Origin of the sequence: Streptomyces kanamyceticus, from assembly GCF_008704495.1 — a bacterium.
In the GTDB taxonomy this organism is placed as follows: Bacteria; Actinomycetota; Actinomycetes; order Streptomycetales; family Streptomycetaceae; genus Streptomyces; species Streptomyces kanamyceticus.
In genome coordinates this window covers 8275105-8390447 of record NZ_CP023699.1, presented here as the reverse complement: position 1 = coordinate 8390447, position 115343 = coordinate 8275105, and the positions used below count along the sequence as shown (strand labels likewise).

Sequence of the window (115343 nt, the reverse complement as noted above, 5' to 3'; positions counted from 1 at the left end):
CTCCCGGCGATCGGGGTCGACGAGGGGCTCGCGCTGTTCGACGCCGCGCTCGCGACCGGCCGCCCGCTGGCCGTGACCGCGCGGGTCGACAAGGCGGCCCTGCGTGTGCGTGCCGCGGCGGATGACCTGCCCGTGATCTTCCGGTCGCTCGTGCGGACCCGGGTGCGGCGCGTCGCGCGGCGGGCCACACACATCGCCGGCGCGCAGACCTGGGCGGAGCGGATCGCCGAGCTTCCCGAGTCCCGTCGGCGCGAGGCCGTGGAGAAGACCGTACGCATGACCGTCGCCGCCGTGCTCGGGCACGCGGACGGGACGAAGGTACCGGTCGACCGTTCCTTCAAGGACCAGGGATTCAGCTCGCTCAACGGCGTCGAGCTGCGCAACCAGTTGTCGAAGTCGACCGAGCTGCGGCTGCCGACGACGCTCGTCTTCGACCACCCGAGCCCGGACGCCGTCATCTCCTTCCTCCTCGACAAGGCGTCTCCGCGTCGGGAGGCCGCGCCCGTGGTTCCGGCCACGGCCTTCGCCGCGGCCCGGGCCGGGGATGCCGAGCTCGACGACCCGATCGCCATCGTGGGCATGAGCTGCAACCTGCCGGGCGGCGTCACATCGCCGGAGGATCTGTGGCGACTGGTGTCGGACGGTACGGACGCGATCACCGAGTTCCCGGTGAACCGCGGTTGGGACCTCGACAACCTCTACGACCCGAACCCGGACACGCCCGGCCGCTCGTACACGCGCAAGGGCGGATTCCTGCACGAGGCCGACGAGTTCGACGCGGCCTTCTTCGGGATCAGCCCCCGCGAGGCGATGGCGATCGAGCCGCAGCAACGCGTGCTTCTGGAGACCGCGTGGGCGGCGCTGGAGCGGGCCCGGATCAGGCCGGAGTCTCTGAAGGGCACGGACACCGGCGTGTTCATCGGCGCGATCGCCCAGGAGTACGGGCCCAGCGCCGTCAACACCCCGCTGGAGGCCGAGGGTTACCGCATCACGGGCACGACGATGAGTGTGGCCTCCGGCCGCCTCGCGTACACCTTCGGTCTCGAAGGCCCCGCGGTGACGATCGACACGGCGTGCTCGTCGTCGCTGGTGGCCCTGCACCTGGCCACGCAGTCGCTGCGCAACGGCGAGTGCTCCCTCGCACTCACGGGCGGCGCCACCATCATGGCGAGCCCCGGACACTTCATCGACTTCAGCAGGCAGCGGGGGCTGGCTTTCGACGGCCGGGTGAAGGCCTTCGCGGACGGCGCCGACGGCACCGTCTGGGGTGAGGGCGTCGGCGTCCTCGTCCTGGAACGGCTCTCCGACGCACGCCGCAACGGACATCCCGTCCTGGCCGTCGTACGCGGCACCGCCGTCAACCAGGACGGCGCGAGCAACGGCCTGACCGCCCCCAACGGCCCCTCCCAGGAGCGCATGATCCGGCAGGCACTCACCAGCGCCCGGCTCGCGCCCGCCGACATCGACGCGGTCGACGCGCACGGCACCGGCACCAAGCTGGGTGACCCGATCGAGGCGCAGGCGCTCCTCGCCACGTACGGGCAGGAGCGCGATCCGGAACGGCCTTTGTGGCTCGGTTCGTTGAAGTCCAACATCGGCCACACCCAGGCCGCCGCCGGAGTCGCGAGCGTCATCAAGATGGTGCAGGCCATGCGGCACGGCGTGCTGCCCAGGACGCTGCACGTCGACGAGCCGACCCCGCACGTCGACTGGGAGTCCGGCGCGGTCTCCCTCCTGACCGAGGCCACCCCGTGGCCCGAGCTCGACCGGCCACGCCGCGCCGGTGTCTCCTCCTTCGGCATCAGCGGCACCAACGCGCACGCCATCCTCGAACAAGCCCCGGAATCAAGTGAGTTGGCGAACACCGAGGTAGCCGACCAGGAGGGTGAAGGTCAGAGTCCAGGTGCGGGTGTTCCTGTGGTGTGGCCGGTGTCGGCGAAGTCGCCCCGGGCACTGCGGGAGCGGGCTGTTCAGTTGGCGGTGTTCGTGCGTGAGTCGGCCGGGGAGGTGGACCTGCCGGATGTGGCGCGGGCGCTGGCCACCTCGCGTACCCACTTCGAGGAGCGGGCCGCGCTGACCGCCACCACCCGCCAGGACCTGCTGGCCGGGCTGGACGCCCTGGCCACCGGCGCCGAACACCCCACCCTGGCCACCGGCAGCGTCCTGCCCGGCAAGACCGTGTTCGTCTTCCCCGGCCAGGGCTCCCAATGGGCCGGCATGGGCCGCGACCTCTACACCACCTCCCCCGTCTTCGCCGCCCAGCTGGACGCCTGCGCCACCGCCCTGGCCCCGCACACCGACTTCGACCTCATCGACGTCATCCACCAGCACGACGGCGCCCCCGGCCTGGACCGCGTCGACGTCATCCAGCCCGCCCTGTGGGCCATGATGATCAGCCTGGCCCGGCTCTGGCAGCACCACGGCATCCACCCCGACGCCGTCATCGGCCACTCCCAGGGCGAGATCGCCGCCGCCCACATCGCCGGCGCCCTCACCCTGGAGGACTCCGCCGCCATCGTCGCCCTGCGCGCCCGCACCCTGCGCCGCCTGGCCGGCACCGGCACCATGGCCTCCCTGCCCCTGGACGCCGACCAGGCCCGCGACCTCATCACCACACACCACCTCGACGACGTCCACATCGCCGCCCACAACAGCCCCACCACCACCGTCATCGCCGGCAACCACCACCAGATCCACACCCTGGTCACCGCCTGCCGCGCCCAGGACATCCGCGCCCGCGCCATCGACGTCGACTACGCCTCACACACCCACCACGTCGAAACCCTGCGCGAAGAACTCACCCAACGCCTCGCCCACATCACCCCCCAACCCGCCGACCCCACCATCGCCTTCTACTCCACCCTCCACGCCACCCACATCACCGACACCACCACCCTCACCACCGACTACTGGATCAACAACCTCCGCCACCCCGTCCTCTTCCAACAAACCACCGAAACCCTCCACAACGACGGACACACCCACTACATCGAAACCAGCCCCCACCCCGTCCTGACCATCGGACTCCACAACACCCTCGAACCCCACAACACCCCCTACACCGTCACCCCCACCCTCCGCCGCGACACCACAGACACCCACACCTTCACACAAGCCCTCGCCACCACCCACACCCACGGCCTCACCCCACACTGGGACACCCCACAAACCCACATCGACCTCCCCACCTACCCCTTCCAACACGAGCGTTACTGGCTCAACCCGGGTGTCACCGGTGGTGTGTCGGACGTGAGCAGCCTCGGCCAGTCCCCCTCCGGACATCCCCTGCTGGGCGCGGCGGTCTCGCTCGCCGAGGAGGCATCGACGCTCTTCACCGGACGCCTCTCCCTCGCCGATCAGCCGTGGCTGGCCGACCACGGCGTCACCGGTACGGTGCTGCTCCCGGGTACCGCCTTCGTCGAACTCGCCCTGCACGCAGGCCATCACCTCGGCTGCGAGCGCCTCGACGACCTCACCATCGAGAACCCCCTGACGCTCGGCGGCGACGAGGCGGTCCGCCTGCAGCTGACCGTCGGCGAACCCGACGAGGCCGGACAGCGCCCGTTGAAGGTGTACTCGCAGACACAGGCGGACGACGACGCGGAACCCGGCCCCTGGACGAGGCACGCCACCGGCGTGCTCACCCGAGCCGTGGCCGTGCCTCCCGAGCGGCAGTCCGTCTGGCCGCCCGCAGACGCCGAGCAGCTGGAGGTCGCGGACTTCTACGACCGGCTGATCGCCCTCGGCTATGAGTACGGGCCGCTGTTCCAGGGCCTGGAGGCCGCCTGGCGCGTCGGCGACGACATCTGCGCGGAGGTCGCCCTGCCCCAGGACACCGACGTCACCGGATACGGCATCCACCCCGCACTCCTCGACGCCGCCCTGCACACCCTGCAGATCCTCGAAGGCGGCACGGAAGTACGGCTTCCGTTCACCTGGAGCGGCATCCAGCTGTACGCGGAGGGGACCACGTCCCTTCGGGTGCGGGTGACTCCGAAGGGCGAGCACGCCGTGCGCGCGGTCTTCACCGACGCCGACGGCATGCCGGTCGCCGAGATCGAGGAGCTGACGCTACGTCCCGTGTCCCGCGAGCAGTTGACGCAGCTCCGGTCGCACCGCCGCAAGGATCTGTTCACCGTCGAGTGGGTTCCGCTGCCGGAACCCACGGTGGTGGGGACCGATCCCGTATGGGCCTTCATCAGTCCCACCCCGCAGCCGGCCGGCACGCTCCCGGCGGACATCCCCGTACACGCGGACCTGGATGCCCTCCGTGCCGCCCTCGCCGACGGCGCCCCCGCACCCGACCACGTCGCCCTGATCCTGCCCACCACCGATGACGGTGACGACGACTCCCCCATCCCCGCCACCCACACCCTGACCACCCACACCCTCACCTTCCTCCAACACTGGCTCACCAACGAAGAATTCACCCACACCCACCTCACCCTCATCACCCGCGACGCCACCACCACCCACACACCCCCAACCTCCCCCACGCCACCATCTGGGGCCTCACCCGCACCGCACAAACCGAACACCCCGACCGCATCACCCTCCTCGACCTCAACCCCACCACCCCTCTCACCACCACCCTCCTCAACACCACCCACCACACCCACCAACCCCAACTCGCCCACCACAACAACACCCTCCACACCCCCCAACTCACCCCCACCACCTCTCCCGCCACCCAACCCGCCACCTCTCCCACCCCCTTCGACCCCAACACCACCATCCTCATCACCGGCGGCACCGGCACCCTCGGCCGCATCATCGCCCGCCACCTCATCACCCACCACGGCGTACGCCACCTCCTCCTCACCAGCCGCCACGGTCAAGCAGCCCCCGGCGCAGCGGAACTGACCGCCGAACTCACCCACGCCGGAGCGGACGTACACATCGCCGCCTGCGACACCACCAACCGCACCGACCTCAACAACCTCCTCAACACCATCCCCACCAACCACCCCCTCACCGCAGTCATCCACACCGCCGGCACACTCCACGACAACCTCCTCCACAACCTCACCCCCACCCAACTCACCGACACCCTCAACCCCAAGACCCAAGCCGCCTGGAACCTCCACGAACTCACCCGCCACCTCCCCCTCACCCACTTCATCCTCTACTCCTCCGCAGCAGGCCTCACCGGCAACGCCGGACAAGCCAACTACGCCGCCGCCAACACCTTCCTCGACGCACTCGCCCACCACCGCCACACCCACAACCAACCCGCCACCAGCCTCGCCTGGGGACTCTGGAACACCACCAGCACCATGACCGAGGGCATGAACGCGACCGACACCCGCGTCCTCGCCAGCAACGGGCTGCTCCCGATGAGCAGTGAACAGGGCCTCGCCCTCTTCGATGCCGCGCTCGGCCTACAGGTGCCGCTGGCGGTTCCGACGCCGATCGGGCTCGACGCGCTGCGGACCCGCCTGGCGAACGGTGACCCGATGTCGCCCCTCCTCAAGGCGCTCGTGACGGTGCGCGCGCGACGGCGCGTGTCCGCTGCCACCGGTGACGGCACGTCCGGCGGCGCGCCGGTCACGGGGCAGGCCGACGACGGGTCCGTACTCGTCAAGGAGCTCACCGCGGCCGACGAGGAGCAGCGCCTGCCGATGGTGCTCGATGTCGTGCGCAAGTACGCCGCCGCGATCCTCGGGCTCGCCGACGGGGGCGCGGTCCCCGCCAACCGCGGCCTGCTGGATCTCGGGTTCGACTCACTGACCGCGGTCGAGCTGCGCAACCGGCTCGGACGCGCCGCTGGGCTCCGGCTGCCCACGACGCTGGTCTTCGACCACCCGACGGCGCAGGGTGTCGCCTCGTACATCCTCAGCCGGCTCGATCTGGGCGGGGGGCCGCAGGGCGACGCCATGGGCTCGGTGTTCGCCGACGTCGACCGGCTGACAGCGACCCTGGCCGCCGCGCCGCCCGACGTACGCACGCGAGGTGAGCTCGCGGCCCGGCTGCAGTCGGTCCTGCTGATGCTGGGCGAGAGCGATGTGACGGAGCAGATCAAGGAGGCCACGGACGACGAGATGTTCGCCTTCATCGACAACGAGCTGGGCAGCTAGCGCGTACGGATCCAGGCGGCAGACAGCGGAGAGGGCCCCCGGGCAGTTCGCCCGGGGGCCCTCTCCGCTGTCTCGGGGTCCTACGCCGTCGTCGTGACCGCCGCGATGTGGCCGTCGGGACGGATCAGGACGGTCTGCGCGTCGTCCCAGCCCTCGCGCGGCTCGTCGGGCCAGCCGTGGACGACCTTCACCTCGCCGGATACGGCGGGCAGTTGGCCGGTGTCCGCCGTTGCACCGGTCCTGCTGAGCAGGATGTGTGCCGCGTCCTGGAAGTGGTCGTAGAGGTGGCCGGTGCCGTCGCCGAGCCGCAGGCTCAGGTTGGGCAGGCGCGCGCCCACCAGCGGGTGGGCGTCCTCGTCGGCCGGCGGGTAGGCGTAGTCGAGTGCCGTGATCTGGCCGGCCAGGTAGCTGTTGACATCCGGGATCTCCAGGAGGCGCGAGACGAGGTCGCGCAGGTGCTGACCGCCGGGGGTGAAGTCGAAGACCATCGTGGTCTGCGCCATCGTGTTGGCGATGACGGCCTTCCCGATGGGGTGGCGTTCGTGGTGGTAGGTGTCCAGGAGTTCCTCGTCGGCGTCGCCGCGGGCGACGGCGGCGAGCTTCCAGCCCAGGTTGGTCGCGTCCTGCAGGCCGGTGTTGAGGCCCTGCCCGCCGAACGGCGAGTGGACGTGGGCCGCGTCCCCGGCGAGCAGGACGCGCCCGGCGCGGTACTGGGCGGCGACACGCGCGGGGTTGCCGACGCGGGAGAGCCAGGTCGGCGAGTGGGCTCCGCAGTCGCTGCCGGTGAGGCGGACCAGGAGTTCGCGGAGTTCCTCGAACGACACGGGCTCTTCCTTGACGACCTGGGCGGACTGCCGGTCGCAGAGCATGATGCGGTGCCGTCCGGTGTCGGGCACGGTGCCGCCCATGAACCATCCCAGGCGGCTCCCGTCGGGCGCGGGGAAGTGCTTGATGCCCAATTGACCGAGCCACTCGGGGGGTTCGGCGAGCGTGACGTCGGCGAGGATGTACGTGGCGGTGGCGCTGCTGCCGGGGAAGTCGATCCCGGCGAGCTTGCGGACCGCGCTGTGCGCTCCGTCGCAACCGACGACGTAGCGGGCCGTCACGACGTCGCCGCTCTCCAGTTTCACGTCGACGGAGTCGGGCGATGTGGTGTCGAGTCCGACGGCGGCGTCGCCGCGGTCGACGAGGACGCCCAGTTCGGCGAGCGAGGCCTCGATGATCTCCTCGACGACGTTCTGCCGCACGGACAGCCCGTAGGGGTGGCTGGTGTCGAGTCCCGCCAGGGTCAGCCAGGGCAGCAGCCCGGCCACGTTGGCGACGGGCAGCTTGCGGGAGCGCTCGCTGACCACGGAGCTCAACAGGCCCCGCATGTCGAGTATTTCGAGGCTGCGCGGCTGCAGGCCGAAGGCTCTGATGTACGGGCTTCGTTCGGTGTCGCGCTCCAGGACCCGCACGCGTACGCCACCCAGCGTCAGTTCCCGCGCCAGCCAGAGGCCGACCGGCCCGGCCCCGACGACGGCGACGTCCACGATGTCTTGCTCAGTAGGCACTAGGACTCCCAAGTTCGGTGCTGCGTGGCGCCAGATTAGGGAGGGTCTCTAAAGCCGCTGTGGTTCTCCGGCGGGGCTGAGCAGCCGCACGCCGCAGACCGCCATCGAGCCCCCGGCCAGCGCGCACAGCAGGCCGGCGGGCCCGCCGCCGATGCCCTCTCCCAGCATCGAGATGCCGATGAGGGAGGACACCACGGGGTTGGCGAGGGTGATGACCACGAGGGGCACTCCGAGCCCGCTCCGGTAGGCGATCTGGGACAGCCACAGGCCGAGCAGGGCTACGGGTGGGATGAGGACGGCGGCCAGGACGCTGCCGCCTCCGCCGAGCAGCGTGTCGACGGCGTCGCGGACTCCGTGCTCGGTGACCGCGACGGAGGCGCTCTGGGTGAGCGCGGAGCCGAGGGCGAAGGCGATCCCGGCGGCGATGGCGTACCGCAGGCCGCAGGCGCGGGACGGGGTGCGGGCCACGGTCAGGGCGAGGATCACGGCGCCGCAGACGGTGGCCAGCAGGCAGGTCTCCTGGGCGTCCAGCGTGCGTGGCCTGGCCGGTGCGCCCGGCGTGGTGACGAGCAGCAGGCACATCAGCCCGATCAGGGTGAGCAGGACGCCTCGCCACTCCTTGGCGTCCGCGCGCCGGCCGGCGAAGGTGGCACCCACGGGAACGCCGAGGGCGACGGTGAGGGCACCGAGCGGCTGGACGACGGTGAGGGGGCCGTATCGCAGGGCGGCGACGTGGACGAGAGCGCCCAGGCCGTTCAAGGCGAGTGCGGCCCAGCCGGTGAGTCCCGTGAAGAGCCCGGCCGCTCCGCGGTGGGCGACACGTTCCTGAAGGACGGCGCCGAGGGCATAGCAGGCCGCCGAGACGACCGACAGTACGACAGCGGGTGTGGTTTCCATGGCGGCTCGCCCCCTCCCCGGTGGCCGAGGGGGCCCGGACTGCCCGCGCCCCCAGCGACGTTGGTGCCCGGCGGCCGGCCGGGGGATGTACCGGCCGTCGGGCACCGTTCCGCATCACCCCGTCCCCACGGGTCGATGCGGTTTTGCCCCGCCCCTCCGCAGGGGCGGGAGTTGCGGGTCAGACGTGCACAGCCGTCTCGCCCGTGGCGCTGGAGCCCCGCTTGGTGAGCAGGGCGAGGAGGGCACCGACTCCCGCGATCACCGCGGAGATGGTGAACGCCAGGCCCATGCCGCTGATGAAGCAGTCGTGGGCGATGCCGGTGACCGTGTCGACGAGGCCCTTGGGCGCGTCCTTGGGGGCGGGCGAGAGACCGACGGAGACGGCGTCCTTCATCGCCTCCTCCTGCTGTCCGTCGACCGGCGGAAGGTTGGCCTCCCGCCACTTGTCGGGCAGGGTGTCGCCGACCTTGGAGGCCATGACGGCGCCGAGGACGGCGGTGCCGAGGCTGCCGCCGACCTGCATGGCCGCCTGCTGGAGGCCACCGGCGATACCGGCGTGCTCCTCGGGGGCGTTGCTCACGATGACGTCGGTGGAGGCGACGATCACGGGGGCGAGGCCGAGGCCGAGGAGGACGAACCAGAGGGACATCGCCATCGTGCCCGCGTCGGCGTCGAGCGAGGCGAGGCCGAGGATCGCGACGCCGGAGAGCAGCATGCCGCCGGCGAGCGGGATCTTGGGGCCGTACTTCGCCATGAGCGCGCCGCCGATGGGCGAGCCGATGATCATCATCGCGGTGACCGGCAGCAGGTGGACACCGCTGTCCACCGGGCTCATGCCATGGACGTTCTGCAGGTAGAAGGTGATGAAGAACAGGCCGCCCATGAAGGCGAAGGCCATGAGTACGGTGACGACGGTGGCCGCCGACAGCGAGACCGAGCGGAACAGGCTGAGCGGGATGAGCGGGCTGCTGACCCTGGCCTCCCACAGCGCGAAGCCGATACCCAGGACGACCGCGGCAGCCAGCAGACCGACCGTCTTGCCGCCGGTCCAGCCCCACGCGTCGGCCTTGATGAGGCTGAAGATGAGGCAGAACATCGAGACGGAGAGCAGGACCACGCCGACGAAGTCGAACCGGCCGTGGTCGACGGCCGCCTGCGGCTTGGGTTTGCGCAGGATCAGCACGCCGAGGACGAAGGCGAGAACGCCGACGGGAACGTTCAGGTAGAACACTGACTCCCAGTTGACGTGCTCCACGAGGACGCCGCCGACGATCGGGCCTGCCGCGATCGAAGCGCCGATGACGGCGCCCCAGATCCCGATGGCCATGTTCAGTTTCTTCGCCGGGAACGACGCGCGCAGCATTCCGAGGGCGGCCGGCTGGAGCAGTGAGCCGAACACACCCTGAAGGACGCGGAAGGCGATCACCAGTCCGGGGCTGCCGGAGAGGGCGATGGCCGCCGACGTCACGGCGAAGCCGGTGACCCCGACGAGGAAGGTCTTGCGGTGGCCGAAGCGGTCGCCGAGCTTACCCGCAGTGATCAGGGAGACGCCGAGTGCCAGGAGATAGCCGTTGGTGATCCATTGGATCTGCTCAAGGGAGGCGTTCAGGTCGGCCTGGATGGCCGGGTTGGCGACGGCGACGATCGTGCCGTCGAGGGTCACCATCATGGCGCCGATGCCAACGGTGAACAGGGTCAGCCAGGGGTGGCCCCGCAGGCCCTTTCTCGGCTCGGGAGGAGCCGCCTCCGCTATGCCCCTTAAGGAATCTGTTTGCGCCATGACGGCTCCCGTCAAATCGTGAAGGTGGCTGTGAACAGGGGGGGTTGAGAACTCGCGAGGAAGTTATGTCACTGGCTGCCAATTGTCAATAGGTGTCACATGTCGGTTCCTGCCAGGGGAATCTGCCGTTAAGGTGACGTCACACTTCCTGGCGCACAGCGCGGGATACCACCACATACACCCCGGCCGGAGCAGCTCCGGCCGGCTCGGCGTGAAGGGATTGTCAGCAGGTGAAGTTGGAACCCGATGACGGCGCACCCGGCTTGCGCGCACGCAAGAAGCAGCTCACCCGGGACGCGTTGATCCAGTCCGCGATAGAACTGTTCGACACGCAGGGTTACGAAAAGACGACCGTCGACGAGATCGTCTCGACAGTGAACGTCTCCGCCCGCACGTTCTTCCGCTACTTCGCCGGCAAGGAGGACGTCGCCCTCGCGCTGGTCACCGAGATCGACGAACGGGTCCTCGTGGCGCTCTCCGAACGCCCCGCGCAGGAGCCACCCCTCGAGGCGCTGCGGGGTGCCGTGCGGGAGACCTGGACGCAGGTGCGGGAGCAGACCGAACGAGTCAGCGGGGTCAACACGCTCGCCCGCATCCTGCACCTCGTCGAGACGGCCCCGGGCCTGTCGGCCGCTCACACGAGGCGCGCGATGGTCTTCGAGGAGCGGCTCGCCCGCGAGATCGCGCGCCGCGAGGCCGTCGAGTTCCCCACCGACCCACGCCCCAAGCTGGTGGTCGCCGTCTTCAGCTCGGTAACGCGGGTTGCCAGCCAATGCTGGGGACTTGAGGAGGAAGCCGACCTCGACACGATCGCGCGCACGATCGAGGAGCACTTCGACCTGCTGTTGCCGACGCTCCAGGGCCCCTGGCCGGGCTGACCGGTCCCGGGCGCGGCAGCCTGCGGCTTCCTGCTGAACCACGCGAGCCCTCATCCGTCAGGGGAGGGGCACCGGGTGGCGCCCGGGCAGCAGAATGCCAAGGCGTTCTTAAGCCATCCTGACGGATTCGGGCCACAGGGGCCTATGAGTCGTTTTCAGCCTCTAGAGACACTCATGCGCCGGAAGGCCCGACCACGGGTGACAGGATGGCCATGGCCGCGCTCGGCTACGGGGGAATGAGAGCGGGCCCGCCCGAACCCCCATCACACGAGGAATGCCGTGCTCAACAACCGGTCCACGTGGGTACATCGCCACGCCCTCATGCCGCTCAGGACCTTTCAGCTGGCCTACTTCCCACCCGCGGATCAGCCGATGTCGGACTGCGAGCAGGGGATCCTGGAACTCGCGCCCTCCACGGAGGTGCTGTTCGTGCGGTACCCGCGGCATCTCGAAGCGACCGCGGAACACGACTCCGAACAGCTGGCCGCGGTGGCCGACAGCATCTGCGACGATCTGGCCACCCACATCGAAGGACCAACCGTGCTCTTCGGTCAGGGCTTCGGCGCCTGGATGGCCTACGAGGTGGCGCACCGCCTCGAAATGACCCCCCTGCCCGCGGAACGGGCGATGGCGGAGGTCGCCGCCCTCGTCGTCTCCTCGCAGCCCGCACCATCATGCCGAACCGGCGGTCCTGGCCCCGTACTCGCCTGCCCCATCGGGGTGTTCCTCGGCGACACCGATCCGCGCACCACGTACGACGAGGCGGCGGCCTGGGCGCGGCACGGCGCCAACCGCTTCGACCTGCACCTGTTGCACGGCGGCCGCGGCTACTTCCAGGAGCGCCCCAAAGAGATCATCAACGCCCTGTCCGACTACATGCTGACGCTGTCGTTCCACTGACCCGGCGTCCCTGAACCGGCGCGCGCCGCCGCGACTTTTGGCCTGGATTTAGAGCGCGTTGGGACCGTGTCCCGCATGAATCCCATGGCGCAGACCTCTCCCGGCCTGGAAGCGTGGATCCGCCGTTTCCACGACGCGACCGACGACGGCGTACGCCTGGTATGGCTCCCGCACGCGGGAGGCAGCGCGAGCTTCTTCCATCCGTTCTCGGCCTCCCTCGCACCACACGTCAGCACCTTCGCCGTGCAGTACCCGGGCCGCCAGGACCGTAGGCGGGAGCCTTGTCTGGAGAGTGTCCCCGAACTCGCCGACGCCCTCTTCGACGTACTCAAGGAGTGGCGGGACCGCCCACTGGCGCTCTTCGGGCACAGCATGGGCGCGACGCTCGCCTTCGAGGTCGCGGTACGCATGGAGGAACGGCTCGGTACGCCCGCGACAGCGCTCTTCGTGTCGGGGCGGCGGGCACCGTCGCACTTCCGTACCGAGCTCGTCCACACACAGGGCGACGACGCTCTGGTCGCCGAACTCGCCGCGCAGGGCGGCACCGACATGAAGCTGCTTCGGGACCCGGAGATCCTCGACATGGTGCTGCCCATGGTGCGCAGCGACTACAAGGCCATCGAGACGTACCGCGGCGGTCCGGACGCCGTGGTCTCGTGCCCGGTCACGGTGCTCACCGGTGCCGGCGACAGCAAGGTGACCGCGGAGGAAGCCGCGGCCTGGCGACGGCACAGCCGCGGCGGCTTCACGCTCCGGACGTTTCCCGGCGGCCACTTCTACCTCAACGACCACCGGGAGACGATCGCCAGGATTGTCCGGACGACCCTGGCGGGCCTCAGCCGCTGAACGACTCCAGGCCCTCCTTCATGTCCGCCAGGATGTCCGCGGCCTCGGCGCCGTCGATGACCCGGTGGTCGAAGGCCAGGTTGAGGCGCATCACCGGGGCGATCTCCACCTTGCCGTGGCGGGCGACAGGTCGATCCGTCACCCGCCCCACGCCCAAGGTGACGGTGGTGCCACCCACGGAGTGGAAGCCGTCGACGGGCCGGTGCCCGAGCGATGTCACCGCGTAGGTGCCCATGAGGTACGGCCGCTGATGCAGCGGCCGCACGGCACGCCGGAACAGCGCGCGTCCCACCGGAACCGGAAGCTGCTGGAGCTTGCGCACCCCGGCGAACTCCGGCATCGTCTCCGGATCGCCGTCCCGGAAGTGCTCCAACTGCTTCTGGATGTCCAGGAGTTCCTTGGACTCCAGGCCGGGCAGCACGGTGGAGAGCACGATCCGCTGCCCGCCCATCGCCTTGTCCAGTGTCACCTTCGCGTTGGCCGAGCCGAAGCGCGCGACCCTCGGCCGCAGCCGCCCCCGGATTCCGGCGTTCGCCTCGGGGTGGGCCGCCATGGTCCGCGCGGAGGCGTGCAGGACATAGGTGAGCAGGGAGTACTTCTGCCCGGACTCCAGCGCGGCAGCGCGGTGTTGCACGACCCTCGCCATGTCCACCTCGGTGTCGAGGAAGACCGGCGAGAAGGAGCGGATCTCACGCAGGAAATGAAGGGTGTGCCGTCGCTGGAGGGCGACGGGCACGCCGGTCGCGCTCTTGCCTCCGGGCGTCTTCGTCTCTGTGCGCGCTGTCATGGCCTCAGGCCTCTCTTCCAGTACGGCGACTACAACGACAGCTACCCCCGCTGCCAGGGCGGCTGCCCAGGCGGCGGGGGTAGCTGCGGCACGGCCCGAAGAATCGGGGGAACGTCCGGTCCTTGCCGCCCGATCACCATCGCGCACCGCACTTAGGCACCTCTAAAAGTCGGCCGGTGGCGGGTGGCGCACGAGTGCCCGCCAGAGCGCTCGGCCCGGCGGAGGCCGAAGAAGCACACTTCAATTGGTCCATACCTATTGACGCTCTGGTCTAGTCCTCTTAACGTCTGCGTCACTCCCAGGAGAGGCCCGCCCGGTGTGCGCACACCAGGGGCCGCCACCCTTGTTCGCCCCGCCGCGCCCCCGCGCGGCACCGAGCCTCCCCAGGAGGAACCGACGTGCCCCTCGTACGATCCCGGACCACGCTCCTCGCCACCGGCGCCGCCGTCGCCGGACTGCTCCTGAGCGGCTTCACCGCGAGTACGTCCCACGCCGCCGACAACGAGTCCTGCAGACCCGACGGCCTGTACAAGACGCCAGGCGTCGACGTTCCCTACTGTTCCGTCTACGACAGCGCGGGCCGCGAGAAGATGGGCGCCGACCACCAGCGGCGCGTCATCGGCTACTTCACGGGATGGCGCACCGGCAAGAACGGCGAGCCCGCCTATCTGGCCTCCGACATCCCGTGGGACAAGGTCACCCACCTCAACTACGCCTTCGCGCACGTCGACAAGGACAACAAGCTGTCCGTCGGCTCCGACGGCGAGAAGAACCCCGCCACCGGCATGACGTGGCCGGGCGTCGCGGGCGCGGAGATGGACCCCTCGTACTCCTACAAGGGCCACTTCAACCTCCTGAACAAGTTCAAGAAGCAGCACCCGGACGTCAAGACCCTGGTCTCGGTGGGCGGTTGGGCCGAGACCGGCGGCTACTTCGGCGACGACGGCAAGCGCGTGGACTCCGGCGGCTTCTACTCGATGGCCACCAACGCGGACGGCTCGGTGAACCAGGCGGGCATCGACACGTTCGCCGACTCCACCGTCGCGTTCATCAAGAAGTACGGCTTCAACGGCGTCGACATCGACTACGAGTACCCGACGACGATGAAGGACTCGGGCAACCCGCTCGACTGGCAGCTCTCCAACGGCCGCCGCGCGGGCCTGGTCAAGGGCTACGCCGCGCTGATGAAGTCCCTGCGCGAGAAGCTCGACCGCGCGGGCGCGGCCGACGGCAAGCACTACATGCTGACCGTCGCGGCCCCCTCCTCCGGCTATCTGCTGCGCGGCATGGAGACCTTCCAGGTCCAGAAGTACCTGGACTACGTCAACATCATGTCGTACGACCTGCACGGCGCCTGGAACGAGTACGTGGGCCCCAACGCCTCGCTCTACGACGACGGCAAGGACGCCGAGCTCGCGGCGGCGGGCGTGTACGGCAGCCAGCAGTACGGCGGGATCGGCTACCTCAACACCGACTGGGCCTACCACTACTTCCGCGGCTCGATGCCCGCGGGACGCATCAACATCGGACTGCCGTACTACACCCGGGGCTTCAAGAACGTGCAGGGCGGTACGGACGGGCTCTGGGGCAAGGCGGCCACCACGAACTGTCCGGCCGGGGCCGGGCTCACCAAGTGCGGTGACGGCGCCGTCGGCATCGACAACTTGTGGCACGACAAGGACGCCAACGGCAAGGAATCACCGGCAGGGTCGAACCCGATGTGGCACGCCAAGAACCTGGAGAAGGGCGTCGTCGGCGACTACGTCACCAAGTACGGCTTCCCCGCCGACACCAAGCTGACCGGCACCTACGCCCGCAAGTACGACTCCACCCTGGTCGCGCCCTGGCTCTGGAACGCCGACAAGAAGGTCTTCCTGTCCACTGAGGACGAGCAGTCCGTGAAGGCCAAGGCCGACTACGTGGTCGACAAGGGCATCGGCGGCACGATGGTGTGGGAGCTCGCGGGCGACTACAAGTTCAACTCCGCCAAGGGTCAGTACGAGATCGGTGACACGCTCACGACCGCGATGTACGACAAGTTCAAGGCGGCCGCTCCGTACGGCGCGAAGGTCGCGGGCCAGGACCTGCCCGCCAAGGCCGTCGACATCGGCGTCCAGTTCGGCGACTTCAAGCTCGGCGACTCCAACTACCCGATCACGCCCAAGCTGAAGATCACCAACAACACCAAGGCGACGCTGCCCGGCGGCACGGAGTTCCAGTTCGACTACGCGACCTCCGCCCCCGGCAACGCCTCCGACCAGTCGGGCTTCGGCACGAAGGTGATCAGCAGCGGCCACACCGGCAGCAACGCCGGTGGCCTCAAGGGCGACTTCCACCGCGTCTCGCTGAAGCTCCCCGCCTGGCAGACGCTGGCCCCCGGCGCCTCCGTCGACCTGTCGTTCAACTACTACCTGCCGGTGTCGACCCCGTCGAACTGGACGGTGAACATCGGCGGCACGACGTACGCGCTCGCCGGTGACCTGGCACGCGGCACCACGGTCGTCGAGCCGGGCACGGGTCCTGGCCCCACGGACCCGCCGGGACCGACCGACCCGCCCGGCACGTGCACGCCCGCCGCCTGGAGCGCGACGTCCGAGTACGGCACGGGAACGGTCGTCTCGCACGCGGGACACACCTGGAAGGCCAAGTGGTGGACGAAGGGCGACAAGCCCGGCACCACCGGAGAATGGGGAGTCTGGCAGGACCTGGGCACCTGCTGACGCCTGCCCCACCACACCGCCCGGCGGCGGGTTGACGCGCCCTTGCCCCGCCGCCGGGCCCCACCAGGGGCGCGGGGAACCGCGCGACCAGCCACAACGCACCCGCAGGCAACAGCATGTTCCTGACGGCGCAGCCAAACGGGCCCCGGAAGGGGCGCGGGGAACTGCGCGATCAGCCACACCGCACCCGCAGGCAACAGCGGTCAGCGACCCCGCCCCCCGAAAAGCTCATCCTGCGCCGCATCCAGCGCAGCGAACAACGCCCCCCGCAGCACCGCGGATCCCCCCAACGCACTGGCGCGAACCTCCGTACGCAAGGGAGACATCGCCCCGACGCGAGCCGTGACCCGATCAGCCAGCGCGGCGCCCCCCGCGCGACCCGTCTCGCCGCCGAGGACGACACAGCCGGGATCGAGAAGCGCGGCCATCGCGGCGACGCCGATAGCGATCCGGTCGGCGGCGGCGTCCAGGAAGGCGCCCTCGTCGGCCTCCACCGCGTACCGCACCACGTCGGCCGCGGTCATGTCCGGCTTCAGGAGCCCGTGCTCCGCGCCGAGTTCGCGGAGCGCGTCGGCGCAGGCCAGCGAGTGGAAGCCGCCCTCGCAGCCGGTGGCGGACGGCAGGTGTCCCGTGCCGGGCACGGGCAGGAAGCCGATCTCGCCCGCGCCGCCCGACGCACCCCTGCGCACCACCCCGTCGAGTACGACGGCGGCGCCGACGCCGTCGCCGAGCCAGAGCAGCACGAAGGTGTCCCTGTCGCGCGCGGCGCCGTCGCGCTGTTCGGCGCGGGCCGCGAGGTTGCTCTCGTTCTCCACCAGGACGTGCGCGCCGAACCGCTCCTGGAGGGCACCGGCGAGGCGCCGGTGCCAGGCGGGCAGCGAGGTCGTGTCGTGCAGTTCGCCGGTGGCGGGGTCGATGAGCCCCGGCGCGCCGATGCCGAGGGTGTGCAGGCGCTCGACGCCGCCCTCCTTCGCGGTGCGTTCGACGAGGGCGAGAGCGCCCTCGACGGCGGCGTCGGTGTCGCCGCCGATGGCCGCGGAGGCCTCGGCGAGCACCGCGCCGAGCAGATCGGTGACGACGACGGAGACGCTCTCGGTGCGCACGTCGAGCGCCGCGAGGTGGGCCCGGTCCGCGACGATCCCGTAGAGCCGGGCGTTCGGGCCGCGCCGGCTGGCACCCGCCTCCCCGACGACGGCGATGAGCCCGCAGCCCTGGAGCCGCTCGACGAGATCGGCGACGGAGGGCCGCGAGAGGCCGGTGAGCTGCTTCAACTGGGTGGCGGTCAGCGGCCCCTCGCTCTGCAGGAGACCCAGCGCGAGCCGGTCGTTGATGGCCCGAGCGGTACTCGGCGATGCGGGCGAGACGGGCATGTCCGGATCCTCCCACAGAATCTCTTCTATTTATCAGGCAGGGTTCCTGATAGTTTACGTCGCCGTACCGCGGCAGCACTCGGGAGGGGCGGAATGACATGAGTGAAGTGGTCTACGACAAGCACCGGTTGAAACGGGCGCGGATCGCCGTGGCGACGGTGTTCTGTGTGCACGGCGCGGTCGCGGGATCCTTCGCGACCCGGGTGCCCTGGATCCAGGATCACGCCGACGTCAGCGCGGGCATGCTCGGCCTCGCCCTCGCCTTCCCGGCGATCGGCGCCTCCGTCGCGATGCCGTTCGCGAGCCGCATCAGCCACCGGTTCGGCGCCCGCACCGCGCTGCGCGGACTGCTCGCGATGTGGACGCTCGCCCTGATCCTGCCCTCGCTCGCGCCGAACCTGCCGACGCTCTGTCTGGCGCTCTTCGTGTACGGCGCGACATCGGGCATGTCGGACGTGACGATGAACGCGATCGGCGTCGAGACCGAGACCCGCATGGGGAAGTCGATCATGTCGGGCCTGCACGGCATGTGGAGCGTCGGCGCCCTGATCGGCTCCGCGGCCGGTACGGTCGCCGCCCACCTGGGCTCGGACGCCCGCCTGCACCACGCACTCGCCGCCGCGGCGCTCACCGCGCTCGGCCTCACCGTCTGCCAGGGCGTCCTCGACCTCCAGGCGGAGCCCGAGGAGGAGGCGCCGCCGCGGTTCTCGCTGCCGCCCAAGTCGGCGCTGCTGATCGGCGCGGTCGGCTTCTGCGCGGTCTTCGCCGAGGGCGCGAGCCTGGACTGGTCGGCCGTCTACCTGCGGGACGTCCTGGACACCTCTGCCGGTGTCGCCGCCGCGTCCACCACCGGCTTCACCCTCACCATGGCGATCGCGCGGCTCGTGGGCGACGCGGTGGTGAACCGGTTCGGCGCGGTGCGCACGGTGCGGGCCGGCGGCGTCCTCGCGGCGGTCGGCGGTCTCCTCGTGGTCCTCGCCTCGCATCCGGCGATGGCCATGGGCGGCTTCGCGCTGATGGGCCTCGGCATCGCGGTCGTGGTGCCGCTCGCCTTCGCCGCGGCCGGGCACAGCGGCCCCAACCCCAGCCAGGCCATCGCGGGCGTCGCCACCATCACGTACACCTCCAGTCTGATCGCCCCTTCGGCGATCGGCGCCCTGGCGCAGGCCACCAGCCTCGTGACCTCCTTCGGCCTGGTGACCCTGCTCGCCTGCGGCCTCACGGTCTTCGCGGGCGTCCTGCGCACGGGCGGCCGCAAGGCGGCGCAGTCCGCGCCCGCGGACGCGGCGGCGCACGGACCGAGGTCCTGACCCGGCGGGGCGTCCGTCCCGACTTGCGGACGGACGCCCCGCACCGGAGAGAAGCCGTACTTACGTCGCATTAACATGGCGTCGATCATTTCCGGCCATCAGGACCGGGCCCGGTTCGGCGCACAGAAAGCGACTTACTCACCATGGATCTCGGCGTGCGCTGGAAACTGCACGGCGACGGGCGCACCCCCGCGCCCGGAGCCGTCGTCCGTCCCGACGAGCGGCTCTCCTGGCCGCGCACCTTCGGGCTCGGCGCCCAGCACGTGGTCGCCATGTTCGGCGCGTCCTTCGTGGCGCCCGTCCTGATGGGTCTGGACCCGAACCTCGCGATCATGATGTCCGGTGTCGCCACCGCCATCTTCCTGCTCGCCACCCGCGGCCGGGTGCCCAGCTACCTGGGCTGCTCGCTCTCCTTCGTGGGCGTCGCCGCGGTCATCCGCGCGCAGGGCGGCTCCAGCGCGACGGTGACCGGCGCGGTGCTCGTGGTCGGCGCCGCGCTGTTCCTGGTAGGTCTCGCGGTACAGAAGTTCGGGGCGCGGATCATCCACGCCGCGATGCCGCCGATCGTCACCGGCGCGGTCGTCATGCTGATCGGCTTCAACCTCGCGCCGGTCACCGCGTCGACGTACTGGCCGCAGGACCAGTGGACGGCGCTCCTGGTCATGCTGTTCACCGGTTTGGCCGTGGTGTGCCTGCGCGGCTTCTGGTCGCGCATCGCGATCTTCCTCGGGCTGATCTTCGGTTACGCCATCTCCTGGGTCTTCGACCAAGTCTTCGGCAAGATCCACTCGGCGGACGCGTCGGGCAAGGTCGTCGACCACTGGCGCCTGGACCTCTCCGCCGTCGGCAACGCCGACTGGATCGGCCTGCCGTCCTTCCACGGCCCGAGCTTCGAGTGGTCGGCGATCCTCGTCGCGCTGCCCGTCGTCATCGCGCTGATCGCGGAGAACGCGGGCCACGTGAAGGCCGTCGGAGAGATGACCGGCGACAACCTCGACGACAAGCTCGGCACCGCGATCTCCGCCGACGGCGCCGCCTCCGTCCTCTCCACCGCGGTCGGCGGCCCGCCCAACACCACGTACTCCGAGAACATCGGCGTGATGGCGGCGACCCGCGTCTACTCGACGGCCGCGTACTGGGCGGCGGCCTGCTTCGCGCTGCTCTTCGGCCTCTGCCCCAAGTTCGGCGCGGTCGTGGCCGCGATCCCCGGCGGCGTACTCGGCGGCATCACCGTCATCCTCTACGGCATGATCGGCCTGCTCGGCGCCCAGATCTGGATCAACGCCAAGGTGGATCTGCGCAACCCGCTGAACCTGGTCCCCGCGGCCGCGGGCATCATCATCGGCGTCGGCGGGGTCTCGCTGAAGTTCACCGACACCTTCCAGCTGAGCGGCATCGCGCTCGGCACGATCGTCGTCATCACCGGCTACCACGTCCTGCGGGCGTTCGCTCCGCCGCACCTCAAGTCCCAGGAGCCCCTGCTGGATTCGGGCACCTCGACGTACGACGCAGAGGGCGCGGCCGAGGACGCGGCGGGCAAGGAGCGTCAGGGCGAGCGAGAGCGTTAATCGGTTGGACGTGGTGCGCATCCGCTGATTAAGGTGCGCACCATGTCAAGCCCCGAGTCCGACAGACTCCCGCCACCGGTCGTCCGGTGGCTTCCCGTGCTCTCGCGCTGACGCTCTCCGCTGCCTTCCCGCAGCCGCTCCCAGCCGTCCGCGACCCCTCGCACCGCCACCGCCGGACCACCGCTCCCGTGTCCTGATCTTCTTGATCCACACCGTGGTTGCGGAGTTTCGCTGTGCCCTTTGCCCTCTACCTCCTCGGACTTGCCGTGTTCGCGCAAGGCACCTCCGAATTCATGCTGTCCGGACTCGTGTCGGACATCGCGCGGGACCTGGACGTGTCCATCCCGGTGGCCGGTCATCTGACCTCGGCGTTCGCCGTGGGAATGGTCGTCGGCGCGCCGCTGATGGCCGTCCTGAGCCGCCGCTTCTCGCGCAGGAGCGCGCTCCTGTGCTTTCTGCTCACCTTCCTCGCCGTGCACATCGTCGGGGCGCTCACCACGAGCTTCGCGGTGCTGCTCGTGACCCGCGTCGTCGGCGCCCTCGCCAACGCCGGTTTCCTCGCGGTCGCTTTGGTGACCGCCACGGCCATGGTCGAACCCGATGCCAAGGGCCGTGCCACGTCGGCGCTGCTCGGCGGCGTGACGATCGCCTGTGTCGCGGGCGTGCCCGCGGGCGCCCTGCTCGGCGAAGTGTGGGGCTGGCGCTCGGCGTTCTGGGCGGTGGCCCTGATCTCGGTGCCCGCCGTGTTCGCCATCGCGCGGGCCGTGCCCGCGGGCGGCGCCGACGTCACGGGGCCGAGCGTCCTCGGCGAGCTGCGCGTGCTGCGCGGTCCACGGCTCCTGGTGACCCTGCTGCTCGGCGCGCTGGTGAACGGCGCGACGTTCTGCGCCTTCACCTACCTGGCGCCGCTGGTCACCGACGTCACCGGGCTCGGCTCCGGCGGGGTGCCCGTGATCCTCGCGCTCTTCGGCATCGGGTCGTTCGTCGGCGTCGCCGTCGGCGGCCGCATCGCCGACGTACGGCCCGTGCCGCTCCTGGTGTTCGGCTCGCTCGCGCTCCTCGCCGGATGGGCCCTGTTCGCACTGACCGCGGCGCACCCGGTGGCGACCGTCGCCCTCGTCCTCATCCAGGGGGCGCTGTCGTTCGGCGTCGGGTCCACGTTGATCTCCCAGGTGCTCTACGCCGCGTCCGGCGCGCCCAACCTGGCGGGCGGCTTCGCGACGGCCGCGTTCAACGTGGGCGCGGCGGTCGGCCCCCTGTGCGGCGGGCTCGCGATCTCCGCGGGGTTCGGCTACCGCGCGCCGCTCTGGGTCAGCGCGGTGCTCGTGGCACTGGCTTTGGCCGTCGGCGGGGTCGGGCTGCGCCGGGCTTCACGGGTCGCGCTCGGCGCCCCGTAAGGGGCGCGGGGAACTGCGCGCTCAGCCGAGGAAGAGCCGCGGACGCGTCTGGGCAAGACCCGGCAGGCGCGTGCGCGGCTTTCCTGTGGTTGCTCGCGCAGTTCCCCGCGCCCCTTACGGGGCCCGTTCCCTCGTTTCGGGGAAGCCATCGGTGCGCTGACGCCCGGGCAAGCCCGGGACTGGGACGCTGCCCCCATGGCGCAGTTGGAGCGGTTCGCAGAGTTCACGGCCCCGGCGCACGGAGTGGACGGCGTGGTGGCGCGGATGCGCGCGCTCGGCGCCGACTGGCCGCCCCGCGACGGGGTCGCCGTCTTCAACCGCGTCTATCTCTCGGTCACCGAAGAGGTCGGCAGCCGCATCGACGGCGGTGCGTTCCCCGACCCCGCGGCCGCGACCGCCCTGGACGTCCGGTTCGCCGAGCGCTATCTGCGCGCCGTCCACGCGGCGGCGACCGGGCACCGCCCGCCCGCCTGCTGGCGCCCGCTGTTCCAGTACCGCCGCCATCCCGGCGTACGCCCCCTCCAGTTCGCGCTCGCTGGCATCAACGCACACATCGGGCACGACCTCGCACTGGCCGTCGTGGACACCTGCCGCGCGCTCCGCTGCGAACCGGCCGATCTGGAGGACGAGTTCGACCGCGTCGGCGACGTCCTCGTCACACTGGAGGAGCGCATCCGCGAGGAGCTGATGCCGGGCCCCGACCTCCTCCAGGTCGCCGATCCGCTGACGCACCTGGCCAGTTCCTGGAGCCTCGAACGGGCCAGGGACGGCGCGTGGGGCTCGGCGCGGACGCTGTGGGCGCTGCGTGATCTGCCGGGCGTCGCCGAGGAGTTCCGCGAGCGCCTCGACGGCGCGGTGGGCCTGGTGAGCCGCATCCTGCTGACGCCGCTGCCGGACTGACGCGGCACCGTCAGGACCGAACCCCCAACACCCGCGGGCCGTTTCGGCCATGCGCGCGGCCTGCCGCCTGGAACTCTCCCGCGTTCATTGTACGTTGAACTGATCGATCCCGACGCGAAGGAGCACCGGCATGGCGACCCGACTCGGACTGAGTCTCCCGCAGGGCAGTCAGTACGCCATCGGACGCGACGTCCCGGAGGTCGCCCGCGCCGCCGAGGACATCGGGTACGAGAGCCTGTGGGTGTTCGAGCGCATCCTCTACCCCGAGCCCGCCACCCAGGGGCTCTACGGGATCCCGGGCCTCGCCTGGCCCGACTCCTACCGCTCGGTCGCCGACCCGCTGGTCACCCTCACGCTCGCCGCGTCGGCCACCGACCGGGCCCGCCTCGGCACCAGCGTGCTCATCGCCCCGCTGCACGTCCCCTTCCAACTCGCTCGCACGCTGGCCTCGTTGGACGCGGCGAGCGGTGGCCGGGTCGTCGCGGGCTTCGGCACGGGCTGGTCCCTGGACGAGTACGCGGCCGCGTCGGTGGCCCCGTTCAAGCGCCGGGGCAAGGTCCTGGACGAGCTGATCGACGTCTGCCACGCGGTATGGGGCCAGGACCCGGTGTCGTACGAAGGGGAGCTGACCACGATCGCACCGTCCGTGGTGGGCCCCAAGCCCGCGCGGCCGATCCCGATCCTGCTGCCCGCCAACAGCCCGCGCGCGCTGCGCAGACTGGTGGACCGCGCCGACGGCTGGATGCCGGTGGCCACGGGCGCCGCGGCGCTGACCGAGCAGTGGGCCAAGGTGCGCGAGGCCGCGGCCGAGCAGGGCCGAGAGCGCCCGGTGCAGAGCGTGCTGCGGGCCAACGCGCGCTACACACCCGCCGCGTACGACGGCACGGACCGAGCCCCGTTCCACGGCAACGTCGCCCAGATCGCCGAGGACCTGGCGGCACACGCGGAGGTGGGCGTCGACGAGATCATCGTAGAAATCGCCGGATCGACCCGTGACGCCCAGGAACTGAAGGACGTCGCGGGCCAGGTGTACGAGGCGGCACGCGCGGCCGGGGTCTGAGGGGCAGCCCCGAAGGGGCGCCCCTTCAGGGGCGCGGGGAACTGCGCGACCAGCCACGAAGCGCCCGCAGACTCCCACGCGCCCCCGGAGCCACGGCGCGACCGACTCAGTCCTCCGGCAGCTCGACGGGCGCGATCTCGTCGTACAGATCCCCGGGGCCGGGATTGGTCGCATCCGTGGCCCCGCCAAAGTGGTGCATCACGCCCCACACCGCGTTCAGAGCGGTCTGCACCGCCCCCTCGGCCCACCCGGCCGTCCAGGAGATGTCGTCCCCGGCAAGGAAGATGCCCCGCTTGTCCGCGGGCAGGTGCTCCTGCATGAAGTGGGTGAACAGCCGCCGCTGGTAGCGGTAGTGGCCCGGCAGGTTCGCCTTGAAGGCGCCCATGAAGTACGGCTCGTTCTCCCACGAGACCGTCACCGGGTTGCCGATGATGTGCTTGCGGATGTCGACCTTGGGATAGATCTCGCCGAGCGACTTGAGCATGACCTCCATGCGCTCGTTCGCCGAGAGCGGCAGCCACTTCAGGCTGTCGTCGCACCAGGTGTAGGAGAGGCAGATGACGGCGGGCTTGTCGGGACCTTCGTCCAGCAGATAAGTCCCGCGCGTCATGCGGTCGGTGAGCGTCATCGACATGACGTCACGCCCCGTCTCCTCGTCCTTGTCCAGCCAGAACGGCCGGTCCACCGGCACGAAGAGCTTCGAGCTCTCCATGTAGTGGGTCCGCTCCATCGCCGTCCAGTGGTCGATGGGGAAGAGCGAGTCATCGCAGTCGATCTTGGAGAGCAGCAGCCAGGACTGCGCGGTGAAGATCGCCGCCTGGTAGGTGCGGATGTCACCGGAGGCGTCCGTGACCGTGACGCGGTTGCCCGCGGTGCGGGTCAGACGCGTGACGGCGGGCTTGGGCGCGCCCTCGTCGTGCAGCGACTTCAAGGACGTACCGGGGCCCCAGTGCACGAGCTTCCGCGGTTCGCGCTCCCAGAGGCGCAGCGGCAGCTGCTGGCTGCCGCCGACGATGCCGCGGTGGTGGTCGTCGGCCTCGGTGTAGACGACGCGCAGGATCTCCAGGATGGAGTTGGGGAAGTCCGTGTCCCAGCCGCCGGTGCCGAAGCCGACCTGGCCGAAGATCTCGCGGTGCCGGAAGGACTTGAACGCCTCGGACTCGCAGAGGAAGCCGTAGAAGGTCTGGTTGTCGAGCTTCTCGACGAGCTTCGACCAGATCTCACGGATCTTCGGCACGTCGCGCTCGCGCAGGGCGCGGTTCATGTCGGAGAAGTCCGCGCCCTCCTCCAGACAGGCGTTCCAGGCGTTCATCACGTCGCGGTAGACCTGCGGCAGGTCGTCGACGGTGGTGGCGTAGTGCGACTCGCCCTTGAGGTCCACGACCGTCGAAGGGGTCGACTCGGCGAGCGGGTTGGGGAACGCCTTGGTCTCCAGGCCCACCAGGTCGATGTAGTGCTGGAGCGCCGTGGAGGACGGCGGGAAGCGCATGGCGCCCATCTCGGCGGTGAGCTCGTCCGTGCCGGTGCCCTCGAAGCCGACCGTACGCAGTCGGCCGCCGATCTGGTCCGCCTCGTAGACGACGGGCTTGAGGCCCATCTTCATCAGCTCGTACGCCGCGATGATGCCGGAGAGGCCGCCGCCGATGACCGCGACCTCGGTGCCGTGCTCACCGGCGGGTATCTGGCCCAGGCCCGCGGGGTGCGCGAGGAAGTCGTCGTACGCGTAGGGGAAGTCCGGGCCGAACATGGTGATCGGGGGCTGCGCGTCGGTGTGCTGGACGGCGGTGGGCACCGTGGACGTCATGAGGTACGGACTCCTTGCGGGAACTGAAGAACAGAGCTGGGGGGCGGGCTCAGACGAGGGACGCGTACAGGCCGGGGCGGCGGTCGCGCAGATAGGGGTTGTTCTCGCGGGACGCGCTCAGGAACTCCGGGTCGACGTCGCCGATGACGAGCTCGTCGCCGCGGCCCGCGCGGGCCCGCGCGATTCCGTCGGGCCCGGCGAGCGTGGAGAGCCCGACGAACTCGAACTCCCCTTCAAGGCCGACCCTGTTGACGTACGCGACGTACATCTGGTTCTCGAAGGCGCGCACCGGCACGACGGATTCGGCGACGAACTGGAAGGGGTGCATCTGCGCCGTGGGGACGACGAGGAGGTCGGTGCCCGCGAGCGCGTGCGCGCGGACGTTCTCCGGGAACTCCACGTCGTAGCAGATCATCAGGCCGACGCGGACGCCACCCAACTCGGCCTGCACGACCGGCTGTTCACCGGGGGTGAAGGAGTCGCGCTCGAAGCAGCCGAAGAGGTGGGTCTTGCGGTAGTTCGCGAGGCTCGCGCCGTCCGGGCCGATCAGCTGGGCCGAGTTGAAGACGGCCGCACCGGCGCGCTCCGGGTAGCCGTAGACGACGCCGATCCCGTGCCGTACGGCGATCTCGCCGATCGCGACCGCGGCCGCCCCGTCGGCGGGCTCGGCGAGCCGGGCCACGTCGTCGCCGATCGCGTACCCGGTGAGGAACAGCTCGGGCGCCACGAGCAGCCCGGCGCCCGCCGCGGCGGCACGGCCCGCGGCGTCGTCGAGCGCCTTGAGGTTCTCGGCGACGGAGCCGAGCTGCCCGGAACTCTGGAGCAGGGCGGTGCGCAGCGCAGGCATGGCGGATCCTCGGGGCGTGCGAAGGGGCAGGTGGGGTCCGTACGACGGTACGGTCGGCGGCCCGGCCCGGACAAGGCGCGAGCGTTGCGGGCAGCCGCTTGATCCGTTGCGCGTGACGGGCCCGATGCGGCGATTCGTTGCGCGGCGCGTGGGCCCCCTGGTGTGCGGTGCCGTGCGCCCTGGGTATCGGGGGTGTCCACCCTGAGGCGCAGGGCGGGCGGGGCGGCCCCCGTCTCACGGCGGAAGCACGATGCCGCCCGTGGCCCGACGTGCCGTACCCCCCTTCCGCGAGAGCGTGATCTCACCCGGAAAGGCCGGGCGAACGCTTCGCAGACGGAGGGCCTCCGATGACCCGCACGACGATCACCCGCAACCACACCCGCGCCCTGGCCGTGGGCGCCGCACTCCTGCTCACCGCCGGTGCGGCGGGAGCGGCGGTGGCGTCCGGCGACGACGCGGCGCATCCTCTCCGGGGCGCGGCGGCGTCCGCTGCCGCCGCCGCGACGGGCGCCGCGACCGGCGAGCACGCGAAGCCCCGTGAGGCCGCCGCCCTCACTGGCTCGGCGAAGATGTACCGCAAGACCACCGAGGACGTGACGTTCACGTTCAACGCCCACCTCGCGGCTGAGAACAACAACGACCCGTCCAAGGCGACCGGCACCTTCCACTTCGTCCACCTGGACAAGCCGGGCGGCAAGGGCGGCTGGGCCAAGGGCCGTATCGACTGCCTGATGACGGGCGGCAAGGTGGCCACGGCGACCGGCGTCATCGACGAGACCAACCTGCCCGGGATCAAGGACAAGCGGGTCGGCTTCACCGTCGACGACAAGGGCAAGGGAAGGCAGGACCGGGTCGGCTACAGCTGGGCGGCGTACGGCGGCACGCAGGGGCAGCCCGACACCCTCGCGAAGTGCGCGAGCTCGGCGCCGTACGAGAAGGTCAGGAAGGGCACCGGCGACTTCGACGTCCTGCCGTGGAAGTTCGACTACCCGACCGGCCACTGATGACCGGGAGTCGCCCGGACGGGGGTCGGGCGACTCCTCCCCGGGGGAGGTGCGGGACCCGGCGCCTCCGCCGCTCGGCGGAGGCGGTCACCCCCTCGCGTGCGATGCGCGGGGCGTCGGCGCACGGAAACGTGGCGGGCACCCGGAGAAAGCCGGGCGAAGCCGCCGCAGACGGAGGACCTCCCGTGAGCCCCAAGCACCACCGAACCACCACCCGCGTCGCCGTCCTGGGAGCGGTGGCCCTGCTCCTGCTCACCGGCGGGGCGGCGGCATCGACCGCGACCGCCGTGGACTCGCCCCGGCCCGCCCGCGAGGTGGCGCTGACCGGCACCGCGATGATCGACCGGCCGAAGGGCGACGAGATCACGTTCACCTTCGACGCCCATCTGCCCGCGGCGGACAGGACCGACCCGGGCAAGGCCCGCGGCACCATCCGCTTCAGCCACTACATCGAGGAGGCCCACTGGGGCGGCGCGGGCGAGGCGAAGGTGGACTGCCTGATGACCGGCGGGCGGGTCGCCACGGTCTCCGCCGTGGTCACCAAGGCGGACGGTGACCTCAAGGACACGGTCGGCAAGCGCGTCGGCCTGACGGTCGACGACCGGGGCCGCCAGGACGGCTTCGGCTACAGCTGGTCGATGGTGGGCCTGCCGAGCTCACTGCCGGACGACATGCCCAAGTGCGTGAGCGGCGCCCCGTTCGAGAAGACGAGGCCGGGCAGCGGCACGTTCCACGTGTCGGCGATGGACCAGCGCCCGTGGAAGTAGCGCCCCGTCAGGGGCGCGGGGAACTGCGCGCCAAGCCCCCACGAACCCGCAGCGAGAAACCTACGCGGGGGACCCCGAAGAAAACCTCCGCATAAGAGGCGACAGCACCAGCACGGACTTCGTCCGCTCCACGAACGGCTCCCCCGCGATCCGCTCAAGCACCCGCTCGAAATGCCGCATGTCCGCGGCGAAGACCTGGACGATCGCGTCCGCGTCCCCGGTGACGGTGGACGCGGACGCGATCTCCGGATACCGCTCGAGACCCCGCTTGATCGATTCGGGCGAGGTGTTCCTGCGACAGTAGATCTCGATGAACCCCTCGGTCTCCCAGCCGAGAGCCGCGGGGTCCACCCGCACCGTGAATCCCGTGATCGCCCCGGTGGCCCGCAGCCGGTCCACGCGCCGCTTGACCGCGGGCGCGGAGAGTCCGACCAGCTGGCCGATGTCGGCGTAGGAACGGCGGGCGTCCTCGGCGAGGGCGTGCACGATGCGTTCGTCGAGATCGTTCAGTCGCACGGGGGGTGGATCACTTCTCTGCTGTGGCCAATCGGGAGCGGCGCATGCCGTACAGGAAGTAGAACACGAGGCCGACGGCCATCCAGACACCGAACACGACCCAGGTCACGGAGTCGAGGCTGAACATGTTGTACGCGCAGAATCCGAAGCCGAGGACCGGGAAGAGCCAGCCGAGCGGCACGCGGAAGGTGCGCGGCATGTCCGGGCGGGTCCTGCGCAGCACGACCACCGCGATGTTGACCAGGCCGAAGGCGAAGAGCGTGCCGATGCTGGTGGCGTCGACGAGCTTGCCGAGCGGGATGACCGAGGCGAGCGCGCCGCAGAACAGCGACACGATGACCGTGTTGACCCGCGGCGTGCCGGTCTTCTTGCTGACCCGGCCGAACGCCTTGGGGACCAGGCCGTCGCGGGACATGGCGAACAGGACGCGGGTCTGGCCGTAGAGCACGGTCAGGACGACGGACGCGATGGAGATGACGGCGCCGGCGGCGAGGATCGTGCCCCACATGCTCTGCCCGGTGACGTCGTTCATGATCGCGGCGAGCGTGGCCTCGGAGCCCTCGAAGTCCTTCCAGTTCCAGGCGCCGACGGCGACGGCGGCGACCAGGACGTAGAGGGCGGTGACGATGACGAGCGAGAGCATGATCGCGCGGGGCAGGTCGCGCTGCGGGTTCTTCGCCTCCTCACCGGCGGTGGAGGCGGCGTCGAAGCCGATGTACGAGAAGAAGAGGCTCGCGGCGGCGGCGCTGACGCCCGCCGTGCCGAGCGGCATGAAGTCCGCGTAGTTGCCGGACTTGAAGCCCATGAAGCCGATGGTGCAGAAGAGCACGAGCGCGGCGATCTTCACGATGACCATGATCGTGTTGGCGGTCGCCGACTCCTTGGCGCCGCCGAGCAGGAACACCATGGCGAGCAGCACGACGATCAGGCCGGGCAGGTTGATGATCGCGCCGTCGACCTCGCCGGGCGCCGCGGAGAGCGCGTCGGGGATGGTGACGCCGATGGTCCCGTCGAGGAGTTCGTTCAGGTACTCGCCCCAGCCGACGGCGACGGCCGCGACGGAGACGCCGTACTCCAGGACCAGGCACCAGCCGCAGACCCAGGCGATGAGTTCACCCATCGTTGCGTACGCGTACGAGTAGGAGGAGCCCGCCACCGGTATGGTGCCCGCCAGTTCGGCGTACGAGAGGGCCGAGAAGAGGGCGGTGAGTCCGGCGATCACGAAGGAGATCGTGACGGCGGGTCCGGCCTTGGGGACGCTCTCGCCGAGGACGACGAAGATGCCGGTGCCGAGCGTGGCGCCGATGCTGATCATGGTCAGCTGCCACATGCCGAGGGAGCGCCGAAGCTGGCCACCCTCACCCTTGCCACCCTCCGCGACCAGCAGTTCCACCGGCTTGCGGCGCATGAGGCGGCCGGCCAGGCCAGGGCTGCCCGAGGGACTTGGGCGGTTCTGCGGGGGTGCGCCTTGGTCGAGCACGCGCTGGCTCCTTCATCGCTGCCGGTGAGGGCGGCGGGGACCCATGGAACCCGCGAATGACGACGGGAACCACCGAGCAGGCGGTCCCCGCCACACCACGTTCAGCGGATGACTCTAGAGGTAGCGGGTTCCCGACCGTAACGCAGCACCCTTGCGCAACCGTGGATGATCATTGCGCACATCCGCCATCCACGTCACTTCGTTGCGCGGTCCGTTTCGTCCGTTGCGTTCCGGAGCCCTCCGGACACGGTTGACACTTCGTCAGATCTGCCGCATCGTGCACGCCTCCCGGTGGAGACGGAGGCACCGCATGGACCTCGACGTCCTGTACGAGATCGACGTACCCAAGCCCTGGAACGCGCCCCATCCGCACGGCCAGCGCGCCGCCGAGCAGCGCGCCTACCGCGAGGCCGTCGAGCAGATCCGCCTCGCGGACAGGGTCGGCTTCCGCACCGTCTGGGCCGTCGAGCACCACTTCCGCGAGGGCCGCTCGCACTGCCCCGCCCCCGAGGTCCTGCTCGGCCACCTCGCGGCCCTGACCGAGCGGATCCGCCTCGGCTTCGGCGTCACGCTCACCCCCTTCGGCTTCACGCCGCCGCAGCGCGTCGCGGAGAAGGTCGCGACGGTGGACGTCGTCTCGAACGGCCGCGTGGAGTGGGGCACGGGACGGTCGACTCCCATGGAACAGACGGCTTTCGGTGTCGACAGGGAGCAGTCGCGCGCGGACTGGCGCGAGGCGATCGAGATCGTCACGGGCATGTGGCGCGAGGAGTACTTCGCGTACGAGTCGGAGCGCTTCTCCTTCCCGCGCCGGATGGTCACCCCGAAGCCGGTCCAGGCCCCGCACCCGCCCTGCTGGATGGCCGCCACGTCCCCCGGCTCCGCGGAGGTCGCGGGCGCGGCGGGGCTCGGCCTGCTCTCCTTCTCGATCATGCAGCCGCTGGAGGCGATGGCCCGGCAGGTGGCCGCCTACCGCGAGGCCGCGCGCACCCCGTCCCCGATCACGGACGTGACGACCGACCGCGTCAGCGCGTACACCCTCGTCCACGCGGCGGACCGCCCCTCACGGCACGTCTGGGACTCGGTCGCCTGGTGGTACCGCAACCTCGCCCAGTTCACCCTCGACTGGGAGCTGCCGCACCTGACCCCGGACGAACGCGAGCGGACCTTCCCCTTCCTCACCCCGATCATCGAGGGGAACGTCCCCGTCCAGGAGTTCAGCGACGGCGACATGATCCTCATCGGCGACGCGGAGACCATCGTCCGCAAGGCCAAGCACTACGCCGACCTCGGCATCGACCAGCTCATCTGCTACGTCCAGTGGGGCTATCTGGAGCACCGGGAGATCCTGCGGACCATCGAGATCCTCGGCAAGGAAGTCATCCCGGAACTGGCGGCCTACGTCCCCAAGGGCACCGCCGCATGACGGGCGAGCCGCTGGACGACTCCCCCGTCCCCGACTACGCCGCCCTGCACCGCCTGGACGGCCGGTCCTTCGTCCTGCTCGGCGCGGGCAACGGCATCGGCCGCCAGACCGCCCACGCGCTCACGGCGGCGGGCGCCCGGGTGCTGTGCGTGGACGTCGACAAGGCACGGGCCGAGGCGGTCGCCGCCGAGACGGGCGGCATCGCGTACGTCGCGGACGTGACGCGGCGCGCGGAGGTGCGGGAGCTCTTCGCGTACGCGCAAAGGGAGTTGGGCCCACTGGGCGGCGTCGTCGACATCGTCGGCATGGCCCGCTACGCGCCCCTGGCCGACCTGGACGACGAGGGGTGGGACTGGCACTTCTCGATGGTCCTGCGGCACGCCTGGCTGGCCGTCCAGTACGGCGCCGAGGCACTGGCCGACGCGGGCGGCGGCCCCATGGTCTTCGTCGCGTCGGTGTCGGGCCTCACGGCGGCGCCCCTGCACGCCGCGTACGGAGCGGCCAAGGCGGGCCTGGTCTCCCTGGTCCGCTCGGCGGCGGTGGAGTACGGCCCGCGCGGGGTACGGGTGAACGCGGTCGCGCCAGGCGTCGTGTGGACCCCGCGGGTGGCCGCCCTGATCGGCCCCGACGGCCGCGAACGCAACGCCCGCAACGCCCCGTTGGCCCGCGTCGCCGAGACCTCGGACATCGCGTCGGCCCTGCTCTTCTTCGCCTCGCCGCTCGCGTCGTACGTCACCGGGCAGACACTCGTCGTGGACGGCGGGGTAGGCGTGAAGTTCCCGTACCCGACGCCCGACGACGCACGGTGAGGGGCCGCCCGCGACAAAGGCTGCCCGCGCCCCATTAGGGGGCGCGGGCAGCCTTTAAGGGGCGCGGGGAACTGCGCGCTCAGCCCCAGCGAACCCGCAGACCAAAACGGCCCAAGCTCAGCGGTAGCGCCTAGCTCCAGCTGGCGTGCAGCGGCTTGCCCTCCGCGTACCCCGCCGCGCTCTGGATACCGACCGTGGCACGCTCGGCGAACTCCTCCAGGGAGCCCGCACCGGCGTACGTGCAGGAGGAGCGGACGCCCGCGATGATCGAGTCGATCAGGTCCTCGACGCCGGGACGGGCCGGGTCCAGGAACATCCGGGAGGTCGAGATGCCCTCCTCGAAGAGCGCCTTGCGGGCGCGGTCGTACGCCGACTCGTCGCTCGTGCGGTTCTTGACCGCGCGGGCGGACGCCATGCCGAACGACTCCTTGTACGCACGGCCCTGGGCGTCGTGCTGCAGGTCGCCCGGGGACTCGTACGTCCCGGCGAACCACGAGCCGACCATCACGTTCGACGCACCGGCGGCCAGCGCCATGGCGACGTCGCGCGGGTGGCGCACACCGCCGTCGGCCCAGACGTGCTTGCCGAACTTCTTGGCCTCGGCGGCGCATTCGAGCACCGCGGAGAACTGCGGGCGGCCGACGCCGGTCATCATGCGGGTGGTGCACATGGCGCCGGGGCCCACGCCGACCTTGATGATGTCGGCACCGGCCTCGATGAGGTCGCGCACGCCCTCGGCGGCGACGATGTTGCCCGCGACGATCGGCACCTGCGGGTCGAGACCGCGGACCGCCTTGATCGCCGAGATCATCGACTCCTGGTGGCCGTGCGCGGTGTCCACGACGATGGTGTCCGCGCCCGCGGCCAGGAGCTGCTTGGCCTTGCCCGCCACGTCGCCGTTGATGCCGACGGCGGCGGCGACGCGCAGCTTGCCGTCCGCGTCGACGGCCGGGGTGTACAGGGTCGCGCGCAGGGCGCCCGTGCGGGTGAGGATGCCCGCGAGGCGGCCGTCCTTGTCCACGGCGGGGGCGTAGCGGCGGTTGGCGCCGTCCAGCTTGTTGAAGGCGTCGCGCGGCTCGATGTCGGCGTCCAGGAGCAGCAGGTCCTTGGCCATGACCTCGGAGAGCTGCGTGAAGCGGTCGACGCCGCTCAGGTCGGCGTCGGTGACGACACCGATCGGCTTCTGGTCGGCGTCGACGACGACACCCGCGTTGTGCGCGCGCTTGGGCAGCAGGGCGAGCGCGTCGGCGACGGTCTGCGTCGGGGCGAGGACGATCGGGGTGTCGAGCACGTGGTGGCGCGTCTTGACCCAGGAGATGACCTCGGTGACGACCTCGATCGGGATGTCCTGGGGGATGACCACGATGCCGCCGCGGCGCGCCACGGTCTCGGCCATGCGGCGACCCGCGATCGCGGTCATGTTGGCGACGACCAGCGGGATCGTGGTACCCGTGCCGTCGGGCGAGGAGAGGTCCACGCCCTGGCGGGAACCGACGGCGGAGCGCCTCGGGACCATGAAGACGTCGTCGTACGTCAGGTCGTACGCAGGCTGGATGTCATTGAGGAAGCGCACGTGCTGCTCATCCCAGTCGATCAGAGGTGGCCCCCGGACAGTTAGCCCGAGGGAAAAGCACGTACTTCAGTGTCCCATGCCCCGGGCCTTGTGCCGCCTGGGACGATCACCCAGGCAGGCCATGGAGCCGCTGGTCGGATCGTCCAAGCGGACCCCTGAAGCGGAACACTCGGCTCACTCCTCGCCACGCTCCGTGGCGGCCGGGGTGACCGGGGTGACCGGGGTGACCGGGGCGGCGGTCGATGCGACGGGACCGAGCGCGAGAACGATCTCCAGACCGGTCTGAGCGCCCCGCCAGTGCTCGACCGCCGAGGAGAACACCTCCTGGGCGATCTCCCACTCCCCCGGCGCGGCCGCCGCGTACTCCTGCCACCCGGAGACGACGAGGAGCCGCCCACGCGCGCGTGGCGCCCACGACAGGTCGGTGAGGCAGTCGGCGAGGGCGTCCCAGTTGTGCCCGAACCAGTCGGGCAGGCCAAGTCCCCGGGCACACCGCTCCATGAAGGCGGTCTTGTCCGTCACCCCAGCCAGGGACAGCGCCGCGGTGGTCCATCCCGCGCCGCGCGCGGCGTCGAGCACGGGCGCGAGCGGATCGGGCGTCTGCTCGGTCATTGCCTCAGCACCGCCTTGAAGGACGCGTAGTGGTCATCGGTGTAGTAGATCTCGCCACCTTCCCCGGTGACGATCCGCCGGGCCCCGCGGTCGCGCTCACCCGGCGTACGAACGGTGTACTCGTGGTAGTAGCCGCGCTTGCGCTGCGGCAATTCCCGCTCGAAGTTGCTGAAGACGGTGCCGTCCTTGGCATACGGATAGGGTCCACCGTCATCGATGCGCCGCAACGTCCGCCGCGCCTCGTCGGGCAACCGCCCGGCCTCCACGGTCGCCATGCCGCGGGCCCAGGCGGGCGCGGAGGCGGAGGCTGACGTGCCTGCCTCGCCGCCCGATGAGCACCCGGTCACCAACACGGCGAAGCAGATAAGCAGCGCCCCCAAGGCGCGGGGGAAGAACCGGGCGATCATGTGACCGATGCTGCCACAGCCCCCGGAAGCAGGCACGGGAAACGTGCCCCGTCAGGGGCGCGGGCAACTACGCAGGGGAGCCCCGTAAGGGGCGCGGGGAACTGCGCGACAAGCCCCCACCGCCCCGCAGGGACTCAGCTACCGTCCGGGTCGGCCCGATTGAGCGCGGGCCGAGGCGGACTCCCAGCCACAAGCAACTGATCCGCGGCCGCGGTGTCAGTGACAAGGCTGGTGACAAGCCCAGACCTCAGCACCGCGTCGATCGCGGCAGCCTTCCGCTGCCCCCCGGCGATGGCGACGACCTCGGGAATCCGTCGAAGCCGGTCCGCTTCGACAGTGATGCACCGCTCCCCGAGATCCCGCCCCACCCGACGCCCCTCGGCGTCGAAGAGGTGCGCGGACATCTCGGCGGCGACTCCCAGCGAGGCGTAATGCGCACGCTCCTCGTCGCTGAGCATGTCGTGGACCGTGGAGATGCCCGGCTCCCAGGAGCCGATGGAGACCGCGGCGACGGTGACCTTGTCGAAGTACTCGAAGGCCCGCGCGATCCCGGTCTGGTCGCGCAGCGCCGCGGCCGTGGCCGGGTCCGGCAGCAGCATCGGCGCGTAGATCGGGTGCGCCTCACCGCCGGAGACCTGCGCGGCACGCCGTACCGCCTCGACGGAGCCGCGCTCCGCCGTGCCCGCGTCGTACACGCCGGTCAGCTGCACGACCGTGCACGGCGGCAGCACGTCGAGCGCCGCCGCCATGTGGATCGTCGAGCGCCCCCAGGCGAGGCCGAGCACATCGCCCTCGTTCACCAGCTCGCCGAGCAGCCCCGCGGCGACCTCGCCGAGGTTCTCCGGGTCGGGCGACTCGTCGGCGTCCTCCGCGGGGGACTCCACCACGACCGCGTGCCGCAGGCCGTAGCGGGCCCGCAGCGCGTCCGAGCGCTCCGCGTCCAGCTCGGCCGGGACCCGGATCTCGATGCGCACGAGATCCCGCTCGAGAGCGGTCTCCAGGACCCTGGCCACCTTGAAGCGGCTGACGCCGAACTCCTCGGCGATCTGGATCTTGGACTTGCCCTCGAGGTAGAAGCGGCGGGCCATGGCCGCCGCCTGCACCAGCTCCGCGGGTCCCATCCGCATGGCTGACCGACCCGCCGACATGGCCGACACGGCGCTCTCCTCACTGCTGTTCACAAACTGGGTTCGCCGTTCATCCTTGCAGATCCGGCCTAGTTGATCAGCCCTGAAGGCCTGCGTTCACGTTCCCTTGGCTCAGTGGCCGCATGCCCAGGCGCTTGACGCCGTCTTTGCCTGGGCTTGGGTGCGCAATGAACGTACCGCCTCCGCGGGATCCTCGGCGCCATAGACGGCGGAGCCCGCGACGAACACGTCGGCGCCCGCCTCGGCGCAGCGCTCGATGGTGCTGGCCGAGACGCCCCCGTCGACCTGCAGCCAGAGCTCCAGGCCGTGCTTGCCGATCAACTCACGGGTGCGGCGGATCTTGGGCAGCATGATGTCCAGGAACGACTGCCCGCCGAAGCCCGGCTCGACCGTCATGATCAACAGCATGTCGAGCTCGGGGAGCAGGTCCTCGAACGGCTCGATGGGCGTCGCGGGCTTCAGCGCCATGGAGGCGCGGGCGCCCTTGGCGCGGATCTCGCGAGCGAGCCGGACGGGGGCGGCCGCCGCCTCCGCGTGGAAGGTGACGGAGCCCGCGCCCGCTTCGACGTACTGCGGTGCCCAGCGATCGGGGTCCTCGATCATCAGGTGGCAGTCCAGCGGCGTGTCCGTCGCGCGGGCCAACGACTCTACGATCGGCACCCCGAGCGTGAGGTTCGGGACGAAGTGGTTGTCCATCACGTCGACATGGAGCCAGTCGGCGCCTTCGACGGCCTTTGCCTCCTCGGCAAGGCGGGCGAAGTCCGCGGACAGGATGCTGGGGTTGATCTGCACGGCCATGCCCCAAGCCTGCCATGCCCGGCGCCGGTTGCTGACCGCCGTCCAAGCCCTGAGCGCGACGCCTCCCCCGGCGGGGCGCCGCGTGCCATGCTGGTCGGTCCACCGGCACCGCGCACGGCAAGCGGGGGGAAGCCATGGCGGAGGTACAGCGGGAGACTCGGCGCGGCATCGCGTGGCTGGTGTGCGGGCGGCGCGCCAAGTGGCTGGTGGTGCTCTTCTGGCTGCTGGTGATCGTCGTCGCGGCGCCACTGGCCCAGAAGCTCACCGACGCCCAGGAGAACGACGCGGAGTCCTGGCTGCCCGGCTCCGCCGAATCCACCCAAGTCCTGGACGTCTCGGCCGAGTTCAGGCCGGAGACGATCCCGGCCGTCATCGTGTACGCCCGCGAAGACGGCCTCACCGCGCGGGACCGGGCACGGATCTCCGAGGACGTACGTCAGGCGAAGGTTCTGCGCGCCCACGGCATCCGCGGCGCGGAGACCCGCGGCCCCGTCTACGACAAGAAGGCGGGCGCGCGGGCCGCCCAGGTCTACGTACCGATCACGATGGACGCGGAGGGCTGGGAGCGGATCGGACCCGCCGTCGACTCCATCAGGGCGCGGGTGGGTCACGGCGCGGACGGCCTGAGCGTGCACATCACCGGGCCTGGTGGCACGGCCGCGGACTCCGCCGAGGCGTTCAAGGGCATCGACTCGACGCTGCTGTTCTCGGCGGCGGGCATCGTCGTGGTGATCCTGCTGCTCACCTACCGCAGCCCCACGCTGCTGATCGCCCCGCTCATCGCGGTGATCACCGCGCTGTTCACCGCGCAGGCCCTCATCTACCTGCTCGCCACCCACGCGGACCTCACGGTCAACGGCCAGAGCGCGGGCATCTTGACGGTGCTCGTCTTCGGCGCGGGGACGGACTACGCCCTGCTCCTTGTCGCTCGCTATCGCGAAGAACTGCGCCGCCACGAGGACCGCCACGAGGCGATGGCGCTCGCCCTGCACCGGGCGGGACCCGCGGTGCTCGCCTCGGGCGCGACGGTCGTCCTGAGCATGCTGGTGCTGCTCGCCGCCGAGATGAACTCCACCCGCGGCCTCGGCCCGGTCGCCGCGATCGGCGTCGCCGTCGGGCTCCTCGCGATGCTGTCGCTCTTCCCCGCCCTCCTGGTGATCTTCGGCCGGTGGCTCTTCTGGCCGCTGGTCCCGCACCTGGGCTCCCCCGAGCCGACCGAGCGCGGCCTGTGGGCCCGCACCGGGCAGCGCATCGCCCGCCGCCCCCGGCTGACCTGGGGCGTCACCGCCGCGGCCCTCGCCCTGCTCTCGCTCGGCCTGCTCCAACTGCGGGCCGAGGGACTGAGCAACGCCGACGCGTTCACCGACAAGCCGGACTCGATCACGGGTCAGGAGATCCAGGCCGAGTACTTCCCCGCGGGCTCCGGCGACCCGCTGGTGATCGTCGCGAACAAGGCGCGGGACGACGAGGTCGCGCGGGCCGTGTCGCACACCAGGGGCGTGGTGGCGAAGAGCGTCGGGCGCCCGCCCGGCACGAAGGACACGTACGACGACCAGGTGCTTCTCGAGGCGACGGCGACCGATCCGTCCGACAGCGCGGCCGCCAAGGACACCGTGGACCGGGTGCGCGACGCCGTGCACGCGGTGCCCGGCGCGGACGCGAAGGTGGGCGGCGGCACGGCGGCCCTGCTCGACATGGACCGCGCCACGGCCCACGACAACAAGCTGGTGATCCCGCTGGTCCTGGTCGTGGTCCTGCTGACCCTCGGCGTCCTGCTGCGCGCGGTCGTCGCGCCGCTGCTCCTGATCGCGACGGTGGTCCTGTCCTTCGCCTCCGCGCTCGGCCTGAGCGCGCTCGCCTTCCGCCACCTCTTCGACTACGCGGCCGAGACCACGGACTTCCCGCTCTTCGTCTTCGTGTTCCTGGTGGCGCTCGGCATCGACTACAACATCTTCCTGTCCACGCGCATCCGCGAGGAGGCGGGCCGACAGGGCACCCGCGCGGGCGTCCTGACGGGTCTCGCCGCGACCGGCGCGGTGATCACCTCGGCCGGTCTCGTCCTCGCGGGCACCTTCGCCGCCCTCGGCACGCTCCCGCTGGTGGCCTTCTCCGAGATCGGCTTCGCGGTCGCGCTCGGCGTGCTCCTGGACACCTTGGTCGTACGGTCAGTCCTGGTCACGTCGCTCTTCCTGGACGTGGGACCGAAGGTGTGGTGGCCGCACGCCCTGTCCCGGCGGCCCGAGCCGCACGCCGCCCCTGCCACCGCGTCCGGCGCCCCCGCTACACGGCCGTCAGATACCGCGTGACCATGGCGACGAGCTCGTCCTCGAGCCGCCCGGCGTCGACGGAACACGGCGCGGCGACGAGCTGGTGCACGACCGTCTCGACCGTGACCACGACGAGCTCGGCCGCGACGTCGACATCGGTGACGCGGACCTCGGAGTGGCGCGCGAGCAGATCCCGCGTGTAGGCCACCCGCTCGCGCTGATAGCGGGTGATCCGCTCCATGAGCTCGGGGGCGTGCGGCGTCCGCTCCATCATGACCTGCAACAGCTTCGGGTCGTCGAGGTGGTTGCCGATCACGGCCCGCACGACACCACGCATGATCGCCTCGATGGACTCGGGCTGCTCGCCGTCCTGGTGCTCGTTGAGCAAGACCGCCCCCGCTTCGAGGTGGCGGGTCACCAGCTCCAGCAGGATCGCATCCTTGTTCGGGTAGTACTGATACAGCGAACCGATCGAGATCCGCGCCTGCTCCGCGATCCGGTTCGTGGTCCCCGCCGCGTACCCGTGTTCGGCGAAAACGTGAGCAGCCGCGGCGAGGATGCGCTGCCGGGTGAGCTCGGCCCGCGCCTGACGCGGCTGTTTACGTGCTCGAAGCGCGTTCCGGTCCGCCACCGTCCCAGCCTCCTTGTGCCGCCCTCAAAGCGAGTAGCGCATGATGCGAGTAATTGCTCACAATGGTGCCACGAGCTGCGCGTACGTGGCGCACTCCCGATACGGGCGTGCGAGCTGACGCGCCCAGTCCCACCCACCCGAGGAGCCTTCGTGACGCATGCCGCCATCCGCCCCCGACGGCTTTCCCCGGCCGAGGTCCGCGAGAAGCTCGGACCGCCGGACGCCTGGATCGAGGAGAAGATCCTCGACCGCATCGACGTGAACTTCCGCCGCTTCATCGCGCACTCCCCCTTCCTCTCCCTGGCGACGGCCGACGCGGCGGGGCGCGCCGACTGCTCGCCGCGCGGCGACTACCCGGGCTTCGTGAAGGTGCTCGACGAGCACACCCTGGCGATGCCCGACCGGCCGGGCAACAAGATCGCCGACTCCTTCCGCAACCTGGCGGAGAACGACGGGGTCGGACTCTGCTTCTTCGTCCCCGGCGTACGCGAGGTCCTCCGGGTCAACGGCAGCGCCTACCCCACCGACGATCCTGACGTGCTCGCCCGGATGCACATCGAGGGCAAGGAGGCCGTCCTCGCGATCGTCATCGAGGTGGAGCAGGCCTACTTCCACTGCGGCCGCGCGCTGGTCCGCTCCCGGCTGTGGGACCCGGCCAGCCAGGCACTGGCCGACGAGCTGCCCTCGGCGGGCGAACTCGTCGCCGAGCAGATGGGCCTGGACATCGACCCCAAGGTCCTCGACGAAAGCCTCGAAGACGCCTACCACTCGCTCTACTGACACTCGCTCCGCCGAGCCCCGTCACACCACCCGCCGAGCGACCTGACCGCTCCACCGATCCGTCCTGAGGTGAATCACACGATGCAGGTGCAGCACACCGTCATCGACCGCGTCGACCAAGTGGCCGATGACGTCGTCTCGCTCGTCCTGCGCGGCGCCACCGGCCCCCTGGTGTCCTGGGAACCGGGCGCGCACATCGACCTGACGCTGCCGAACTGGCTCACCCGCTCGTACTCGCTGTGCGGCGACCCCGCCGACCGCGAGCGCTATCGCGTCGCGGTGCGCCTGGACCCGCTCAGCCGCGGCGGCTCGGAGTACATCCACCACTACCTGCGCCAGGGCCGCGCGCTGGACGTGTCGCCGCCGCGCAACCACTTCCCCCTGCGGCCCGCGCCGGAGTACCTGTTCCTCGCGGGCGGGATCGGCGTCACGCCGCTGCTGCCCATGCTGTCCGCGGCCGTCGAGGCGGACGTCCCGGCCACCCTGGTCTACGTGGGGCGGTCGGCGTCGACCATGCCCTTCGCCGAGGAACTGCGCGCCCGCCACGGCGACCGGGTGCGGCTCGTGGCCACGGCCGGGGGCAGCAGACCGGACCTCGCGGCCCTGGCCGCCGATCTCGCGCCCGGCGCCCTGGTCTACTGCTGCGGCCCTGCCCCGATGATCACCGCGGCGCAGGCCGCCTTCCCCGCCGAGCGGCTCCACACGGAACGCTTCCGCCCTGCCGCGCGGACCTTCGCCCCGAACACGCCCTTCGAAGCGGTGTGCGCACGCTCGGGAGAGACGGTCCAGGTCGGCGCCGACCAGTCACTCCTGGACGCCCTGACCCGCGCCGGGCACCCGGTGATGTCGGGCTGCCGCGAAGGCGTCTGCGGCAGCTGCGAACTCACCGTGCTCTCCGGCACCCCGGAACACCGCGACGACATCGGCGCCCCCGCGGGCCGCATGTACGCGTGCGTGTCCCGGGCCCTGAGCCCGGAACTGCGCCTGGACATCTGAGCGGACCGCGAGGGGCCGCGGTGCGTCAGGCCGTGCGCCGGATCAGCGCCAGATACATCGCGTCCGTGCCGTGCAGATGCGGCCACAGCTGTACGTCGGGTCCATCGCCCAGCGCCGGTACGCCGGACATCAGCGGGCGGGCGTCGATCAGTTCGGCGCCCCCGGTGTGCTTGAGCACGTCGTCGACGACCGCGCGGGTCTCGGCCAGGTGCGGCGAACAGGTGGCGTAGCCGACGACGCCGCCGACCCGCACGGACTCCAACGCCGTGCGCAGCAGCCCGCGCTGGAGCGGCGCGAAGCCGTCCAGGTCCTCCGGGCGGCGGCGCCAGCGGGCCTCGGGACGGCGGCGCAGCGCGCCGAGTCCCGTACAGGGCACGTCCATCAGGACCCGGTCGAAAGTGCCGGGCCGCCACGGCGGCCGGGTCCCGTCGGCCGCGATGACCTGGTAAGGCCCCGGGTTCCCGGCGAGCGCCTGCGCGACGAGACGCGCCCGGTGCGGCTGCTTCTCGGAGGCGAGCAGGACCGCGCCGCGCTGCGCGGCGAGCCCGGCGAGCAGGGCGGCCTTGCCGCCGGGCCCCGCACAGCCGTCCAGCCACTTGTCGTCGGATCCGCCGTCCAGCGGAGCGTTCGCGAGTGCGAGGGCGACGAGCTGACTGCCCTCGTCCTGCACACCGGCACGCCCCTCGCGCACGGCCTCCAGCGAACCGGGCTCGCCGCCCTCGCTGAGCCGTACGGCATAGGGCGACCAGCGCCCCGGCAGCGCCGAGTCCTCCCCCACCGAGTCCAGGAGCTCATCGGCGGTGGAGCGTCCGGGGCGGGCCACCAGGGTGACCTCGGGCCGCTCGTTGTCCGCCTCCAGGAGGTCCTCGATCCCGGCACGGCCGCCGCCGAGCGAGTCCCACAGCGCGGAGACGACCCAGCGCGGGTGCGAGTGGACGACGGCGAGGTGGTCCTCGGCGTCCTCGTCGTAGGGCGGCGCGACCTTCTCCACCCAGCCGTCGAGATCGTCCTGCGCGACCTTGCGCAGGACGGCGTTGACGAACTTGGCCCGCCCGTCGCCGAGCACCACGCGCGCCAGCTCCACGGAGGCGGAGACGGCGGCGTGCGTCGGGATGCGGGTGCCAAGGAGCTGGTGCACGCCCATGTTCAGTACGTCGAGGACGGGCGGGTCGACCTCGCGCAGCGGTCGGTCGATGCAGGCCGCCACGATCGCGTCGTACGTCCCCTGGCGGCGCAGCGTCCCGTAGACCAGCTCCGTGGCGAGCGCCGCGTCGCGCGCGTCGAAGCCCTCGCCCTTCTCCCTGGCCTTGCGCAGCAGGGGCGGCAGGACGAGGTTCGCGTACGCGTCGCGCTCGTCCACGGCCCGCAGCGCCTGGAAGGCGAGGATGCGGACGGGGTCCTTCTGCGGCCGACGGTGGGGCTTGCCCGATGCGGGCTTGCCCGACGTGGGCTTGCCCGACGTGGGCTTGCCGGGCTTACGGGGACGCCGGTTCTGCTGGTCGTTCAAAGGTGCTCCGCTGCTGGAATGGGTCGACCGCCGCTGGAATGGGTCGAACCCACTCAGCCTACGTCGCCCGCGCCCACCCGCTCACCCGGGGCGATCCGCACCCCGCGGGCCCAGTCGGCGCCGCGCATCGGCTTCTTGCCCTGCGGCTGGACCCAGAGCAGCTCGACGGCGTGCGAACCGGAACCGACGTACACGTTGTTCTTGGCGGGAGACAGCTCACCGGGCGCGAGATCGGTGCGGTCGGGCACCAGCGCCGCCTGGATGAGCTTCAGCCGCTCGCCGCGGAAGACCGTCCAGGCCCCGGGCGCGGGCGTGCAACCGCGCACCACGCGGTCGACCCGGAGCGCGGGCGCCGCCCAGTCCACCTGGGCGTCCTCGACGGTGAGCTTCGGGGCGAGGGTGACGCCGTCGGCGGGCTGCGGCACGGCCTTCAGGCTGCCGTCCTCGATGCCGTCCATGGTCGCCACGAGCAGCCCCGAGCCCGCGAAGGCGAGCCGCGTGAGGAGGTCCCCGCTGGTGTCGGTCGCCCGCACCTCCTCGGTGACCGTCCCGTACACGGGCCCGGAGTCGAGCCCCTGCTCGATCAGGAAGGTGGAAGCACCGGTGATCTCGTCACCCGCGAGTACCGCGTGCTGCACGGGCGCGGCACCGCGCCAGGCGGGCAGCAGCGAGAAGTGCAGATTGACCCAGCCGCGGGCCGGCACGTCGAGGGCGACCTTGGGAAGGAGCGCGCCGTACGCGACGACGGGGCAGCAGTCGGGCCCGATCTCCCGCAGCCGCGCCAGGAACTCCTCGTCCCGCGGCTTCGCGGGCTTGAGCACCTCGATGCCCGCCTCCGCCGCGCGCTCGGCGACCGGGCTCGCGACGAGCCTGCGGCCACGGCCCGCGGGCGCGTCGGGCCGGGTGACGACGGCGGCCACCTCGTGCCGGTCGGAGGCGATCAGGGCGTCGAGGGCGGGGACGGCGACCTCGGGAGTGCCTGCGAAGACGAGCTTCACTGGGGGGTACCTCGGATCTCTGGTGGGCGGCGACGGCGGGCTGCGGCGGCTGCCGACGGCGGTGTGCGACGGCTGTCGACGGTTGTCCGCGACGGCAGCGTCGGGCGGCCGCCACGGCAGCGCACCAGTCTATGGGCCGCCCCCTGACCCCGCGCGGGACGGTCTTCCCCGTGGCCCGCCCGCCGTACGCCCCCGACCGGCTCGGGGGCGTACGAACTTCCGCGCGCCCTGCGCATATGCGCATACGCCCCTGCACCGTGACCCCACACGAACTAGCGCGTTGGTCAAGAAAGAGTTGACCACCATGGGCCGCGGTTGCGGTCCGATCCTTTTCAACGCCGGTTCGAGAGGCTTGTTCATGGCCGACCACGCAACCCACGACGCCCAGGCACGGGCCAGCCTGCACCTCCTGGTGCGGGACATCGAGCGGGTCCGCCGGCAGGTGGACGCGCTGCGTACGCTCACCGCCCAGCTCGGTAACGTCTACCGCCCGCGCCGCTCCAGCCCGTCCGCGGGCTTCGTCGTGTACGGGCGGGCCCCCGCACCGACCGTCCGCCTCGCCCAGGAACTGCGGGACAGCGTCGAGACGCTGGTCACCGCCGCGGTGGACTTCGACCGCTCGCTCGGGTTCTCGTGGGACGCGGTGGGCTCGGCCCTCGGGGTCACCAAGCAGGCGGTCCACCGCCGTTACGGCGCGCGCCGTGCCACCACCCAGGCGGCGGCCGAGGCGGAGCGCGCCACGGAGACGGCGCCGACGGCCACCCGCCCGGTGGTCCCGGTCGGCGCCCCCCTGCCGTCCGTCCCCGCGGCCCGCGCGATGCCGACCCAGCCGACGGCGGGCAGCCCCGCCCTCCGCGAGGACCCGAGGCCGAACGCCTTCCCCGGCCCCCGCAACGGCTGACGCGCGCACCCTGCCGACTGCCCTCGGCCGCCCAGCTTTCTGCTGGGCGGCCGAGGGCAGTCGCACACCCGGCGTGCGGGGGGGCGCCCCAAAGGGGCGCGGGGAACTGCGCGACCAGCCACGACGACGCCGCGGACGGCGGACGGCACATCGCGACGCATCCGGCGGGGCGCTTGGCCAGCCGGGACAGCACCGAGCCAGCCGCACCGCACTGAGCCAGCCGCGCCGCACCGAGTCAGCCGATGTCGAGCGGATCCACCCGAATCCATACCGCGTCGGCCGCCGCTCCGGCCTCCCGCGCACCCTTGGAGCCTCTGGCACCTCCGGAGCTTCCGGCCCCTCTGGCCCCCTTCACCCCCCTGGCGCCCCGCGCCATCCGCGCGGCCTGCGCCGTCTTCAACGAAGCGGCGAGCGCGGCCCCGCTGCCCGGCGGCACCCGGATCAGTACGCGTTCCCAGTGCTCACCGGGCGGCGCCGCCCCGGGCCTGCGCGAAGGTCCCGGCGTCGTCTCCGCCACCGGGACGGGCCCCAATACCACCGCGTCTGGCGGAAGTTCGGCCCCGGCGAGGAATCCCGAGAGCGCCTCCGCGGTGCCGGACACCGCGGCCATCCTCGACACCGGGGGGAAACTCAGCTCGGCCCGCTCGGAGAGCTCACGCACCGCGTGCCCGACCGGGTCCCACCGCACCAGGGCCTGCACGGGCCGCAGCGTCGGCTCGGCGACGATCACGACCGTGCCACCCACGCCCTGTGGACGGACGAGCGAGGCCGCGCCGATCCACCGCCGCAGCGCGTCCTCACCGGCCCGCAGATCGGGCCGCCCAAGCATGGCCCACCCGTCGAGCAGCAGGGCGGCCGCGTAGCCGCCCTCGGCGACGGGTTCGGCCCCCGGCGTACTCACCACCAGCGCGGGCGCCCCCGGAACCGTGTCGAGCACCTGCTCGCGCCCCGACGTCCGCACCGGCACGGCGGGAAACGCCCGCCCGAGCTCCTCGGCGGTCCGCCGCGCCCCGACGACCTGCGCACGCAGCCGGAACCCGCCGCACGCGCCGCAGTGCCAGGCGGCCTCGTCCCGCCCGCACCACCCGCAGCACAGCGCTCCGGTACTCTCCCGCGCCTCCAGCGGCCCGGCGCAGTGCCTGCACCGCGCGGGCTCCCGGCACCGCTCGCACGCCAGCCGCGGCACATAACCACGGCGCGGCACCTGCACCAGGACGGGCCCGTGCTTGAGCCCTTCCCGTACGGCCCGCCAGGCCAGCGTGGGCAGCCGCGCGGCCCGCGCCGCCTCGTCCCGCGCGAGATCCCCGTCCCCCACGGTGCGCACCAGGGGCGCGGCCGCGCGCACCTGATCTCGCTCGGCGACGAGCGGCGCGGCCCACCCGCTCTCCACGAGCTGGGCGGCCTCGACGGTGCAACTCCAACTTCCCAGCAGGAAGCCGCACTTGTCACGCGAGGCCCGCAGCTCAAGAACCTCCCGCACATGCGGGAAGGGAGCGTGGTCGTCGCTGTGGCTGGAATCCCCGTCGTCCCAAATAACAACAAGCCCCAGGTCCCGCACGGGGGCGAACATGGCGGCCCGCGTCCCGACGACGGCCCGCACGGCCCCGCGCCGCACCGCGAGCCACTCCCCGTACCGCTTCTCCTGCCCGGCGTCGGCGGTGAGCAGGGCATGCCGCCCCTCGCCGAGCAGCTCGGTGAGCGCGGCGTCCACGCGCGCGGCGGGCCGCCCGGTCGGCACGACGACGAGCGCGCCCCGCCCCGAGGCCAGCGTCGCCTGCACGGCGCGCGCGATCTCCTCGGCCCACTCGGGACCCGGCAGCGCGGTCCACACGGCCCGCGGCGCACCCCCCGAGGCCAGCGCCCCGAGGAACTCCGCCCCGTGCCCGTACCGCCGCCAACTCCCCGGCTCCGGAGCGTCCGGCGGCGCAGGTGCCTCACCCGACTCCCGCGCCTCGGCCCGCGCATGCCGCGGCGGCACGGCCAGCTGCAGCACGTCGGCAAGGCTCCCGGCATACCGGTCGGCCACGGCCCGCGCGAGCCCGAGCAGCCGCTCGTCCAGCACGGGCTCCGGGGAGACCACCTGCGCCAGAGCAGCCAACGGCCCCTGATAATCACTCTCGGCACACCGCTCGACGATGAACCCGTCGATCAGCCCGCCCCCCTCGCGCCGCCCGTCCCGCACGTTCCGCGCCCCGGCCCCGAACCGCACCCGCACCCGCACCCCGGGCTGCGCCACCGCGTCCAGCTCCTCGGGCACGGCATAGTCGAAGTACCGGTCGAGATGCAGCACGCCCTTGTCCACCAACACCCGGGCAACCGGCAACGCCCCGGCCACAGCGGCCCCCCGCCACGTCCGCGGCTTGGCCCTCGGCACCTTGGCCTTGCGCACCGACTCCCGAATAAGGGCAAGCTGCTCCGGCGCCTCGGCTCCCCCCTCGTCGGGTCCCTGGTTCTCCCTGCTCACAGCAGCATTCCTACCAGACGGCTCGGACATCCAGCCGGTCGTGAGTGCCAGGAAGGGACAGCGTGAACCGGCCATCCCGATGTCCGGTTCGGCCTTCTCGACAGTGTTCCAGCCGTCGGGTTGCCTTCCCTCTCGGGATCAGAACCGCAGGTCCAAGAGGAAACGGGAAACACCGCCCGCGGCCTTGCTCATGTCACTGCGGGGGCACGACGCTGGCGTCCACCGACGGATGCCCAGGCATGGCATGGACGTGTGCAGGAGGGGGTTCATGTGCAGGAGCAACCAGCGGGATTCGGATCCGAGCTGCGTCGTGCCCGCATAGCCGCAGGGCTCACGCTCACGGAACTCGCTGCGGCGGTCCACTACAGCAAAGGTCAGATCAGCAAGGTCGAAACCGGCAGCAAGCGCCCCAGTCCGGCGCTGGCCAGACTCTGTGACGCGGCACTGCACGCCCACGGCTCCCTGTCCTCCCTCGTCCCGGCCGCGTCACCGACGAAGGGCGATCCACTGGACGAGATGAGGCATCCACCGGCCGGAGACGGTGACGCGGTAGGCGGCGGCACGGCGCTACCCAGCAGACGACGTGCCATGACCGTCGGCGCGGTCTCCCTTCTCGGCATCTCCGAAGCCCCGGCCTCGGCCGGACAGCCCGACGCCCCTGGCAACAGCCTCCTGGAGATCTCTCGCGCCCTTTTCGACCAGTACCGGCGCCTTGGCCAGATGGCCCCTGCGAGCGCCGTGCTGCCCGGGCTCGCCGAGCAGTCGCGGTCGCTGTGCGCGCTGGCCGCCCGCACCGGCCCCCGCACCGGCCGACGACTGCACGAACTCGCAGCCCGCTACGCCGAGTACGCGGGGTGGATGGCCGAGGAGTCCGGAGATGACAGGGCAGCCCTGCGGTGGACGGACCGTGCCGTGGAGCTCGCCGACACCGCAGGCGACCACGATCTGGCCTCCTACGCACTCGTACGACGCGCTTTGATCACGTACTACCAAGGGAACGCGGCAGACACGATCGCCCTGGCCGCGCACGCTCGCGCGCCGCAGCTCCCCGCACGGATCCGCGGGCTCGCCGCCCAGCGCGAGGCGCAGGGTCACGCGCTCGTGGGCGACTACGACTCCTGCATGCGCGGACTGGACTCGGCCCGCGAACTGCTCGCCTCGGCCGCTCGCGACTCCGGCACCCCGACCCTGGGCACCAAGCACCTCCAGGACCCCGCGGCCATGATCACCGGCTGGTGCCTCGTGGACCTCGGCAGACCCCGGGAGGCCGCTGAGCACCTGGACCGCGAATGCGCCCGGATCCCCGGGGACGCCCTTCGCACCCAGGCACGCTACGGCGTACGGCGCGCCCTCGCGCACGCCGCTGCCGGCGAGTTCGACCACGCCTGTGAGCTGACCGGCCGACTGCTGCGGACCACGGACTGCGTGGGCTCGGCGACCATCACCACCGATCTGCGCCGACTGGCACGCATCCTGTCCCGTCATCCGCATCGCCCGGCCTTCCTGGCCATCTCCCCGCACCTCACCGCCTCGCTCGCACCAGTCGGCCGCTGAGCGACGGCCGCAGCCCCTCACCGAGAGAAAGGTCGTTCCGTCATGCCCGATGTCTTCGTCAACTACCGCACAGGGGACGGCGATCAGGTCGCCACGACCCTCCGCAACAAGCTCACCGACCGGTTCGGGGAAGGCCGGATCTTCCGCGCCAGCCAGTCCATCCGGCCCGGCGCCTTCTTCGATGACGAGCTGATGCGAGGGGTACGCCGCAGCGGCGTGCTCCTGGCCGTCATCGGCCCTGACTGGATCAATCACCCGGCCCTGCACCGCGCCGACGACTGGGTTCGCAAGGAGATCCTGGAGGCACTGCGCTGCGGCATCCCCGTGATACCGATCCTGGCCGGGCGGCGCACCGAACGCCCCACGAGGAACCAATTGCCCAAGCGCCTGGCACGCCTCGCCGACTGTCAGACTCTGCGCTACGACAACCAGAACGACACGTACGACATCCAGCGCATCGGCGACGTCCTCACTGATCTGATCCCTGACCTGGCGAAGACCGAGGAGGTCAGGCCAGAGAGCACCCCGTCGGGCACGACGCAGAACAACGTGGGCACGGTGCACGGCGGCAACGTCGTCCAGGCCGGCACCGTGAACGGTGACTCGGGCGCGGTCATCAAGGGTGCGCAAGGTCCCGTCCACACCGGCCCCGGCAACCTGTACAGCAACTCGGCGCATGTCACCGGCGAGAACACCATCTCGACCGTCGTGTCGGGCGACAACCACGGTGGCATCCGTCAGGACTTCGGCACCGTGCGTCGGCAGGGGAAGGACAGCGAAGAGTGACCGGCAGCTCCCATACGGAGTTCTCCGGTCCGGCAGGCGTCGTCAACACCGGCTCCGGGCACACTTACGTCACGTACGCAGCGGAGAATCTGCTGAAGACCCCGCCCATGGCCCGGCGGCGGGTGGCCGAGAGTCAACTGCACCGTCTACAGCAGCAGTTCTCGCGCCCCGTGCACATCAACCTCGCGTACGACGTCCTGGAGTCCAGGAACATACTGTTCCTGGACGGGCCGCCAGGCAGCGGACGGAGCTCCACCGCCCGCGTCCTGCTGTGCGAACTCCCCCACTCGGCAGGGACCTACCACGAACTCACCGCAGAGTCGGACGAGGGCAAGGGCCCTCGCCTGGCGGCTGACGAGATCGGCGAGCAGGACCGGATGCTCCTCGACCTCTCCGCGGCGAGTGAGGGATTGTGGAACGCTGTCCAGGCCCAACTGTGGGACTTCTGTCACGCGCTTCAGAAACAGCACTCCCACCTGGCCGTAGTGCTCCCCACCACCCTGCGGCAGGGCCAACTGGCCCCGGATTTCCTCGCCTTCCGCCAGCCGATCGAACGGCCCGACGGGCTGGACGTGATCGTCCGCCATCTGCGCTGCGGTGGCCTCGACACCAGGATCTGCGATCCGTTCCCGTCGAATCTGCTCGCGTTCGTCGATAAGAAGCCCCCGGTACGGGAGCTCGCACTGCTGGCGGACCGGATCCTGCACGTGCGGGCGACGGAGCACGGGCAGGGCACGTTCGGCACGTGGTGCCAGGAGGCCGTCGCCGCCCAGACCGACCGCGGCCCGGAGGTCGCCTCACTGGTCCCGCATCTACGCAAGGGGTCGCAGCGAGCCCTGCTCCTGTCGGCAGCGCTGCTCGACGGCGCACGCTCCGAGGCCGTGCACCGGGCCACGGCAGCCCTGCTCTCCGTCGTCAAAGCCCCCGCGGAGGTCCGCCCCCTGCTGGAACACCCAGGTCTCGACGAGCGCTTGGAGAAGATCGACGCCGCCTCCGATCGGGGCTCCCGGGTCCGTTTCGAGAAATCCGGGTTCGCCCGTGCCGTGCGACGACACTTCTGGTCCACCAGGCCGGACCTCAGAACGCCCTTGCGCACCTGGGTCGCCCAGCTCGTCGCTCTGCCCGAACTCACGGACTCCGACCGCGAACAACTGGTCCGCCGGTTCACCGACCTGTGCGTGTCGACACGGGACACCGAGGAATTGGTCAGCCTCGTCAAGCACTGGACCCACGACTCGGCAAGAACCGACCAACTGCAGGACGCGGCACGGCTTCTCGAGCAGAGCATCCCCAGCGAAGCCTGCGGCGCCGCGTTGAGGAAGCAGGTGTACGACTGGTCGACCCAACGGCATCTGGCCGACAGCCTGCGCAAGGTGCTCGTCGAAGTGTGCGAAAAGGTCATGTCGGTCCGCCACCCGGAGGCGGCGCTGGTACGTCTGCATCACATGGCTCGGCACGAGCCCTCACCGGGCATCGCCCGCGAAGCCCTCCTGCGATACGTCACCAACGACCCCGAGGACCTGAGGCTCCACCGCCGTCTGATGTACCGCCTCACCGTGATGCCGTCCGACGCCCACCGACGGCCGGACACCGATCTCTTCCTGGACTTGACCTCTCCGGTCCGGCTCCCCAAGCCCTTCCTCCGCTCCTCGGACCTTCGAAGCTGGCTCACGACGGGATGGGCCACGGCCTTCGACCACGCCACGCCTGAACGCTGGCACAGCTGCGCCGACGCGTGGCTCTCCGCGGCCGACGCCACCGAGGACCACGTGATCGCGGACCGACTTCTCACCGTCCTGGTGGGCGCGGCGGGATCCCAGTACGCCATCTTCAGCCATCTCTATGCCTCCGCCCGCGAGGGCACCCGTCCCGATCTCGCCGCGCTTCTGCTGCGGAAGATCAACGCGGCGCAGGCCATGCATCTCTCACGAGAGTCGACCATGCCACGACAGCGGGAGGCAGCCCCCTCATGAGCACCGGACAGAAGACCGTCTCGATCTTCCTCACCGTCATCAGCGCCCTGCTCGTCCTCATTCTCGGCCTCTGCCTCGACTGGCCCTTGTGGGTGTGGCCCACAGCCATGGCCGTCCTGCTGGCAGCACTCGCGGTGGCGGTCTCGGCGGCGGCACGAACCCGCAGGCGTGATCCGTTCCCACCCGGCACGGTGCCCGACCAGCCCGTCCCATCGGTCGAGCGCAGGGAGGTGTACGTGGACCGGATCTCCTTGCCCAGTCAGCTGGCGGACTACGACTTCCTGTTCTCGGCGACGGTCCGCTGGTGCCCGGCCGACCCCTCGGCCGACGGCGCCCTGATCAACGCGGGCGCTCTGGCGATGGACGCCGTCATCGAGCGCGCCCGCGTCGTGACGTCGTGCCGTGAGCCCTTCAGAAGCTCCCTCGTCCAGCACGAGCTGAGTGGCGCACTAGGAGTCATGGAGCTGACGCCCGGTGGCCACATCCGCGTCATGGCCCTGGAGGTCGTTCTCATCCTTCCGGAAGAAGACCAGCAGCGGTTGCACCGGCTGGCGGCCATCCGCAAGAGCGAGGAGCTCTGGGAGCACGAGCGCAACTACGAGCGCAACAAACGCGAGTACCTGGGCGGCGACGTCCTGCGGAACACCGGAAGCGCGGTCGTGTGGTGGCTCGCGAAGAACGACGACCACGTGGAGAAGGCCGTCAAGGACATCGGCCTGCTGGCCCGCCTCACATCCGCCGCCAACAACGAAGAGGTGGCCGAACCGTTCCGGCATCTCGTACCGGAGGCGTTCCCGCCGTTCACGCTCCCCGAGCCCGAATCCGCCGCGTTCGGGGAACCCTTCGCCGGTGCGGCCCCCTCGTCCCCGTCCCAGGAGGACCCTGTCGAGCCAACTCTGGCGGAGGCATTCACGGATTTCGTACGGCGGCGGGGCGGCACTCCGGGAGACAAGGAGTGCCTGCTCGTCGCCGAACAGGTGGCGATGGCGATAGAGGGCTGGGATGAGGACACGGCCCATGAGATACGTCGCCGTTTCACCGGCCAGCCGGCCGCCGCCGGGGCGTCCCCGAACGGATCGGACCCGGCTTCACCCTCGTTCGAGCCCTGAACCGCCCTGCCCACGAACAGGCCTGGGCCCGACCCTCCCGAAGGAGGGTCGGGCCCAGGCCTGAAGCGGAAAGAACCTAGAGCCCAGCCGCCCTGCGCAACGCCTCGACCCGGTCCGTCCGCTCCCACGTGAAGTCCGGGATCGCGCGGCCGAAGTGGCCGTACGCCGCGGTCTGCGAGTAGATCGGGCGCAGCAGGTCGAGGTCGCGGATGATCGCGGCGGGGCGCAGGTCGAAGACCTCGCCGATCGCCGTCTCGATCTTGTCCGTGTCGATCGTGGCCGTGCCGAACGTCTCGACGAAGAGGCCCACCGGCTCGGCCTTGCCGATCGCGTAGGCGACCTGGACCTCGCAGCGGGCCGCGAGGCCTGCCGCGACGACGTTCTTGGCGACCCAGCGCATCGCGTACGCCGCCGAACGGTCCACCTTCGACGGGTCCTTGCCCGAGAAGGCGCCGCCGCCGTGGCGGGCCATGCCGCCGTAGGTGTCGATGATGATCTTGCGGCCGGTGAGGCCGGCGTCGCCCATCGGGCCGCCGATCTCGAAGCGGCCGGTCGGGTTGACCAGCAGGCGGTAGCCCTCGGTCTCCAGCTTGATGCCGTCCTCGAGGAGGGCCTTCAGCTCCGGCTCGACCACGAACTCCCGGATGTCGGGGGCCAGGAGCGAGTCCAGGTCGATGTCCGAGGCGTGCTGCGAGGAGACGACGACCGTGTCGAGGCGGACGGCCTTGTCGCCGTCGTACTCGATGGTGACCTGGGTCTTGCCGTCGGGGCGCAGGTAGGGGATGGTCCCGTTCTTGCGCACCTCGGAGAGGCGGCGCGAGAGGCGGTGCGCGAGGTGGATCGGGAGCGGCATGAGCTCCGGGGTCTCGTCGCAGGCGTAGCCGAACATCAGGCCCTGGTCGCCCGCGCCCTGCTTGTCGAGCTCGTCCTCGTCGCCCTCGACGCGCTTCTCGTACGCCGTGTCGACGCCCTGCGCGATGTCGGGGGACTGCGAGCCGATGGACACCGAGACGCCACAGGAGGCGCCGTCGAAGCCCTTCTTCGAGGAGTCGTAACCGATCTCGAGGATCTTCTCGCGCACGAGCTGCGCGATCGGCGCGTACGCCTTCGTCGTGACCTCGCCGGCCACGTGGACGAGGCCGGTGGTGATCAGCGTTTCCACGGCGACCCGGGACTTCGGGTCCTCTCGCAGAAGCGCGTCGAGAATGGTGTCGCTGATCTGGTCAGCGATCTTGTCGGGGTGACCCTCGGTCACAGACTCCGAGGTGAAGAGGCGCCGGGACACATCGCTCCCTGTGGTTGCAGCGGCTGCTGGCTGATCATTGGTGGACGCGCCGAGAGCTGCGCTCGGCGTCGTCCGTGACCAGTTTATCGGTCACACTCGCCCGCCGGACCACATGTCTCGCCACTTGGGAGCCCTGTGACCTGCGGCACTGCATTGTGCGGTACGACGATCACCCTCCGCCAGACCGCCTCTCGTCCGATTTTTTCGGATTTGAGGCGCCCGGTAGGGCGAAAATGACATTCAGCCCTGGCGATGGAGACCGCGTCAAGGGAGCGGTCAGAATGTGGCCAAGTTCCGCCGAAAGACGAAAGATATGTCCGATCCCACTCCCGTCTCGTTATGTGAGACGCGTGAGGCGTGTGGCCACCAGGTCCCAGACCGTGTCCGCCAGCGCCTCCTTCGGACCGTACGGAACCGGCGTCTCGCTGCCGTCGGCGCCCAGCACCACGGCCTCGTTCTCCTCGGAACCGAAGGTCTTGCGCTCGCCGACCTCATTGACGACGAGCAGGTCGCAGCCCTTGCGTTCGAGCTTGGCGCGGCCGTTGGCGAGGACGTCGTCGGTCTCGGCGGCGAAGCCGACGACCACCTGGCCGGAGCGCGGCCGGTCCCCCGAGATCTCCGCGAGAATGTCCGGATTGCGAACCAGGACGATCGGTGCGGGCTCCTGGCCGTCCTTCTTCTTGATCTTTCCCGCCGCGTACGTCTCGGGCCGGAAATCGGCGACGGCGGCCGCCATCACGACGGCGTCGGCGTCGGCCGACGCCTTCAGGACGGCCTCGCGCAGCTGCACGGCGGTGCCGACGGGCACGACGTCCACGCCCGCCGGGTCGGGCAGCGCCGCGTTCGCCGCGATGAGCGTGACGCGGGCGCCGCGCGCCGCCGCGCTGCGGGCCAGCGCGTAGCCCTGCTTGCCGGAGGAGCGGTTGCCCAGGAAGCGGACCGGGTCGAGGGGCTCGCGGGTGCCGCCCGCGCTGACGACGACGTGACGGCCCGCGAGGTCCTGGGCCAGGTCCCCGCGCGCGAGGACACGGCGTACGACCTCGAAGAGCTCGACGGGGTCGGGGAAGCGGCCCTTGCCGGTGTCGACGCCGGTGAGGCGGCCGACGGCGGGCTCGACGACCAGGGCGCCGCGGCGGCGCAGCGTGGCGACGTTCTCCTGGGTGGCCGGGTGCTCCCACATCTCGGTGTGCATGGCCGGGGCGAAGACGACCGGACAGCGGGCCGTCAGGAGCGTGTTGGTGAGCAGGTCGTCGGCGAGGCCGTGGGCCGCCTTGGCGAGCATATCGGCGGTGGCGGGGGCGACGATGACGAGGTCGGCGTGCTGGCCGATGCGGACGTGCGGCACCTCGTGGACGTCGGACCAGACCTCGGTGGAGACCGGGTTGCCGGAGAGCGCGGACCAGGTGGCCGCGCCGACGAAGTGCAGCGCCGACTCGGTGGGCACGACGCGCACGTCATGGCCCGATTCGGTCAGCCGCCGCAGCAGCTCGCACGCCTTGTAGGCGGCGATGCCACCGCTGACCCCCAGGACTACCTTCGGCTTCTCGGTCACCGCGTCTGTCTCCCCGCACTCGGATCCGCACTCGGACGCATTGCTCGCGTACTACTCCATGACACACCACAGGCCCGGCAGCCGTGCTGCCGGGCCCGTGGTGAAGGGTACGTACCGCTTACTGGACCGGGCCCTCGATGGCCTCGGAGGTCAGCAGACCGGCGTTGATCTCGCGGAGCGCGATCGACAGGGGCTTCTCGTGGACGTGCGTGTCCACCAGCGGACCGACGTACTCCAGGAGGCCCTCGCCGAGCTGCGAGTAGTACGCGTTGATCTGGCGCGCGCGCTTGGCGGCGTAGATCACGAGGCTGTACTTCGAGTCGGTGGCTTCGAGCAGCTCATCAATCGGCGGGTTGATGATGCCCTCGGGCGCGGTGATGGAAGAGGACACTCTCTGCCTTCCGAAGGGGATTGAAAGATCAAACTTAGGTGAAGATCAAAGAACCTTCATCAAGGCTAGCAGCTCACGGGCCACGTCCTCGACGGAGGTATTGACCAGGGTCGTATCGAACTCGGCCTCCGCGGCGAGCTCGATCTTGGCGGCGGCGAGCCTGCGCTCGATGACCTCGGGCGCCTCCGTCCCCCGGCCGGTGAGCCGACGGACCAGCTCGTCCCAGCTCGGCGGGGCGAGGAAGACCAGCTGCGCCTCGGGCATCGACTCGCGCACCAGGCGCGCACCCTGCAGATCGATCTCCAGGAGGACGGGCTCGCCCGCCTCGAGGCGTTCGAGCACCGCGCGACGCGGGGTTCCGTAGCGGTTGCCCGCGAACTCGGCCCACTCCAGGAGCTCGCCGTTGGCGATCAGCTTGTCCATCTCCTCGTCGGAGACGAAGAAGTACTGGACGCCGTGCTTCTCGCCGGGGCGCGGCTTACGGGTGGTGGCCGAGACGGAGAGCCAGACCTCGGGGTGTTCTTTGCGCATATGAGCGACGACCGTGCTCTTGCCGACCCCGGAGGGGCCGGAGAGCACGGTCAGCCGCGGACGTGCGTCCGGGGGTACGGGGGTCGTCCCCCGGGATGTTGCAGCCATGCAGCGATTATCCAGGTTCTCAGGAGTGCCTGAGAACGTCAGGCGGCGCCACCGCCGAACTCACGCTCAAGTGACGCGATCTGGTTGGAGCCGAGACCGCGCACACGGCGGCTCTCGGAGATGCCAAGACGCTCCATGATCTGCTTGGCGCGGACCTTGCCCACGCCCGGCAGGGACTCCAGGAGGGCGGAGACCTTCATCTTGCCGATGACGTCGTTCTCCTGGCCCTGCTTGATGACCTCGTGAAGCGAGGCACCGGAGTGCTTGAGTCGATTCTTGACCTCGGCCCGCTCCCGGCGAGCCGCGGCGGCCTTTTCGAGCGCGGCTGCGCGCTGTTCAGGGGTAAGGGGCGGAAGAGCCACGCCTACGTCACCTCGGATGTCGAACTGTCGGATACGGACCGGTGAGGAACCTAATCGCCCCACACCTGGGGAGCAACGTGCAACGCGTTTGCCCGTTGGCTCTCGTCGGAGACTAGCGGCCATGGCCGCTGGAGTCAGCGAGAACAGACGAAAAGTCCTGGTCAGCCTCTGCCGAGCCGTACATATAGGGCATTTCGCCCCGGATTTGGCTCGGCAGGACATCAACAGGCCGTCAACAGGCGACACGCGCGCGACCTGCCGCGTCGTGCCGAGCCGGCGAATCTCCTCGACCGCGGCTGCGAAAGGAGGAAAAAACGGCGCCGCCCCGGCTCCGGAAGTCCGGAACCGGGGCGGCGGGCGCACCCCTTACAGGGCGGCGCCCCGCGTCAAGCGGCGGCCACCGCCGCGCGGACCTCTTCCGCGAAGCGCGCGGCGGCCTCGCGCAGCCCGGCGGCGTCGGGCCCGTGCCGCAGCACGCCGCGGCTGACGTTCGGCACGACGTTGCCCACCGCGGCGCCGAAGACGTCCGGCAGATCGGCGGGCGTGGCGCCCTGGGCGCCGATGCCGGGGGCGAGCAGCGGACCGTTGATCGCCAGGTCGTACGCGGACAGGTCGCCGAGCGTGGCCCCGACGACGGCGCCGAAGGAGCCCAGGGGCGCCGCGCCCGCGTTCTCGGCGGCGAGGTGGCTAAGGACCGTGGCGCCGACCGTGCGGCCGTCCTCGCGCACCGCGTGCTGCACCTCGGCGCCCTCGGGGTTGGAGGTGAGAGCGAGCACGAAGAGCCCCGCGCCGTTCTCGCGCGCGAGGTCGACGGCGGGCTTCAGGGACCCGTATCCGAGGTAGGGCGACACCGTGAGCGCGTCGCTGAACAGCGGCGAGTCCTTGTGCAGGAAGGTCTCGGCGTACGCGGCCATGGTCGAGCCGATGTCGCCGCGCTTGGCGTCCATGACGACCAGGGCGCCTGCCGCCCGCAGCTCCTCGACGGCCTTCTCCAGGACGGCGATGCCGCGCGAGCCGAAGCGCTCGAAGAACGCGATCTGCGGCTTGAACACGGCGACGGTCCCCGCGAGCGAGTCGACGACGGTCCGCGTGAACCGTTCCAGGCCCGCGACGTCGTCGTTCAGGCCCCAGGCGGAGAGCAGCGAGGCGTGCGGGTCGATGCCGACGCAGAGCGGTCCTCGCTCGTCCATGGCGTGGCGCAGGCGCGTGCCGAAGGGTTCAAGGGCGCTCATGCGGGCTTCCTCACGTCGGCGCCGACGGCGTCGGCGAGGGTGGCGTACGGGCTCGTCCGCAGGCGCGCGGCGAGGCCCTGGTGGATGGCGCGGCCCCAGAAGGGCCCTTCGTAGATGAAGGCGCTGTAGCCCTGGATCAGCGTGGCGCCCGCGAGGATGCGCTGCCAGGCGTCCTCGGCGTCCTCGATGCCGCCGACGCCCACGAGCGTGATGCGGTCGCCCACGCGCGCGTAGAGGCGCCTGAGGACCTCCAGAGAGCGTTCCTTCAAAGGCGCCCCCGACAGTCCGCCGGTCTCTCCGTAGAGGGCGGGTTCGGACAGCAGGCCGAGGCCCTCGCGCGCGATGGTCGTGTTCGTGGCGATGATGCCGTCGAGACCGAGTTCGACGGCGAGGTCGGCGACGGCGTCGACGTCCTCGTCCGCGAGGTCCGGGGCGATCTTGACGAGCAGCGGGACCCGGCGGTCCGTGACGCTGCGGTCGGCGGCCTCGCGCACGGCGGTGAGCAGCGGCCGCAGGGACTCGGTGGCCTGGAGGTTGCGCAGTCCCGGGGTGTTCGGCGAGGAGACGTTGACGACCAGGTAGTCGGCGTGCCGGGCGAGCCGCTCGGTCGACTTCACGTAGTCGGCCGCGGCCTCCTCCTCGGGCACCACCTTGGTCTTGCCGATGTTCACGCCGACGACGGTGTTGAAGACGGGCGTACGGGACGCCAGGCGCTCGGCGACGGCCGCCGAACCCTCGTTGTTGAAGCCCATGCGGTTGATCAGCGCACGGTCGGGGATCAGGCGGAAGAGCCGCTTCTTGGGGTTGCCGGGCTGCGGTTCGCCGGTGACCGTGCCGATCTCGATGTGGTCGAAGCCGAGCATCGACATGCCGTCGATCGCGACCGCGTTCTTGTCGAAGCCCGCGGCGAGCCCGAAGGGGCCGTGCATCCGCAGGCCGAACGCCTCGGTGCGCAGCTCCTTGTGGCGGGGCGCGAGCACGGCCGCGACGAACGTGCGAAGGACGGGGATCCTGGCCGCGAGGCGGATCCAGCGGAAGGCCAGGTAGTGGGCCTTCTCCGGGTCCATGCGCTTGAAGACGAGGTTGAAGAAGAGCTTGTACATGTGTGTCCTCAGAGGGTGCTCACCAGAAGTCGGGGGGTGCTCACCAGAAGGGGGACACCGTGTCTCCGGTGTCCCCCTTGTGGGCTGCTAGTCGCGGGCCGCGGTCAGGTGCTCCGCGTGTTCCTGGAGTGACCGGACGCCCACGTCCCCGTGGTTGAGCGCCTCGATGCCCTGGACGGCCGCGGCGAGCGCCTGGACCGTGGTCAGGCACGGCACGGAGCGGGCCACCGCCGCGGTGCGGATCTCGTAGCCGTCGAGACGGCCGCCGGTGCCGTACGGCGTGTTGACGATGAGGTCGACCGCGCCGTCGTGGATCAGCTGGACGATCGTCCGCTCGCCGTTCGGGCCCTCGCCCTCGGACTGCTTGCGTACGACGGTGGCGTTGATGCCGTTGCGCTTGAGCACCTCGGCCGTGCCGGACGTAGCGAGCAACTCGAAGCCGTGCGCGACCAGTTCGCGCGCCGGGAAGATCATCGAGCGCTTGTCGCGGTTGGCGACGGAGACGAAGGCGCGGCCCTTGGTCGGCAGCGGACCGTAGGCGCCCGCCTGCGACTTGGCGTACGCGGTGCCGAACACCGAGTCGATGCCCATGACTTCGCCGGTGGAGCGCATCTCCGGGCCGAGCACGGTGTCGACGCCGCGCCCGTGGATGTCGCGGAAGCGCGACCACGGCATGACGGCTTCCTTGACCGAGATCGGCGCGTCCATCGGCAGCGTGCCGCCGTCACCGGTGGCGGGCAGCATGCCCTCGGCGCGCAGCTCGGCGATGGTGGTGCCGAGCGAGATCCGCGCGGCGGCCTTCGCGAGCGGCACCGCGGTCGCCTTCGAGGTGAAGGGGACGGTGCGCGAGGCGCGCGGGTTGGCCTCCAGGACGTAGAGGATGTCCCCGGCCATCGCGAACTGGATGTTGATGAGTCCGCGCACGCCGACGCCCTTGGCGATGCCCTCCGTGGAGGCCCGCAGGCGCTTGATGTCGAAGCCGCCGAGGGTGATCGGGGGCAGCGCGCACGCCGAGTCGCCGGAGTGGATCCCGGCCTCCTCGATGTGCTCCATGACGCCGCCGAGGTAGAGCTCCTCGCCGTCGTACAGGGCGTCGACGTCGATCTCGATGGCGTCGTCGAGGAAGCGGTCGACGAGGACCGGACGCGAGGGGCTGATCTCGGTCGACTCCTCGATGTACGCGGACAGGCGGGTCTCGTCGTAGACGATCTCCATGCCGCGGCCGCCGAGCACGTACGAGGGGCGCACGAGGACGGGGTAGCCGATCTCGTCGGCGATCGCCTTGGCCTCGGTGAAGGTGGTGGCGGTGCCGTGCTTGGGCGCGGGGAGACCGGCCTCCGCGAGCACGCGGCCGAAGGCGCCGCGGTCCTCGGCGGCGTGGATGGCCTCGGGCGAGGTGCCCACGACCGGCACGCCGTTGTCCTTGAGGGCCTGTGAGAGGCCCAGCGGGGTCTGGCCGCCGAGCTGGACGATGACGCCCGCGATCGGTCCGGCCTGCGCCTCGGCGTTGACGATCTCCAGGACGTCCTCGAGCGTGAGCGGCTCGAAGTACAGGCGGTCCGAGGTGTCGTAGTCCGTGGAGACGGTCTCGGGGTTGCAGTTGACCATCACGGTCTCGTAGCCCGCGTCGCTCAGCGCGAAGGAGGCGTGGACGCAGGAGTAGTCGAACTCGATGCCCTGGCCGATGCGGTTCGGGCCCGAGCCCAGGATGATCACCGCGGGCTTCTCGCGCTTGGCGACCTCGTTCTCCTCGTCGTAGGAGGAGTAGAAGTACGGCGTCTTCGCGGCGAACTCGGCGGCGCAGGTGTCGACCGTCTTGTAGACCGGGCGCACCCCGAGGGCGTGGCGCACCTCGCGGACGACGTCCTCGCGCAGGCCGCGGATCTCGGCGATCTGGTGGTCGGAGAAGCCGTGCCGCTTGGCCTCGGCCAGCAGGCCGGCGTCCAGGCGCTCCGCACCGGCGAGCTCGTCCGCGATCTCCTTGATCAGGAAGAGCTGGTCGACGAACCAGGGGTCGATCTTCGTGGACTCGAAGACCTCCTGCGGGGTCGCGCCCGCGCGGATGGCCTGCATGACGGAGTTGATGCGCCCGTCGGTCGGCCGGACGGCCTCTTCCAGAAGAAGGGCCTTGTCGCCGGGCTCGCCCACGAAGGTGAACTGCGAGCCCTTCTTCTCCAGCGAACGCAGCGCCTTCTGCAGCGCCTCGGTGAAGTTGCGGCCGATCGCCATGGCCTCGCCGACCGACTTCATGGTCGTCGTCAGCGTGGAGTCGGCGGACGGGAACTTCTCGAAGGCGAATCGCGGAGCCTTGACGACGACGTAGTCGAGCGTCGGCTCGAAGGACGCCGGGGTCTTCTCCGTGATGTCGTTCGGGATCTCGTCCAGCGTGTAGCCGACGGCCAGCTTCGCGGCGATCTTCGCGATCGGGAAGCCGGTGGCCTTCGACGCGAGCGCGGAGGACCGCGAGACGCGCGGGTTCATCTCGATGACGATGACCCGGCCGTCCTTCGGGTCGATGGCGAACTGGATGTTGCAGCCGCCGGTGTCGACGCCGACCTCGCGGATGATCGCGATGCCGACGTCACGCAGGTCCTGGTACTCGCGGTCGGTCAGCGTCATCGCGGGCGCGACGGTGATCGAGTCGCCGGTGTGCACGCCCATCGGGTCGAAGTTCTCGATGGAGCACACGACCACGACGTTGTCGTGCTTGTCGCGCATCAGCTCCAGCTCGTACTCCTTCCAGCCGAGGATGGACTCCTCCAGGAGCACCTCGGTGGTCGGCGAGAGCGTCAGGCCCTGTCCGGCGATGCGGCGCAGCTCCTCCTCGTCGTGCGCGAAGCCGGAACCGGCGCCGCCCATGGTGAAGGAGGGGCGGACGACGACGGGGTAGCCGCCCAGCTCGTCGACGCCCTTGAGGACGTCGTCCATGGAGTGGCAGATGTACGAGCGGGCGGACTCGCCGAGCCCGATCTTCTTGTTGACCTCTTCGACGACGCCCTTGAAGAGCTCGCGGTCCTCGCCCTTGTTGATCGCCTCGACGTTGGCGCCGATGAGCTCGACGCCGTACTTCTCCAGGACGCCCTGCTCGTGCATGGAGATCGCGGTGTTGAGCGCGGTCTGGCCGCCCAGGGTGGGCAGGAGCGCGTCGGGGCGCTCCTTGGCGATGATCTTCTCGACGAACTCGGGGGTGATCGGCTCGACGTACGTGGCGTCGGCGATCTCCGGGTCGGTCATGATCGTCGCCGGGTTGGAGTTGACCAGGATGACGCGCAGGCCCTCGGCCTTGAGCACGCGGCACGCCTGCGTACCGGAGTAGTCGAACTCGGCGGCCTGGCCGATGACGATCGGTCCTGATCCGATGACCAGGACGGACTGGATATCGGAGCGCTTAGGCACGCTGGCCCTCCATCAGGGAGACGAAACGGTCGAAGAGGTACGCGGCGTCGTGCGGGCCCGCGGCCGCCTCGGGGTGGTACTGGACGCTGAACGCGGGCTGGTCGAGGAGCTGGAGCCCCTCCACCACCTGGTCGTTCAGGCACACGTGGGAGACCTCGGCGCGCCCGAAGGGGGTGTCGGAGACCTTGTCGAGCGGCGCGTCCACGGCGAAGCCGTGGTTGTGCGCGGTGACCTCGACCTTGCCCGTGGTGCGGTCCTGCACCGGCTGGTTGATGCCGCGGTGGCCGTACTTCAGCTTGTACGTGCCGAAGCCGAGCGCGCGGCCCAGGATCTGGTTGCCGAAGCAGATGCCGAACAGCGGCGTCCCGCGCCCCAGGACGGCCGTCATCAGCGCGACGGGGCCCTCGGCGGTGGCCGGGTCGCCCGGGCCGTTGGAGAAGAACACGCCGTCGGGAGAGACCGCGTAGACGTCCTCCTCGGTCGCCGTGGCCGGGAGCACGTGCACCTCGATGCCGCGCTCGGCCATGCGGTGCGGCGTCATGCCCTTGATGCCGAGGTCGATCGCCGCGACGGTGAACTTCTTCGTACCGATGGCGGGGACGACGTAGGCCTCCTTGGTGGCGACCTCCTCGTACAGGCTCAGGCCCTTCATGGCGGGCTGTGCCTGGACCTTCGCGACGAGCTCGGCGTCGGGCGCGAGCGTCTCGCCGGAGAAGATCCCGGAGCGCATGGAGCCGCGCTCGCGCAGGTGGCGGGTGAGGGCGCGGGTGTCGATGCCGCTGATGCCCACGATGCTCTGGGCAACCAGCTCGTCGTCCAGCGAGCGCTTGGCGCGCCAGTTGGACGGGATGCGGGCGGGGTCACGGACCACGTAGCCCGACACCCAGATCCGGCTCGACTCGTCGTCCTCGTCGTTCCAGCCGGTGTTGCCGATCTGGGGGGCGGTGGCGACCACGATCTGGCGGTCGTACGACGGGTCGGTCAGGGTCTCCTGGTAGCCGGTCATGCCGGTGGAGAACACCGCTTCGCCGAAGGTCTCCCCCACGGCCCCGTAGGCGCGGCCGCGGAAGATGCGGCCGTCCTCCAGGACGAGTACGGCGGGAGCCTTGCTGGCTCCCCTGGTGGAGGTCGTCATCGTGCGGTGCCTTCCGTAGTGCTGGTGTTGATCATGTTGTTGATGGCCTCGACCCACTCGGCCTGCTCGGCGGCGTGGTCGGAGCGGAAGCCCGAGTCGAGCAGCTTCTCGCCGTGCTCCCAGGTGACGATCAGCAGACCGCCCTCCGCGAGGACCTTGCCCGCGATGCCCTTGTCGAGCCGGGCCTCGCGCAGCTGCGCGGCCGGGATGAAGAAGTCGGCCGCCCCGGGGCGTACGACGTCGAGTCCCGCGTCCGTGAGCGTCAGCTCCACGCGGCTGCGGGTGCCGAGGCCGTGCGCCACGATGCGGTCGAGCCACTGCCCGGCCGAGGTGGAGCCGTGGTAGCGGCCGCTCAGCTCAAGTTTGGCCGGGCCCGGCTCGCTCGGCGCGCCGGGCAGCTCGGGGAGGTCGCTCTGCAGGGTGCCGCGCCACTTCCAGCCCTCGCGCATCAGCCAGTAGACGAGCGCGATGAAGAGCAGCAGTCCGACGACCCAGCCGACCCGTGCGGCCCAGTCGGTCACGTCCGCCGATTCCTTCTCGGCGGCCAGTTGCAGAAGAGATGTCACGCGAGATTCCCGTCGACGAGCGTGGCCCGACCCCGGAGCCACGTGTGCGTGACGCGGCCCGGCAGCTCACGGCCCTCATACGGAGTGTTGCGGCTGCGCGAGGCGAAGCCCGCGGGGTCCACTGCCCCACGGTAATCGGCATCGACCAGAACCAGGTTCGCGGGCTCACCTGCCGAGACGGGGCGTCCGTGTCCGGTGGCACCGCCGATCTCCGCGGGCTTGACGGACATCCGCTCGGCGACCGCGGCCCAGGTCAGCAGGCCCGTCTCGACCATCGTCTGCTGGACGACGGAGAGCGCGGTCTCCAGGCCGACCATGCCCATGGCGGCCGCGGCCCACTCGCAGTCCTTGTCCTCGTGCGGGTGCGGGGCGTGGTCGGTGGCGACGATGTCGATGGTGCCGTCGGCGAGGGCCTCGCGCAGCGCCATGACGTCGCGCTCGGTGCGCAGCGGCGGGTTGACCTTGTAGACCGGGTTGTACGAGCGGACCAGCTCGTCGGTGAGGAGCAGGTGGTGCGGGGTGACCTCGGCGGTGACGTCGATGCCGCGCGACTTGGCCCAGCGCACGATCTCGACCGAGCCCGCGGTCGACAGGTGGCAGATGTGCACGCGCGAGCCGACGTGCTCGGCGAGCAGCACGTCACGCGCGATGATCGACTCCTCGGCGACGGCGGGCCAGCCGCCGAGCCCCAGCTCCGCGGAGACGACGCCCTCGTTCATCTGGGCGCCCTCGGTCAGACGCGGCTCCTGCGCGTGCTGCGCGACGACGCCGCCGAAGGCCTTCACGTACTCCAGGGCGCGGCGCATCATCACGGCGTCGTCGACGCACTTGCCGTCGTCGGAGAAGACGGTGACCCCGGCGGCGGACTCGTGCATGGCGCCGAGCTCGGCGAGCTTCTTGCCCTCCAGGCCGACGGTGACGGCGCCGATGGGCTGCACGTCGCAGTAGCCGGACTCCTGGCCGAGCCGGTAGACCTGCTCGACGACGCCCGCGGTGTCGGCGACGGGGAAGGTGTTGGCCATGGCGAACACGGCGGTGAAGCCACCGGAGGCGGCGGCGCGGGTGCCGGTCAGGACCGTCTCGGAGTCCTCGCGGCCCGGCTCGCGCAGGTGGGTGTGGAGGTCGACGAGGCCCGGCAGGAGGACCTTGCCTTCGGCCTCGACGACCTCGGCGCCCTCGGCGGAGAGGCCCGTACCGACGGCCTCGATGGTCTCGCCGTCGATCAGGACGTCCTGCGCCTCGCCACCGAGCACCTTCGCACCACGGATAAGGATCTTGCTCATGGGGGTTACTTCTCCTCGGTACGGGTGTGGGTGACGGCGGGCTCGTTGCCGCCCAGAAGCAGGTAGAGGACGGCCATGCGGATGGAGACGCCGTTGGCGACCTGTTCGACGACCGTGCAGCGGTCGGAGTCGGCGACCTCGGCGGTGATCTCCATGCCGCGGACCATCGGGCCCGGGTGCATGACGATGGCGTGCTCGGGCATCTTCGCCATGCGCTCGCCGTCCAGGCCGTAGCGCCGCGAGTACTCGCGCTCGGTGGGGAAGAACGCGGCGTTCATGCGCTCGCGCTGCACGCGCAGCATCATCACGGCGTCCGTCTTGGGCAGCACGCTGTCCAGGTCGTACGAGACGTCGCAGGGCCACTGCTCGACGCCGACCGGTACCAGCGTGGGCGGCGCGACGAGGGTGACCTCGGCGCCGAGGGTGTGCAGCAGGTCGACGTTGGAGCGGGCCACCCGGCTGTGCAGGATGTCGCCGACGAGCGTGATGCGCTTGCCCGCCAGGTCCTGGCCGAGTCCGGCGTCGGGGCCGACCAGGCGGCGCCGCATGGTGAAGGCGTCGAGCAGGGCCTGCGTGGGGTGCTGGTGGGTGCCGTCGCCCGCGTTGATGACGGCGGCGTCGATCCAGCCCGAGGTGGCGAGCCGGTAGGGCGCGCCGGAGGCTCCGTGGCGGATGACCACGGCGTCGACGCCCATCGCCTCCAGGGTCTGGGCGGTGTCCTTCAGGGACTCGCCCTTGGAGACCGAGGAGCCCTTGGCGGCGAAGTTGATGACGTCGGCGGAGAGGCGCTTCTCGGCGGCCTCGAAGGAGATCCGGGTCCTGGTCGAGTCCTCGAAGAAGAGGTTGACCACGGTGCGCCCGCGCAGGGCGGGCAGCTTCTTGATCGGCCGGTCGGCGACGCGGGCCATCTCCTCGGCCGTGTCGAGGATGAGGACGGCGTCGTCGCGGGAGAGGTCGGCGGCCGAGATGAGGTGTCGCATCATCTGGGTGTACTCCGGTGTGTGGAGGTCTGCGGGCACGCGGGCGCGCAGGGTCGTGCCCTGGGCCCGCGGGGGGAGGAAGCCGGTCCTACGCGGAAGCGGGCTTGGCGCCGAGCAGCACGGCGTCGCGGCCGTCCTCCTCCGCCAGCTGGACCTTGACCGTCTCCCGCAGCGACGTGGGGAGGTTCTTGCCGACGTAGTCGGCGCGGATGGGGAGCTCGCGGTGGCCGCGGTCGACGAGGACGGCGAGCTGCACCGCGCGCGGGCGCCCGATGTCGTTCAGCGCGTCGAGGGCGGCACGGATGGTGCGGCCGGAGAAGAGCACGTCGTCGACGAGGACGACCAGGCGGCCGTCGATGCCGTCACCGGGGATCTCGGTACGGGCCAGCGCACGCGGTGGGTGCATGCGCAGATCGTCGCGGTACATGGTGATGTCGAGGGAGCCGACCGGGATCGTGCGTCCGGTGATCTCTTCGAGCTTCTCGGCGAGCCGGCGGCCGAGGAAGACGCCGCGGGTGGGAATGCCGAGCAACACCACGTCGTCCGCGCCCTTGGCGCGCTCGACGATCTCATGGGCGATACGGGTCAACACCCGCGCGATGTCCGGGCCTTCGAGCACGGGTCGCGCGACAGCGGAGTCTTTTGGGTCCTGCGTGTCCATATGAAACGGACCTCCTTCTCCGCCTCACGGGACGGACTTTAAAGGACGTCGAAATTGCGCCATCCACGGTACCAGTACTGAAGACCGAGCACGTCATCAGCCTCCACCGAAGGGGCGGTACGGACCATTCGGCTTGACGCAAGCAAGTAACGCTGCGTAACCTCACAGTGAGTTACCAGCCACGCGGCGGAGCCGCAGAATGTTCCAGCGTCCGGGGAGCTATATGTCCAGCGAATACGCCAAGCAGCTCGGGGCCAAGCTCCGCGCGATCCGTACCCAGCAGGGCCTTTCCCTCCACGGTGTCGAGGAGAAGTCCCAGGGACGCTGGAAGGCGGTCGTCGTCGGGTCGTACGAGCGCGGCGACCGTGCCGTGACCGTGCAGCGCCTTGCCGAGTTGGCGGACTTCTACGGAGTCCCGGTGCAGGAGCTCCTGCCCGGCACGGCGCCCGGTGGCGCCGCCGAGCCGCCGCCCAAGCTCGTCCTCGACCTTGAGCGCCTTGCCCACGTCCCGCAGGAGAAGGCGGGCCCCCTGCAGCGCTACGCGGCCACGATCCAGTCGCAGCGCGGCGACTACAACGGCAAGGTGCTCTCGATCCGCCAGGACGACCTGCGCACCCTTGCCGTCATCTACGACCAGTCCCCCTCGGTCCTGACCGAGCAGCTGATCAGCTGGGGCGTCCTGGACGCGGACGCGCGCCGCGCCGTCGCCCACGAAGAGGTCTGACGCAGCTGACGCGGAGTTCAGCAGAAACGTGCCGCCGGGGTGGCCGCAGCCGAAATGGCCGCGGTCACCCCGGCGGCTTTCTGCTTTTCGCCGCCTTTACCCGCCCCGAATTTCCGCGCCTACGGCACGGCACGGATGCGGCACGGGCGCGGAACGGACCCGGCGGAGAAAACCGGAGGGCCCGCAGCAAACCGCTGCGGGCCCTCCGGTGACGTACTGGACCGTCTTACGCCTCGTCCCTGCGCAGGGACGGCTTCAGGTCCTTGAAGCGGCCGAGAAGCCCGTTGACGAAGGCGGGCGACTCGTCCGTGGAGAACTCCTTGGCGAGCTGCACCGCCTCGTCGAGGACCACGGCGTCCGGCGTCCCGTCGACCCAGACCAGCTCGTAGGCGCCGAGCCGCAGGATGTTGCGGTCGACGACGGGCATCCGGTCCAGGGTCCAGCCGACGGCGTACTGCGAGATGAGCTCGTCGATGCGGCGCTCATGCTCCGCGTACCCCTCGACAAGCTCCATCGTGTACTCGCTCACCGGCGGCTGCCGGGTGTCGGACCGCGAGTGACGCACCCAGTCAGCGAGGACCGTCAGGACATCGGTGCCGCGCTGATCGGCCTCGAAGAGGATCTGGAAGGCGCGCTTGCGGGCCGTGTTACGAGCAGCCACGGTTAGCTGTTCACCCGGCCGAGGTAGCCACTGTCACGGGTGTCGACCTTGATCTTCTCGCCCGTGGTGATGAAGAGCGGGACCTGGATCTGGTGACCGGTCTCCAGGGTGGCGGGCTTGGTGCCGCCGGTGGAGCGGTCGCCCTGGACGCCCGGCTCGGTCTCCTGGATGACGAGCTCGACGGCGGCGGGCAGCTCGACGTAGAGCACCTCGCCCTCGTGCTGCGCGACGGAGGCGGTGAAGCCCTCGATCAGGAAGTTGGCGGCGTCACCGACGGCCTTGCGGTCGACGTGCAGCTGGTCGTAGGTCTCCATGTCCATGAAGACGAAGTAGTCGCCGTCCATGTAGGAGAACTGCATGTCGCGCTTGTCGATCGTGGCCGTGTCGACCTTGACGCCGGCGTTGAACGTCTTGTCGACGACCTTGCCGGAGAGCACGTTCTTGAGCTTGGTGCGCACGAAGGCCGGGCCCTTGCCGGGCTTGACGTGCTGGAACTCGACGACGGACCAGAGCTGGCCGCCTTCGAGCTTGAGCACCAGGCCGTTCTTGAGGTCGTTCGTGGAAGCCACGGTTGCGGAATCTCCTGCACTGACTGTCTGGTGGACGACCCCGGGGGCGCACGCGCGCTAGAGCGCGAGCAGTTCCTTGGTCGTGATGGTGAGTAGCTCGGGTCCGCCGTCCGCCTCGGGGCGCACGACGAGCGTGTCATCGATCCGGACACCACCCCGGCCCGGGAGGTGAACCCCCGGTTCGACGGTGACCGGCACGCAGACGTCCAGTTTACCCATGGCTGCGGGCGCCAACTGCGGGTCCTCGTCAATTTCGAGCCCCACACCGTGTCCAGTCAGCGGAGCGAGGCCGTCCGCATAGCCCGCCGAGTCGAGTACGTGACGGGCCGCGCGGTCCACGTCACGGCAGGCGGCCCCCGGTACCAGAGCCTCTCTGCCCGCCCGCTGAGCGGCGAAGACGAGGTCGTAGAGCTCGATCTGCCAGTCGGCGGGCGACGTTCCGATCACGAACGTACGCCCGATCTCACAACGGTATCCGCGGTAGCTCGCGCCCAGGCACACGGAGAGGAAATCCCCCTCCTCGACCCGCCGGTCCGAGGGCCGGTGGGCGCTCCGGCCCGAGTGGGGGCCCGTGCCGACCGACGTGGGGAAGGCGGGGCCGTCGGCGCCGTGGTCGACGAGCCTGCGTTCGAGCTCAAGGGCGAGGTGCCGCTCGGTCCTGCCGACGAGAATGGATTCCAGCAGCTCCCCTAGGGCCTGATCGGCGATCTCGGCGGCGATCCGCAGACAGGAGATCTCCTCCTCGTCCTTGACCAGCCTCAACTGCTCGACGGCGGTGCCCAGATCGAGGAGCCGCAGCCGCGGCGCGACCGAACCGAGCGCCCGGTGCCGTGCCACGGTCAGATCGTGCTCTTCGACGGCGAGCGTCTCGGCCCCCTGCGCGGCGGCGAGCCCGGCGCCCGCGACGGCCGGGTCAGCCCCGGGAGCGGCAAGCACCTGCATCCGCAGCGCCTCGTCGGGCCGTCCCTCGCCCTGCTGGTCACTGGGCGGGCGGCCGCACAGCAGTACGTCCTCGTCCTTGCCCACCAGCAGGACGGCGCCGTGGGGCGCCGCACCGGCGAGATAACGGACATTGGCAGCCCTCGACACCAGCGCCGCGGCACCGCCCCCCGCCGCACACCGCTCCCTCACCCGATCTCGACGGGCCGCGTACACCTCTGACATGGGGCGAGCCTACGAGCGCCGCCCCCACCCGGCCCGGCGGGCGCGTCCGACCGGGCGGCGGGGCACGTCAGTACGAGTACGGGACGGGTCCCGATGCCGTGGCCACGGCCATGCTCAGCGTCCGGTGGTGGCTACCACTTAGGCGGGCTCGCGATCGCGCGGGCCAGGACGTCGTCCAGGACGCGGGCCGTGGCGGGGACGTCCAGTTGGGAGTTGTCGATGATGGGCAGGCCCGAGCCGTACCAACCGGCCATGCGGCCGTGGATGCGGGCTACTTCCTCGTCGGTGAGGCGGCGGTTGCCGCTGCGCAGCGCGTTGCGCTCCAGGACGATCTCCAGGCCCGGGAGCAGGACCACGGGCAGCAGGCCGGGGCCCACATGGCGCTTCCAGCCGCCGAGGCCGACGACCGGGCGGTCGGGGAAGACCGCGTCGTCGAGGATGCAGGAGATGCCGTTGGCCAGGAAGTTCCGCGCGGCGAAGCCGCAGGTGCGGCGGGCCAGGCGGTACTGCGCCTCGGAGTGGTCGTTCCAGCCCGACTGGGGGTCGGCGAACCCCGAGCGCACCCATTCGCGTACGTCGTCGAGGCTGATGTGGGCCGTCGGCACCCTGCGGTGCTCGGCCCAGAGCTTGGCCACGCTCGTCTTGCCCGCGCCCGCCGGGCCGATGAGGAGTACCGCGAGCGTCGTGGCGCCGGTGTCGGCGCGGGCCGCGCCCTGCGGCGGGCTCGGCATGGCGACGGGGCCGCCCGGCGGCAGCTGGACGTGTCCCGTGGTGTCCGGCATCGGCGGCGGGGGCGGCCCGGCGGCGCCCTGCTGGCCCCCGACGGGAGCGTGCGGCATGGGCGCGTGGGGCATCTGGCCCTGGGCGTGCGGCGCGGGTCCGCCCGCGAATCCCGGTGCGGGAGGCGGCGGAGAGCCCTGCGGAACGGCACCCGGCGGCGGAGCGCTCGGGTGGTGTGCGGCCGGCGACCAGCCGGTGGCCGGTCCGTGCCCCGGCTGATGGGGCGGCGGCAGCGGAGACCCCACTGCGTGCTGCATCCGGTGCCACTCCGTCTCGTGCGACTGACGCTGGTCGGGCGGCGGCCGGGGCCGCCCGTTACCGAACGGTACCGTCCCCGGCCGTCGTTGTGTGAACGGCCGGGGACGCCAAGAGGTGCCCGTGGCCGGAATGTCCGGCCACGGGTGCCGGACTACACGCCGACTTCGCCGTACGCGGCGAGGAGCACCGCCGGGTCGGGCCCCTCCAGGACGGTCGGCTTGCCGAGCCCGTCCAGAACGATGAATCGCAGCAGGTCACCGCGGGACTTCTTGTCGACCTTCATGGTCTCCAGGAGCTTGGGCCACTGGTCGTAGCGGTAGGTCAGCGGCAGCCCGACGGATTCGAGGACCGTGCGGTGCCGGTCGGCCGTGGCGTCGTCCAACCGGCCCGCCAGACGGCCGAGTTCGGCCGCGAAGTGCATGCCGACGGAGACCGCGGCGCCGTGCCGCCACTGGTAGCGCTCGTTCTTCTCGATGGCGTGCGCGAGCGTGTGCCCGTAGTTGAGGATCTCGCGCAGGCCCGCCTCCTTGAGGTCACCGGAGACGACCTCGGCCTTGACCTTGATGGAGCGCTCGATGAGCTCGGCGGTGTGCGGTCCCGCGGGCGTACGGGCGGCTTCCGGGTCGGCCTCGATGAGTTCGAGGATCGCCGGGTCGGCGATGAAACCGGCCTTGATGATCTCCGCGAGCCCGGAGACGTAGTCGTTCACCGGGAGCGAGTCGAGCGCCGCGAGGTCGCAGAGGACCCCGGCCGGCGGGTGGAAGGACCCGACGAGGTTCTTGCCCTCCGCGGTGTTGATGCCGGTCTTGCCGCCGACCGCCGCGTCCACCATGCCGAGCACGGTGGTCGGCACGGCGATCCAGCGCACGCCGCGCAGCCAGGTGGCCGCGACGAACCCCGCGAGGTCGGTGGTGGCGCCGCCACCCACGCCGACGATGATGTCGCTGCGGGTGAACCCGGACTGGCCGAGCGCCTTCCAGCAGTACGCCGCGACCTCGGCCGTCTTGGCCTCCTCCGCGTTCGGCACCTGGATGGCGACGGCCTCGTACCCCTGCTCGGCGAGGTCCGCGCGCAGCGCGTCACCGGTCTCGGCGAGCGCCTCGGGGTGGATCACGGCGATGCGCTTGACCTGGTCGCCGATGAGGCCGGGCAGCTCGCCGAGGAGCTGCCGACCGACCAGGACCTCGTACGGATCCGTGCCGGCGGTGCCACCGACGTGGATACGGGTGGGGGTCTGCTCCGTCGTCATGCTTCCTTCAACTCCAGTGCGTCGAGGACCGCTTCGGCGACCTCTTCGGGGGTGCGGTCGTCGGTGGCGACGACCGCGCGGGCGACTTCCTCGTACAGCTGGCGGCGGGCGTCCATCAGCTCGCGCCACTGCTTGCGCGGGTTGACCAGGAGCAGCGGGCGGGCGTGGTTGAGACCCGTGCGCTTGACGGCCTCCTCTACGTCCATCGACAGATAGACGACCGGGTGCGCGGCGAGCAGCGCGCGGGTGCTCCCGTCGAGGATCGCTCCCCCGCCGAGCGCGAGGACGCCGTCGTGCTCGGCGACGGCGGTGCGCACCGCCTGCCGCTCGAACTCGCGGAAGACCGGCTCGCCGTCCTCCAGGAAGATGTCGGCGATCTCGCGGCCCTGCGCGACGACGATGTCGGCGTCGGTGTCGCGGAACGCGGTGCCGAGCCGCTCGGCGAGCAGCGCGCCCACCGTCGACTTGCCCACACCCATCGGCCCGATCAGGACGATCAGCGGGCCGCTCACCGGATCTGGAGGTTGTCGAGGTACGACGTCACGTTCCGCCGGGTCTCGGCCACGCTGTCACCGCCGAACTTCTCGGCGACGGCGTCGGCCAGGGTCAGCGCGACCATCGCCTCGGCGACGATGCCCGCGGCCGGGACCGCGCAGACGTCCGAGCGCTGGTGGTGCGCCTTGGTGGCCTCGCCGGTCGCCACGTCGATGGTGGCGAGCGCGCGCGGCACGGTCGCGATGGGCTTCATCGCGGCCCGCACCCGCAGGAGTTCACCGGTGGTCAGACCGCCCTCGGTGCCGCCGGAGCGTCCCGAGGTGCGCTTGATGCCGTCGTCGGTGGAGACGATCTCATCGTGCGCCTTGGAACCCGGCACGCGCGCGAGGTCGAAGCCGTCGCCGACCTCGACGCCCTTGATCGCCTGGATGCCCATGAGCGCCGCGGCGAGCCGTGCGTCGAGCCGCCGGTCCCAGTGCACGTGCGAGCCGAGGCCGACGGGCACGCCGTACGCGAGCACCTCGACCACACCGCCCAGGGTGTCGCCGTCCTTGTGGGCCTGGTCGATCTCGGCGACCATCGCCTTCGACGCGTCGGCGTCGAGGCAGCGCACCGGGTCGGCGTCGAGCTTCTCGACGTCGGCGGGGGTCGGGTAGACGCCGTACGGAGCCTTGGCGCCGGCCAGCTCGGTCACATGGCTGACGATCTCGATCCCGGCCGTCTCCTTCAGGTAGGAGCGGGCGACCGCGCCGAGCGCGACGCGGGCCGCGGTCTCGCGGGCGGAGGCGCGCTCCAGGATCGGCCTGGCCTCGTCGAAGCCGTACTTCTGCATGCCCGCGAGGTCGGCGTGGCCGGGCCTCGGGCGGGTCAGCGGGGCGTTGCGGGCCAGGTCGGCGAGGATCGCCGGGTCGACCGGGTCGGCCGCCATGACCTGGTCCCACTTGGGCCACTCGGTGTTGCCCACCATGACCGCCACCGGCGAACCCATGGTCAGGCCGTGCCGCACGCCGCCCAGGAAGGTGACCTCGTCGCGCTCGAACTTCATGCGCGCACCGCGTCCATAGCCGAGGCGGCGCCGGGCCAGATGGTCGGCCACCATCTCCGTGGTGATCGGCACGCCGGCGGGAAGTCCCTCCAGCGTCGCCACAAGTGCGGGTCCGTGGGACTCCCCAGCGGTCAGCCAGCGCAACCTGCTCAACGGTGCTCCTCATGCTCGCGCCTGGAACTGCGTCTTGATCGGCGCGGCCGGGTGCGCGGCCCTGGCCCGCCATCCCCCGATCCTCCCATGGCCGGGCGCGGACCTGGCCGCCGGTCCAGCTGGCGGACGTCGCCTACCGCTCGGCGAGCGCCTGCTCCCCCGCCTTGCGCATGGCGTCGAGGGGCGCGGGGGCGCGGCCCGTCATCTGTTCGACCTGGAGCACCGCCTGGTGGACGAGCAGGTCCAGGCCGCTGACGACCGCCCCGCCGTACGCCGACCAGCGGGCCGCGAGGGCGGTGGGCCACGGGTCGTACAGCACGTCGAAGAGGGTGGCGGGCCGCTCGGGGACGACGGCCGAGAGGGCGTCCGTGGTGCCCGCCGGGGTGGTGGCGATCACCAGCGGCGCGCTCAGCGCCTCCCGGGCGTCGTCCCAGGCCTCGGTCCTGACCTCGACGTCGAGCCGCTCGCCCCACTGCCGCATCTCGGCGGCACGGGTCTCGCTGCGCACGTACGCGACGACCTCGCCCGTGCAGATCCGCGCGAGCGCGGCAAGCGCGGAGGACGCGGTGGCGCCCGCGCCGAGGATCGCGGCGGACTCGACCTGCTCGATGCCGCGCTCGCGCAGGGCCGCGACCATGCCGGGGATGTCGGTGTTGTCACCGCGACGGCTGCCGTCCGCCCCGAACACGACGGTATTGACGGCCGCCACGGACGCCGCGGTCTCGCTCACCTCGTCGAGCAGCGGAATGATCGCCCGCTTCAACGGCATGGTCAGCGAAAGTCCCGCCCATTCGGAACCGAGTTCGTCGATGAATCCGGGCAGCGCCGCCTCGTCGATCTCGAAACGGCCGTACGTCCAGTCGCGCAGACCCAGCTCGTCGTATGCGGCGCGGTGCAGCACCGGGGAGAGGGAGTGGGCGATCGGAGATCCCAGAACCGCGGCCCTGCGGCCGCCGTCTCGCTCAGCCGCCATTGTTCTGCCGTTCGTTGAATTGGTCGACCAGTTTGTCGTGCTCGGCCAGCGTCTTGGTGAACTGGGTCTTCTTGCCGTCGACGGAGACGAAGTACATCCAGCCGCCGCTGTCCGGCTCCAGCGTGGCCTTCAACGCCTCGTCGCCCGGGTTTCCGATCGGTCCCGGCGGCAGACCCCTGTGGTAATAGGTGTTGTACGGGTCCGGGTCGTTCCTGATCTCCGAGATCGGGATCTTGATCTTGCTCTCGCCCTTGAGGTAGTTGTACGCGGAGTCGAACTCAAGCTTCTGGTTGGTCGCCGTGTTCGTCGCCTTGAGGCGGTTGTAGACGACGGCCGCCATCTTCTTGAAGTCGTCGTGCGTCATGCCCTCCGCCTGCACGAGGCTGGCCACGGTGAGGACCTGCAACGGGTCCTTCAGATGCAGCGCTTCGGCCTTCGACTTGAGGCCCATCTCGTCGTACTTCTCATTGGCCTGGGCGACCATGTTCTTGAGGACGTCCTCGGGTTTCTGGCCCTTGGTGACCGGATAGCTGGAGGGGTAGAGGAATCCTTCCAGCGGGTCCCTGATGTCCTTGTTCGTATTCGCCCAGTCAGGAAGTCCGAGGCTCTTCCATTCCTTCTTGGCGACCTTCGCCGTGGTGCCCTTTTCCAGTTCGAGACGCGTATCGATCTGCTGATACACCGCCGCGTTCCGCCTGCCCTCGGGAATGATGAGGTTGTTGCGGCTCTTGGGGTTGAGCATCAATGCGACGGCGCTCTTGGCCGACATTTCCTTCTTCAGCACATAGACGCCCGCTTGAATGGACTTGCCCTGCGGGTTCTGGCCCTGTGCCGATACGAAGGCGTCGACGCTCTTGACGACTCCGGCGTCCTTGAGTTTCTGTCCGATCGCGTATCCGCTGGACGCCTTGGGGATCTCGACGGTGGCCTGGCCCGAGCCCTCTCCCGCGAAGTCCGGGGCCGTGCCGAAACGGTCCTGGTAGAACTGGTAGCCGAAATAGGCGACGCCGCCGAGACCGCCCGCGAAGACGAGAGTGACGACCAGACAGGCACAGCCGCTGCGGCGCTTCTTGGGCTTCTTTCCGCCCCGTCCGCCGCGCCGGTCGCCGCGGCCGCCCCCGCGCCCTGGGTCATCGTCGTCGTCATCGTCGTAGCCGTCGTCCCCGCCACCCGCGAAGAAGGCGTGTTCGCCCTGGTCGGGGCCCGGGTCCCAGTCCGCCTCGCGCTCGGGCTCGGCCTGTTCGGCAGGGCGTCGGCGGGCGGGCGGCTCCGGCGGGGCGTAGGCGTCGGGCGTCGCGTAGTAGTCGGGGCTCTCGCCGCCGTAGCCGCCCTGCTGACCGCCGTAGGGGTCCATCGGATCGCCGCTGTAGGGGACCTGACCCTGCCCGCCGGTGTCCCAGCCACCGTTGTAGCCCTGGTCGGATCCGCCGTTGTAGGCCTGGGCGGGGCCACCGCCGTAGCCCTGACCGGGCCCGGCGTTGTACTGCTGCTGGCCCTGGCCCTGGGCGTACTGGCCCTGACCGGTGTCGTACTGCTGCTGACCCTGGGCGTACTGCCCCTGGCCCGTGTCGTACTGCTGCTGGCCGTAGCCCTGCTGCTGGCCGGTGTTCCAGTCGCCGTACTGGCCCTGGTGCTGCTGGCCCTGGTGCTGCGGGTTCTGCTGATGCTGGTGCGGCTGCTGGTGGTACTGCTCCTGGCCGCCGTAGGTGGACTGCCCGCCCGCGGGCGTCTGACCTCCCCATCCGCCGTCCCCGTACAACGGGTCCTCCGGATGCCACGGTTCGGAGCCTGGGCCCCGGCCATACTCAGTCATCGATCCCCTACATGCCGCGAGGCGGGGCCGCCGTCGAATGGCCGGGCAACCGTTCCGCCTCTTGCTGCTGTGCGGCAGCTGTTCGAACGCCGCCGCATCGCGCGGAACGTTACCGTATCGCGATCAGATGACCACTTCGACGCCCTCGCCGGGAGCTCTGCCTGACGCCCGTTCGGACTCCAGGGCCTGCTGGAGGATGATCACCGCGGCCGCCTGATCGATGACAGACCTGCCCTTTTTGGACTTCACGCCGGAGGCGCGCAGGCCCTGACTGGCCGTCACTGTGGTCATCCTCTCGTCCACGAGCCTCACCGAAATGGGGGCGACCATGCGGGCGAGGTCCTGGGTGAAGGCGCGGATCTTGGCGGCCGCCGGGCCCTCGCCCCCGTTGAGGGAGCGAGGGAGGCCGACGACGATCTCGATCGGCTCGTACTCGTCGACGAGCTGCTTCAACCGGCGCTGGGCCGCCGGGACGTCGCGTCCCGGCACCGTCTCGACCGGCGTCGCGAGGATCCCATCGGGGTCGCACGAGGCGACCCCGATGCGGGCGTCACCGACGTCGATGGCGAGCCGTCGGCCCCTGCGCATGCCCTGGGCAGGCTCGGTCATCAGGCCGTCTCGGTGACGAGGCGCTCGACCGCGGCGATGGCGTCGCCGATCGCCTCCGGGTTCTGGCCGCCGCCCTGGGCGACGTCCGGCTTGCCGCCGCCACCGCCGCCGAGGGTCTTGGCGGCCGTGCGGACCAGGTCACCGGCCTTGAGACCACGCTCGCGCGCGGCCTCGTTGGTGGCGATCACCGTGACCGGGCGGCCGTTGGCCGAGGCGAAGAGGGCGACCACCGCGGGCCGGTCGCCCGGGATGCGGCCGCGCACGTCGAGGACGAGCTTGCGCAGGTCGTCGGCGCCCGTGCCGTCCGGCACCTGCCCGGTGACCAGGGCGACACCGCGTACGTCCTTGGCGGAGTCGACGAGCCCGGCGGCGGCCGCGAGGACCTTCTCCGCGCGGAACTTCTCGATCTCCTTCTCGGCGTCCTTCAACTTGCCGAGCATGGCGGAGACCTTCTCGGGCAGCTCCTCGGGGCGGCCCTTGACCAGCTCCTGGAGCTGGGCGACGACCGTGTGCTCCTTGGCGAGGAAGTTGTACGCGTCGACGCCGACCAGGGCCTCGATGCGGCGCACGCCGGAGCCGATGGAGGACTCGCCGAGCAGCTTCACCAGGCCGAGCTGGGCGGTGTTGTGCACGTGCGTGCCGCCGCACAGCTCCTTGGAGAAGTCGCCGATGGTGACGACGCGCACGCGCTCGCCGTACTTCTCGCCGAACTCGGCGATGGCGCCGGACTTCTTGGCGTCGTCGATCGACATGACCTCGGCCTGGACGTCCAGCTCGCGGGAGAGGACCTCGTTGATCCGCTGCTCGACGTCCGTCATCACGGCCGTGGGCACGGCGGACGGCGAACCGAAGTCGAAGCGGAAGCGGCCGGGCTGGTTCTCCGAACCGGCCTGGGCGGCCGTCGGGCCGAGCGCGTCGCGCAGCGCCTGGTGCGTGAGGTGCGTGGCGGAGTGGGCGCGGGCGATGGCCCGGCGGCGGTGCGAGTCGATCGAGGCCCAGACGGGGGCGCCGACGGTGATCTCGCCGACCTGGACGACACCCTTGTGCACGTGGACGCCGGGGACCGGCTTCTGTACGTCACGGATCTCGACGACGGCGCCGCTGTCCAGGCGGATGCGCCCGGTGTCACCGATCTGGCCGCCGCCCTCGGCGTAGAACGGGGTGCGGTCCAGGACGATCTCGACCTCGTCGCCCTCGGTGGCGGCGGGCGAGGAGACGCCGTTGACCAGGAGGCCGACGATGACGGCCTCGTTCTCGGTGAGCGCATAGCCGGTGAAGTCGGTGGCGCCCGCGGCGTCCGCGATCTCGCGGTAGGCGTGCAGGTCGGCGTGGCCGGTCTTCTTGGCCATGGCGTCGGCCTTGGCGCGGTCCCGCTGCTCCTTCATCAGGCGGCGGAAGCCGTCCTCGTCCACGGTCAGGCCCTGTTCGGCGGCCATCTCCAGGGTGAGGTCGATCGGGAAGCCCCACGTGTCGTGCAGCAGGAACGCCTTGTCGCCGGAGAGGACCTGGCCACCGGCGGCCTTGGTCTCGGTGACGGCGGTGTCGAGGATGTTCGTGCCGCCCTTGATGGCCTTGAGGAAGGCGGCCTCTTCGGCGAGGGCGACGGTCTCGATGCGCTTGCGGTCGGTGACGAGCTCCGGGTACTGCAGGCCCATCGTGTCGATCACGACGTTGATCAGGTCCTGGACGACAGGGCCCGTGGCGCCCATCAGACGCATGTTGCGGATGGCACGGCGCATGATGCGGCGCAGGACGTACCCGCGGCCCTCGTTGCCGGGGCTGACGCCGTCGCCGATGAGCATCGTCGACGTACGGATGTGGTCGGCGACCACGCGCAGGGAGACGTCCGAGCCGTGCTCGGCGCCGTAGCGCACGCCGGTCAGCTCGGTGGCCTTGTCCATGACGACGCGCAGGGTGTCGGTCTCGTACATGTTCTGTACGCCCTGCAGGATCATGGCGAGGCGCTCGAGACCGAGACCGGTGTCGATGTTCTTCGTGGGCAGCTCGCCGAGGATCTCGAAGTCCTCCTTGGAGGTGCCCTGGCCGCGCTCGTACTGCATGAAGACCAGGTTCCAGATCTCCACGTAGCGCTCGTCGTTGACGGCGGGGCCGCCCTCGGCGCCGAACTCCGGGCCGCGGTCGTAGTTGATCTCGGAGCACGGGCCGCAGGGTCCGGGCACGCCCATGGACCAGAAGTTGTCCTTCTTGCCCAGGCGCTGGATGCGCTCCTTGGGGACGCCGACCACCTCGTGCCAGATGCGCTCGGCCTCGTCGTCGTCGAGGTAGACGGTGATCCAGAGCTTCTCCGGCTCCAGGCCGAAGCCGCCGTCGGCCACGGAGCCGGTGAGCAGCTCCCAGGCCAGCTTGATGGCGCCTTCCTTGAAGTAGTCGCCGAAGGAGAAGTTGCCGCACATCTGGAAGAACGTGCCGTGCCGCGTGGTCTTGCCGACCTCTTCGATGTCGGGCGTGCGCACGCACTTCTGCACGCTGGTGACGCGCGGGGCGGGCGGCTTGACCTCACCCAGGAAGTAGGGCTTGAAGGGCACCATGCCGGCGGGGACGAGCAGCAGAGTCGGGTCGTCCGCGATGAGCGACGCCGAAGGGACGACGGTGTGCCCGCGCTCCTCGAAGAAGCTCAGCCAGCGGCGGCGGATTTCAGCCGACTCCATCAGTGGTCCTCATTCCGGTCGTACGAGTACCGCGTGTTCTCGAGGTACTTCGTCTTGTTGGTGCTGTCGTGCTTGTCGGTCTTGGTGGCGCTGCGGTTCTCGATGACCGCGAAGCGCCGCTGCGCGGGCAGCTCGGTGTCGGGGTGGTGGTTCGTGCCGAGCGCCTCGCCCAGCTCGGCCTCGCGCTCGGCCATGCCGTCGCGGACGTCGAGGGCGAAGTCCTTCAGGCGGTGCCCCGCCTCGATCGCCTTGTTCGCCGCCTGCGCGGCGAGGCTCTCGGGCGTCAGCTGCTTGAGCTTGCGGTTGACCTTCGTGGTGGCCCATACGCCGGCGGCTGCGCCCGCGGTGAACCAGAACGTACGGCGGAACATCGCTGCGTCAGTCCTTCTTCCGCTTACCCCGCCGTGCGGCCGGGACAGTGCGGCCCACGATCACCGTACGACGGGACGGCTTGGCGGGCATTTCCTTCGTCTCGGGCCCGGCCTTGCGGCTGATGGCCCTGCGCACGCCGTAACCGAACGCGGCCACCTTGACGAGCGGGCCGCCGAAGGTGGACGCGACGGTCGTGGACAGCGCCGACGCGTTCGAGGTGACTTCCTGGACGTCCGAGGCGATGGCGTCGACGCGGTCGATCTGGGTCTGCGCGGAGCGCACCGCGGTGGAGGCGTCGGCCAGGAGCGGAACGGCCTGCTCCGTCACATCGGCGACGAGCTTGGTGGTCGCCCTGAGCGTCTGGGCCAGCCTCGCCAGTGCCACCGCGAGGAAGGAGACCAGGATCGCCCAGAAGACGGCCACCAGGATTCCGGCAACCTCTCCACCCGACACTTGGCACCGCTCCCTGGATCTCGTCCCTGAACATCGTTCCTGAACATCGAAAAGTCGTCCCCCGACCCTATCGCGCCGGGGCCGCGGGTCCGTACCGCATTCCCCCTCGGCACAACAGGAGTTGCGCGAAGCGATTGTACGGACCGCATACGGGTGAGTACGCTCCGTACCCCATGCGACCTCCTCAGCCCGGCAACCTCCCCCTGGAACTCAACGCCTTCGTCGGACGCACCACCGAACTGGCGGAGCTGGCAACGGCGTTGGAGGCGGGGCGGCTGGTCACCGTGACCGGGGTCGGCGGGGTCGGCAAATCGCGCCTGGCCGCGCGGGCCGCCGCGCGGAGCGGGCTGCGCGACGGGGCCTGGCTGGTGGACCTCACCGCGCTGCGCGACCCGGACCTGGTGGACCACGCGGTCGCCGAGGCCCTCGAGCTGACGGACCACACCAGCAGGCCGCCGCGGCAGGTGCTCCTCGGACATCTCGCGGAGCGGGAACTGCTCCTCGTCGTCGACGGGTTCGAGCACCTCGTGGACGTCTGCGCCTCGCTGGTGAACGACCTGCTCACGCACTCCCCCGGCCTTCGGGTGCTCGCCGTGGGGCGCAGGCCGCTGGAGACCGCGGGCGAGCGGCTCTTCCCGCTGGCGCCGCTGCCCGCCCCGGACGCGGCCGCGCTCTTCACCGACCGGGCGACGGACACGCTGCCCGGCTTCGCCGTCGACGACGCCAACCGCGCGGACGTCCTCGAACTCTGCCACCGCCTCGACGGCATCCCGCTCGCCGTCGAACTGGCCGCGGGACGGCTGCGGGCGCTCTCCCCCGGGCAGCTCCTCGCCCGGCTCGACGACCGGTTCCGGCTGCTCACCGGGGCCAGGCGCGACGTGCCGACCCGGCACCAGACGCTGCGTACGGCCATCGGCTGGAGCCATGAGCTGTGCAGTCCGGGCGAGCGGCTGCTCTGGTCGCGGCTCTCCGTGTTCGACGGGCAGTTCGACCTGGAGGCCGTCGAGTACATCTGCGCCGGGGACGGACTGCACGCCGACGACGTGCTCGACGTCCTCGGCGAGCTGCTCGCGCAGTCCGTGGTCTGCCGCGAGGAGGGCCCCGCGGGCGTGCGCTACCGCATGCTCGACACGGTCAGGGCGTACGGCGCGGACTGGCTGGAGGCGGCGGGCGAGTCCACGCGGATGCGCCGCAGGCACCGCGACTGGTACATGGGGCTCGCCACCTGGTGCGAGCTGGACTGGTTCTCACCGCGGCAGGCGCAGGTCGCGGCCCTGGTGGACATGGAACTGCCCAATCTGCGCGCCGCGTTGGAGTTCTGTCTGACCGAGCGGGACGAGGCACATCTGGGGCAGTACCTCGCGGGCACGCTGTGGTTCTACTGGGTGGGCTGCGGACGCCTCGCCGAGGGCAGGCACTGGCTCGGCCGGGCCCTGGAGCTGGACGGCGGGCACGAGGAGTCGCGGCTCAAGGCGCTCTGGGTGCTCGGTTACGTCGCGGTGCTGCAGGGCGACACGATCGCCGCGCTCGCCGCGCTGCACGAGTGCCGCGACGAGGCGGAGCGCACCGGCAGCGCCGCCGCGGCCGCGTACGCCGAGCACCGCATCGGCTGTCTCGCCCTGGTCTCGGACGACATCCCGCGTGCAGAAACGCTGCTGCGCTCGGCGCTCGACCGCTATCACGAGATCGGCGAGCTCAACAGCAACGTCCTGATGGGCCAGGTCGAGCTGGCCATGGCGCTGGCCTTCCGCGGTGAGCTCGCCACCGCGGTGGAGCTCTGCGAGGACGTACGCCAGGTCTGCGAGGACCACGGCGAGAGCTGGGCTCTCGCCTACGCCCTCTACGTCCTCGGTTACGCGGCCTGGACGCGCGGCGAGGCCGACGCGGCCCGTGAGCTGCTCGCCCGGTCGCTCGACCTGGACCACCGCTTCCACGATCTGCTCGGCGCGGTCCTGTCCCTGGAGCTCCTTGCGCTGTTCACGGCGGCGGAGGGGGACCCGGCGGAGGCGGCGGTGCTGCAGGGCGCGGCGGCGGGCATCTGGCCGTCGGTGGGTCTTCCGCTGTTCGGCTCGGGCCATTTCGGCGGGCCGCACACGGCGTGCGAGGAGCAGGCCCGGGAGGCCCTCGGCGACGAGCGGTACGAGGAGTGCCTGCGGCAGGGCGCGGGCCTCGGCCTCGACGCGGCGGTGGCGCGGGCGCTGCGGGCCGACGACGACGCGGGAACCGGCCCCGGGAACGAGCGAACCCGCCGCCTGCCCCGCCAGGAAGGGCGGGGAGGCGACGGGCTGAAGCAGGGAGAGCTACGTCCGGGTCAGCGGGCGTAGTACTCGACGACGAGCTGCTCGTCGCAGATCACGGGGATCTCCTTGCGGTTCGGGTCGCGGTCCAGGCGGAAGGCCAGGGCCTTCAGGTTCACCTGGAGGTAGCGCGGGGTCTCGCCGTCGGGGGCGAAGCCACCCTCACGCGCGACCTGGAACAGCGGCTTCTCGCGGCTGCGCTCGCGGACCATCACGACGTCGTCGGGACGGACGCGGAACGACGGCTTGTCGACCTTGCCGCCGTTGACCTCGATGTGACCGTGCACGACCATCTGGCGGGCCTGGTAGATCGTGCGGGCGATGCCCGAACGCAGAACCAGGGCGTCGAGACGACGCTCCAGCTCGATGACCAGGGCCTCACCGGTCTTGAGCTGCGTCTTGGACGCACGCTCGTAGGCACGGACGAGCTGGCGCTCGGACAGGTCGTACTGCGCGCGCAGACGCTGCTTCTCGAGCAGACGGACCTTGTAGTCCGAGTTCTGCTTGCGCCCACGGCCGTGCTCGCCCGGCGGGTAGGGGCGGGCCTCGAAGTACTTGACGGCCTTCGGGGTCAGCGCGATGCCGAGGGCACGCGACTTCTTGACCTTGGGGCGGGACTGGTTCGGCATGAACCAACCTCTCTGTTCTCTGTGAAATCGGCTTCACCAGGGTTAGGGGAGGTCGCAATCCGCAGCCTGGGAAACCCCTCGGATCCGGTGGTGCTGGATCCGGCGGGCAGCCGCTCCCTGGTCTGGGCACATACGTGCAGCACGCGAGTGGCCCACCGACCGCTTCCCGGGATCCGGGATGGTGGTGGGCTGCCCGCGACACCTTCGACGGTGCGCGACGCTCCTGGATCCCCATCACCTTGCGGTGCGGGGCTCCGGCTGAATGTCCCGTTCTGGTGGTGCCGGTACGAGACCGGACACGGGACGCAGCGCTCGGGCCAGTGTACCGGGTGACGGAGGGTGCCTCAGCCGCAGGTGGCGAGGAGGTCCTGGAGGGCCAGCTTCTCGGGGGCCGTGACCGTCAGCCGGTACTTGGCCTTGATGCCGGTCCAGCGGCGCCCGTACTCGCACCAGTATTCCTTGCGGGGCGGCTTCCACTTGTCGGGGGTCTGACTGCTCTTGACGTAATTCGTGTCCTTGTCGGCGGCGAGCAGGACGTCCAGGTCGTTGGCGTAGGTGAGGCGCCGCTTGGGGGTCCAGGCCCAGGCACCCGCCCGCCAGGCGGCGCCGAGCGCGACGACGTGGTCGGTCTGGATCTGGGAGGCCCTGCGGGAGGAGTAGGGCAGTTCCTTGCCGGTGTAGGGGTCCTTCAGCGTCCCGGAGAGGACGACGCAGGGGTTGCGGTCGCCCTCGCGCAGGTTCTTCAGGTCGCGTCGCAGCACGTCGTCCCGGGTGTCGCAGCCGTTGCGCCCGCCGGGTGCGTCGGTGTCGTCGGACCAGCCGTCGCCGAACTCGGAGCGCTGGTACGTCTGCCAGTTCTTGCCCCAGGCGACGGTGAGGCGGGCGAGCTGGTCCCGGGCGGTGGCCGCGGTGGGCGGGAAGCCGGGGCTGGCGAGGGGGGCCTTCGCCGAGGGAGAGCTGAGTGCGGCTGGCGAAGTGGTCGCTGAGCGTCGCGCGTCGGCCCGCTCCAGCTGGGGTGGCGTGCACGCCGCTGCTACGGCGGCCAGGACGAGCACCGTCCCCGCCACGGCTTGCCCGGCTGCTCTGCCCATGGCTGTGAGCGTAGGCGGCGACGGCGGGGCCCGCGCCCCGAAGGGGCGCGGGGAACGGCGCGACCAGCCACGACGCACCCGCAGAGGCGAGCGCTCAGCTCTCCGGCTTCTCGCCCTTGAGCCGCGCACGCACCCGCTCGACCACGTCGGCGTAACGCGCCTCCGCCCCGTACCGAGTGGGTTGGTAGTAGCGCTTGCCCTCCACCGCGTCCGGCGCGTACCGCTGGGTGGCGATGCCGCCCGGCACGTCGTGCGGATACACGTACCCCTGGGCGTGCCCGAGCTTGGCCGCGCCCTTGTAGTGGCCGTCGCGCAGGTGGGGCGGGACGGGTCCGGCGAGGCCGCCGCGGACGTCCGCCTGGGCCTGCTGGATCGCGATCGTCGCGGCGTTCGACTTGGGGGCGAGCGCGAGGGCGATCGTGGCGTGGCTGAGGGTGAGCGCCGCCTCCGGGAAGCCGATCATCGCGACGGCCTGGGCGGCGGCGACCGCGGTCGGCAGCGCGGTGGGGTCGGCGAGGCCGATGTCCTCGCTCGCGGAGATCATCAGGCGCCGGGCGATGAAGCGGGGGTCCTCGCCCGCCTCGATCATGCGGGCCAGATAGTGCAGGGCCGCGTCCACGTCCGAGCCGCGGATGGACTTGATGAGGGCGCTCGCGACGTCGTAGTGCTGGTCGCCGTCCCTGTCGTACTTCACGGCGGCGCGGTCGACCGACTCCTCCAGGGTCCGGAGGGTGATCTCCTGCTCGCCCTTGGCCAGGGCCGAGCCCGCGCCCGCCTCCAGGGCGGTCAGCACGCGCCGGGCGTCGCCGCCCGCGATGCGCAGCAGATGCGCCTCGGCCTCTTCGGGCAGCTCGACGGCGCCGCCCAGGCCCCGCTCGTCGATGAGCGCGCGGCGCAGCAGGGCGCGCAGGTCGTCGTCGGTGAGCGGTTCGAGGGTGAGCAGCAGGGAGCGGGACAGGAGCGGCGAGATGATCGAGAAGTACGGATTCTCGGTGGTGGCGGCGATCAGCGTCACCCAGCGGTTCTCGACGGCGGGCAGCAGGGAGTCCTGCTGGGCCTTGCTGAAGCGGTGGATCTCGTCGAGGAAGAGGACGGTCTCCTTGCCGTGGCCGCCCATCGCCCTGCGGGCGCCGTCGATGACCGCGCGCACTTCCTTGACGCCCGCGGTGATCGCGGAGAGCTCGACGAACCGCTTGTTCGTCGCCTTGGACACCACGTACGCCAGGGTCGTCTTGCCGATGCCCGGCGGGCCCCACAGGAACACCGAGGACGGTCCCGCGGGCCCTCCCTCGCCCTCGCCCACCAGGCGGCGCAGGGGCGAGCCCGGCTTCAGCAGATGCTGCTGGCCGACGACTTCGTCGAGGGTGCGCGGGCGCATCCGGACGGCCAGGGGACTGCTGGACGGGTCCTTCTCCTGGCGGTCTTCGGCTGCGGCGGTGAACAGGTCGGGCTCCACGTCAAGAACCCTATGTCACGCCACTGACAATCCCGCCGGGAGGCGGAATCCGGGGGCGATCAGAGGCCTCACGCCCAGAGGTCGGCGCCCCAGCGGGTGAGGATCAGCATCGCGATGATGCCGGTGTGCATCACCGGGAGCGCCCAGGTGAAGTCCTCGAGGAAGCTCTTGGCCCAGCCCGGCGCGGGCAGGAAGCCCTTGCGGATGTTGAAGGACGTGACGTACCAGAACATCAGGAGCGTGGCGACCCAGGCCAGGCAGCACCAGAGGCAGAGCGCGTTGATGTGGTAGAGCGACTGGATCATCAGCCAGGTGCAGAACCCGACTCCGAAGAGCGTGCCCGCGTTGAAGGTGAGCCAGTACCAGCGCGGGAAGCGGGCCCCGGCGAGCAGGCTCATGCCGACGCAGATCACGATGCCGTAAGTGACCAGGCCCAGCATCGGGTTGGGGAACCCGAAGGCCTCGGCCTGCTCGCTCTTCATGATGCTGCCGCAGGCGACCACGGGGTTGATGCTGCAGCCCGGCTGGAAGTTCGGGTCCTTCAGGAGCTCGAACTTGTCCAGGGTGATGATCCAGGAGGCGAGCACACCGGCCGCGCCCGTGATCACCAGGAGCAGGGCGAACGCGCGGCTGCCGCCGACGGAACCCGGAGCGTGCCGCCTCTCCTGGTCGTCCAAGGCGTCGTCCTTCGCTGACATCGTTTTGCTCATCACGCCGTTCCGTCGCTTGTGGTGGCCGCGGGCACGCACATTGTGCCGTACGCGCCTGTGTGTCCACCGTTCGATGGACATAAGGAGGTACGCACAGAGGTCCCGACGCGTTCGTTCCACCGCGACACTCGACGGCATGGGCGCATACGGGTACGAACTCGCGGTCGACGTACGGGGACTGCGCAAGAGGTACGGCGACGTCACGGCCGTCGACGGGGTGGACCTGCGGATAGAGCCGGGCGAGGTCTTCGGGATCCTCGGCCCCAACGGCGCGGGCAAGAGCACCACGGTGGAGATCCTCCAGGGCAACAGGGCCCGGGACGGCGGTGAGGTCACCGTGCTCGGCGCCGATCCCGGCACCGCGGGGCGGGCCTGGCGCTCGCGCGTCGGGATCGTCTGGCAGGACGAATCCGCGCCCGCCGAGTTGACGGTGGCCGAGACGGTGCGGCACTTCGCGCGCTACTACCCGCGACCGCGCGACCCCGACGAAGTGATCGCGCTGGTCGGCCTGGAGGAGAAAGCGACGAGCCGGATCAAGGCCCTTTCGGGCGGCCAGCGGCGGCGGCTCGACGTGGCGCTCGGCGTGATCGGCGGGCCCGAGCTGCTGCTCCTCGACGAGCCGACGACCGGCTTCGACCCGGCGGCCAGGCGGCAGTTCTGGGCCCTGATCAGGACGCTCGCCGACGAGGGCACGACCATCGTGCTCACCACGCACTACCTGGAGGAGGCCGAGGCGCTCGCGCACCGGCTCGCGGTGATCGCCGAGGGGCGGGTGGTGGCGCGGGGCGAGCCCGCGGAGCTGCGCAGGCGGTACGGCACCGAGGCCACCGTCGAGTGGACCGCGGCGGACGGCACTCCGTGCGAGGAGCGCACCGCGACGCCGACCCGCACGGTCGCCGGGCTGCTCGGCGCCTTCGACGGGGAGATCCCCGACCTGCGGATCCGCCGCCCCACGCTGGAGGACGTCTACCTCCGGCTGACCGGACAGGAGGACGACCGATGACCACCACGACCGGCACCGAGGGAACGCGCTCGCCGGGCGCCGCCGCCGACCGGCTGCCCGGCGCCTGGGGGCTCGGCCTGCATCAAGGCGCCCTGGAACTGCGGCAGTTCTTCCGCCAGCGCGAACAGGTCGTCTTCACCTTCGCCTTCCCCATCGTCTTCCTCTTCCTCTTCGCGTCGATCTTCAGCGACGATGTGTCGGGCGCGGGCATCACCGCCTCCCAGCTGTACGTCGCCGCGATGATCGCCGCGGGCATCATGTCGACCAGCTTCCAGTCCCTCGGCATCTCGATCGCGATCGAGCGGGACGAGAAGGTGCTTCGCCGACTGCGCGGGACGCCGATGCCCCCGGCCGCGTACTTCCTGGGAAAGATCTGGCTGGTCCTGGTCACCGGCGTCCTGGAGACGGCGCTCCTGCTGATCGTCGGCGTGAGCCTCTTCGACGTCGACCTGCCCACGCGCGCGAGCGACTGGTTGACCTTCGGCTGGATCTTCGTCCTGGGGATCACCAGCTGTGCGCTGCTCGGCATCGCGATCAGCAGCGTCCCGAGGTCGGGGCGGAGCGCCACCTCGGTGGTCATCCTGCCCTTCCTGGTGCTGCAGTTCATCTCCGGCGTGTACATCGCCATCGACACCATTCCGGACTGGATGCTGAACATCGGGGCGCTGTTCCCGCTGAAGTGGATGTGCCAGGGCTTTCGCGGGGTGTTCCTGCCGGATTCCGCGCAGGTGCTCGAACAGGCGGGGAGCTGGGAGTACGGAAAGATCGCCCTGGTGCTCGGCGCGTGGTGCGTCGGAGGGCTCGTGCTGTGCCTGCTGACCTTCCGGTGGAAGGACCGGCGCGATGGGTGAGCCCCTCCGCCGGGGGCGAGGCCGCGGGGCGCTGCCCCGGACCCCGCTCCTCAATCGCCGGAGGGGCTTGATTTACGCCAGCTTCCCCTGGAGGACCGCCACGACCTCGTCCACCGCGACCGCCTCCTGCTCCCCGGACTCCATGTCCTTGAGCTGGACGACGCCCTCTTCGAGATCCCGCTCGCCCGCGACGACGGTGAAGCGCGCGCCCGAGCGGTTGGCGTTCTTCATCGCGCCCTTGAGGCCCTTGCCGCCGTACGAGAAGTCCGCCGCGACACCGGCCTTGCGCAGCTCCGTCACCTTGGCGAACAGGACGCGGCGCGCCTCCTCGCCGAGCGGCACCGCGAACACGCTGGTGGACGCGGGCAGTTCGAGCTCGACGCCCTCCGCCTCAAGCGCGAGCACCGTGCGGTCCACGCCGAGCGCCCAGCCGACCGAGGGCAGCGAGGGGCCGCCGATCATCTCGGACAGGCCGTCGTAGCGACCGCCACCGCCGACCGCGGACTGCGAGCCGAGGCCGTCGTGGACGAACTCGAAGGTGGTGCGGGTGTAGTAGTCGAGGCCCCGGACCAGCTTCTCGTCGTCCTCGAAGGCGACGCCCGCCGCCGTGACCAGTTCGCGGACCTGCTCGTGGTACGCCTTGCAGGCGTCGCACAGGTAGTCGCGCAGCGAGGGCGCGCCCACCAGCTGCTTCTGGACGTCGGCCCGCTTGTCGTCGAGGACCCGCAGCGGGTTGATGTCGATACGTCGACGTGTCTCCTCGTCCAGGTCGAGCCCGCGCAGGAAGTCCTGCAGCGCGGCGCGGTAGACGGGGCGGCACTCCTTGTCGCCGAGCGAGTTGAGCAGGATCCGGAAGTTCCGCAGGCCGAGGGTGCGGTACGCCTGGTCGGCCAGGATGATCAGCTCGGCGTCGAGCGCCGGGTCCTCGGCACCGATCGCCTCGGCGCCCACCTGGGAGAAGTGCCTGTACCGGCCCTTCTGGGGGCGCTCGTAGCGGTAGTAGGAGCCCGAGTACCAGAGCTTGACGGGGAGGTTGCCCGCCTTGTGCAGGTTGCCTTCGAGCGCGGCGCGCAGCACCGAGGCGGTGCCTTCGGGGCGCAGCGCGAGCTGGTCGCCGCCCTTGGTCTCGAAGGCGTACATCTCCTTGGAGACGATGTCCGTGGACTCGCCGACGCCGCGCGAGAACAGCTCGACGTTCTCAAAACCGGGCGTCTCGATGTAGCCGTAGCCCGAGTTGCGCAGCGGAGCGGCGATCGCCTCGCGCACCGCCAGGTACTTCGCGGAGTCCGGCGGCAGCAGGTCGTAGGTGCCCTTGGGGGCCTTGAAGGTGCTCACGGTGTTCTCTCGTCACATTCCTCGTCGCGGGGCGGACGTGTCGTCCGCGCCCAGGCCGGCGGCCACCTGCCGCAGGTACGGATTGGTGGCGCGCTCCTGGCCGATGGATGTCTGGGGACCGTGTCCCGACAGGACCACGGTCGAGTCGTCGAGCGGCAGGCACACCCGGCCCAGCGAGTCGAGGATCTCGGCGTGGCTGCCGCCGGGCAGGTCGGTGCGTCCGATGGAGCCGGCGAAGAGCAGATCGCCCGAGAAGAAGACCGAGGGGATCTCCTGCGTCTCGGGCATCCGGAAGGTCACCGACCCCTTCGTATGCCCCGGGGCGTGCGCGACGGAGAAGTCGAGGCCCGCCAGCTTCAGGTCCGCGCCGTCGGTCAGCTCCCGCAGGTCGTCGGGCTCCCCCACCGTCAGCTCACCCATCAGCGGCATCCCGATGGAGCGGCCGAGCGCCTTCTCGGGGTCGCTCAGCATGTACCGGTCGCGGGGGTGGATCCACGCGGGCACGTCGTGCGCTCCGCACACCGGGACGACCGAGGCGACGTGGTCGATGTGGCCGTGGGTGAGGATGACCGCGACGGGCTTGAGCCGATGCTTCTTCAGCGCGTCCTCGACTCCCTGGGCGGCCTGGTGGCCCGGGTCGATGATCACGCACTCCTCGCCTGCGGCGGGGGCGACCAGATAGCAGTTGGTGCCCCAGGCCCCGGCGGGGAACCCGGCAATGAGCACGATCGTCCTTCGTTCGTCGTCCGGCGGGAGGCAGCCGCGGTCCCCGGCGGGAACGCGGCAGATCAGAGCCTACCGGCGCTGCCGATTCCACAGGTAACCCATATACGGTACGGGGCACTACGCAGCGCATGAGGAGACGTGCGCGGGAGAAGGGGAGAAGAGCCGGTGGTCAGCCAGGAACAGCGCCGCAAGCAGCTCGCCCGGGAGAAGGCACTGCGCCAGCAGCAGCGCCGCGACGCCGCGCGGCGCAGGGCGCGGATGCGCAACGCGGTCCTCGCGGGAGCCCTCGCCGTGGTCGTGGCGGGCGGCGCGGTGTCGTACGCGGCGGGCGCCTTCGACGGTGACGACGCGTTGGACGACGCGAACGCGCAGCCCAGCAGCACGCCTCCGAAGGACCCGTGCAAGAAGGCGGCACCCGGCAAGGTGAAGCCGCTGAGCTTCAAGAAGGAGCCCGCACTCACCATCGACAAGTCCGCCGACTACGCGATGGACCTGAAGACGACGTGCGGTGACATCGGCCTCGACCTGGACGCCGCCAAGGCCCCGCACACCGTCAACTCCTTCAACTTCCTGGTGAACAAGGGCTACCTGGACCACACCAAGTGTCACCGGCTCACCACCGGCGGCATCTACGTCCTGCAGTGCGGCGACCCCAAGGGCACCGGTGAGGGCACCCCCGGCTACTCGATCCCCGACGAGAACCTGAAGGACAAGCGCCTGAAGGGGAACGTGTATCCGGCGGGCACGGTCGCCATGGCGAACCAGTACAACGCCAAGGCGAAGAAGGGACGGGACACCGGCGGCAGCCAGTTCTTCCTCGTCTACCAGGACAGTCAGCTCCCGCCCGACTACACACCGTTCGGGACCATTTCCGAATCGGGCATGAAGGTGCTCAAGAAGATCGCCGCCGCCGGGGAGAGCACCGGGCAGGGCGATGGCGCCCCGAACGCGACGGTCGCCATCGACAAGGCGACCGTGACGAAATCCTGAGCGCCGCCAGGCAAACTTCGGTCGTGCGGGATGCGGACAGCCGCCCCGCCGGTCGCCTATGTTGGCGGTGACGAAACTGTGGACGATGCCGGGGGCCCCGAGGCCCTGCGCAGGCATCATGTGGAGGAGGCGCTGTGAGCAGCGACCCGTGGGGCCGCGTCGACGAGACGGGGACCGTGTACGTGCGTACGGCCGACGGCAGCGAGCGAGTGGTCGGTTCGTGGCAGGCAGGATCTCCTGACGAGGCCCTCGCCTATTTCGAGCGCAAGTACGACGGTCTGGTCGTCGAGATCGGACTTCTCGAGCGCCGGGTGAAAACGACCGACCTGTCGGCCAAGGACGCCATGACCGCCATCGACCACCTGCGCCAGCAGGTGGACGAGGCACACGCGGTCGGCGATCTGGACGCCCTGGGCAAGCGGCTCGACAAGCTGGTGGAGAGCGTCGAGGCGCGTCGCGAGGAGCGCAAGGTCCAGAAGGCCAAGCAGTCCGACGAGGCGCGGCACGCCAAGGAAGCCCTGGTCGTGGAGGCCGAGGAGCTGGCCCAGAGCGAGCAGTGGCGGGCGGCCGGCGAGCGGCTGCGCGCCCTGGTCGACACCTGGAAGGGCCTGCCGCGGCTCGACCGCAAGTCGGACGACGAGCTCTGGCACCGCTTCTCGCACGCCCGCTCGGCGTTCTCCAAGCGCCGCAAGGCGCACTTCGCGTCGCTCGACGCCCAGCGCGAGGACGCCCGCAAGGCCAAGGAGAAGCTGGTCGGCGAGGCGGAGGCGCTGTCGGGTTCGACGGACTGGGGCCCGACGGCCGCCCGGTACCGCGACCTGATGACCGACTGGAAGGCGGCGGGCCGCGCGCAGCGCGAGCACGAGGACGACCTGTGGAACCGCTTCCGCGGCGCCCAGGACGTGTTCTTCGCGGCGCGCAGCGCGGTCTTCGCGGAGCGCGACGCCGAGCAGGGCGAGAACCTGAAGCTCAAGGAGGAGCTGGCGGACGAGGCCGAGAAGCTCGTCCCGGTGTCGGACCTGAAGGCTGCCCGTGCCGCGTTCCGCTCCATCAACGAGCGCTGGGAGGCCATCGGCCACGTGCCGCGTGACGCGCGGCCCAAGGTCGAGGGCCGGATGCACGCGGTCGAGCGGGCGCTGCAGGAGTCCGAGGAGACCGAGTGGCGCCGCACGAACCCGGAGGCACGCGCGCGTGCCGAGGGTCTCACCGGTCAGCTGCAGGCCGCCGTGGACAAGCTCCAGGGCCAGATCGAGACCGCTCGCGCCGCGGGCAACACCTCGAAGGCCGACAAGCTCCAGAGGGAGCTCGACGGTCGTCAGGCGCTGCTCGACCAGGCTCTGAAGGGGCTGCACGAGTTCGGCGGCTGAGTTTTCCGCCGCACGCGTCTTCGCTGTCTACGTAGAGGGGCTCCCGCACATCGCGTGTGGGAGCCCCTCTCCGTAGTGGCCTACGGCCGTCGCGCCGACGTCACCCGGTACACGTCGTAGACGCCCTCGACGCCCCTGACCGCCTTGAGGACGTGCCCCAGGTGCTTGGGGTCGCCCATCTCGAAGGTGAAGCGGGAGGTGGCGACGCGGTCGCGCGAGGTCTGCACCGCCGCCGACAGGATGTTCACGTGCTGGTCCGAGAGGATGCGCGTGACGTCCGACAGGAGGCGCGAGCGGTCGAGGGCCTCGACCTGGATGGCGACCAGGAAGACCGAGGACTGGGTGGGCGCCCACTCGACCTCGAGGATCCGCTCGGGCTCCCGCGAGAGCGAGTCGACGTTCACACAGTCGCTGCGGTGAACCGATACGCCACTGCCGCGCGTGACGAAGCCGATGATGGGGTCGCCGGGCACGGGCGTACAGCACCGCGCCAGCTTGACCCACACGTCCTCGACGCCCTTGACGACGACACCGGGGTCGGCGTTGGCACGGCGCTTGCTGCGGCCGCGCGCGGGCGGCGCGCTCTCAGCGATGTCCTCGTTGGCGGCTTCCTCGCCGCCGAGCGCCTGGACGAGCTTCTGCACGACGGACTGCGCGGTGACGTGGCCCTCGCCGATCGCCGCGTACAGCGACGAGATGTCCGGGTAGCGCATCTCGTGCGCGAGGGTCACGAGCGAGTCGCCCGTCAGGATCCGCTGGATCGGCAGGTTCTGCTTGCGCATGGCGCGCGCGATGGCGTCCTTGCCCTGCTCGATGGCCTCGTCGCGGCGCTCCTTGGAGAACCACGCGCGGATCTTGTTGCGCGCCCGCGGCGACTTGACGAAGCCGAGCCAGTCGCGCGAGGGTCCCGCGCCCGCGGCCTTGGAGGTGAAGACCTCCACCAAGTCGCCGTTGTCCAGGGTCGATTCGAGCGGTACGAGCCGTCCGTTGACCCGCGCCCCTATGGTGCGGTGGCCGACCTCGGTGTGCACCGCGTACGAGAAGTCGACCGGGGTGGCGCCCGCGGGGAGCGCTATGACGTCGCCCTTCGGCGTGAAGACGAAGACCTCGTTGCGCGACAGGTCGAAGCGGAGCGATTCGAGGAACTCGCTGGGGTCCTCGGTCTCCTTCTGCCAGTCGAGCAACTGGCGCAGCCACGCCATGTCGTTGAGGTGGTCGTCCTTGCCGCCGGCCTTCCTCGGCACGTCGGTGCGCACCTTGGAGGCACCGGCCACGGCCTCCTGCTTGTACTTCCAGTGCGCGGCGATGCCGTACTCGGCGCGGCGGTGCATGTCGAACGTACGGATCTGCAGCTCGACGGGCTTGCCGTTGGGGCCGATCACCGTCGTGTGCAGTGACTGGTACATGTTGAACTTGGGCATCGCGATGTAGTCCTTGAACCGGCCGGGGACCGGATTCCATCGCGCGTGCACCGTGCCGAGCGCCGCGTAGCAGTCGCGCACCGTGTCGACGAGGACACGGATGCCCACCAGGTCGTAGATCTCGGCGAAGTCGCGGCCTCGCACGATCATCTTCTGGTAGACGCTGTAGTAGTGCTTCGGGCGCCCGGTGACGGTGGCCTTGATTCGGGCGGCGCGCAGGTCGGCCTGGACCTCGTCGGTCACTATGGCCAGGTACTCGTCGCGCTTGGGGGCGCGCTCAGCGACGAGGCGCACGATCTCGTCGTACATCTTGGGGTAGAGGATCGCGAAGGCGAGGTCCTCCAGCTCCCACTTGATGGTGTTCATGCCCAGGCGGTGCGCCAGCGGAGCGTAGATCTCCAGCGTCTCGCGGGCCTTCTTCTCCTGCTTCTCGCGCTTCAGGTACCGCATGGTGCGCATGTTGTGCAGGCGGTCGGCGAGCTTGATGACCAGGACGCGCGGGTCCTTGGCCATGGCGACGACCATCTTGCGCACGGTCTCGGCCTGCGCGGCCTCGCCGAACTTGACCTTGTCGAGCTTGGTGACGCCGTCGACGAGCAGGGCGACCTGGTCGCCGAAGTCGCGCTTGAGGGTGTCGAGGCCGTACTCGGTGTCCTCGACGGTGTCGTGCAGCAGACCGGCCATGAGCGTCGCCGGATCCATGCCGAGCTCGGCGAGGATGGTGGTGACCGCGAGCGGGTGCGTGATGTACGGATCGCCGCTCTTGCGCTTCTGGCCGCGGTGCCAGCGCTCGGCGACCTGGTAGGCGCGCTCGATCTGGCGCAGCGTGGAGGTCTCGATCTTCGGGTCGTTGCTGCGCACTATCCGCAGCAGGGGCTCCAGGACCGGGTTGTACGGGTTGGAGCGCTGGACGCCGAGGCGGGCGAGGCGGGCGCGGACGCGGTTGGAGGAACCGGAGCGCGCGGGCTGGCCCGTCGCCGGGCGGATCGCGGGAGCCGTCGGGTGGTGGTCGGCGGGCGGCTTCGGACGGGGCTGCTCGGCCGGTTTGTCGCCCCGAGAGACCTCTCCCTTGGCGCGCTGCGCGGACGAGCCGCCCTGCGTGCCTTCTGCCTTGTTCGCGGGCGCGGCGGAGCCCGCCGAGGCCTGCTGGGCGGCCTTGGCGGCGGTGAGTGGCTGGGACTCGTCTGGCAAGAGCGCTCCCTGTGCGCGATCGGGGTCCCTCGGTCAGGCCCCGAAGAGCCCATGGTATCGATCCTGGGCCTCCGGCTCGCCTTCGGCCGGTGAGACAGCTCTGTACTGGAGAAACGCGAGAGGCTGCCCCCGGATTCCCCCGCCCCCGACACTCTGGCCCCTCGGCCGTCCCCCGTCCACCGCGTCCCGCCCGTCGGACGGTCCGCGCCATCCCGGCACCCGCGCCGGTGGCGGGATCCGGCCGGTCCGTGCGGGACACGCACGACGGGCGCCCCGGCCGAAGCCGGAACGCCCGTCGTAACGTCCTGCGAGTCCTCTCAGACCGTGATCAGAGCCTCCAGCGGCGCCCCGTCCAAGGCGCGCTCGAGCTTCTGCCGGCCGTCGAGGAAGCCGAGCTCCATGAGGACCGCGACACCTGCCACCTCGGCGCCCGTACGACGGATGAGGTCGAGCGAGGCCACCGCGGTGCCGCCGGTGGCGAGGACGTCGTCGATGACCATGACGCGGTCACCTGCGGCCAGGTCCTCGGCGTGCACCTCGATCTCGGCGCTGCCGTACTCCAGGTCGTAGCGCTGCTTGAGCGTCGCTCCGGGGAGCTTGCCCGCCTTGCGCACGGGAATGAAGCCGAGCCCCGCGCGCAGCGCGACGGGGGCGCCGAGGATGAAGCCGCGGGCCTCCAGACCGACGATCTTCGTGGCGCCGTGCCGGGCGCTGAGATCGGCCAGCGTGTCCGTCAGCGCGGCGAACGCCTCCGGGTCGGCGAGCAGCGGCGTGATGTCCTTGAACAGCACGCCAGGCTTCGGGTAGTCCGGGACGTCACGGATGCGGCTGAGCAGCAGCTCCGTGACGCCTGCCAGCTCGGTCATCGGCGCTTCCCCGAGGGGCGGCCCCGGCCGCGGTTGCGCGACGCGGGCTGGGTGCGCGGGCCGACGACCGCCGCAGCGGCGTCCTCCGGACCGTCCTCGCCGTCATCCGGCTCGGCGGCACCCCGCTCGGGGGCCTCGGCCGACTCGCCCTTGGCCGCGGCCGCCGCGCGCTTGGCGAGCACCCGCTTCTTGAGGGCCTTCATCTGCGGCTCGCGCTCCTTGAAGTCGGCGACGAGCGGCGTGGCGATGAAGATCGAGGAGTACGCACCGGCCGCGAGGCCGACGAACAGCGAGAGCGAGATGTCGTTGAGCATGCCCGCGCCCAGGACACCGCCACCGATGAACAGCAGGCCCGCGACCGGGAGCAGCGCGACGACCGTGGTGTTGATGGAGCGCACCAGGGTGCCGTTGATGCTCTTGTTGGCGAGCTCGCTGTAGGTGTGCCCGGTCTGCTTGGTGATGTCCTTCGACTGCTCCTTCAAGCTGTCGAAGACCACGACCGTGTCGTAGAGCGAGTAACCGAGAATGGTCAGCAGACCGATCACCGTACCCGGGGTGACCTCGAAGCCGACCAGGGCGTACACACCCACGGTGATCGTGATGTCGTGGATCAGCGCGATCAGTGCCGCGATGGCCATGCGCCATTCGAAGGCGATGGCCAGATAGATCACCACGAGGATCATGAAGATCGCCAGGCCCTGCCAGGCCTTGTTGGCGATCTGCTCGCCCCAGCTGGGGCCGACCAGGTCGGCGTCGATGTCCTCGGCCTTGACGTCCAGGTCCGTGGCCAGCGACTTCTTGATCTGGTCGGACTTGTTGATGTCGACGCCCGCGATCTGGATGCGGAGCTTGTCGTCACCCAGCTTCTGGACGATCGCGTCGTGGCCGGACGCCTTCTCCGCGGACTCCTCGGCCTTGGCGACCGAGGCGCTGGTCTTCGGGGTGTTGAAGACCGCACCGCCCTCGAACTCGATGCCCATGTTCAGACCGCGCACCGCGAGGCCCACGATGGCCGTGATGGTGATCAGGATCGAGACGGCGTACCAGATCTTGCGCTTGCCGACGAAGTCGTAGCCGACCTCACCGCGGTAGAGCCTGGCGCCGAGATTGCCGAGCTTCGACATCTCACGCCTCCTTCGGGTCGACGGGGGCGGCGGAGGCACTGCGGGACCGGCGCAGCGGTGGCTTGGCACCGAGCCGCTTCGGGTCGAGTCCGGACCACTTGTGGCCGTTCGCGAAGAACTTCTTGCGGGCCATGAGCGTCATCAGCGGCTTGGTGAAGAAGAACACCACGACGACGTCGAGCAGCGTGGTCAGGCCGAGCGTGAACGCGAAGCCCTGCACCTTGCCGACCGTGACCACGAAGAGCACCGCGGCGGCGAGGAACGAGACGAAGTCGGAGACCAGGATGGTGCGCCGGGCGCGCGGCCAGGCCCGCTCGACGGCGGGGCGCAGCGTGCGTCCCTCGCGGACCTCGTCCCGGACGCGTTCGAAGAACACGATGAACGAGTCCGCGGTGATGCCGATGGCGACGATCGCACCACACACCGCCGGCAGGTTGAGCGCGAACTTAATCGTCGGGCCGAGCAGCGTCATGATCGCGTACGTCAGCGCCGCGGAGACCAGGAGGCTCGCGATGGCGATGAGCGACAGGCCGCGGTAGTAGACCACCAGGTAGATGATGACCAGCGCGAGGCCGATGGCACCGGCGATCAGACCCGCCTTGAGCTGCTCGCCGCCGAGGGCCGGGCTGACCGTGGTGACGCTCTGCTCGTGGAAGGTGAGCGGCAGGGCGCCGTACGACAGCACGTTCGCCAGGTCCTTGGCGGAGTCCTGCGTGAAGCTGCCGGAGATCTCGGCGTTGGTGCTCAGGGTCGAGTTGACGCTGGGGGCCGAGACGACGTCGCCGTCGAGGACGATCGCGAACTGGTTCTGCGGGGGCTGCTGCTGCGAGAGCTTGCTGGTGACCTTCGCGAACTTCTTCGCGCCGCCCTTGGTGAACGTCATGTTGACGACCCAGGCACCACCGGCGTTCTGGTTGATGGTCGCCTGCGCCTTGTCGACGTCCTTGCCGTTGACCTCGGCGGGGCCGAGGACGAACTTGTCCCACGACTTGCCGTCGGGGCTCTTGCCACAGGCCACGGTCGGCTCGGACGGCTTGACGCCCTGGCCCGCGGCGACGCGGGCCCGCTTGTCGGTGCAGTCGAGCTTGGTGAACTTCTCCTGCAGCTTGGCGGTGGCCGGGTCGGCGGACGGGGTGGGGTCCTTCTTGCCGTCCTTGGCCTTGTCCGAGGCGGGCGGCGTCGGGTCGGCCTTCAGGGCGTCGCTGACGGCACGGCCCTGGGAGGTCGGGGTGGAGGTCGGGGAGGTCGCCTTGTCGGTGGCCTTGTCCTTCTCGTCCTTCTTGCCCTTGTCCTTGTCCTTGTCGGCGCCGGTCGAGGCGCTGTCGGACGGCTGGGGCGTCGGCGCACCAGGGGCCTGCGTGATCACCGGGCGGAAGAAGAGCTGAGCGGTCGTACCGACCTGCTCGCGCGCCTGCTTCTCGTTCGTCCCCTTGGGGATGTTGACGATGATGTTCTTGTCGCCCTGGGTCTGAACCTCGGCCTCGGAGACGCCCAGACCGTTGACGCGGTTGTTGATGATGTCAACCGCGGTGTTCATGTTGGTCGGGTTGATCGCGTTCTTCTGGCCCGGCTCGTTCTTCGCCTCGAGCGTGATGCTCGTACCACCGGCGAGGTCAATGCCGAGGCGCGGCGTGGTGTGCCCGGAAAGGAACATTCCCCCGGTCAGCGCCACGAGGGCGATCAGGATGAAGACCAGTGAGCGGCCCGGCTTGCCCGGCGCGCTCTGCCTTCGGCCCTTCTTCGGTGCTGCCACCTTCTCGTTCTCCCTGTCCAACCGCCCGACATCCGGTCTGCCCCCTTACCGTGCGAGGAGGTCCCGGGCGGGCGGCCATGAAGTGGTGTCGAGACTCGGCGTGAAGTACCACGTGATCCGGGGACCGCGGCACGCGAGCGGCGCGCACCGCGGTCCCCGGTCGTGACTACTTCGCGTCGGACTCGCCGTCGGTCTTCTTCGGCTGCGCTTCGTCGGCCTCGGCGGCCGCGTCCTTCTTGCCGAGGTCGATGCGCGAGTCGTCGGAAGCGTCGGCGGGCTCGTCGGTCTCGGTCAGGGAGGAGGCGTCGTCAGGGACGACGGGGGCATCCTCGTTCAGGTCGTCCTCGGTGCCGTGCACGATGCGGTTGTACTCGTCGTCGTCGAGGACGGCGCCGATCGAGTTCTTCGCGTACACCGCGTGGACACCGGGGGCCACCTCAAGGAGGACGGCTTCGTCGTGGACCTCCTTGACGGTGGCGTACATGCCCCCGATCGTGCGGATGCCGGTGCCGGGCTGCATCTCGTTACGCATCGACGCCGCGGCCTGCTGCTTCTTCTTGGCCGAGCGGGTCATCAGGAACATGGCCCCGATGAGCACGATGAACGGGAGGAGGGTCACGATATTCACGGGACGGAGTTTCCTTCGCACGACCGCGCAGGTAAGCGGCCATTGGGATGGGGGTGGGCACGCCGCCCGCAAAGGCGGCATCGGCGGAGTCTAAGCGAGTCCGCGCCTAACGAACAACGCTCAGCATGGCACCGCAGTTCCTGAGGGGTCGACTCTCCGCGCCGTTCTGCTTCACTCACGGCGCTGTCTCGCCAAGATCACGCCCCGAACAGGTCCTGTTGTCCCTTTCCGCCCGTCTGCCGCGGGGGCACCAGGCCGAGGTGCGCCCATGCCGCGGGGGTGGCGACGCGGCCGCGCGGGGTGCGGGCCAGCAGACCCTCCCGTACCAGGAAGGGCTCCGCCACCTCCTCGACCGTCTCGCGCTCCTCCCCCACCGCGACCGCGAGCGTCGACAGGCCGACGGGACCGCCGCCGAACAGCTTGAGCAGGGCCTCCAGGACGGCCCGGTCGAGACGGTCCAGGCCGCGCTCGTCCACCTCGTAGACCGCGAGGGCCGCGCCGGCGATGTCGCGGTTGATCTCGCCGTCGGCCTTGACCTGGGCGTAGTCGCGCACACGGCGCAGGAGGCGGTTGGCGATGCGGGGCGTGCCGCGCGAACGCCCGGCGATCTCGGCGGCCCCCGCCGGGTCGATCTCCACGTCCAGGAGCTGGGCGGAGCGGTGCACGACCCGCTCCAGCTCGGCGGGCTCGTAGAACTCCATGTGCGCGGTGAAGCCGAAGCGGTCGCGCAGCGGCGGCGGCAGCAGGCCCGCGCGCGTGGTGGCGCCGACCAGGGTGAAGGGCGGCAGTTCGAGCGGGATGGCGGTGGCGCCGGGGCCCTTGCCGACGATCACGTCGACGCGGAAGTCCTCCATGGCCATGTAGAGCATTTCCTCGGCGGGCCGCGACATCCGGTGGATCTCGTCGAGGAAGAGGACCTCGCCCTCCTGGAGGGAGGAGAGGATCGCGGCGAGGTCGCCCGCGTGCTGGATGGCGGGGCCGCTGGTGATGCGGATCGGGGCGCCCATCTCGGCGGCGATGATCATCGAGAGGGTCGTCTTGCCGAGGCCGGGGGCGCCGGAGAGCAGGACGTGGTCGGCGGTGGCGCCCCGCGCGCGGGCGGCGCGCAGCACCAGGTCGAGCTGCTCGCGGACCTTCTCCTGGCCGATGAACTCGCCCAGGTCCTTGGGGCGCAGGGCGGCCTCGACGGCCTGGTCCTCGCCGTCGGCGGACGCACCGACGAGCCGCTCGGCCGCGTCGGCAGCTTCGTCGGTCGTGTCGTCCCAGTTCATGCGGTGTGCCTCGCGATGCGGTTCAGGGGGTGGCAGGCGGGTGTGGATGGGCTAGCGGGTGCGGTTCAGGGTCTGGAGCGCGGCCTTCAGGAGCTGGCCCACCTGCGGCGACTCCATGGCCTCGGCCTGCGGGGTGACGACGGCGACGGCCTCGTCGGCCTCGCGCGTGGCGTACCCGAGGCCGATCAGCGCGGCGTGCAGCTGATCGTGCCAGCCCGCGGTGACGGCCTTGCCGATCGCGGGCCCGCCGGTGCCGAGCGGCTCGCCCAGGCGGTCCTTGTACTCCAGGAGGAGCTTCTGGGCGCCCTTCTTGCCGATGCCGGGGACGGCCGTGAGGGCCTTCTCGTCGCCGGTGGCGACCGCGCGGCGCAGCGCGTCCGGGCTGTGCACGGCGAGCATGGCCTGCGCCAGGCGCGGCCCGACGCCGCTCGCGGTCTGCAGGAGCTCGAAGGTCTGGCGCTCGTCGTCGTCCGCGAAGCCGTACAGCGTCAGGGAGTCCTCCCGTACGACCAGGGAGGTGGCCAGCTTGGTCTGCTGGCCGACGCGGAGGGTGGAGAGCGTGTTCGGCGCGCACTGGACGGCCATGCCGATGCCGCCGACCTCGACCACCGCGGCATCGGGGGCGAGGGCGGCTACGGGGCCGCTGACGAAGGCGATCATGCGGTACGGCCTTTCTGTGCTGTGGAGGTTTTGGCTGCCGCGGTCCTGGACGCGGCGGTCTTGGCTGCCGCGGTCTTCGACGCGTGCAGGGCCGCGGCCTGTTGGAGACGGTTCTGGGCGACGGCCTGCTGGAGGCGGTTCTGCGCGGGGGCGCGCCAGATGTGACAGATGGCCAGAGCGAGGGCGTCCGCGGCGTCGGCGGGCTTGGGGGGCGCGTCGAGCCGCAGGAGGCGGGTGACCATGGCTCCGACCTGGGCCTTGTCGGCGCGGCCGCTGCCGGTGACGGCGGCCTTGACCTCGCTGGGGGTGTGCAGGGCGACGGGGATGCCGCGCCGCGACGCGCAGAGCATGGCGACGGCGCTCGCCTGGGCGGTGCCCATGACCGTGCGCACGTTGTGCTGGCTGAACACGCGCTCGACGGCGAGGACTTCGGGGTCGTGCTCGTCGAGCCACTGCTCGATGCCCTGCTCGATGGCCACCAGACGGTGGCCCAACTCGGCGTCCGGCGGGGTGCGGACGACGCCGACCCCGCGCATGGTCAGCGGGCGGCCCGCGACTCCGTCGACGACCCCCACACCGCACCGGGTCAGCCCCGGGTCGACCCCCAATACGCGCACGCAGCCCCTCCCATCGCCTGTCTGTGCAGGCTATCGGGTCCCTCTGACAACGCGACGGGCCGACGGGGGCGTGTCCCGTCGGCCCGTTCGTGTCCCCAAGGGGAACGGCTTACGCGTCGACCTGCGCCATGACCTCGTCGGAGACGTCGAAGTTGGCGAAGACGTTCTGTACGTCGTCGCTGTCCTCGAGCGCGTCGATCAGCTTGAAGATCTTCCGCGCGCCCTCTTCGTCCAGCTCGACCTGCATGGTCGGGACGAAGTTGGCGTCGGCCGAGTCGTACTCGATGCCGGCGTCCTGGAGCGCGGTGCGGACCGCGACCATGTCGGTGGCCTCGGAGAGGACCTCGAAGGACTCGCCGAGGTCGTTGACCTCTTCGGCGCCCGCGTCCAGGACTGCGCCCAGGACGTCGTCCTCGGACAGCTCGCCCTTGGGGACGATCACGACGCCCTTGCGGTTGAAGAGGTACGAGACGGAACCCGGGTCGGCCATCGAGCCGCCGTTGCGCGTCATGGCGACGCGCACGTCGGAGGCGGCGCGGTTGCGGTTGTCGGTGAGGCACTCGATGAGCACCGCGACGCCGTTCGGGCCGTAGCCCTCGTACATGATCGTCTCGTAGTCGGCGCCACCGGCCTCGAGACCGGCGCCGCGCTTGACCGCGGAGTCGATGTTCTTGTTCGGGACCGAGCTCTTCTTGGCCTTCTGGATGGCGTCGAAGAGGGTCGGGTTACCCGAGATGTCAGCCCCACCGGTGCGGGCCGCCACCTCGATGTTCTTGATCATCTTCGCGAAGAGCTTGCCGCGCTTGGCGTCGATCACGGCCTTCTTGTGCTTCGTCGTAGCCCATTTAGAGTGGCCGGACATCTGCCTGTCTCCTTCGCGTTACCCAACAACCAGTACGAACTCTCCCAGACCTTAAGGCCCCGGGGGATCCCACGAGATCCTACAAGGATCCCGCGCGCCCGTTCCCTCGCACCATGTCCACGAACAACGCGTGGATTCGGTGGTCGCCCGTCAACTCGGGGTGGAACGAGGTGGCGAGGGCGTTGCCCTGGCGTACGGCGACGATGTGGCCCTCGTGCTCGGCGAGCACGTCGACCTCGGCACCGACCGACTCCACCCAGGGGGCCCGGATGAAGACACCCTCCACGGGGTCACCGGCCACTCCGTTGACGGCGACGGACGCCTCGAAGGACTCGTTCTGCCTGCCGAAGGCGTTGCGTCGCACGATCATGTCGATGCCGCCCACCGTCTCCTGGCCCGAACGCGGGTCGAGGATCTTGTCGGCGAGCATGATCATGCCCGCGCAGGTGCCGTAGACGGGCATGCCGTCCCGCACGCGCGCGCGAAGGGGCTCCAGGAGGCCGAAGAGGGTGGCCAGCTTGGAGATGGTGGTGGACTCGCCGCCGGGGATGACCAGCCCTTCCACCTCGGCGAGCTCCTCGGGACGCCGGACCGGCCTGGCCACGGCGTCCGCCGAGGCCAGAGCGATCAGGTGCTCCCGTACGTCCCCCTGAAGGGCGAGGACGCCCACTACGGGAGAGGTCATCACCAGCCCCGGTTCGCGTAGCGCTCGGTCTCCGGCAGGGTGTCGCAGTTGATGCCGACCATGGCCTCGCCGAGGTTGCGGGAGGCGTCCGCGATGATCTTCGGGTCGTCGAAGAAGGTGGTCGCCTTCACGATCGCGGCGGCGCGCTTGGCCGGGTCGCCCGACTTGAAGATGCCGGAGCCGACGAAGACGCCCTCGGCGCCGAGCTGACGCATCAGGGCGGCGTCGGCGGGGGTGGCGACGCCACCGGCGGAGAAGAGGACCACGGGGAGCTTGCCGAGCTCGGCGGTCTCCTTGACCAGCTCGTAGGGGGCGCGGAGGTCCTTGGCCGCGGCGTACAGCTCGTTGTTGTCGAAGCCGCGCAGCTTGGCGATCTCGTTCTTGATCTGGCGCAGGTGGCGGACCGCCTCGACGACGTTGCCCGTGCCGGCCTCGCCCTTGGAGCGGATCATGGCCGCGCCCTCGGCGATGCGGCGCAGGGCCTCGCCCAGGTTGGTGGCGCCACAGACGAACGGGGTCGTGAACGCGAACTTGTCGCTGTGGTTGACCTCGTCGGCCGGGGTGAGGACCTCGGACTCGTCGATGTAGTCGACACCGAGGGACTGGAGCACCTGGGCCTCGACGAAGTGGCCGATGCGGGACTTCGCCATGACCGGGATGGAGACGGCCTCGATGATCTCTTCGATCATGTTCGGGTCGGACATTCGGGCGACGCCGCCGTCCTTGCGGATGTCGGCGGGCACCCGCTCCAGCGCCATGACGGCGACGGCACCGGCGTCCTCGGCTATCTTCGCCTGCTCGGCGTTGACGACGTCCATGATCACGCCGCCCTTGAGCTGCTCGGCCATGCCGCGCTTCACGCGCGCGGTGCCGATCTCGGGCGTCAGGTTGCTGCTGGAGGGGGTGCTGGACACGGAGTTGACCTCGCTCGCTGAAGACGGCTTCTGCAGCTCCGAGGAAACTCCCGGGCACCAGTCCACAGCAAGGGCCAATGGGTGACCGGTGGCTCATTTTCCGGGGACGTGGCTGGTCAGCGCCGTGCTTGGCCGTGCCGACCTGCGCTTTTGGTTACGCGGTCGCCCGGTCCGCCAGTGCCACCGGCGGTTCGTCGTCCATCTCGAACGCCATCGGGAACGGCGCGTGCCCCGCGAGGCGGAACCAGCGGACCTTGCGGTGCCTGCGCAGCGCCCTGGCCGCGCGCACCGCGTCGTTGTGGAAGCGCCTGGCCATCGGCACCCTGCGTACCGCCGCGGCCAGTTCGGTCGCCGCCTCGTCGCCGCCGGGTGCCTCGCGCAGCGCCTCGACCTGACCGATCTCACCGAAGATGGCCCGCAGCGCCTGGCTCAACTCGCTCTCGGCGACCTCCCGCTGCTCCTCCTCCGCCTGGCGTGCCGCGTGCGCCGCCTCGTAGAGCACGATCGAGGCGGCGGGGTCGAGCACTCCGGACGTGGCCAGTTCCTGGGCGACCGAGGCGCGGCGCAGCAGTTGCGCGTCGAGGGCGGCGCGGGCCGCGTCGATGCGCGCGTGCAGGCGGTCGAGGCGGCCCGCGGTCCAGCTCAGGTAGAGGCCGATCGCGAAGAGGGCTGCTGCGATCCAGATCAGAGTGGAGGTCACGGGCCGCAAGGGTACCGGGCGGGGGCGCCTTGGACCGGGTTCGGGGTTGGGGCACCCGTGGCTGCTGTTTCGGGGCTTCGCCCCCGGGCCCCCAGTCCTCAAACGCCGGACGGGCTGAATGTGGGCCCCCTTGCCCCGAACGGGCGAGCGGGCTGAGTTTGGGGCCCCTCGCCCCGAACAGGCGAGCGGGCTGAATTTGGGGCCCCTCGCCCCGAACGAGCGAGCGGGCTGGATTGGGGCAGCGTCCCTGGAACACGGCCAGGCTGGCCAGCCTGGCCCGAGAATTCAGAGTCCGATCGGTCAGTCCGCGTGTCTCAGTTCTTCTGCGCCAAGCCGAACCGTGCCCGCAAGCCCGTGCGTTCGTCCGCTGCCACCGATGCCGCGCCGTCCGTCACCGTTTCGTAGACCGCGAGGATGTCCGCGCCCACCGTCGACCAGTCGAAGCGGCGCACGTGGGCGCTGCCGCGGTCGCGCAGGCCCGTGCGGCGGTCGGGGTCGGCCAGGAGGCGCACCGCTGCCTTGGCCAGGGATTCCGCGTCCTCGTTGGTGAACAGGTCGCCCGCCGCGCCTTGGTCGAGGACCTGCGCGAAGGCGTCCAGGTCGCTGGCGAGCACCGGGGCGCCCGCCGACATCGCCTCGACCAGGATGATCCCGAAGCTCTCGCCGCCGGTGTTCGGGGCGATGTACAGGTCGACGCTGCGCAGCAGCCGCGCCTTGTCCTCGTCGCTGACCATGCCGAGGAACTCGACGCGGGAGCGCAGTTCGGCGGGGAGGGAGGCCACCGCCTCGTCCTCGTCGCCGCGGCCCGCCACCAGGAGGCGTGCGTCCGGCCGCTCGGCGAAGATCTGCGGCAGGGCCTTCATCAGCACCGGAAGCCCCTTGCGGGGCTCGTCGATGCGGCCGATGAAGCCGATCGTCTCCCCCTGCCACTCGGGCTTGGGCTCGGCCTCGGCGAAGAAGCCGACGTCGACGCCGTTGGGGATGACGACCGCGTCGCCGCCCAGGTGTTCGACGAGGGTCCGGCGCGCGTACTCGCTCACCGCGATGCGCGCGCTGATCTTCTCCAGGGCGGGCTGCAGGATCGGGTACGCGGCGATCATCGCCCGCGAGCGCGGGTTGGAGGTGTGGAACGTCGCCACGATCGGGCCCTGCGCGGCCCAGCAGGCGAGCAGGCCGAGCGAGGGCGAGGCGGGCTCGTGGATGTGGATGACGTCGAACGTGCCGTCGTGCAGCCATCGGCGTACGCGCGCGGCCGACAGGAAGCCGAAGTTGAGCCGGGCGACCGAGCCGTTGTACGGCACGGGAACGGCCCGGCCCGCCGACACGACGTACGGCGGCAGCGGGGTCTCGTCATCGGCGGGAGCGAGGACGGAGACCTCGTGCCCGAGGCGGATGAGGTGCTCCGCCAGATCGCGGATGTGGAACTGGACGCCGCCCGGCACGTCCCAGGAGTAGGGGCAGACGATGCCGATCCTCACGAGTGCCCCTCCGCCCGATCCTCGTCGGGGCGGGGTTCCAGGTCGGCGAGCCACAGACGCTGCAGCATGTGCCAGTCCTCCGGATGGTCGGCGATTCCCGTGGCGAAGGCGTCGGCCAGGGCCTGCGTCATGACTGACGTCTTCTCGGCCTTGGTACCTGTCTCGGGGACGTCGATGGGTGGGTGGACACGGCCCTTCATGACGGGCGAATCGTCGTACCAGAGGGTGACGGGAAGCAAGAGTGCGCCGGTCTGCTGGGCGAGCATCGCGGGCCCCGCGGGCATCCGGGCGGTGTCTCCGAAGAACTTCACCTCGACTCCGGAGGACGACAGGTCACGGTCGGCGACGAGACAGACCAGGCCGCCCGCGCGCAGGCGGCGGGCGAGGGTGCCGAAGGCGGAGCCGCCGGTGTGCGGCAGGACCTCCATGCCCAGGCTCTCGCGGTAGGCCACGAAGCGGTCGTACAGCGTCTCGGGCTTGAGGCGCTCGGCGACCGTCGTGAAGGGGGTCTCCAGCTTGGTGGTGACCCAGGCGCCCGCGAGGTCCCAGTTGCCCAGGTGCGGCAGGGCGATGATGACGCCCTTGTCGGAGGCGAGCCCGTCGGTGAGGTGGTGGACGTCCTTGACGTCGAAGCCGCCCCTGACCCGCTCCTTGCTCCAGGAGGGCAGGCGGAAGGACTCCATCCAGTAGCGCAGGTAGGAACGCATGCCCGCCCTGGAGAGCTCGGCGAGGCGCTCCGGACTGGCGTCGGGCACCACGCGCGCGAGGTTGGACTCCAGGCGCAGGACGCCCTTGCCGCGCTTCTTCCAGACCGTGTCGGCGATGGTCCTGCCCAGGCGCTCCGCGACCGGCTCCGGCAGCTTCTTGACGGTGCTCCAGGCGAGCCCGTACAGCGCGTCGGTGAGTCGTTCCTTCACTGCGCGGCCTCACTCTCCTGGGCCTGCGCGGCAGCGGCCGCGTCCGCCTCCGCGGACTCGCGGCGCACGGTCACCACACGCTGGACGAGGGTGACGGCGCTGCCCGCGGCGACGGCCCACAGGGCGATGGGCAGCAGGATCTGGATGCCGGGCACGCCGAACTTGTGGAGTCCCGCGAGGCCCGCGGCGACCAGCGTGATCACCAGGCGCTCGGCGCGCTCCACCAGGCCGTTGACGGCCACGGGCAGGCCGATCGCCTCGCCGCGCGCCTTCGTGTACGAGACCACCTGGCCGCTCGCCAGACAGAAGATGGAGACGGCGCAGAGGATGTTGTCGTCGCCGGATCCGGCGTACCAGAGGGCGAGGCCGCCGAAGATCGCGCCGTCGGCAACCCGGTCGAGCGTGGAGTCCAGGAAGGCGCCCCAGCGGCTGGAGCGGCCCAGCTGACGTGCCATGTTGCCGTCGACCAGGTCCGAGAAGACGAACAACGTGATGACGATCGTGCCCCAGAAGAACTCTCCCCGGGGGAAGAAGACCAGCGCTCCCGCCATCACACCGGCCGTGCCGATGAAGGTGACCGCGTCGGGGCTGACCCCGCGGCGGATCAAAAACGCGGCGAACGGTGTGAGGACACGCGTGAAGAATGCACGCGCGTACTTGTTCAGCATGGCCTTCCCGAGGGGTCGGTGCGCCGCGTGGCCCCGTTGGCCACCGGCTGGCCCATCGTAGTCACGACGTTGACGCACCGGCTCGCCCCCTCACGTTCGCGTACGACGTATGGACGCAGAGTGACCCGAGTGGAAAGCTCGAAGGCACCGCGGGCGTCGCCGGAGCCGACCCGCACGCGGCCCCGCGTGTCCGCGAGCAGCCAGCATCCCCGAGGGGGCTGAGCCTCCTCACCGCGCACGTAACCGGGAGGCAAGGCATGGGCGACAAGGCGAACGCACACCCCGGAGCCGCCGGCAGGGCAACATCGGCCGACCACCCCGCGTCCGTACGGAATGTGGTGCTGGTCGGCCACAGCGGATCGGGCAAGACGACTCTGGTGGAGGCCCTCGCGCTGACCGCGGGGGCGGTGAACAGGGCGGGCCGCGTGGAGGACGGCGGCACCGTCTCCGACTACGACGAGATCGAGCACCGACAGCAGCGCTCGGTGCAGCTGTCCCTGGTCCCCGTCGAATGGGGCGACTACAAGGTCAATCTCCTGGACACACCCGGCTACGCCGACTTCGTCGGGGAGCTGAGGGCCGGTCTGCGCGCCGCGGACGCGGCCCTCTTCGTCGTCTCGGCGGCGGACGGCGTGGACGGCGCGACCCGCATGGTATGGGACGAGTGCGCGGCGGTCGGCATGCCGCGGGCCATCGTGATCACCCACCTGGAGTCGGCCCGCGCCGACTTCACCGAGATGACCCGCACCTGCGCCCAGGCGTTCGGCGCGGACGACCCCGACGCCGTGCTTCCGCTGTACCTGCCGCTGTACGGCGAGCAGGGGCCGGACGGGCACGCGCCGGTCACCGGCCTGATCGGGCTGCTCTCGCAGCGGATATTCGACTACGCCTCCGGAGAGCGCAAGGAGTCCGAGCCGGGCGCCGACCAGCTGCCGCTGATCGAGGAGGCGCGCAACAAACTGATCGAGGGGATCATCGCCGAGAGCGAGGACGAGTCCCTCATGGACCGCTATCTCAGCGGCGAGGACATCGACTTCAAGACGCTCGTGGACGACCTGGAACGGGCCGTGACGCGCGGCATCTTCCACCCCGTGCTCGCCGCGGCCCCCGCCGCGGAGGGCGCCCGTCAGGGCATCGGCACGGTCGAGCTCCTCGAACTCATCACGGGCGGCTTCCCGACGCCGCTGGAACACCCCGCGCCCGCCGTCACCACCCCGGGCGGCACGGCGCGTCCCGCGCTCGCCTGCGACCCCTCGGGGCCGCTGGTCGCCGAGGTGGTGAAGACGGCGTCCGACCCGTACGTGGGCCGCATCTCGCTCGTGCGCGTCTTCTCCGGCACGCTGTACCCGGACGACACCGTGCACGTCTCCGGGCACGGCCTCGCCGACCGGGGGCACGAGGACCACGACGTCGACGAGCGGGTCGGCGCGCTCTCCTCGCCGTTCGGCAAACAGCAGCGCGGCCTCACCCGGTGCGGCGCGGGCGACCTGGCCTGCGTGGCCAAGCTGAACCGCGCCGAGACCGGCGACACCCTGTCCGGCAAGGACGATCCGCTTCTGATGGAGCCCTGGGACATGCCCGACCCGCTGCTGCCGCTCGCCATCCAGGCGCACAGCAAGGCGGACGAGGACAAGCTCTCGCAGGGGCTCTCGCGCCTGGTCGCGGAGGACCCGACCATGCGGCTCGAACAGAACCAGGACACGCACCAGGTGGTCCTGTGGTGCCTGGGCGAGGCGCACGCGGACGTCGCCCTGGAGCGGCTGCGCAGCCGGTACGGCGTGCAGGTCGACGTCGTGCCGTACAAGGTCTCCCTCCGGGAGACGTTCGCGGGCAAGGCCGGTGGCCGCGGCCGTCACGTGAAGCAGTCCGGCGGGCACGGGCAGTACGCGATCTGCGAGATCGAGGTCGAGCCGCTGCCCGGCGGCAGCGGCATCGAGTTCGTCGACAAGGTCGTCGGCGGCGCGGTCCCCCGCCAGTTCATCCCGTCCGTCGAGAAGGGCGTGCGCGCGCAGGCGGCGAAGGGCGTCGCCGCCGGGTACGCGCTCATCGACGTACGCATCACGCTCCTCGACGGCAAGGCGCACTCGGTGGACTCCTCCGACGCCGCGTTCCAGACGGCGGGCGCGCTCGCGCTGCGCGAGGCCGCGGCCGACGCCAAGATCCATCTCCTCGAACCGGTCGCGGAGGTACAGGTGTTGGTCGGCGACGACCACGTGGGCGCGGTGATGAGCGACCTGTCGGGCCGCCGTGGCCGGGTCGTCGGCACCGAGCAGGCATCCGGCGGGCGCACGCTCGTACGGGCCGAGGTGCCCGAGATCGAGATCGGCAGGTACGCGGTGGACCTGCGGTCCCTTTCGCAGGGCACCGCGCGCTTCAGCCGTACGTACGCGCGCCACGAGCCGATGCCCCCGCAGCTCTCCGACAGGATTCGCGAACAGGCCGGGGACGCCTCGTAGTCGGGTGCGGCCGGTCACTGTGGTGATCGGCCGCATTCCGTCGTCCACTGACGGATGTCGGTGCGCCCGGATACGCTGATGACCTGATCAACGGATGTGCCGGGCGGCAACAGGTGTGCCGGACAGGGAAGTCGGGAAGAGCCGCAGCAGCGAAGGCGTCGCGGCGATGGGGGCGGCAGTGGCGGACGATGGATTCGACTTCAGGCCCGGGGCCCAGGTCCCGCTCTCCGGCGCGGCAGGACAGACCGCGGCGACACACGCCCTGGCCTCGGCCGCGTACCGCGACAGCGACGTGGACGAGATCCTCAAGGCCAACAACGACTGGCACAAGTCCGAGGTGAAGGCCGGCCTCTGGTCACTGTTCAAGCCAAGTCTGGGTGAGGCGTTCGCGCGCACCGTGCAGGTGCGGATGCTCGGCGGCGGTCGCGCACCGCTCATCCAGTCCTTCGGCATCGAGCCGCAGTCGGTCGTCGAGCACTGCCTCGCGGCGAGCAACATCCGCAAGCAGCGCGACAGTTGGCTCACCGCCGTGATGGTGCTGTGCGGGCTGCTCTTCCTGCCCGGACTGCTCGTCTGGCTCGCGGTCTTCACCATCAGGCGGCAGGTCGCCAAGAGCGAGAACAAGCGCGCGCACGCGCTCGCCACGGCCGTGCTCGTCGCGGTGGGCGTGCTCGCCGTGCTGTTCCTGCTCAAGCTGCCGTTCGGCGGCTTCTGGGCCTGGTATCTCCGGGCGGCGATCGTGCTGCCCGTGGTGGGCTGGTTCCTGGCCAAGCAGATCGCCGAGCGCACGGCCAGGGACATGCGCGAGCGCTGGTCGGGCCTGCTCGCGGGCGGCGGCATCGGCGCGAAGATCCCCGAGGCGGTGCCGGGCAGCCCCGGCGAGACCGCCGCCGAGCGGCTCCGGCAGGGCCTCGCGCGGCTCTCCGCCGAGCAGCAGAGCAACTCCGTCTTCTACGCGGGGCCCAAGGGGATACTGGGCATGGGCACGCGCTGGGGCAGCTGGCAGCTCGCGGAGGAGCTGGTGCCCGCCGACGAGAGCAAGGAGATCCACCCCTTCCGCAGCTGGGACGTCATACGCGCGGTGCACGACCAGCTCCGCATGCTGGAGCGCGGCCCCCTGCACACCGGCGGCTTCCCGACCCCGTCGATAAACCACTGGGTCGTCTCCCCCATCGGGGAGAACGCGAAGGCGGTGTCCCGCCCCTCCGGCACGGACGTCGAGGCGTTCCAGGTCCGCGGCCACGAGATCCAGCGCATCTGCAACGAACAGCAGTTCGGCAGCGGCGACCGGCACTACCTGGGCGTCCAGTTCACGCTCTGGGACGGCCAGTTGGTGATCACGATGCTGATCACGGTGACGGTGCTGCACGAGACGCTGCGCATCGAGGTGACCGGGCACGCGCTCGGCCCGGTGCACTCGCTGTTCACCAGCAAGCCCTCCCCCAAGACGAAGACGGTCGCCAAGCCGATCAAGTTCTGGGAGACCACGACGCGCAACCTGCCGCTGGTCGACGCCGACGAGGTCGTACGCCTCGCGGTCCGCGCCCCCTTCACCTGGTACCCGCCGCTGCTCGACTACCTCGGCGGCAAGCTGGCGCTGCCCGAGCCCTTCGGCCTGCGGCACGCCTGGGCGGACCGGCCCTGGCGGCACCGCTTCATGGCCGACGACGCGCTGCGCGCCGCCACGCCCGTGCTGCGCGTGGTGCACTCGGCCGCGATCAAGGTCCTCGACGAGAACGGCGTGAACACGGAGAAGTTCGGCAACCGTTCCGGCTTCCTCAGCGGGATGATCCAGGACCCCATGCCGAGGAAGGCGGACGTGTACGACGCGTGAGGGGCAGGAGGGGACGGTGGGGTGCGCGCACCCCACCGTCCCCGGTACCTCACCGATGACCGTCGATCAGATGGCCGCCCACAGGGCGGGGACGTTCGGCGGCTCCCAGCCCGGGTAGGCGGTGTGGCCCTGGATGCAGCGGTAGCGGACGCCGTTGTAGGTCACCACGTCTCCCGCCTTGTAGGTGGCACCCAGCTGCCAGGTGGTCTCGCCGCCGCCCGGCACCGTCAAGGAGTACGTGGTGGTGTGGGTGGCCTGGCCGCTGCCGGTGAAGGTCAGCGTGTACGTCCCGGCGGTCGCGCCCGCCGCGACCGAGACGGTGGCCGTCGCCGACTCACCCGAGAGCACCCCGTCGGGGCTGATGGAGACGCTCACTCCGGCCGGGGCCCCCGCGGCCGAGAGCGCCACCTTCTGCGCCGACCCACTGGTCGTGGCGGTGGCCAGGGTGACCTTCGCGGAGGAACCGGGCTCGATCGTGCCCGAGGCCGGGTTGGCGGAGAGGGAGAAGTCGTCGGTCGGGGCGGGCTTGTCGCCGACGGACGTCTTCCAGAGCGCGTACGCGACCCCGTCCGCGCTGCGGTCGAGCGAGGTGGCGCTGATGTTGGCGGTGGTGTCACACGCCGAGTGGTAGCACGAGTCGTACGAACGGCCCGCGGTGCCGCCCCACTTCGCCGCCTCGGCCGCGGACTTCGTGGCGGAGGCGCCGGTGGCGTAGCCGGACGTCGGGATGCCGACGCTCTGGAAGGAGGCGTCGTCCGACCGGCCCTGTCCCTCGACGTTCTCCTGGGGCGCGAGGTTGAGGGACGTCCAGTAGTCCCGCAACGGCACCGAGGCCGCGGAGTTCACGTTGTTGATGAAGTACCCGGCGTTCGTCGAGCCCACCATGTCGAAGTTGTAGTACGCCTTGATCTTGGCGCGCTCCGTGGTCGAGAGGGACCTGGCGTAGTAGTCCGAGCCGTTCAGGCCCTGCTCCTCGTCGGTCCACCAGGCGAAGCGGACGCGGTTCTTCATCGTGGGGTTGTTCTGGGCCAGGCTCAGCGCGGCCTCCAGGATCGTGGCGGACCCTGAGCC

Annotated in this window: 96 protein-coding genes and 2 pseudogenes (2 of these 98 only partly in view); 32 read left to right on the top strand and 66 right to left on the bottom strand. The window is 70.7% G+C overall.

Annotated elements, in window-relative coordinates:
* From CP970_RS36575 to CP970_RS36565, 3 genes and pseudogenes are all read left to right on the top strand, one after another.
* Positions 1-4863: the 3' portion of a type I polyketide synthase gene (locus tag CP970_RS36575; RefSeq protein ID WP_150494445.1), read on the top strand. Its footprint begins 987 nt before the window's first position; only the last 4863 of its 5850 coding nucleotides appear in the window; the start codon falls outside the window, past its left edge; it ends in the stop codon at positions 4861-4863.
* Positions 4770-5204: pseudogene (locus CP970_RS46045) on the top strand (SDR family NAD(P)-dependent oxidoreductase); the annotation flags it as partial. The gene CP970_RS36575 and the pseudogene CP970_RS46045, both read left to right, overlap by 94 nt.
* 72 nt (positions 5205-5276) lie before the next feature.
* Complete coding sequence (locus CP970_RS36565) at positions 5277-6077, top strand: phosphopantetheine-binding protein (protein ID WP_150494443.1); 801 nt, start codon at positions 5277-5279, stop codon at positions 6075-6077.
* 80 nt (positions 6078-6157) lie between these two features.
* Here CP970_RS36565 and CP970_RS36560 read toward each other — a convergent pair whose 3' ends face one another.
* From CP970_RS36560 to CP970_RS36550, 3 genes are all read right to left on the bottom strand, one after another.
* Positions 6158-7630 carry an FAD-dependent monooxygenase gene (locus tag CP970_RS36560; RefSeq protein ID WP_063806120.1) on the bottom strand — a complete coding sequence of 491 codons (1473 nt, stop codon included), beginning with the start codon at positions 7628-7630 and terminating at the stop codon, positions 6158-6160.
* Positions 7631-7678: 48 nt separating this feature from the next.
* A complete protein-coding gene (locus CP970_RS36555; protein ID WP_055548992.1) occupies positions 7679-8527 on the bottom strand; it encodes a DMT family protein in 849 nt (282 codons plus the stop codon).
* 178 nt (positions 8528-8705) lie between these two features.
* Positions 8706-10307 (bottom strand): MFS transporter, encoded by a 1602-nt coding sequence (locus CP970_RS36550; RefSeq protein WP_055548994.1) that lies wholly within the window; start codon positions 10305-10307, stop codon positions 8706-8708.
* A gap of 230 nt (positions 10308-10537) precedes the next feature.
* Between CP970_RS36550 and CP970_RS36545 the strand changes: the two genes are divergently transcribed.
* From CP970_RS36545 to CP970_RS36535, 3 genes are all read left to right on the top strand, one after another.
* Positions 10538-11185 carry a TetR/AcrR family transcriptional regulator gene (locus CP970_RS36545; protein WP_055548995.1) on the top strand — a complete coding sequence of 216 codons (648 nt, stop codon included), beginning with the start codon at positions 10538-10540 and terminating at the stop codon, positions 11183-11185.
* Positions 11186-11557: 372 nt separating this feature from the next.
* Positions 11558-12085 carry a thioesterase II family protein gene (locus CP970_RS36540; RefSeq protein ID WP_157877725.1) on the top strand — a complete coding sequence of 176 codons (528 nt, stop codon included), beginning with the start codon at positions 11558-11560 and terminating at the stop codon, positions 12083-12085.
* Positions 12086-12160: 75 nt separating this feature from the next.
* Positions 12161-12931 (top strand): thioesterase II family protein, encoded by a 771-nt coding sequence (locus CP970_RS36535; protein WP_107098968.1) that lies wholly within the window; start codon positions 12161-12163, stop codon positions 12929-12931.
* Here the strand turns inward: CP970_RS36535 and CP970_RS36530 are convergent.
* Complete coding sequence (locus CP970_RS36530) at positions 12921-13718, bottom strand: 2-oxo acid dehydrogenase subunit E2 (protein ID WP_055549000.1); 798 nt, start codon at positions 13716-13718, stop codon at positions 12921-12923. The genes CP970_RS36535 and CP970_RS36530 overlap by 11 nt on opposite strands.
* Before the next feature lie 398 nt (positions 13719-14116).
* On the opposite strand from CP970_RS36530, the gene CP970_RS36525 reads away from it, so the two are divergent.
* On the top strand, positions 14117-16438 hold the full coding sequence (locus CP970_RS36525; RefSeq protein ID WP_055549002.1) for a chitinase C-terminal domain-containing protein: 2322 nt from the start codon (positions 14117-14119) through the stop codon (positions 16436-16438).
* 203 nt (positions 16439-16641) lie between these two features.
* Here the strand turns inward: CP970_RS36525 and CP970_RS36520 are convergent, their stop codons facing one another.
* Positions 16642-17808: an ROK family transcriptional regulator gene (locus tag CP970_RS36520; protein WP_055549004.1), complete on the bottom strand. Its 1167-nt coding sequence runs from the start codon at positions 17806-17808 to the stop codon at positions 16642-16644.
* Positions 17809-17906: 98 nt separating this feature from the next.
* On the opposite strand from CP970_RS36520, the gene CP970_RS36515 reads away from it, so the two are divergent.
* The 5 genes from CP970_RS36515 to CP970_RS36495 all read left to right on the top strand — a co-directional run bounded on the left by CP970_RS36515 (position 17907) and on the right by CP970_RS36495 (position 24043).
* Positions 17907-19118, top strand: a complete 1212-nt coding sequence (locus CP970_RS36515; RefSeq protein ID WP_055549005.1) for an MFS transporter — start codon at positions 17907-17909, stop codon at positions 19116-19118.
* A gap of 143 nt (positions 19119-19261) precedes the next feature.
* Positions 19262-20686, top strand: coding sequence for a uracil-xanthine permease family protein (locus tag CP970_RS36510; RefSeq protein WP_055549007.1), 1425 nt, complete (start codon positions 19262-19264; stop codon positions 20684-20686).
* A gap of 233 nt (positions 20687-20919) precedes the next feature.
* Positions 20920-22083, top strand: a complete 1164-nt coding sequence (locus CP970_RS36505; protein WP_055549010.1) for a Cmx/CmrA family chloramphenicol efflux MFS transporter — start codon at positions 20920-20922, stop codon at positions 22081-22083.
* 195 nt (positions 22084-22278) lie between these two features.
* On the top strand, positions 22279-22983 hold the full coding sequence (locus CP970_RS36500; RefSeq protein WP_055550806.1) for a DUF5995 family protein: 705 nt from the start codon (positions 22279-22281) through the stop codon (positions 22981-22983).
* Positions 22984-23113: 130 nt separating this feature from the next.
* Entirely contained in the window at positions 23114-24043 is a 930-nt protein-coding gene (locus tag CP970_RS36495) for an LLM class F420-dependent oxidoreductase (RefSeq protein WP_055550808.1), read from the top strand.
* 106 nt (positions 24044-24149) lie between these two features.
* Here CP970_RS36495 and CP970_RS36490 read toward each other — a convergent pair whose 3' ends face one another.
* Both CP970_RS36490 and CP970_RS36485 read right to left on the bottom strand, forming a co-directional pair.
* A complete protein-coding gene (locus tag CP970_RS36490) occupies positions 24150-25847 on the bottom strand; it encodes a flavin monoamine oxidase family protein (RefSeq protein WP_055550810.1) in 1698 nt (565 codons plus the stop codon).
* 49 nt (positions 25848-25896) lie between these two features.
* Positions 25897-26694 (bottom strand): carbon-nitrogen hydrolase family protein, encoded by a 798-nt coding sequence (locus tag CP970_RS36485; protein WP_055550812.1) that lies wholly within the window; start codon positions 26692-26694, stop codon positions 25897-25899.
* A 347-nt stretch (positions 26695-27041) separates the two neighbouring features.
* Here CP970_RS36485 and CP970_RS36480 point away from each other — a divergent pair, with 347 nt between their 5' ends.
* Both CP970_RS36480 and CP970_RS36475 read left to right on the top strand, forming a co-directional pair.
* A complete protein-coding gene (locus CP970_RS36480) occupies positions 27042-27698 on the top strand; it encodes a hypothetical protein (protein ID WP_055550814.1) in 657 nt (218 codons plus the stop codon).
* Between the two features lie 185 nt (positions 27699-27883).
* Entirely contained in the window at positions 27884-28465 is a 582-nt protein-coding gene (locus CP970_RS36475) for a hypothetical protein (protein ID WP_055550816.1), read from the top strand.
* 60 nt (positions 28466-28525) lie between these two features.
* On the opposite strand, the gene CP970_RS36470 is transcribed toward CP970_RS36475, so the two are convergent.
* Both CP970_RS36470 and CP970_RS36465 read right to left on the bottom strand, forming a co-directional pair.
* Positions 28526-28981, bottom strand: a complete 456-nt coding sequence (locus CP970_RS36470; RefSeq protein WP_055550818.1) for an Lrp/AsnC family transcriptional regulator — start codon at positions 28979-28981, stop codon at positions 28526-28528.
* 10 nt (positions 28982-28991) lie between these two features.
* Positions 28992-30461 carry an amino acid permease gene (locus CP970_RS36465; protein ID WP_055550820.1) on the bottom strand — a complete coding sequence of 490 codons (1470 nt, stop codon included), beginning with the start codon at positions 30459-30461 and terminating at the stop codon, positions 28992-28994.
* Between the two features lie 310 nt (positions 30462-30771).
* Between CP970_RS36465 and CP970_RS36460 the strand changes: the two genes are divergently transcribed.
* Both CP970_RS36460 and CP970_RS36455 read left to right on the top strand, forming a co-directional pair.
* Complete coding sequence (locus tag CP970_RS36460; RefSeq protein WP_055550821.1) at positions 30772-31887, top strand: LLM class flavin-dependent oxidoreductase; 1116 nt, start codon at positions 30772-30774, stop codon at positions 31885-31887.
* Positions 31884-32696, top strand: a complete 813-nt coding sequence (locus CP970_RS36455) for an SDR family NAD(P)-dependent oxidoreductase (RefSeq protein ID WP_055550823.1) — start codon at positions 31884-31886, stop codon at positions 32694-32696. The genes CP970_RS36460 and CP970_RS36455 overlap by 4 nt, the downstream gene beginning before the upstream one ends.
* A gap of 130 nt (positions 32697-32826) precedes the next feature.
* Here CP970_RS36455 and CP970_RS36450 read toward each other — a convergent pair whose 3' ends face one another.
* From CP970_RS36450 to rpe, 5 genes are all read right to left on the bottom strand, one after another.
* Positions 32827-34269, bottom strand: a complete 1443-nt coding sequence (locus CP970_RS36450) for a GuaB1 family IMP dehydrogenase-related protein (protein WP_055550825.1) — start codon at positions 34267-34269, stop codon at positions 32827-32829.
* A gap of 174 nt (positions 34270-34443) precedes the next feature.
* The gene (locus CP970_RS36445; RefSeq protein ID WP_063806152.1) at positions 34444-34881 is read right to left on the bottom strand and encodes a barstar family protein; all 438 of its coding nucleotides are present in this window, start codon (positions 34879-34881) and stop codon (positions 34444-34446) included.
* Positions 34878-35288 (bottom strand): ribonuclease domain-containing protein, encoded by a 411-nt coding sequence (locus CP970_RS36440; protein WP_055550827.1) that lies wholly within the window; start codon positions 35286-35288, stop codon positions 34878-34880. Before CP970_RS36440 ends, CP970_RS36445 begins: the two co-directional genes overlap by 4 nt.
* A gap of 134 nt (positions 35289-35422) precedes the next feature.
* The gene (locus tag CP970_RS36435; RefSeq protein ID WP_055550829.1) at positions 35423-36469 is read right to left on the bottom strand and encodes a sugar-binding transcriptional regulator; all 1047 of its coding nucleotides are present in this window, start codon (positions 36467-36469) and stop codon (positions 35423-35425) included.
* A gap of 78 nt (positions 36470-36547) precedes the next feature.
* Positions 36548-37234: a ribulose-phosphate 3-epimerase gene (rpe, locus tag CP970_RS36430; RefSeq protein ID WP_055550831.1), complete on the bottom strand. Its 687-nt coding sequence runs from the start codon at positions 37232-37234 to the stop codon at positions 36548-36550.
* A 134-nt stretch (positions 37235-37368) separates the two neighbouring features.
* On the opposite strand from rpe, the gene CP970_RS36425 reads away from it, so the two are divergent.
* Complete coding sequence (locus CP970_RS36425) at positions 37369-39540, top strand: MMPL family transporter (protein ID WP_055550833.1); 2172 nt, start codon at positions 37369-37371, stop codon at positions 39538-39540.
* On the opposite strand, the gene CP970_RS36420 is transcribed toward CP970_RS36425, so the two are convergent.
* Complete coding sequence (locus tag CP970_RS36420) at positions 39515-40132, bottom strand: TetR/AcrR family transcriptional regulator (RefSeq protein WP_055550835.1); 618 nt, start codon at positions 40130-40132, stop codon at positions 39515-39517. The genes CP970_RS36425 and CP970_RS36420 overlap by 26 nt on opposite strands.
* Positions 40133-40282: 150 nt before the next feature.
* Here CP970_RS36420 and CP970_RS36415 point away from each other — a divergent pair, with 150 nt between their 5' ends.
* Together CP970_RS36415 and CP970_RS36410 are read left to right on the top strand one after the other, a co-directional pair.
* Positions 40283-40912, top strand: a complete 630-nt coding sequence (locus CP970_RS36415) for an MSMEG_1061 family FMN-dependent PPOX-type flavoprotein (protein ID WP_150494439.1) — start codon at positions 40283-40285, stop codon at positions 40910-40912.
* Between the two features lie 81 nt (positions 40913-40993).
* Positions 40994-41908, top strand: a complete 915-nt coding sequence (locus tag CP970_RS36410) for a PDR/VanB family oxidoreductase (protein ID WP_398656409.1) — start codon at positions 40994-40996, stop codon at positions 41906-41908.
* A gap of 25 nt (positions 41909-41933) precedes the next feature.
* Here CP970_RS36410 and CP970_RS36405 read toward each other — a convergent pair whose 3' ends face one another.
* Both CP970_RS36405 and fmt read right to left on the bottom strand, forming a co-directional pair.
* Positions 41934-43415, bottom strand: coding sequence for an RsmB/NOP family class I SAM-dependent RNA methyltransferase (locus tag CP970_RS36405; RefSeq protein ID WP_055556753.1), 1482 nt, complete (start codon positions 43413-43415; stop codon positions 41934-41936).
* Positions 43416-43468: 53 nt separating this feature from the next.
* Entirely contained in the window at positions 43469-44413 is a 945-nt protein-coding gene (gene fmt / locus CP970_RS36400) for a methionyl-tRNA formyltransferase (protein WP_055556751.1), read from the bottom strand.
* A gap of 358 nt (positions 44414-44771) precedes the next feature.
* Here fmt and CP970_RS36395 point away from each other — a divergent pair, with 358 nt between their 5' ends.
* The gene (locus CP970_RS36395; protein ID WP_055556749.1) at positions 44772-45314 is read left to right on the top strand and encodes a hypothetical protein; all 543 of its coding nucleotides are present in this window, start codon (positions 44772-44774) and stop codon (positions 45312-45314) included.
* A gap of 235 nt (positions 45315-45549) precedes the next feature.
* On the opposite strand, the gene CP970_RS36390 is transcribed toward CP970_RS36395, so the two are convergent.
* Complete coding sequence (locus CP970_RS36390; protein ID WP_150494437.1) at positions 45550-47778, bottom strand: primosomal protein N'; 2229 nt, start codon at positions 47776-47778, stop codon at positions 45550-45552.
* Positions 47779-48048: 270 nt separating this feature from the next.
* Between CP970_RS36390 and CP970_RS36385 the strand changes: the two genes are divergently transcribed.
* From CP970_RS36385 to CP970_RS36370, 4 genes are read left to right on the top strand one after another with little or no spacing between them, the layout of a single operon-like run.
* Positions 48049-49332 carry a helix-turn-helix domain-containing protein gene (locus CP970_RS36385; protein ID WP_150494435.1) on the top strand — a complete coding sequence of 428 codons (1284 nt, stop codon included), beginning with the start codon at positions 48049-48051 and terminating at the stop codon, positions 49330-49332.
* 42 nt (positions 49333-49374) lie between these two features.
* A complete protein-coding gene (locus CP970_RS36380; protein WP_055557057.1) occupies positions 49375-50118 on the top strand; it encodes a toll/interleukin-1 receptor domain-containing protein in 744 nt (247 codons plus the stop codon).
* Positions 50115-52091: a hypothetical protein gene (locus CP970_RS36375; protein ID WP_150494433.1), complete on the top strand. Its 1977-nt coding sequence runs from the start codon at positions 50115-50117 to the stop codon at positions 52089-52091. The genes CP970_RS36380 and CP970_RS36375 overlap by 4 nt, the downstream gene beginning before the upstream one ends.
* The gene (locus tag CP970_RS36370; protein ID WP_150494432.1) at positions 52088-53200 is read left to right on the top strand and encodes a hypothetical protein; all 1113 of its coding nucleotides are present in this window, start codon (positions 52088-52090) and stop codon (positions 53198-53200) included. The genes CP970_RS36375 and CP970_RS36370 overlap by 4 nt, the downstream gene beginning before the upstream one ends.
* Positions 53201-53276: 76 nt before the next feature.
* Here the strand turns inward: CP970_RS36370 and metK are convergent, their stop codons facing one another.
* The 13 genes from metK to pyrR all read right to left on the bottom strand — a co-directional run bounded on the left by metK (position 53277) and on the right by pyrR (position 67785).
* A complete protein-coding gene (metK, locus tag CP970_RS36365) occupies positions 53277-54485 on the bottom strand; it encodes a methionine adenosyltransferase (RefSeq protein WP_150494430.1) in 1209 nt (402 codons plus the stop codon).
* 337 nt (positions 54486-54822) lie between these two features.
* On the bottom strand, positions 54823-56037 hold the full coding sequence (coaBC, locus tag CP970_RS36360) for a bifunctional phosphopantothenoylcysteine decarboxylase/phosphopantothenate--cysteine ligase CoaBC (RefSeq protein ID WP_150494428.1): 1215 nt from the start codon (positions 56035-56037) through the stop codon (positions 54823-54825).
* A gap of 118 nt (positions 56038-56155) precedes the next feature.
* A complete protein-coding gene (gene rpoZ / locus CP970_RS36355; RefSeq protein WP_030810584.1) occupies positions 56156-56428 on the bottom strand; it encodes a DNA-directed RNA polymerase subunit omega in 273 nt (90 codons plus the stop codon).
* Between the two features lie 45 nt (positions 56429-56473).
* Positions 56474-57067, bottom strand: a complete 594-nt coding sequence (gene gmk / locus CP970_RS36350) for a guanylate kinase (RefSeq protein ID WP_098241279.1) — start codon at positions 57065-57067, stop codon at positions 56474-56476.
* A gap of 38 nt (positions 57068-57105) precedes the next feature.
* A complete protein-coding gene (locus CP970_RS36345; RefSeq protein ID WP_005319887.1) occupies positions 57106-57429 on the bottom strand; it encodes an integration host factor in 324 nt (107 codons plus the stop codon).
* A gap of 386 nt (positions 57430-57815) precedes the next feature.
* Positions 57816-58661 (bottom strand): orotidine-5'-phosphate decarboxylase, encoded by an 846-nt coding sequence (pyrF, locus tag CP970_RS36340; RefSeq protein WP_150494426.1) that lies wholly within the window; start codon positions 58659-58661, stop codon positions 57816-57818.
* A complete protein-coding gene (locus tag CP970_RS36335; protein ID WP_150494424.1) occupies positions 58658-59764 on the bottom strand; it encodes a quinone-dependent dihydroorotate dehydrogenase in 1107 nt (368 codons plus the stop codon). Before CP970_RS36335 ends, pyrF begins: the two co-directional genes overlap by 4 nt.
* An 87-nt stretch (positions 59765-59851) precedes the next feature.
* The gene (carB, locus tag CP970_RS36330; RefSeq protein ID WP_150494422.1) at positions 59852-63160 is read right to left on the bottom strand and encodes a carbamoyl-phosphate synthase large subunit; all 3309 of its coding nucleotides are present in this window, start codon (positions 63158-63160) and stop codon (positions 59852-59854) included.
* A complete protein-coding gene (gene carA, locus CP970_RS36325) occupies positions 63153-64295 on the bottom strand; it encodes a glutamine-hydrolyzing carbamoyl-phosphate synthase small subunit (RefSeq protein ID WP_055555373.1) in 1143 nt (380 codons plus the stop codon). Before carA ends, carB begins: the two co-directional genes overlap by 8 nt.
* Complete coding sequence (locus CP970_RS36320; protein WP_150494420.1) at positions 64292-64861, bottom strand: PH-like domain-containing protein; 570 nt, start codon at positions 64859-64861, stop codon at positions 64292-64294. The genes carA and CP970_RS36320 overlap by 4 nt, the downstream gene beginning before the upstream one ends.
* Positions 64858-66144, bottom strand: a complete 1287-nt coding sequence (locus CP970_RS36315) for a dihydroorotase (protein WP_150494419.1) — start codon at positions 66142-66144, stop codon at positions 64858-64860. The genes CP970_RS36320 and CP970_RS36315 overlap by 4 nt, the downstream gene beginning before the upstream one ends.
* A gap of 5 nt (positions 66145-66149) precedes the next feature.
* Positions 66150-67127: an aspartate carbamoyltransferase catalytic subunit gene (locus CP970_RS36310; RefSeq protein ID WP_055543679.1), complete on the bottom strand. Its 978-nt coding sequence runs from the start codon at positions 67125-67127 to the stop codon at positions 66150-66152.
* An 85-nt stretch (positions 67128-67212) separates the two neighbouring features.
* Entirely contained in the window at positions 67213-67785 is a 573-nt protein-coding gene (pyrR, locus tag CP970_RS36305) for a bifunctional pyr operon transcriptional regulator/uracil phosphoribosyltransferase PyrR (RefSeq protein WP_055543678.1), read from the bottom strand.
* 223 nt (positions 67786-68008) lie between these two features.
* On the opposite strand from pyrR, the gene bldD reads away from it, so the two are divergent.
* Positions 68009-68509, top strand: a complete 501-nt coding sequence (bldD, locus tag CP970_RS36300) for a transcriptional regulator BldD (RefSeq protein WP_030787240.1) — start codon at positions 68009-68011, stop codon at positions 68507-68509.
* 226 nt (positions 68510-68735) lie between these two features.
* Here the strand turns inward: bldD and nusB are convergent, their stop codons facing one another.
* From nusB to CP970_RS36230, 13 genes are all read right to left on the bottom strand, one after another.
* Positions 68736-69170: a transcription antitermination factor NusB gene (nusB, locus tag CP970_RS36295; protein ID WP_055543677.1), complete on the bottom strand. Its 435-nt coding sequence runs from the start codon at positions 69168-69170 to the stop codon at positions 68736-68738.
* A gap of 2 nt (positions 69171-69172) precedes the next feature.
* Complete coding sequence (efp, locus tag CP970_RS36290) at positions 69173-69739, bottom strand: elongation factor P (protein WP_055543676.1); 567 nt, start codon at positions 69737-69739, stop codon at positions 69173-69175.
* 57 nt (positions 69740-69796) lie between these two features.
* The gene (locus CP970_RS36285; protein ID WP_055543675.1) at positions 69797-70903 is read right to left on the bottom strand and encodes an aminopeptidase P family protein; all 1107 of its coding nucleotides are present in this window, start codon (positions 70901-70903) and stop codon (positions 69797-69799) included.
* Between the two features lie 131 nt (positions 70904-71034).
* Positions 71035-71940: a Pro-rich N-terminal domain-containing protein gene (locus tag CP970_RS36280; RefSeq protein WP_055543674.1), complete on the bottom strand. Its 906-nt coding sequence runs from the start codon at positions 71938-71940 to the stop codon at positions 71035-71037.
* Positions 71941-72092: 152 nt separating this feature from the next.
* Positions 72093-73190: a 3-dehydroquinate synthase gene (aroB, locus tag CP970_RS36275; RefSeq protein WP_055543673.1), complete on the bottom strand. Its 1098-nt coding sequence runs from the start codon at positions 73188-73190 to the stop codon at positions 72093-72095.
* A complete protein-coding gene (locus tag CP970_RS36270) occupies positions 73187-73702 on the bottom strand; it encodes a shikimate kinase (RefSeq protein WP_107098802.1) in 516 nt (171 codons plus the stop codon). Before CP970_RS36270 ends, aroB begins: the two co-directional genes overlap by 4 nt.
* A complete protein-coding gene (gene aroC / locus CP970_RS36265) occupies positions 73699-74883 on the bottom strand; it encodes a chorismate synthase (RefSeq protein WP_055543672.1) in 1185 nt (394 codons plus the stop codon). The genes CP970_RS36270 and aroC overlap by 4 nt, the downstream gene beginning before the upstream one ends.
* Before the next feature lie 133 nt (positions 74884-75016).
* A complete protein-coding gene (locus CP970_RS36260; protein WP_055543671.1) occupies positions 75017-75856 on the bottom strand; it encodes a shikimate dehydrogenase in 840 nt (279 codons plus the stop codon).
* Complete coding sequence (gene mltG / locus CP970_RS36255; protein ID WP_055543670.1) at positions 75846-77669, bottom strand: endolytic transglycosylase MltG; 1824 nt, start codon at positions 77667-77669, stop codon at positions 75846-75848. Before mltG ends, CP970_RS36260 begins: the two co-directional genes overlap by 11 nt.
* A gap of 123 nt (positions 77670-77792) precedes the next feature.
* Positions 77793-78278 (bottom strand): Holliday junction resolvase RuvX, encoded by a 486-nt coding sequence (gene ruvX / locus CP970_RS36245; RefSeq protein ID WP_055543669.1) that lies wholly within the window; start codon positions 78276-78278, stop codon positions 77793-77795.
* Entirely contained in the window at positions 78278-80947 is a 2670-nt protein-coding gene (alaS, locus tag CP970_RS36240) for an alanine--tRNA ligase (RefSeq protein ID WP_055543668.1), read from the bottom strand. The genes ruvX and alaS overlap by 1 nt, the downstream gene beginning before the upstream one ends.
* Positions 80947-81318 (bottom strand): DUF6167 family protein, encoded by a 372-nt coding sequence (locus CP970_RS36235; RefSeq protein WP_055543667.1) that lies wholly within the window; start codon positions 81316-81318, stop codon positions 80947-80949. Before CP970_RS36235 ends, alaS begins: the two co-directional genes overlap by 1 nt.
* A 7-nt stretch (positions 81319-81325) precedes the next feature.
* Positions 81326-81772 carry a DUF948 domain-containing protein gene (locus CP970_RS36230; protein WP_055543666.1) on the bottom strand — a complete coding sequence of 149 codons (447 nt, stop codon included), beginning with the start codon at positions 81770-81772 and terminating at the stop codon, positions 81326-81328.
* Between the two features lie 173 nt (positions 81773-81945).
* Between CP970_RS36230 and CP970_RS36225 the strand changes: the two are divergent.
* Positions 81946-84061: pseudogene (locus CP970_RS36225) on the top strand (ATP-binding protein).
* A 22-nt stretch (positions 84062-84083) separates the two neighbouring features.
* On the opposite strand, the gene rpsD reads toward CP970_RS36225, so the two are convergent.
* From rpsD to CP970_RS36205, 4 genes are all read right to left on the bottom strand, one after another.
* The gene (gene rpsD / locus CP970_RS36220; RefSeq protein WP_055543665.1) at positions 84084-84698 is read right to left on the bottom strand and encodes a 30S ribosomal protein S4; all 615 of its coding nucleotides are present in this window, start codon (positions 84696-84698) and stop codon (positions 84084-84086) included.
* A 344-nt stretch (positions 84699-85042) separates the two neighbouring features.
* The gene (locus tag CP970_RS36215) at positions 85043-85789 is read right to left on the bottom strand and encodes an HNH endonuclease family protein (protein WP_079043116.1); all 747 of its coding nucleotides are present in this window, start codon (positions 85787-85789) and stop codon (positions 85043-85045) included.
* A gap of 94 nt (positions 85790-85883) precedes the next feature.
* Positions 85884-87245, bottom strand: a complete 1362-nt coding sequence (locus tag CP970_RS36210; RefSeq protein ID WP_055543664.1) for a replication-associated recombination protein A — start codon at positions 87243-87245, stop codon at positions 85884-85886.
* A gap of 68 nt (positions 87246-87313) precedes the next feature.
* On the bottom strand, positions 87314-87955 hold the full coding sequence (locus tag CP970_RS36205) for a vitamin K epoxide reductase family protein (RefSeq protein WP_107098801.1): 642 nt from the start codon (positions 87953-87955) through the stop codon (positions 87314-87316).
* 136 nt (positions 87956-88091) lie between these two features.
* Here CP970_RS36205 and CP970_RS36200 point away from each other — a divergent pair, with 136 nt between their 5' ends.
* Complete coding sequence (locus tag CP970_RS36200; protein ID WP_055543662.1) at positions 88092-88958, top strand: ABC transporter ATP-binding protein; 867 nt, start codon at positions 88092-88094, stop codon at positions 88956-88958.
* Entirely contained in the window at positions 88955-89809 is an 855-nt protein-coding gene (locus CP970_RS36195; RefSeq protein ID WP_055543661.1) for an ABC transporter permease, read from the top strand. The genes CP970_RS36200 and CP970_RS36195 overlap by 4 nt, the downstream gene beginning before the upstream one ends.
* 72 nt (positions 89810-89881) lie before the next feature.
* Here CP970_RS36195 and hisS read toward each other — a convergent pair whose 3' ends face one another.
* Together hisS and CP970_RS36185 are read right to left on the bottom strand one after the other, a co-directional pair.
* Positions 89882-91144: a histidine--tRNA ligase gene (gene hisS / locus CP970_RS36190; RefSeq protein ID WP_055543660.1), complete on the bottom strand. Its 1263-nt coding sequence runs from the start codon at positions 91142-91144 to the stop codon at positions 89882-89884.
* Positions 91145-91156: 12 nt separating this feature from the next.
* A complete protein-coding gene (locus CP970_RS36185) occupies positions 91157-91870 on the bottom strand; it encodes an MBL fold metallo-hydrolase (protein ID WP_055543659.1) in 714 nt (237 codons plus the stop codon).
* Between the two features lie 165 nt (positions 91871-92035).
* On the opposite strand from CP970_RS36185, the gene CP970_RS36180 reads away from it, so the two are divergent.
* Entirely contained in the window at positions 92036-92860 is an 825-nt protein-coding gene (locus tag CP970_RS36180) for a peptidylprolyl isomerase (protein ID WP_055543658.1), read from the top strand.
* Positions 92861-92994: 134 nt separating this feature from the next.
* Positions 92995-94227 (top strand): DUF349 domain-containing protein, encoded by a 1233-nt coding sequence (locus CP970_RS36175; protein WP_150494417.1) that lies wholly within the window; start codon positions 92995-92997, stop codon positions 94225-94227.
* An 80-nt stretch (positions 94228-94307) separates the two neighbouring features.
* On the opposite strand, the gene CP970_RS36170 is transcribed toward CP970_RS36175, so the two are convergent.
* The 15 genes from CP970_RS36170 to pgsA form a co-directional block, all read right to left on the bottom strand.
* Positions 94308-96839 carry a RelA/SpoT family protein gene (locus CP970_RS36170; protein WP_150494415.1) on the bottom strand — a complete coding sequence of 844 codons (2532 nt, stop codon included), beginning with the start codon at positions 96837-96839 and terminating at the stop codon, positions 94308-94310.
* 317 nt (positions 96840-97156) lie between these two features.
* Entirely contained in the window at positions 97157-97705 is a 549-nt protein-coding gene (locus tag CP970_RS36160; protein WP_055543977.1) for an adenine phosphoribosyltransferase, read from the bottom strand.
* Entirely contained in the window at positions 97702-98829 is a 1128-nt protein-coding gene (gene secF / locus CP970_RS36155) for a protein translocase subunit SecF (protein WP_055543976.1), read from the bottom strand. The genes CP970_RS36160 and secF overlap by 4 nt, the downstream gene beginning before the upstream one ends.
* A gap of 1 nt (position 98830) precedes the next feature.
* Positions 98831-100582: a protein translocase subunit SecD gene (gene secD, locus CP970_RS36150; protein WP_055543985.1), complete on the bottom strand. Its 1752-nt coding sequence runs from the start codon at positions 100580-100582 to the stop codon at positions 98831-98833.
* Between the two features lie 166 nt (positions 100583-100748).
* Positions 100749-101210: a preprotein translocase subunit YajC gene (gene yajC, locus CP970_RS36145; protein ID WP_055543975.1), complete on the bottom strand. Its 462-nt coding sequence runs from the start codon at positions 101208-101210 to the stop codon at positions 100749-100751.
* A gap of 197 nt (positions 101211-101407) precedes the next feature.
* Positions 101408-102481 carry a Holliday junction branch migration DNA helicase RuvB gene (gene ruvB, locus CP970_RS36140; RefSeq protein WP_055543974.1) on the bottom strand — a complete coding sequence of 358 codons (1074 nt, stop codon included), beginning with the start codon at positions 102479-102481 and terminating at the stop codon, positions 101408-101410.
* A 51-nt stretch (positions 102482-102532) separates the two neighbouring features.
* Positions 102533-103141 carry a Holliday junction branch migration protein RuvA gene (gene ruvA / locus CP970_RS36135; protein ID WP_055543973.1) on the bottom strand — a complete coding sequence of 203 codons (609 nt, stop codon included), beginning with the start codon at positions 103139-103141 and terminating at the stop codon, positions 102533-102535.
* Positions 103138-103758 carry a crossover junction endodeoxyribonuclease RuvC gene (ruvC, locus tag CP970_RS36130; protein ID WP_055543972.1) on the bottom strand — a complete coding sequence of 207 codons (621 nt, stop codon included), beginning with the start codon at positions 103756-103758 and terminating at the stop codon, positions 103138-103140. The genes ruvA and ruvC overlap by 4 nt, the downstream gene beginning before the upstream one ends.
* A 109-nt stretch (positions 103759-103867) precedes the next feature.
* Positions 103868-104620: a YebC/PmpR family DNA-binding transcriptional regulator gene (locus CP970_RS36125; RefSeq protein ID WP_055543971.1), complete on the bottom strand. Its 753-nt coding sequence runs from the start codon at positions 104618-104620 to the stop codon at positions 103868-103870.
* A gap of 79 nt (positions 104621-104699) precedes the next feature.
* Positions 104700-105305, bottom strand: coding sequence for a pyridoxal 5'-phosphate synthase glutaminase subunit PdxT (gene pdxT / locus CP970_RS36120; protein WP_055543970.1), 606 nt, complete (start codon positions 105303-105305; stop codon positions 104700-104702).
* Positions 105305-106219, bottom strand: coding sequence for a pyridoxal 5'-phosphate synthase lyase subunit PdxS (gene pdxS / locus CP970_RS36115; RefSeq protein WP_055543984.1), 915 nt, complete (start codon positions 106217-106219; stop codon positions 105305-105307). Before pdxS ends, pdxT begins: the two co-directional genes overlap by 1 nt.
* Positions 106220-106373: 154 nt before the next feature.
* Complete coding sequence (locus CP970_RS36110; RefSeq protein WP_055543969.1) at positions 106374-106919, bottom strand: LemA family protein; 546 nt, start codon at positions 106917-106919, stop codon at positions 106374-106376.
* Between the two features lie 314 nt (positions 106920-107233).
* On the bottom strand, positions 107234-108397 hold the full coding sequence (locus tag CP970_RS36105) for a glycosyltransferase family 4 protein (RefSeq protein ID WP_055543968.1): 1164 nt from the start codon (positions 108395-108397) through the stop codon (positions 107234-107236).
* Complete coding sequence (locus CP970_RS36100) at positions 108394-109314, bottom strand: phosphatidylinositol mannoside acyltransferase (protein ID WP_055543967.1); 921 nt, start codon at positions 109312-109314, stop codon at positions 108394-108396. The genes CP970_RS36105 and CP970_RS36100 overlap by 4 nt, the downstream gene beginning before the upstream one ends.
* A complete protein-coding gene (gene pgsA / locus CP970_RS36095) occupies positions 109311-109982 on the bottom strand; it encodes a phosphatidylinositol phosphate synthase (protein WP_055543966.1) in 672 nt (223 codons plus the stop codon). The genes CP970_RS36100 and pgsA overlap by 4 nt, the downstream gene beginning before the upstream one ends.
* 257 nt (positions 109983-110239) lie before the next feature.
* On the opposite strand from pgsA, the gene CP970_RS36090 reads away from it, so the two are divergent.
* Positions 110240-112438 (top strand): elongation factor G-like protein EF-G2, encoded by a 2199-nt coding sequence (locus CP970_RS36090; RefSeq protein WP_055543965.1) that lies wholly within the window; start codon positions 110240-110242, stop codon positions 112436-112438.
* Between the two features lie 166 nt (positions 112439-112604).
* Complete coding sequence (locus CP970_RS36085) at positions 112605-114272, top strand: hypothetical protein (protein WP_055543983.1); 1668 nt, start codon at positions 112605-112607, stop codon at positions 114270-114272.
* 66 nt (positions 114273-114338) lie between these two features.
* On the opposite strand, the gene CP970_RS36080 is transcribed toward CP970_RS36085, so the two are convergent.
* On the bottom strand, positions 114339-115343 hold the end of the coding sequence (locus tag CP970_RS36080) for a M20/M25/M40 family metallo-hydrolase (RefSeq protein ID WP_055543964.1). It continues 2187 nt past the right edge of the window; only the last 1005 of its 3192 coding nucleotides appear in the window; the start codon falls outside the window, past its right edge; its stop codon occupies positions 114339-114341.

Bases quoted from the DNA above. Each gene is read 5' to 3' on its own strand.
- CP970_RS36445 (WP_063806152.1), bottom strand. From the start codon at position 34,881: ATGACCGAGCAGACGCCCGATCCGCTCGCGCCCGTGCTCGACGCCGCG.
- CP970_RS36215 (WP_079043116.1), bottom strand. From the start codon at position 85,789: ATGGGCAGAGCAGCCGGGCAAGCCGTGGCGGGGACGGTGCTCGTCCTG.
- CP970_RS36235 (WP_055543667.1), bottom strand. From the start codon at position 81,318: ATGTTCCGCCGTACGTTCTGGTTCACCGCGGGCGCAGCCGCCGGCGTA.
- CP970_RS36510 (WP_055549007.1), top strand. From the start codon at position 19,262: ATGGATCTCGGCGTGCGCTGGAAACTGCACGGCGACGGGCGCACCCCC.
- CP970_RS36370 (WP_150494432.1), top strand. From the start codon at position 52,088: ATGAGCACCGGACAGAAGACCGTCTCGATCTTCCTCACCGTCATCAGC.
- CP970_RS36540 (WP_157877725.1), top strand. From the start codon at position 11,558: ATGTCGGACTGCGAGCAGGGGATCCTGGAACTCGCGCCCTCCACGGAG.
- CP970_RS36380 (WP_055557057.1), top strand. From the start codon at position 49,375: ATGCCCGATGTCTTCGTCAACTACCGCACAGGGGACGGCGATCAGGTC.
- pyrF (WP_150494426.1), bottom strand. From the start codon at position 58,661: ATGAGCGCCCTTGAACCCTTCGGCACGCGCCTGCGCCACGCCATGGAC.
- CP970_RS36260 (WP_055543671.1), bottom strand. From the start codon at position 75,856: ATGGCGGCTGAGCGAGACGGCGGCCGCAGGGCCGCGGTTCTGGGATCT.
- CP970_RS36440 (WP_055550827.1), bottom strand. From the start codon at position 35,288: ATGATCGCCCGGTTCTTCCCCCGCGCCTTGGGGGCGCTGCTTATCTGC.
- pdxT (WP_055543970.1), bottom strand. From the start codon at position 105,305: ATGACCTCTCCCGTAGTGGGCGTCCTCGCCCTTCAGGGGGACGTACGG.
- CP970_RS36090 (WP_055543965.1), top strand. From the start codon at position 110,240: ATGGGCGACAAGGCGAACGCACACCCCGGAGCCGCCGGCAGGGCAACA.
- CP970_RS36315 (WP_150494419.1), bottom strand. From the start codon at position 66,144: ATGAGCAAGATCCTTATCCGTGGTGCGAAGGTGCTCGGTGGCGAGGCG.
- ruvB (WP_055543974.1), bottom strand. From the start codon at position 102,481: ATGAACTGGGACGACACGACCGACGAAGCTGCCGACGCGGCCGAGCGG.
- CP970_RS36485 (WP_055550812.1), bottom strand. From the start codon at position 26,694: ATGCCTGCGCTGCGCACCGCCCTGCTCCAGAGTTCCGGGCAGCTCGGC.
- aroB (WP_055543673.1), bottom strand. From the start codon at position 73,190: ATGACGACGGAGCAGACCCCCACCCGTATCCACGTCGGTGGCACCGCC.
- CP970_RS36335 (WP_150494424.1), bottom strand. From the start codon at position 59,764: ATGTACAAGCTCTTCTTCAACCTCGTCTTCAAGCGCATGGACCCGGAG.
- carA (WP_055555373.1), bottom strand. From the start codon at position 64,295: ATGACGACCTCCACCAGGGGAGCCAGCAAGGCTCCCGCCGTACTCGTC.
- CP970_RS36455 (WP_055550823.1), top strand. From the start codon at position 31,884: ATGACGGGCGAGCCGCTGGACGACTCCCCCGTCCCCGACTACGCCGCC.
- pyrR (WP_055543678.1), bottom strand. From the start codon at position 67,785: ATGGACACGCAGGACCCAAAAGACTCCGCTGTCGCGCGACCCGTGCTC.
- CP970_RS36285 (WP_055543675.1), bottom strand. From the start codon at position 70,903: ATGTCAGAGGTGTACGCGGCCCGTCGAGATCGGGTGAGGGAGCGGTGT.
- CP970_RS36395 (WP_055556749.1), top strand. From the start codon at position 44,772: ATGGCCGACCACGCAACCCACGACGCCCAGGCACGGGCCAGCCTGCAC.
- CP970_RS36515 (WP_055549005.1), top strand. From the start codon at position 17,907: ATGAGTGAAGTGGTCTACGACAAGCACCGGTTGAAACGGGCGCGGATC.
- CP970_RS36530 (WP_055549000.1), bottom strand. From the start codon at position 13,718: ATGACAGCGCGCACAGAGACGAAGACGCCCGGAGGCAAGAGCGCGACC.
- CP970_RS36085 (WP_055543983.1), top strand. From the start codon at position 112,605: ATGGGGGCGGCAGTGGCGGACGATGGATTCGACTTCAGGCCCGGGGCC.
- CP970_RS36195 (WP_055543661.1), top strand. From the start codon at position 88,955: ATGACCACCACGACCGGCACCGAGGGAACGCGCTCGCCGGGCGCCGCC.
- ruvA (WP_055543973.1), bottom strand. From the start codon at position 103,141: ATGATCGCCTTCGTCAGCGGCCCCGTAGCCGCCCTCGCCCCCGATGCC.
- CP970_RS36480 (WP_055550814.1), top strand. From the start codon at position 27,042: ATGACCCGCACGACGATCACCCGCAACCACACCCGCGCCCTGGCCGTG.
- rpsD (WP_055543665.1), bottom strand. From the start codon at position 84,698: ATGCCGAACCAGTCCCGCCCCAAGGTCAAGAAGTCGCGTGCCCTCGGC.
- gmk (WP_098241279.1), bottom strand. From the start codon at position 57,067: ATGGCTGCAACATCCCGGGGGACGACCCCCGTACCCCCGGACGCACGT.
- CP970_RS36460 (WP_055550821.1), top strand. From the start codon at position 30,772: ATGGACCTCGACGTCCTGTACGAGATCGACGTACCCAAGCCCTGGAAC.
- CP970_RS36200 (WP_055543662.1), top strand. From the start codon at position 88,092: ATGGGCGCATACGGGTACGAACTCGCGGTCGACGTACGGGGACTGCGC.
- secF (WP_055543976.1), bottom strand. From the start codon at position 98,829: ATGTCGAAGCTCGGCAATCTCGGCGCCAGGCTCTACCGCGGTGAGGTC.
- CP970_RS36410 (WP_398656409.1), top strand. From the start codon at position 40,994: ATGCAGGTGCAGCACACCGTCATCGACCGCGTCGACCAAGTGGCCGAT.
- CP970_RS36490 (WP_055550810.1), bottom strand. From the start codon at position 25,847: ATGACGTCCACGGTGCCCACCGCCGTCCAGCACACCGACGCGCAGCCC.
- alaS (WP_055543668.1), bottom strand. From the start codon at position 80,947: ATGGAGTCGGCTGAAATCCGCCGCCGCTGGCTGAGCTTCTTCGAGGAG.
- CP970_RS36205 (WP_107098801.1), bottom strand. From the start codon at position 87,955: ATGAGCAAAACGATGTCAGCGAAGGACGACGCCTTGGACGACCAGGAG.
- rpe (WP_055550831.1), bottom strand. From the start codon at position 37,234: ATGGCCGTGCAGATCAACCCCAGCATCCTGTCCGCGGACTTCGCCCGC.
- CP970_RS36425 (WP_055550833.1), top strand. From the start codon at position 37,369: ATGGCGGAGGTACAGCGGGAGACTCGGCGCGGCATCGCGTGGCTGGTG.
- CP970_RS36550 (WP_055548994.1), bottom strand. From the start codon at position 10,307: ATGGCGCAAACAGATTCCTTAAGGGGCATAGCGGAGGCGGCTCCTCCC.
- CP970_RS36555 (WP_055548992.1), bottom strand. From the start codon at position 8,527: ATGGAAACCACACCCGCTGTCGTACTGTCGGTCGTCTCGGCGGCCTGC.
- CP970_RS36520 (WP_055549004.1), bottom strand. From the start codon at position 17,808: ATGCCCGTCTCGCCCGCATCGCCGAGTACCGCTCGGGCCATCAACGAC.
- mltG (WP_055543670.1), bottom strand. From the start codon at position 77,669: ATGACTGAGTATGGCCGGGGCCCAGGCTCCGAACCGTGGCATCCGGAG.
- CP970_RS36565 (WP_150494443.1), top strand. From the start codon at position 5,277: ATGACCGAGGGCATGAACGCGACCGACACCCGCGTCCTCGCCAGCAAC.
- CP970_RS36500 (WP_055550806.1), top strand. From the start codon at position 22,279: ATGGCGCAGTTGGAGCGGTTCGCAGAGTTCACGGCCCCGGCGCACGGA.
- bldD (WP_030787240.1), top strand. From the start codon at position 68,009: ATGTCCAGCGAATACGCCAAGCAGCTCGGGGCCAAGCTCCGCGCGATC.
- ruvX (WP_055543669.1), bottom strand. From the start codon at position 78,278: ATGACCGAGCCTGCCCAGGGCATGCGCAGGGGCCGACGGCTCGCCATC.
- CP970_RS36535 (WP_107098968.1), top strand. From the start codon at position 12,161: ATGAATCCCATGGCGCAGACCTCTCCCGGCCTGGAAGCGTGGATCCGC.
- CP970_RS36495 (WP_055550808.1), top strand. From the start codon at position 23,114: ATGGCGACCCGACTCGGACTGAGTCTCCCGCAGGGCAGTCAGTACGCC.
- CP970_RS36160 (WP_055543977.1), bottom strand. From the start codon at position 97,705: ATGACCGAGCTGGCAGGCGTCACGGAGCTGCTGCTCAGCCGCATCCGT.
- CP970_RS36310 (WP_055543679.1), bottom strand. From the start codon at position 67,127: ATGATGCGACACCTCATCTCGGCCGCCGACCTCTCCCGCGACGACGCC.
- CP970_RS36125 (WP_055543971.1), bottom strand. From the start codon at position 104,620: ATGTCCGGCCACTCTAAATGGGCTACGACGAAGCACAAGAAGGCCGTG.
- pgsA (WP_055543966.1), bottom strand. From the start codon at position 109,982: ATGCTGAACAAGTACGCGCGTGCATTCTTCACGCGTGTCCTCACACCG.
- CP970_RS36280 (WP_055543674.1), bottom strand. From the start codon at position 71,940: ATGCAGCACGCAGTGGGGTCTCCGCTGCCGCCGCCCCATCAGCCGGGG.